Source organism: Dactylosporangium sp. NPDC000244 (genome assembly GCF_040300725.1).
Lineage (GTDB): Bacteria > Actinomycetota > Actinomycetes > Mycobacteriales > Micromonosporaceae > Dactylosporangium.
Genome location: NZ_JBEPEH010000001.1, coordinates 295,854 through 407,077 on the forward strand (window position 1 = coordinate 295,854; position 111,224 = coordinate 407,077).

At 73.0% G+C, this 111,224-nt stretch carries 113 protein-coding genes, 2 pseudogenes and 1 riboswitch (1 of these 116 only partly in view); of the genes and pseudogenes, 59 read left to right on the forward strand and 56 right to left on the reverse strand.

Annotated features, from left to right (window positions below; genetic code table 11):
- Positions 1-7 precede the first annotated feature (7 nt).
- The 6 genes from ABT369_RS01320 to ABT369_RS01345 are packed head-to-tail and all read left to right on the forward strand — an operon-like array spanning position 8 to position 5,590.
- Positions 8-1,063 (forward strand): ABC transporter ATP-binding protein, encoded by a 1,056-nt coding sequence (locus tag ABT369_RS01320; protein WP_350609870.1) that lies wholly within the window; start codon positions 8-10, stop codon positions 1,061-1,063.
- A 20-nt stretch (positions 1,064-1,083) separates the two neighbouring features.
- Positions 1,084-2,061, forward strand: a complete 978-nt coding sequence (locus tag ABT369_RS01325) for a succinylglutamate desuccinylase/aspartoacylase family protein (RefSeq protein ID WP_350609389.1) — start codon at positions 1,084-1,086, stop codon at positions 2,059-2,061.
- Positions 2,058-3,032 (forward strand): Gfo/Idh/MocA family protein, encoded by a 975-nt coding sequence (locus tag ABT369_RS01330; protein WP_350609391.1) that lies wholly within the window; start codon positions 2,058-2,060, stop codon positions 3,030-3,032. The genes ABT369_RS01325 and ABT369_RS01330 overlap by 4 nt, the downstream gene beginning before the upstream one ends.
- Positions 3,025-3,447, forward strand: a complete 423-nt coding sequence (locus ABT369_RS01335; RefSeq protein ID WP_350609393.1) for a hypothetical protein — start codon at positions 3,025-3,027, stop codon at positions 3,445-3,447. Before ABT369_RS01330 ends, ABT369_RS01335 begins: the two co-directional genes overlap by 8 nt.
- Positions 3,444-4,538 carry an alpha-hydroxy acid oxidase gene (locus ABT369_RS01340; RefSeq protein ID WP_350609395.1) on the forward strand — a complete coding sequence of 365 codons (1,095 nt, stop codon included), beginning with the start codon at positions 3,444-3,446 and terminating at the stop codon, positions 4,536-4,538. Before ABT369_RS01335 ends, ABT369_RS01340 begins: the two co-directional genes overlap by 4 nt.
- Positions 4,535-5,590 carry a Gfo/Idh/MocA family protein gene (locus ABT369_RS01345; RefSeq protein WP_350609397.1) on the forward strand — a complete coding sequence of 352 codons (1,056 nt, stop codon included), beginning with the start codon at positions 4,535-4,537 and terminating at the stop codon, positions 5,588-5,590. The genes ABT369_RS01340 and ABT369_RS01345 overlap by 4 nt, the downstream gene beginning before the upstream one ends.
- Here ABT369_RS01345 and ABT369_RS01350 read toward each other — a convergent pair.
- Both ABT369_RS01350 and ABT369_RS01355 read right to left on the reverse strand, forming a co-directional pair.
- Positions 5,536-6,513 carry an acetylxylan esterase gene (locus ABT369_RS01350; protein WP_350609399.1) on the reverse strand — a complete coding sequence of 326 codons (978 nt, stop codon included), beginning with the start codon at positions 6,511-6,513 and terminating at the stop codon, positions 5,536-5,538. The two genes, ABT369_RS01345 and ABT369_RS01350, sit on opposite strands and share 55 nt — an antisense overlap.
- A gap of 38 nt (positions 6,514-6,551) precedes the next feature.
- The gene (locus ABT369_RS01355) at positions 6,552-6,689 is read right to left on the reverse strand and encodes a hypothetical protein (RefSeq protein ID WP_350609401.1); all 138 of its coding nucleotides are present in this window, start codon (positions 6,687-6,689) and stop codon (positions 6,552-6,554) included.
- A 66-nt stretch (positions 6,690-6,755) separates the two neighbouring features.
- Here ABT369_RS01355 and ABT369_RS01360 point away from each other — a divergent pair, with 66 nt between their 5' ends.
- The 4 genes from ABT369_RS01360 to ABT369_RS01375 all read left to right on the forward strand — a co-directional run bounded on the left by ABT369_RS01360 (position 6,756) and on the right by ABT369_RS01375 (position 8,409).
- A complete protein-coding gene (locus ABT369_RS01360) occupies positions 6,756-7,106 on the forward strand; it encodes an MmcQ/YjbR family DNA-binding protein (RefSeq protein ID WP_350609403.1) in 351 nt (116 codons plus the stop codon).
- A 90-nt stretch (positions 7,107-7,196) separates the two neighbouring features.
- On the forward strand, positions 7,197-7,559 hold the full coding sequence (locus ABT369_RS01365; protein WP_350609405.1) for a LiaF domain-containing protein: 363 nt from the start codon (positions 7,197-7,199) through the stop codon (positions 7,557-7,559).
- Between the two features lie 72 nt (positions 7,560-7,631).
- Complete coding sequence (locus ABT369_RS01370; RefSeq protein WP_350609407.1) at positions 7,632-8,063, forward strand: SRPBCC domain-containing protein; 432 nt, start codon at positions 7,632-7,634, stop codon at positions 8,061-8,063.
- The gene (locus tag ABT369_RS01375) at positions 8,053-8,409 is read left to right on the forward strand and encodes an ArsR/SmtB family transcription factor (RefSeq protein WP_350609409.1); all 357 of its coding nucleotides are present in this window, start codon (positions 8,053-8,055) and stop codon (positions 8,407-8,409) included. The genes ABT369_RS01370 and ABT369_RS01375 overlap by 11 nt, the downstream gene beginning before the upstream one ends.
- Before the next feature lie 27 nt (positions 8,410-8,436).
- Here ABT369_RS01375 and ABT369_RS01380 read toward each other — a convergent pair whose 3' ends face one another.
- On the reverse strand, positions 8,437-9,777 hold the full coding sequence (locus ABT369_RS01380; protein WP_350609411.1) for an ABC transporter substrate-binding protein: 1,341 nt from the start codon (positions 9,775-9,777) through the stop codon (positions 8,437-8,439).
- 159 nt (positions 9,778-9,936) lie between these two features.
- Here ABT369_RS01380 and ABT369_RS01385 point away from each other — a divergent pair, with 159 nt between their 5' ends.
- Genes ABT369_RS01385 through ABT369_RS01400 form a run of 4 tightly spaced genes read left to right on the forward strand, consistent with a single transcriptional unit; the run spans position 9,937 to position 13,461 of the window.
- A complete protein-coding gene (locus tag ABT369_RS01385) occupies positions 9,937-12,045 on the forward strand; it encodes an amino acid adenylation domain-containing protein (protein ID WP_350609413.1) in 2,109 nt (702 codons plus the stop codon).
- Positions 12,046-12,088: 43 nt separating this feature from the next.
- The gene (locus tag ABT369_RS01390; protein ID WP_350609415.1) at positions 12,089-12,574 is read left to right on the forward strand and encodes a hypothetical protein; all 486 of its coding nucleotides are present in this window, start codon (positions 12,089-12,091) and stop codon (positions 12,572-12,574) included.
- 29 nt (positions 12,575-12,603) lie between these two features.
- Entirely contained in the window at positions 12,604-13,044 is a 441-nt protein-coding gene (locus ABT369_RS01395; protein WP_350609872.1) for a helix-turn-helix transcriptional regulator, read from the forward strand.
- Positions 13,045-13,053: 9 nt separating this feature from the next.
- A complete protein-coding gene (locus tag ABT369_RS01400) occupies positions 13,054-13,461 on the forward strand; it encodes a VOC family protein (protein WP_350609417.1) in 408 nt (135 codons plus the stop codon).
- Here ABT369_RS01400 and ABT369_RS01405 read toward each other — a convergent pair.
- Together ABT369_RS01405 and ABT369_RS01410 are read right to left on the reverse strand one after the other, a co-directional pair.
- Complete coding sequence (locus tag ABT369_RS01405) at positions 13,448-13,933, reverse strand: SRPBCC family protein (protein WP_350609419.1); 486 nt, start codon at positions 13,931-13,933, stop codon at positions 13,448-13,450. The two genes, ABT369_RS01400 and ABT369_RS01405, sit on opposite strands and share 14 nt — an antisense overlap.
- The gene (locus ABT369_RS01410; protein WP_350609421.1) at positions 13,930-14,295 is read right to left on the reverse strand and encodes an ArsR/SmtB family transcription factor; all 366 of its coding nucleotides are present in this window, start codon (positions 14,293-14,295) and stop codon (positions 13,930-13,932) included. The genes ABT369_RS01405 and ABT369_RS01410 overlap by 4 nt, the downstream gene beginning before the upstream one ends.
- A 53-nt stretch (positions 14,296-14,348) precedes the next feature.
- Between ABT369_RS01410 and ABT369_RS01415 the strand changes: the two genes are divergently transcribed.
- Positions 14,349-14,723 carry a nuclear transport factor 2 family protein gene (locus ABT369_RS01415; RefSeq protein ID WP_350609423.1) on the forward strand — a complete coding sequence of 125 codons (375 nt, stop codon included), beginning with the start codon at positions 14,349-14,351 and terminating at the stop codon, positions 14,721-14,723.
- 68 nt (positions 14,724-14,791) lie between these two features.
- Here ABT369_RS01415 and ABT369_RS01420 read toward each other — a convergent pair whose 3' ends face one another.
- Positions 14,792-16,240, reverse strand: a complete 1,449-nt coding sequence (locus ABT369_RS01420) for an NCS2 family permease (RefSeq protein ID WP_350609425.1) — start codon at positions 16,238-16,240, stop codon at positions 14,792-14,794.
- A 92-nt stretch (positions 16,241-16,332) separates the two neighbouring features.
- Positions 16,333-16,629, reverse strand: coding sequence for an ArsR/SmtB family transcription factor (locus ABT369_RS01425; RefSeq protein ID WP_350609427.1), 297 nt, complete (start codon positions 16,627-16,629; stop codon positions 16,333-16,335).
- 83 nt (positions 16,630-16,712) lie between these two features.
- Between ABT369_RS01425 and ABT369_RS01430 the strand changes: the two genes are divergently transcribed.
- The 3 genes from ABT369_RS01430 to ABT369_RS01440 all read left to right on the forward strand — a co-directional run bounded on the left by ABT369_RS01430 (position 16,713) and on the right by ABT369_RS01440 (position 19,847).
- Positions 16,713-17,939, forward strand: a complete 1,227-nt coding sequence (locus tag ABT369_RS01430) for a M48 family metallopeptidase (RefSeq protein WP_350609429.1) — start codon at positions 16,713-16,715, stop codon at positions 17,937-17,939.
- A gap of 60 nt (positions 17,940-17,999) precedes the next feature.
- Positions 18,000-18,980, forward strand: a complete 981-nt coding sequence (locus ABT369_RS01435) for an aldo/keto reductase (protein WP_350609431.1) — start codon at positions 18,000-18,002, stop codon at positions 18,978-18,980.
- 252 nt (positions 18,981-19,232) lie between these two features.
- Complete coding sequence (locus ABT369_RS01440) at positions 19,233-19,847, forward strand: hypothetical protein (protein WP_350609433.1); 615 nt, start codon at positions 19,233-19,235, stop codon at positions 19,845-19,847.
- Here ABT369_RS01440 and ABT369_RS01445 read toward each other — a convergent pair.
- The 3 genes from ABT369_RS01445 to ABT369_RS01455 form a co-directional block, all read right to left on the reverse strand.
- Positions 19,807-20,697 (reverse strand): hypothetical protein, encoded by an 891-nt coding sequence (locus ABT369_RS01445; protein ID WP_350609435.1) that lies wholly within the window; start codon positions 20,695-20,697, stop codon positions 19,807-19,809. The two genes, ABT369_RS01440 and ABT369_RS01445, sit on opposite strands and share 41 nt — an antisense overlap.
- Before the next feature lie 69 nt (positions 20,698-20,766).
- Entirely contained in the window at positions 20,767-21,012 is a 246-nt protein-coding gene (locus tag ABT369_RS01450; protein WP_350609437.1) for a hypothetical protein, read from the reverse strand.
- Positions 21,013-21,249: 237 nt separating this feature from the next.
- Positions 21,250-22,605 carry a cellulose binding domain-containing protein gene (locus ABT369_RS01455; protein ID WP_350609439.1) on the reverse strand — a complete coding sequence of 452 codons (1,356 nt, stop codon included), beginning with the start codon at positions 22,603-22,605 and terminating at the stop codon, positions 21,250-21,252.
- A gap of 111 nt (positions 22,606-22,716) precedes the next feature.
- On the opposite strand from ABT369_RS01455, the gene ABT369_RS01460 reads away from it, so the two are divergent.
- Positions 22,717-22,998 (forward strand): hypothetical protein, encoded by a 282-nt coding sequence (locus ABT369_RS01460; protein ID WP_350609441.1) that lies wholly within the window; start codon positions 22,717-22,719, stop codon positions 22,996-22,998.
- A gap of 3 nt (positions 22,999-23,001) precedes the next feature.
- Here the strand turns inward: ABT369_RS01460 and ABT369_RS01465 are convergent, their stop codons facing one another.
- The 8 genes from ABT369_RS01465 to ABT369_RS01500 form a co-directional block, all read right to left on the reverse strand.
- On the reverse strand, positions 23,002-24,372 hold the full coding sequence (locus ABT369_RS01465; RefSeq protein ID WP_350609443.1) for an RICIN domain-containing protein: 1,371 nt from the start codon (positions 24,370-24,372) through the stop codon (positions 23,002-23,004).
- A 168-nt stretch (positions 24,373-24,540) separates the two neighbouring features.
- Positions 24,541-25,245: an LPXTG cell wall anchor domain-containing protein gene (locus ABT369_RS01470; RefSeq protein ID WP_350609445.1), complete on the reverse strand. Its 705-nt coding sequence runs from the start codon at positions 25,243-25,245 to the stop codon at positions 24,541-24,543.
- 74 nt (positions 25,246-25,319) lie between these two features.
- Positions 25,320-26,900, reverse strand: a complete 1,581-nt coding sequence (locus ABT369_RS01475; protein WP_350609447.1) for an ABC transporter permease — start codon at positions 26,898-26,900, stop codon at positions 25,320-25,322.
- Complete coding sequence (locus ABT369_RS01480; protein WP_350609449.1) at positions 26,897-27,823, reverse strand: ABC transporter ATP-binding protein; 927 nt, start codon at positions 27,821-27,823, stop codon at positions 26,897-26,899. Before ABT369_RS01480 ends, ABT369_RS01475 begins: the two co-directional genes overlap by 4 nt.
- Positions 27,824-27,829: 6 nt before the next feature.
- A complete protein-coding gene (locus tag ABT369_RS01485; RefSeq protein WP_350609451.1) occupies positions 27,830-28,471 on the reverse strand; it encodes a helix-turn-helix domain-containing protein in 642 nt (213 codons plus the stop codon).
- Between the two features lie 94 nt (positions 28,472-28,565).
- Positions 28,566-29,252, reverse strand: coding sequence for a response regulator transcription factor (locus ABT369_RS01490; RefSeq protein ID WP_350609453.1), 687 nt, complete (start codon positions 29,250-29,252; stop codon positions 28,566-28,568).
- A gap of 79 nt (positions 29,253-29,331) precedes the next feature.
- The gene (locus tag ABT369_RS01495; protein WP_350609455.1) at positions 29,332-29,889 is read right to left on the reverse strand and encodes an MBL fold metallo-hydrolase; all 558 of its coding nucleotides are present in this window, start codon (positions 29,887-29,889) and stop codon (positions 29,332-29,334) included.
- Positions 29,890-30,063: 174 nt separating this feature from the next.
- The gene (locus ABT369_RS01500) at positions 30,064-31,134 is read right to left on the reverse strand and encodes a sensor histidine kinase (RefSeq protein ID WP_350609457.1); all 1,071 of its coding nucleotides are present in this window, start codon (positions 31,132-31,134) and stop codon (positions 30,064-30,066) included.
- Between the two features lie 25 nt (positions 31,135-31,159).
- Between ABT369_RS01500 and ABT369_RS01505 the strand changes: the two genes are divergently transcribed.
- Together ABT369_RS01505 and ABT369_RS01510 are read left to right on the forward strand one after the other, a co-directional pair.
- Entirely contained in the window at positions 31,160-31,768 is a 609-nt protein-coding gene (locus ABT369_RS01505; RefSeq protein ID WP_350609459.1) for a response regulator, read from the forward strand.
- A gap of 57 nt (positions 31,769-31,825) precedes the next feature.
- On the forward strand, positions 31,826-32,779 hold the full coding sequence (locus tag ABT369_RS01510) for a glycerophosphodiester phosphodiesterase family protein (RefSeq protein WP_350609461.1): 954 nt from the start codon (positions 31,826-31,828) through the stop codon (positions 32,777-32,779).
- 12 nt (positions 32,780-32,791) lie between these two features.
- On the opposite strand, the gene ABT369_RS01515 is transcribed toward ABT369_RS01510, so the two are convergent.
- Positions 32,792-33,676, reverse strand: a complete 885-nt coding sequence (locus tag ABT369_RS01515) for an NmrA family NAD(P)-binding protein (protein WP_350609463.1) — start codon at positions 33,674-33,676, stop codon at positions 32,792-32,794.
- Between the two features lie 69 nt (positions 33,677-33,745).
- On the opposite strand from ABT369_RS01515, the gene ABT369_RS01520 reads away from it, so the two are divergent.
- Positions 33,746-34,597 carry a LysR family transcriptional regulator gene (locus ABT369_RS01520; protein WP_350609465.1) on the forward strand — a complete coding sequence of 284 codons (852 nt, stop codon included), beginning with the start codon at positions 33,746-33,748 and terminating at the stop codon, positions 34,595-34,597.
- Here the strand turns inward: ABT369_RS01520 and ABT369_RS01525 are convergent.
- Together ABT369_RS01525 and ABT369_RS01530 are read right to left on the reverse strand one after the other, a co-directional pair.
- Positions 34,582-35,064 (reverse strand): TolB family protein, encoded by a 483-nt coding sequence (locus ABT369_RS01525; RefSeq protein WP_350609467.1) that lies wholly within the window; start codon positions 35,062-35,064, stop codon positions 34,582-34,584. The two genes, ABT369_RS01520 and ABT369_RS01525, sit on opposite strands and share 16 nt — an antisense overlap.
- 106 nt (positions 35,065-35,170) lie before the next feature.
- Complete coding sequence (locus tag ABT369_RS01530) at positions 35,171-36,010, reverse strand: LysR family transcriptional regulator (RefSeq protein WP_350609874.1); 840 nt, start codon at positions 36,008-36,010, stop codon at positions 35,171-35,173.
- 75 nt (positions 36,011-36,085) lie between these two features.
- Here ABT369_RS01530 and ABT369_RS01535 point away from each other — a divergent pair, with 75 nt between their 5' ends.
- On the forward strand, positions 36,086-36,793 hold the full coding sequence (locus ABT369_RS01535) for an SDR family NAD(P)-dependent oxidoreductase (protein ID WP_350609469.1): 708 nt from the start codon (positions 36,086-36,088) through the stop codon (positions 36,791-36,793).
- A 6-nt stretch (positions 36,794-36,799) separates the two neighbouring features.
- Here ABT369_RS01535 and ABT369_RS01540 read toward each other — a convergent pair whose 3' ends face one another.
- Positions 36,800-37,258 (reverse strand): hypothetical protein, encoded by a 459-nt coding sequence (locus ABT369_RS01540; RefSeq protein ID WP_350609471.1) that lies wholly within the window; start codon positions 37,256-37,258, stop codon positions 36,800-36,802.
- Between the two features lie 3 nt (positions 37,259-37,261).
- Between ABT369_RS01540 and ABT369_RS01545 the strand changes: the two genes are divergently transcribed.
- Positions 37,262-37,783: an NUDIX domain-containing protein gene (locus ABT369_RS01545; RefSeq protein ID WP_350609473.1), complete on the forward strand. Its 522-nt coding sequence runs from the start codon at positions 37,262-37,264 to the stop codon at positions 37,781-37,783.
- 519 nt (positions 37,784-38,302) lie between these two features.
- On the opposite strand, the gene ABT369_RS01550 is transcribed toward ABT369_RS01545, so the two are convergent.
- Positions 38,303-38,455 carry a hypothetical protein gene (locus tag ABT369_RS01550; RefSeq protein ID WP_350609475.1) on the reverse strand — a complete coding sequence of 51 codons (153 nt, stop codon included), beginning with the start codon at positions 38,453-38,455 and terminating at the stop codon, positions 38,303-38,305.
- A gap of 518 nt (positions 38,456-38,973) precedes the next feature.
- Here ABT369_RS01550 and ABT369_RS01555 point away from each other — a divergent pair.
- The 4 genes and pseudogenes from ABT369_RS01555 to ABT369_RS01570 form a co-directional block, all read left to right on the forward strand.
- Positions 38,974-39,249: pseudogene (locus ABT369_RS01555) on the forward strand (cellulose binding domain-containing protein); the annotation flags it as partial.
- A gap of 55 nt (positions 39,250-39,304) precedes the next feature.
- Positions 39,305-40,237: an acyltransferase family protein gene (locus tag ABT369_RS01560; RefSeq protein WP_350609477.1), complete on the forward strand. Its 933-nt coding sequence runs from the start codon at positions 39,305-39,307 to the stop codon at positions 40,235-40,237.
- Positions 40,238-40,274: 37 nt separating this feature from the next.
- Positions 40,275-40,454, forward strand: a pseudogene (locus ABT369_RS01565) (SigE family RNA polymerase sigma factor); the annotation flags it as partial.
- A gap of 298 nt (positions 40,455-40,752) precedes the next feature.
- Positions 40,753-41,409: a hypothetical protein gene (locus ABT369_RS01570; RefSeq protein ID WP_350609479.1), complete on the forward strand. Its 657-nt coding sequence runs from the start codon at positions 40,753-40,755 to the stop codon at positions 41,407-41,409.
- A 7-nt stretch (positions 41,410-41,416) separates the two neighbouring features.
- Here the strand turns inward: ABT369_RS01570 and ABT369_RS01575 are convergent, their stop codons facing one another.
- The 4 genes from ABT369_RS01575 to ABT369_RS01590 form a co-directional block, all read right to left on the reverse strand.
- Entirely contained in the window at positions 41,417-42,211 is a 795-nt protein-coding gene (locus tag ABT369_RS01575; RefSeq protein WP_350609481.1) for a PIG-L family deacetylase, read from the reverse strand.
- On the reverse strand, positions 42,204-43,295 hold the full coding sequence (locus ABT369_RS01580; RefSeq protein ID WP_350609483.1) for a glycosyltransferase family 4 protein: 1,092 nt from the start codon (positions 43,293-43,295) through the stop codon (positions 42,204-42,206). Before ABT369_RS01580 ends, ABT369_RS01575 begins: the two co-directional genes overlap by 8 nt.
- A gap of 26 nt (positions 43,296-43,321) precedes the next feature.
- Positions 43,322-44,317: a lysylphosphatidylglycerol synthase transmembrane domain-containing protein gene (locus tag ABT369_RS01585; protein WP_350609485.1), complete on the reverse strand. Its 996-nt coding sequence runs from the start codon at positions 44,315-44,317 to the stop codon at positions 43,322-43,324.
- Between the two features lie 81 nt (positions 44,318-44,398).
- Positions 44,399-45,424: a LacI family DNA-binding transcriptional regulator gene (locus tag ABT369_RS01590; RefSeq protein ID WP_350609487.1), complete on the reverse strand. Its 1,026-nt coding sequence runs from the start codon at positions 45,422-45,424 to the stop codon at positions 44,399-44,401.
- Positions 45,425-45,537: 113 nt separating this feature from the next.
- Here ABT369_RS01590 and ABT369_RS01595 point away from each other — a divergent pair, with 113 nt between their 5' ends.
- The 4 genes from ABT369_RS01595 to ABT369_RS01610 are packed head-to-tail and all read left to right on the forward strand — an operon-like array spanning position 45,538 to position 50,202.
- On the forward strand, positions 45,538-46,839 hold the full coding sequence (locus ABT369_RS01595) for an ABC transporter substrate-binding protein (protein ID WP_350609489.1): 1,302 nt from the start codon (positions 45,538-45,540) through the stop codon (positions 46,837-46,839).
- Positions 46,836-47,723: a carbohydrate ABC transporter permease gene (locus ABT369_RS01600; protein WP_350609491.1), complete on the forward strand. Its 888-nt coding sequence runs from the start codon at positions 46,836-46,838 to the stop codon at positions 47,721-47,723. The genes ABT369_RS01595 and ABT369_RS01600 overlap by 4 nt, the downstream gene beginning before the upstream one ends.
- A complete protein-coding gene (locus tag ABT369_RS01605; RefSeq protein WP_350609493.1) occupies positions 47,723-48,604 on the forward strand; it encodes a carbohydrate ABC transporter permease in 882 nt (293 codons plus the stop codon). Before ABT369_RS01600 ends, ABT369_RS01605 begins: the two co-directional genes overlap by 1 nt.
- Before the next feature lie 8 nt (positions 48,605-48,612).
- Positions 48,613-50,202, forward strand: a complete 1,590-nt coding sequence (locus ABT369_RS01610; protein WP_350609495.1) for a glycoside hydrolase family 43 protein — start codon at positions 48,613-48,615, stop codon at positions 50,200-50,202.
- A gap of 118 nt (positions 50,203-50,320) precedes the next feature.
- On the opposite strand, the gene ABT369_RS01615 is transcribed toward ABT369_RS01610, so the two are convergent.
- From ABT369_RS01615 to ABT369_RS01625, 3 genes are read right to left on the reverse strand one after another with little or no spacing between them, the layout of a single operon-like run.
- The gene (locus tag ABT369_RS01615; RefSeq protein WP_350609497.1) at positions 50,321-50,575 is read right to left on the reverse strand and encodes a hypothetical protein; all 255 of its coding nucleotides are present in this window, start codon (positions 50,573-50,575) and stop codon (positions 50,321-50,323) included.
- Between the two features lie 43 nt (positions 50,576-50,618).
- Positions 50,619-51,401, reverse strand: a complete 783-nt coding sequence (locus tag ABT369_RS01620) for an SDR family NAD(P)-dependent oxidoreductase (protein WP_350609499.1) — start codon at positions 51,399-51,401, stop codon at positions 50,619-50,621.
- A gap of 31 nt (positions 51,402-51,432) precedes the next feature.
- On the reverse strand, positions 51,433-51,747 hold the full coding sequence (locus ABT369_RS01625) for a DMT family transporter (RefSeq protein ID WP_350609501.1): 315 nt from the start codon (positions 51,745-51,747) through the stop codon (positions 51,433-51,435).
- Positions 51,748-51,768: 21 nt separating this feature from the next.
- Positions 51,769-51,834, reverse strand: a riboswitch (guanidine-III (ykkC-III) riboswitch).
- A gap of 52 nt (positions 51,835-51,886) precedes the next feature.
- Here ABT369_RS01625 and ABT369_RS01630 point away from each other — a divergent pair.
- The 3 genes from ABT369_RS01630 to ABT369_RS01640 are packed head-to-tail and all read left to right on the forward strand — an operon-like array spanning position 51,887 to position 53,596.
- Entirely contained in the window at positions 51,887-52,678 is a 792-nt protein-coding gene (locus ABT369_RS01630; RefSeq protein ID WP_350609503.1) for an SAM-dependent methyltransferase, read from the forward strand.
- A 36-nt stretch (positions 52,679-52,714) separates the two neighbouring features.
- A complete protein-coding gene (locus tag ABT369_RS01635; RefSeq protein ID WP_350609505.1) occupies positions 52,715-53,089 on the forward strand; it encodes a VOC family protein in 375 nt (124 codons plus the stop codon).
- 12 nt (positions 53,090-53,101) lie between these two features.
- On the forward strand, positions 53,102-53,596 hold the full coding sequence (locus ABT369_RS01640; RefSeq protein WP_350609507.1) for a YcxB family protein: 495 nt from the start codon (positions 53,102-53,104) through the stop codon (positions 53,594-53,596).
- On the opposite strand, the gene ABT369_RS01645 is transcribed toward ABT369_RS01640, so the two are convergent.
- The gene (locus tag ABT369_RS01645) at positions 53,593-54,624 is read right to left on the reverse strand and encodes a fatty acid desaturase family protein (protein ID WP_350609509.1); all 1,032 of its coding nucleotides are present in this window, start codon (positions 54,622-54,624) and stop codon (positions 53,593-53,595) included. The genes ABT369_RS01640 and ABT369_RS01645 overlap by 4 nt on opposite strands.
- A 102-nt stretch (positions 54,625-54,726) precedes the next feature.
- Here ABT369_RS01645 and ABT369_RS01650 point away from each other — a divergent pair, with 102 nt between their 5' ends.
- From ABT369_RS01650 to ABT369_RS01660, 3 genes are all read left to right on the forward strand, one after another.
- On the forward strand, positions 54,727-56,034 hold the full coding sequence (locus tag ABT369_RS01650) for a sensor histidine kinase (RefSeq protein WP_350609511.1): 1,308 nt from the start codon (positions 54,727-54,729) through the stop codon (positions 56,032-56,034).
- Positions 55,986-56,621 carry a response regulator transcription factor gene (locus ABT369_RS01655; protein WP_350609513.1) on the forward strand — a complete coding sequence of 212 codons (636 nt, stop codon included), beginning with the start codon at positions 55,986-55,988 and terminating at the stop codon, positions 56,619-56,621. The genes ABT369_RS01650 and ABT369_RS01655 overlap by 49 nt, the downstream gene beginning before the upstream one ends.
- A gap of 67 nt (positions 56,622-56,688) precedes the next feature.
- Entirely contained in the window at positions 56,689-57,339 is a 651-nt protein-coding gene (locus tag ABT369_RS01660; RefSeq protein WP_350609515.1) for an NADPH-dependent F420 reductase, read from the forward strand.
- Here the strand turns inward: ABT369_RS01660 and ABT369_RS01665 are convergent.
- From ABT369_RS01665 to ABT369_RS01685, 5 genes are read right to left on the reverse strand one after another with little or no spacing between them, the layout of a single operon-like run.
- A complete protein-coding gene (locus ABT369_RS01665; RefSeq protein WP_350609517.1) occupies positions 57,336-57,842 on the reverse strand; it encodes a hypothetical protein in 507 nt (168 codons plus the stop codon). The genes ABT369_RS01660 and ABT369_RS01665 overlap by 4 nt on opposite strands.
- Positions 57,839-58,933 (reverse strand): LLM class flavin-dependent oxidoreductase, encoded by a 1,095-nt coding sequence (locus ABT369_RS01670; protein ID WP_350609519.1) that lies wholly within the window; start codon positions 58,931-58,933, stop codon positions 57,839-57,841. The genes ABT369_RS01665 and ABT369_RS01670 overlap by 4 nt, the downstream gene beginning before the upstream one ends.
- Positions 58,934-58,966: 33 nt before the next feature.
- On the reverse strand, positions 58,967-59,629 hold the full coding sequence (locus ABT369_RS01675; protein ID WP_350609521.1) for a response regulator: 663 nt from the start codon (positions 59,627-59,629) through the stop codon (positions 58,967-58,969).
- Positions 59,626-60,846: a sensor histidine kinase gene (locus ABT369_RS01680; protein WP_350609523.1), complete on the reverse strand. Its 1,221-nt coding sequence runs from the start codon at positions 60,844-60,846 to the stop codon at positions 59,626-59,628. The genes ABT369_RS01675 and ABT369_RS01680 overlap by 4 nt, the downstream gene beginning before the upstream one ends.
- A gap of 17 nt (positions 60,847-60,863) precedes the next feature.
- A complete protein-coding gene (locus tag ABT369_RS01685) occupies positions 60,864-61,667 on the reverse strand; it encodes a CPBP family intramembrane glutamic endopeptidase (RefSeq protein ID WP_502891685.1) in 804 nt (267 codons plus the stop codon).
- 195 nt (positions 61,668-61,862) lie between these two features.
- Between ABT369_RS01685 and cysS the strand changes: the two genes are divergently transcribed.
- Entirely contained in the window at positions 61,863-63,326 is a 1,464-nt protein-coding gene (cysS, locus tag ABT369_RS01690; RefSeq protein ID WP_350609527.1) for a cysteine--tRNA ligase, read from the forward strand.
- A gap of 1 nt (position 63,327) precedes the next feature.
- Here cysS and ABT369_RS01695 read toward each other — a convergent pair whose 3' ends face one another.
- The 4 genes from ABT369_RS01695 to ABT369_RS01710 are packed head-to-tail and all read right to left on the reverse strand — an operon-like array spanning position 63,328 to position 67,031.
- Positions 63,328-64,176, reverse strand: coding sequence for an acyl-CoA thioesterase (locus tag ABT369_RS01695; protein ID WP_350609529.1), 849 nt, complete (start codon positions 64,174-64,176; stop codon positions 63,328-63,330).
- Positions 64,169-64,966: a DUF1295 domain-containing protein gene (locus ABT369_RS01700; protein WP_350609531.1), complete on the reverse strand. Its 798-nt coding sequence runs from the start codon at positions 64,964-64,966 to the stop codon at positions 64,169-64,171. The genes ABT369_RS01695 and ABT369_RS01700 overlap by 8 nt, the downstream gene beginning before the upstream one ends.
- Entirely contained in the window at positions 64,963-65,835 is an 873-nt protein-coding gene (locus ABT369_RS01705) for an SDR family NAD(P)-dependent oxidoreductase (RefSeq protein WP_350609533.1), read from the reverse strand. Before ABT369_RS01705 ends, ABT369_RS01700 begins: the two co-directional genes overlap by 4 nt.
- On the reverse strand, positions 65,832-67,031 hold the full coding sequence (locus tag ABT369_RS01710) for an acetyl-CoA C-acyltransferase (protein ID WP_350609535.1): 1,200 nt from the start codon (positions 67,029-67,031) through the stop codon (positions 65,832-65,834). The genes ABT369_RS01705 and ABT369_RS01710 overlap by 4 nt, the downstream gene beginning before the upstream one ends.
- Positions 67,032-67,149: 118 nt before the next feature.
- Between ABT369_RS01710 and ABT369_RS01715 the strand changes: the two genes are divergently transcribed.
- From ABT369_RS01715 to ABT369_RS01735, 5 genes are read left to right on the forward strand one after another with little or no spacing between them, the layout of a single operon-like run.
- Positions 67,150-68,397, forward strand: a complete 1,248-nt coding sequence (locus ABT369_RS01715) for an acetyl-CoA acetyltransferase (protein ID WP_350609537.1) — start codon at positions 67,150-67,152, stop codon at positions 68,395-68,397.
- Positions 68,398-68,421: 24 nt separating this feature from the next.
- A complete protein-coding gene (locus ABT369_RS01720; protein ID WP_350609539.1) occupies positions 68,422-69,945 on the forward strand; it encodes a carotenoid oxygenase family protein in 1,524 nt (507 codons plus the stop codon).
- Entirely contained in the window at positions 69,942-70,898 is a 957-nt protein-coding gene (locus ABT369_RS01725) for a winged helix-turn-helix transcriptional regulator (protein WP_350609541.1), read from the forward strand. Before ABT369_RS01720 ends, ABT369_RS01725 begins: the two co-directional genes overlap by 4 nt.
- The gene (locus ABT369_RS01730; protein ID WP_350609543.1) at positions 70,895-72,169 is read left to right on the forward strand and encodes a class I adenylate-forming enzyme family protein; all 1,275 of its coding nucleotides are present in this window, start codon (positions 70,895-70,897) and stop codon (positions 72,167-72,169) included. Before ABT369_RS01725 ends, ABT369_RS01730 begins: the two co-directional genes overlap by 4 nt.
- Positions 72,162-72,857: a VOC family protein gene (locus tag ABT369_RS01735; RefSeq protein ID WP_350609545.1), complete on the forward strand. Its 696-nt coding sequence runs from the start codon at positions 72,162-72,164 to the stop codon at positions 72,855-72,857. Before ABT369_RS01730 ends, ABT369_RS01735 begins: the two co-directional genes overlap by 8 nt.
- 6 nt (positions 72,858-72,863) lie before the next feature.
- Here the strand turns inward: ABT369_RS01735 and ABT369_RS01740 are convergent, their stop codons facing one another.
- From ABT369_RS01740 to ABT369_RS01760, 5 genes are read right to left on the reverse strand one after another with little or no spacing between them, the layout of a single operon-like run.
- The gene (locus ABT369_RS01740; protein ID WP_350609547.1) at positions 72,864-74,351 is read right to left on the reverse strand and encodes a long-chain-fatty-acid--CoA ligase; all 1,488 of its coding nucleotides are present in this window, start codon (positions 74,349-74,351) and stop codon (positions 72,864-72,866) included.
- 35 nt (positions 74,352-74,386) lie between these two features.
- Positions 74,387-75,418, reverse strand: a complete 1,032-nt coding sequence (locus ABT369_RS01745; RefSeq protein WP_350609549.1) for an NAD(P)H-dependent amine dehydrogenase family protein — start codon at positions 75,416-75,418, stop codon at positions 74,387-74,389.
- Complete coding sequence (locus ABT369_RS01750) at positions 75,419-76,153, reverse strand: SDR family oxidoreductase (protein ID WP_350609551.1); 735 nt, start codon at positions 76,151-76,153, stop codon at positions 75,419-75,421.
- A complete protein-coding gene (locus ABT369_RS01755; protein WP_350609553.1) occupies positions 76,150-76,650 on the reverse strand; it encodes a nuclear transport factor 2 family protein in 501 nt (166 codons plus the stop codon). The genes ABT369_RS01750 and ABT369_RS01755 overlap by 4 nt, the downstream gene beginning before the upstream one ends.
- Positions 76,651-78,189: an AMP-binding protein gene (locus ABT369_RS01760; protein WP_350609555.1), complete on the reverse strand. Its 1,539-nt coding sequence runs from the start codon at positions 78,187-78,189 to the stop codon at positions 76,651-76,653.
- A gap of 256 nt (positions 78,190-78,445) precedes the next feature.
- Between ABT369_RS01760 and ABT369_RS01765 the strand changes: the two genes are divergently transcribed.
- Genes ABT369_RS01765 through ABT369_RS01805 form a run of 9 tightly spaced genes read left to right on the forward strand, consistent with a single transcriptional unit; the run spans position 78,446 to position 87,614 of the window.
- Positions 78,446-79,171, forward strand: a complete 726-nt coding sequence (locus ABT369_RS01765; RefSeq protein ID WP_350609557.1) for an ABC transporter ATP-binding protein — start codon at positions 78,446-78,448, stop codon at positions 79,169-79,171.
- On the forward strand, positions 79,168-79,884 hold the full coding sequence (locus ABT369_RS01770) for an ABC transporter ATP-binding protein (RefSeq protein WP_350609559.1): 717 nt from the start codon (positions 79,168-79,170) through the stop codon (positions 79,882-79,884). The genes ABT369_RS01765 and ABT369_RS01770 overlap by 4 nt, the downstream gene beginning before the upstream one ends.
- A gap of 12 nt (positions 79,885-79,896) precedes the next feature.
- Positions 79,897-80,793: a branched-chain amino acid ABC transporter permease gene (locus tag ABT369_RS01775; RefSeq protein WP_350609561.1), complete on the forward strand. Its 897-nt coding sequence runs from the start codon at positions 79,897-79,899 to the stop codon at positions 80,791-80,793.
- The gene (locus ABT369_RS01780) at positions 80,793-81,893 is read left to right on the forward strand and encodes a branched-chain amino acid ABC transporter permease (RefSeq protein ID WP_350609563.1); all 1,101 of its coding nucleotides are present in this window, start codon (positions 80,793-80,795) and stop codon (positions 81,891-81,893) included. Before ABT369_RS01775 ends, ABT369_RS01780 begins: the two co-directional genes overlap by 1 nt.
- Positions 81,838-83,136: an ABC transporter substrate-binding protein gene (locus ABT369_RS01785; RefSeq protein WP_350609565.1), complete on the forward strand. Its 1,299-nt coding sequence runs from the start codon at positions 81,838-81,840 to the stop codon at positions 83,134-83,136. Before ABT369_RS01780 ends, ABT369_RS01785 begins: the two co-directional genes overlap by 56 nt.
- A 17-nt stretch (positions 83,137-83,153) precedes the next feature.
- Entirely contained in the window at positions 83,154-84,830 is a 1,677-nt protein-coding gene (locus ABT369_RS01790) for a class I adenylate-forming enzyme family protein (protein WP_350609567.1), read from the forward strand.
- Positions 84,827-85,222: a nuclear transport factor 2 family protein gene (locus tag ABT369_RS01795; RefSeq protein ID WP_350609569.1), complete on the forward strand. Its 396-nt coding sequence runs from the start codon at positions 84,827-84,829 to the stop codon at positions 85,220-85,222. The genes ABT369_RS01790 and ABT369_RS01795 overlap by 4 nt, the downstream gene beginning before the upstream one ends.
- Positions 85,219-86,157 carry an LLM class F420-dependent oxidoreductase gene (locus tag ABT369_RS01800; protein ID WP_350609571.1) on the forward strand — a complete coding sequence of 313 codons (939 nt, stop codon included), beginning with the start codon at positions 85,219-85,221 and terminating at the stop codon, positions 86,155-86,157. Before ABT369_RS01795 ends, ABT369_RS01800 begins: the two co-directional genes overlap by 4 nt.
- Positions 86,154-87,614, forward strand: a complete 1,461-nt coding sequence (locus ABT369_RS01805; RefSeq protein ID WP_350609573.1) for a class I adenylate-forming enzyme family protein — start codon at positions 86,154-86,156, stop codon at positions 87,612-87,614. The genes ABT369_RS01800 and ABT369_RS01805 overlap by 4 nt, the downstream gene beginning before the upstream one ends.
- Before the next feature lie 32 nt (positions 87,615-87,646).
- Here the strand turns inward: ABT369_RS01805 and ABT369_RS01810 are convergent, their stop codons facing one another.
- Together ABT369_RS01810 and ABT369_RS01815 are read right to left on the reverse strand one after the other, a co-directional pair.
- Positions 87,647-88,939, reverse strand: coding sequence for an amidohydrolase family protein (locus ABT369_RS01810; RefSeq protein WP_350609575.1), 1,293 nt, complete (start codon positions 88,937-88,939; stop codon positions 87,647-87,649).
- On the reverse strand, positions 88,936-90,141 hold the full coding sequence (locus ABT369_RS01815) for a trans-sulfuration enzyme family protein (RefSeq protein ID WP_350609577.1): 1,206 nt from the start codon (positions 90,139-90,141) through the stop codon (positions 88,936-88,938). Before ABT369_RS01815 ends, ABT369_RS01810 begins: the two co-directional genes overlap by 4 nt.
- Before the next feature lie 156 nt (positions 90,142-90,297).
- Here ABT369_RS01815 and ABT369_RS01820 point away from each other — a divergent pair, with 156 nt between their 5' ends.
- Positions 90,298-90,741, forward strand: a complete 444-nt coding sequence (locus ABT369_RS01820; protein WP_350609579.1) for an Lrp/AsnC family transcriptional regulator — start codon at positions 90,298-90,300, stop codon at positions 90,739-90,741.
- A 36-nt stretch (positions 90,742-90,777) separates the two neighbouring features.
- Here ABT369_RS01820 and ABT369_RS01825 read toward each other — a convergent pair whose 3' ends face one another.
- The 4 genes from ABT369_RS01825 to ABT369_RS01840 all read right to left on the reverse strand — a co-directional run bounded on the left by ABT369_RS01825 (position 90,778) and on the right by ABT369_RS01840 (position 96,024).
- The gene (locus tag ABT369_RS01825; RefSeq protein ID WP_350609581.1) at positions 90,778-91,458 is read right to left on the reverse strand and encodes an alpha/beta fold hydrolase; all 681 of its coding nucleotides are present in this window, start codon (positions 91,456-91,458) and stop codon (positions 90,778-90,780) included.
- A gap of 75 nt (positions 91,459-91,533) precedes the next feature.
- On the reverse strand, positions 91,534-94,563 hold the full coding sequence (locus tag ABT369_RS01830; protein WP_350609583.1) for a helix-turn-helix transcriptional regulator: 3,030 nt from the start codon (positions 94,561-94,563) through the stop codon (positions 91,534-91,536).
- Positions 94,460-95,665, reverse strand: a complete 1,206-nt coding sequence (locus ABT369_RS01835) for an RNA polymerase sigma factor (RefSeq protein ID WP_350609876.1) — start codon at positions 95,663-95,665, stop codon at positions 94,460-94,462. The genes ABT369_RS01830 and ABT369_RS01835 overlap by 104 nt, the downstream gene beginning before the upstream one ends.
- Positions 95,653-96,024, reverse strand: coding sequence for a YciI family protein (locus ABT369_RS01840; protein ID WP_350609585.1), 372 nt, complete (start codon positions 96,022-96,024; stop codon positions 95,653-95,655). The genes ABT369_RS01835 and ABT369_RS01840 overlap by 13 nt, the downstream gene beginning before the upstream one ends.
- Before the next feature lie 87 nt (positions 96,025-96,111).
- Here ABT369_RS01840 and ABT369_RS01845 point away from each other — a divergent pair, with 87 nt between their 5' ends.
- Positions 96,112-96,540: a nuclear transport factor 2 family protein gene (locus tag ABT369_RS01845; protein ID WP_350609587.1), complete on the forward strand. Its 429-nt coding sequence runs from the start codon at positions 96,112-96,114 to the stop codon at positions 96,538-96,540.
- A gap of 6 nt (positions 96,541-96,546) precedes the next feature.
- On the opposite strand, the gene ABT369_RS01850 is transcribed toward ABT369_RS01845, so the two are convergent.
- The 5 genes from ABT369_RS01850 to ABT369_RS01870 all read right to left on the reverse strand — a co-directional run bounded on the left by ABT369_RS01850 (position 96,547) and on the right by ABT369_RS01870 (position 100,874).
- Positions 96,547-97,251 carry an SIMPL domain-containing protein gene (locus ABT369_RS01850; protein WP_350609589.1) on the reverse strand — a complete coding sequence of 235 codons (705 nt, stop codon included), beginning with the start codon at positions 97,249-97,251 and terminating at the stop codon, positions 96,547-96,549.
- 100 nt (positions 97,252-97,351) lie between these two features.
- Positions 97,352-97,741: a hypothetical protein gene (locus ABT369_RS01855; protein WP_350609591.1), complete on the reverse strand. Its 390-nt coding sequence runs from the start codon at positions 97,739-97,741 to the stop codon at positions 97,352-97,354.
- Between the two features lie 301 nt (positions 97,742-98,042).
- Positions 98,043-99,908, reverse strand: a complete 1,866-nt coding sequence (locus tag ABT369_RS01860) for a M48 family metalloprotease (protein WP_350609593.1) — start codon at positions 99,906-99,908, stop codon at positions 98,043-98,045.
- A 28-nt stretch (positions 99,909-99,936) separates the two neighbouring features.
- Complete coding sequence (locus tag ABT369_RS01865) at positions 99,937-100,695, reverse strand: hypothetical protein (protein WP_350609595.1); 759 nt, start codon at positions 100,693-100,695, stop codon at positions 99,937-99,939.
- Positions 100,692-100,874, reverse strand: coding sequence for a hypothetical protein (locus ABT369_RS01870; RefSeq protein WP_350609597.1), 183 nt, complete (start codon positions 100,872-100,874; stop codon positions 100,692-100,694). Before ABT369_RS01870 ends, ABT369_RS01865 begins: the two co-directional genes overlap by 4 nt.
- Before the next feature lie 108 nt (positions 100,875-100,982).
- On the opposite strand from ABT369_RS01870, the gene ABT369_RS01875 reads away from it, so the two are divergent.
- The 4 genes from ABT369_RS01875 to ABT369_RS01890 all read left to right on the forward strand — a co-directional run.
- Entirely contained in the window at positions 100,983-104,501 is a 3,519-nt protein-coding gene (locus ABT369_RS01875; RefSeq protein ID WP_350609599.1) for a CHAT domain-containing protein, read from the forward strand.
- Positions 104,502-104,631: 130 nt separating this feature from the next.
- Positions 104,632-106,242 (forward strand): ricin-type beta-trefoil lectin domain protein, encoded by a 1,611-nt coding sequence (locus ABT369_RS01880; protein ID WP_350609601.1) that lies wholly within the window; start codon positions 104,632-104,634, stop codon positions 106,240-106,242.
- Positions 106,243-106,262: 20 nt separating this feature from the next.
- A complete protein-coding gene (locus tag ABT369_RS01885; RefSeq protein WP_350609603.1) occupies positions 106,263-107,987 on the forward strand; it encodes a carbohydrate-binding protein in 1,725 nt (574 codons plus the stop codon).
- Between the two features lie 152 nt (positions 107,988-108,139).
- Positions 108,140-111,224: the 5' portion of a GH92 family glycosyl hydrolase gene (locus ABT369_RS01890; protein WP_350609605.1), read on the forward strand. Its footprint extends 128 nt past the window's final position; the window shows 3,085 of its 3,213 coding nt (coding positions 1-3,085); it begins with the start codon at positions 108,140-108,142; its stop codon lies beyond the right edge, outside the window.

Sequence of the window (111,224 nt, forward strand, 5' to 3'; positions counted from 1 at the left end):
TGTCGGCATGAGCGGGACGGAGCGAACCGGAGGTGCCGGCGTGAGCGAGCCGTTGTTGCGAGTGGACGGGCTGGTGAAGCACTTCCCGATCCGGGGCGGCGTGCTGCAGCGGCGGCAGGGCTGGGTGCACGCGGTCAACGGGGTCTCGTTCGACGTCGAGGCCGGGCAGACGCTCGCGCTCGTCGGCGAGTCCGGCTGCGGCAAGTCGACCGTCGGGCGCACGATCATGCGCTTCCACGCGCCGAGCGCCGGGCGGGTGCTGTTCGACGGGCGCGACCTCGGCACGCTGCCGACGAAGGCGCTGCGGGGCGTGCGGCGCGACCTGCAGTACGTCTTCCAGGACCCGTACGCGTCCCTGCCCGCCCGGATGCCCGTCGGGGACATCGTCGCCGAGCCGCTCGCCATCCACGGCATCGGCGACCGCGCCGGGCGCCGGGACCGCGTCCGGGAGCTCTTCGAGCTGGTCGGGCTCCCGGCCGAGGCGATCGGGCGGTACCCGCACGAGTTCTCCGGCGGCCAGCGCCAGCGCGTCGGCATCGCCCGCGCCCTCGCGCTGGAGCCGAAGCTGCTCATCCTCGACGAGCCCGTCTCCGCGCTGGACGTGTCGATCCAGGCCCAGGTGGTGAACCTCCTGGCCCGGCTGCAGCGCGAGCTCGGCGTCGCCTACCTGTTCATCGCGCACGACCTCGCCGTGGTGCGCCACCTCGCGCACCGGGTGGCCGTGATGTACCTCGGCCACGTCGTCGAGTACGGCGATGCCGACACGGTCTTCACCACGCCGTCGCACCCGTACACGCAGGCGCTGCTGTCCGCGGTGCCGGTGCCGGACCCGCGGCTGCGCGACCCGGACCGGCGGCGGCTGCTCACCGGCGACGTGCCCAACCCGGCCGACCCGCCGTCCGGCTGCCCGTTCCGCACCCGGTGCTGGAAGGCCGAGGACCGCTGCGCGACCGAGCGCCCGCTGCTGCAGGTGCGCACCCCGTCCGGCGCCGAGTCGGCGTGCCACTTCGCCGAGCCGGAACGGGCCGACTCGGTCCGCACCGACGAGGTGTGTGAACGTTGAGAGGAAGCGATGGCGACCCCGTGAACTGGCGCTCCGAACGGCTGACGGCCGGCCCCGGCGGGCCCGGCGTCACGGTCCACGAGCTGGACAGCGGGCACGACGGGCCGACCGTCGTGGTGCTCGGCGGCGTGCACGGCAACGAGGTCGGCGGGATCGTCGGGGCCGGGCGGCTCACCACGCGGGCGCTCGGCCTGCGGGCCGGTCGGCTGCGGGTGGTACCGGTGACGCACGAGGCGGCGTTCGAGGCGGATTCGCGCACCGGGCCGGCCGACGGCGGCAACCTGGCCCGGTCCTTCCCCGGCGACGAGCGCGGCACCCCGACCCAGCGCCTCGCCGACCTCGTCGCGCGGCGGCTCATCCGCGGCGCCGACGTGCTCGTCGACCTGCACACCTCCACCCCGGCCACGGACATGCCGTTCTTCGCGGGCGGCCTCGACGACGGCGGGGACGCGGCGACCACGGGCGTCGCTCTGGCGGTCGCGTTCGGCGCCGGCCTGGTCTGGACCCACGGGAGCCTCGGCCCCGGCCGCACCCTGACCCTGGCCCGCGACCTGGGCATCCCGGCGATCTACGTCGAGTCGCCCGGCGGTGGCGTCCTCGACCCCGCGCTGCTGGACGGCTACACCGGCGGCGTCGTCAACGTGCTCGCGCACCTCGGGATGGTGCCGGAGCCGGCGACGCCGCCGCGGCCGCCCGCGCTGTGGCTGCACGGCGACGGCGACGCCGACAGCTTCACCGTCGCGCCCGCCGCCGGGCTGTTCCTGCCCGGCGTGCGGCTGCTGGACCGGGTCGAGCGCGGGCAGGCGGTGGGCCGGGTGCTCGACCCGCGCGGCCGCGAGCTCGCCGTCGTCGCGGCGCCCGAGTCCGGCCACGTGGCCACGCTCCAGCGGTTCGCGGCGGTCGCGGCGGGCACCCCGGTCGTCGGCGTCGCCCCCGCCCGCCCGGCGTCGCTCGGCCTGCCGTCGGACCGCATCCACGCGCGGGCGGTGCCCCGGTGATCGGCGTGGCCCTGCTCGGCTCGGGCGCGATCGCCCGCGACCACGCGGCCGCGTTCGCGCGCGTCGACGGCGTGCGGGTCACGCACGTGGTCGGCACCGATCTCGCGCGGGCCCGGCGGATCGCCGCGCTCGCGCCGGGGTGCCGGGCCACGACCGACCCGGCGGAGGCGTTGACGGACCCGGCCGTCACCGGCGTCGTGGTCTGCGGGCGCACCGGGGACCACGTCGACCGGGCCCTCGCCGCCGTCGCCGCGGGCCGGCACGTCGTCATCGAGAAGCCCCCGGCCCGCACCCTCGCCGCGTTCGAGACCCTCGTGGCCGCGGCGCGGGCGGCCGGGGTGCGCCTCATGGTCGGGCAGACCACGAGGTTCCAGCCGGCCGTGCGCACCCTCGCGGCGGCGGCCGCGGCCGGCGAGGCCGGCACCCCGCGGCTGCTGCACCTGGCCTGGTACGTCGGCCACGTCTGGCCCGGCGGCTGGAACAGCTGGCAGCTGGACCCGGACGCGTCCGGCGGCCACCTGGTGCACAACGGCATGCACCCCCTCGACCTCGCCGTCGCGCTGCTGGGCGCCCGCCCCGTGCGGGTCTTCGCCCGCGGCTGGTGCACCCACGCGCCCGGGATGGCGACGCCGGACAGCTTCCACGTCACCGTCCGCTTCGACACCGGCGCGCTGGCCCTCGCCGAGCTCTCCTACGGCCTGCGGACGCCGGGGGCGATGCTGCGCCGCATGGTGCTGACGGGCGACGCGGGCGCCCTGTCCCACCACACCGGCGGCGACCCGGTCCTCGGCGGCGCCCCGCCCGCGTCGGTCGCCGACGCCCTGTACCACCAGGCCGTGCACACCGCCGACGTCTTCGCCGGCCGGGCCGAGCCGATCGTCACGCTGGAGCAGTCCCGCGCGGCCCTCGCCGCGGCCCTGGCCGCCCAGCGCTCCCTGCACAGCGGTCAGCCGGAGCCGTGCGATGCCTGAGCGCGTGCGGGCGTGGGTGGAGGCCGGCGGGCTCGGCCTCCCGCGCAGCGTCAACGTCGAGTGCCACGACCTCGCCGCCGCCGTCGGCCTGGCCCGCACGCTGACCGGGTGCGAGCCGGTCGAGGTGTTCGCGGAGGCGAGCGGCGCCGTCCTCGTCGCCTCGATGCTCATGACGCACGGCGTGGTCGCCTCGCTCGTCGTCGGCCCGGTGCCGGGGACGGGCTCGGCCCGGCTCATCGGCTCCCACGGCCACACCGAGATCGACCTCGACGAGCCCTCGGTGCGCCACCACGGCCCCGGCGGGGTCCGCCGGATTCCCATCGAACCGCAGATCGTCCACAGTGGACCAGCGATCGTCGTCGAGGCGGTCGGGCGCTCCCTCGCGTCCGGGCGCCCGGAACGGGTGCACCCATGACAGACCTCGTGAACACCGACCCCGTGAACACCGACCTCGTGAATCTCGCCGACTACGAGACCCGGGCGCGGGAGCTGCTCGACCCGGCCGCGTACGACTACATCGCCGGGGGCGCCGACGCCGAGGTGAGCCTCGCGCTGCCCCGCCGGGCGCTCGACGCCATCCGGCTGCGGCCCCGCGTCATGGTCGACGTCACCGTGTGCGACCTGGCCACGACCGTGCTCGGCACGCCCGTGCCCGCCCCGATCCTCGTCGCCCCCTCCGGCGACCACGGCATCGCGCACCCCGACGGCGAGCTCGCCACCGCCCGCGGGGCCGCCGCCACCGGCACGCTCCTGGTCGTCAGCTCCGGCGCCACCTACCCGCTGGAGGAGATCGCCGCGGCGGCGGACGGGCCGCGCTGGCTGCACGTGCCGCTCCTGCGCGACCGCGCGGCGGCGCTGGACCTCGTGCGGCGGGGCGAGGCGGCCGGGTACACGGCCGTCTGCCTGACCGTCGACCACAAGGTGATGGCCAAGCGCGAGCGCAACATCCGCAACCGCTGGACCACCCCGCCCGCCGCGAACCTGAGCGGCGTGGCGGCGGCCGGCTGGGACCTCGACGGCACCGCGATGCGGCGGCGGTTCGACGCCGTCCTGGACCGCTCGGCGACATGGTCCTATGTGGACTGGCTGGCCGAGCGGACCCCGCTGCCGATCGTCGCCAAGGGGATCCTGGCCGGCGCGGACGCGGACCTGGCGGTGCGGGCGGGGGCCGCGGCCGTCGTCGTGTCCGACCACGGCGGGCGGCAGCTCGACACCGCGATCGCGCCGATCGAGGCGCTGCCCGAGGTCGTCGCCTCCGTCGGCGGGCGGGCCGAGGTCTACGTCGACGGCGGGTTCCGGCGCGGCACCGACGTGCTCAAGGCGCTCGCGCTCGGCGCCCGCGCGGTGCTGCTCGGCCGCCCGGTCATCTGGGGCCTCGCGGCCGGCGGCGCCGACGGGGTCGCGGCCGTCCTGCTCATGGTGCGCGACGAGCTCGAGCGCGCGATGGCCATGTGCGGGCTGCCGTCCCTCGCCGCGATCTCACCGGAGGTGGTGAAGGTGCCATGACGGTCAGGGATGGCATGGGTATCGGCATCGTCGGATCGGGGTTCATGGGCCGCACCTGGGCCGCCGTCGCCGACGGGCTTCCCGGCGCGCGGGTGGCGGCCGTCGCGGGCGGGCGCCGGGCGCCCGGGCTCGCGGCCGAGTTCGGCGCCCGGCTCCACGCCGGCGTGCCCGAGCTGCTCGCCGATCCGGACGTGGCCGTGGTCGTGCTCGCGAGCCCGCCGGCCGCCCACCGCGAGCAGGCCGTGGCCGCCGCGCGGGCGGGGCGGCACCTGCTCGTGGAGAAGCCGATGGCGCAGACGCCGGACGAGTGCGCGGCGATGGTCGCGGCGTGCTCGGCCGCCGGGGTGCGCCTCGCGGTCGTGTCGCAGCAGCGGTACCGCACGATCCCCGCGGCGGCGAAGCGCCTCATCGACGAGGGCGCGATCGGCCGCGTGACGATGGTCCGCGCGATCGGCCCCGAGGTCGGCTTCTGGGACACGGCCGTGACCCGCGACGAGTGGAAGCTCGACCCGCGGCAGCAGACGGCGTTCGCCTCCTGGGGCGCGCACGCCTGCGACCTGCTGCGCTGGTTCACCGGGGCCGAGGCCGAGGTGGTCTTCGCGCTCTTCGGCGCCTACGCGCCGGACCCGCCGCCGATGCGCAGCGCCATGGTGACCTACGGGCTCACCGGCGGGGCGATGGCCCAGCTGTGGATGAGCTACGACGTGCCGCGGCCCGGCCTCGGCAGCGGGCTGCAGTTCCACGTCACCGGCACGGAGGGGATGCTCGAGCTCGACGCGTACGGCTCGCTGCGGCTCGGGCGCGGCGACGGCTGGACGGAGGTGGCGCGCCAGCCCGGCTTCGACGCCTCGGACCCGCGGGACCCGGTGCGGCTGGGCGCGTACTCGGCCCAGCTCGCCGACCTCCTCGACGCCGTCGCGGCCGGCCGCGACCCGCACGTGACGGGCCGCGACGGCCTGCTGACGACGGCGATGCTGCACGGCGCCGAGCGCTCGGCTCAGCTCGGCGCGAGCGTCCGGCTGAGGAACGACAGCGTGTCCGCCTCCTGGTAGACCTCGCCGCCCTCGTGCCCGTTGTAGGGCCAGACGCAGATCTCCTTCGGCCCCGCGTAGTGGTTGTACGCGGCGTACACCGTCGACGGCGGGCACACGTCGTCCATGAGCCCGACCCCGAACTGGGCCGGGGCCGTCGCGCGGGCGGCGAAGTTGACGCCGTCGAAGTACGACAGCGTCCGGAACACCGGCTCGACCTCGGTGCGCCGCGCCTTGAGGTACTGCGCGATCTCGGAGTACGGCGCCTTGTCCGTGATCTCGGTGGCCCGCCGGTAGTGGCACAGGAACGGCACGTCGGGCACGATCGCGGCCACGTCCGGCACGAGCGCCCCGGCGGCGAGGGCGAGCCCGCCGCCCTGGCTGCGCCCGTAGACGGCCACACGGCGCGGGTCGACCGCCGGGTGGGCGCGGACCGCCTCGACCGCGCGGGCGGCGTCGGTCATGATGCGGCGGTAGTAGTACCGGTCCGGGTGGCCGATGCCGCGGGTCATGAAGCCGGGGTACTGCCCCGTGCCCGGATCCGGGTCCGGGTCGGGCGTCACGCCGGGCCGCCACGCCGAGCCCTGCCCGCGCGAGTCCATCACCAGGTGCGCGAAGCCGGCCGCGCTCATGAACAGCCGCTGGTGGGCGAGGCTGCGGCCGCTGCCGTAGCCGACGTACTCGACCACCGCCGGCAGCGGCCCGGTCCGGTGGCGGGGCAGCAGCAGCCAGGCCGCGACCCGCTCGCCGTTCCAGCCGGAGAACCGCACGTCGAGGACCTCGACGGTGCTCAGGTCCGGCTCGCCGGGGAGGAACTCGGGGGCCAGGTCGTGCTCGCGGGCGGCGGCGAGGGTCCGCGCCCAGAAGTCGTCGAAGTCGGCGGGCTCGGTGCGCTCCGGCCGGTACGCGCGCAGCTCCTCCAGCGGCTTGTCGAACAGGACCATCGGCCAACCTCGTTCCACTGATTGAAACGCTCTTTCCATTATCGGCCCTGATCTTGCCGCGCCACCTCCGCACGCGTCAAGGTCGAGGCGTTCACCAGGGCGCTCTGCAGCCGGGCGGCCACCACGCCGCAGACGACCGAGACGACGGCGTCGGCGGCGAACGTCTCCAGGAGCACGCCGGCGACGCCGTCCTCGTTGGCGTCCGTGCTCCAGGGCTCGGCGGGGGCCGTAGGCTGAGGCGCATGGCTGACGCTGACGACGTGCGGCGCATCGCGCTCGGGCTGCCCGACGTGGTCGAGATCGACAGCGACGGCTTCGACTTCCGCGTGGCGAACAAGGGCTTCGTCTGGTCCTATCCCGAGCGGACTCCGGGCAAGCCGCGGGTGATCCGGACCGACGTCGCGGTGCTCTACGTCGGCGACGAGGCGGAGAAGCAGGCCCTCCTGCTCGGGGAGCCGACGCGGTTCTTCACGAACCCGGGGTACGACGGACTGCCCCTGGTCATGCTCCGCCTGGAGGCCGTCGACGAGGCCAGGCTGGAGGAGCTGATCACCGACGCATGGCGGATGCGAGCGCCCGATCCCGGCCTCTAGTGTCCGCTGCCGCACGCATGACAGATGTCATCCCGGGCCTGTGCCGGTCGGCACCGGGATCGACGCCGATGCCCGCCTACCGTCATGGTCATGGATGAGAACGAGACGCCGTTCCTGACCGGCAAGTCGGGCGCCACCTGGTACTTCAACCTCCTCGGCGGCACCAAGCGCCGCGGTGCCTGGACGATGCCGCAGGACATGCGCGTCGTCGGCCCGCTCGGCGGCGCCAACCTGGACCTGTGCGAGGCCACGCTGCCGCCGCGCCCCGTGCTGACGAAGATCAGCCTGATCGGCGGCGTCTCCCTGCGCGTCCCGGCCGACGTGGAGATCGAGGTCGAGGGCTTCCGCATCTTCGGCGGCGTCCGCATCGAGCCCGCGTCCGAGGGTGCGGCGCGGAGGCTGAAGGTTCGCGAGTACAGCCTGATCGGCGGCGTCCACGTGGTGCGCGGCTGACCCCTTGACGCAACCGAAAGGTTGCAATAGCGTGAGTAGCAACCGAGGAGTTGCTACTCACTGGAGGTCGTCATGGGGTTCCCCGATCGCATCGAGCGGACCGTCGAGCTCACGCAGCCGCCGGCCCGCGTCTGGGCCGCGCTCACCACCGCCGAGGGTCTCGGCACCTGGTTCGGCAACGGCGCCACCGTCGACCTGCGCGAGGGCGGCGAGGCCAAACTGACCTGGGACAGCGGCGACCAGGCCACCCTGCACATCGAGCGGGTCGACGAGCCGGCCGTGTTCGCGTTCACCTGGGGCATCAACGGCCTCGCGGCCGAGGATCCCCGCCGCACCTACGTCGAGTTCACGCTCGAGCCCGCCGGCGCCGGCACCCGGCTGCGCATGGTCGAGTCCGGCTTCGCCCAGCTGCCGGAGGATGCGTACCGTAAGGCGTTCGAGAGCAACACGGGTGGATGGACGCACGAGCTGGGTGAGTTGGTCGAATACCTGCATGCCGCCTGAGAGTGAGATGCCGCCCGACATCGAGGCGGTCGCCGAGCAGGTCTTCGTCGCCCTGGCCGACCCGTCGCGGCGCGGCATCCTCGCCGCGCTCGCGCAGGGCGGCCCGGCCACGGCGACGGATCTGGCCGATCGCCTGCCCATCACCCGGCAGGCGATCGCCAAGCACCTGGCCCTGCTGTCGGAGGCCGGCCTGGTGGCGGCCGAGCCGGGGGAGCGCCGCCGGGTGCGGTACCGCCTCAGCTCCGCCCCCATGCGCGTGGCGCAGCAGTTCCTCGCCGCCCTCGCGCGCGACTGGGACGACCGCCTGGACGCGCTCACCGAGCACCTCAACCGCAGGGACCGGTGAGCGCCGGGCCCGGCGCTCCTACCGGCGTCAGCCGCCGAGGGACTCCGCGGTGCCGACCCTGCGGGCGGCGAGCGCCTGCACGATGAGGGCGGTCTCGTCGTACCCGAGGATCAGCACGCCGTTGGGGGAGTTCTGGCGGACGCGGGCCGCGATGCCCGAGAAGTCCTCGGTCGTCGTCGGGTAGGAGATCAGGTCCACGTCCGCGTCCGTCATGCCCGCGGTGAGCAGGTCGGCCTTGACGTTCTTCTGCAGCCCGAGGCCGTACGCGTCCTCGCGGGCCACGATCGTCACCTGGTGCGGGCCGTCGCGCATGACGACGTCGGCGAGGGCGCGGGCCTGCAGGGTGTCGGGCGGGGCGGTGCGGAAGAACAGGCCGTTGTCGGCGATGGTCGACAGCTCGTCCGACGTGGACGACGGCGAGATGAGCATCCGGTTCGCCGCGGCGATCTTCGGGATCATCGCCTTGGTCACGCTCGACGACGACGCGCCGATGATGACCTGCACGCCGAGGCCGATGAACCGGTCGACCGTCGCCGCGGCCACCTTCTCGTCGGTGCCGTCGTCGCCGTCGACCCACTCCACCGGCTGCTCGATCACACCCCCGGCCGCGTTGAGCTCGGCCACCGCGAGCCGGGCGCCGGCGAAGCGGGGCGCGCTGCGGAAGGCCAGGCGCCCCGTGTGCGGCATGAGCCCGCCGACCTTCAGCGGCGGGATCCGCTTCTTCGCGTTGCCCGTCGGGTACGCGGTGTAGGGCGGCGAGGCGGCCGTCGAGGCGCTCCCGGGATCGCCGGCGCCGATGTACTCCGTCAGGTTGTCGTTGATGGTGTTGCTGCGGCTGAAGTGCAGCGCGCCGTAGGAGGCCGAGGACGGCTCGCCCGCGTCGGTGAAGCCGCTGCGGCGCATCGACACCCCGCGGTAGGCGAAGTCCTTGCCCGCCTTGGCCAGCACCAGGCACGCGGCCGCGCTGTCGCAGACGGTGCCGGAGTTGGAGGCGCCGACCATGTACTTCGAGATCGCCGTCGCGTCCGTCGAGCGCGCCGACTCCGCGGCCAGGCCGGCCAGCAGCACGGCGTCGTAGGCCTCCGCGGCGTAGCCGTAGTCGGCCAGCGAGGAGTCCACGCCCCGCAGCCGCTCCTTGAACGACTCCGGCAGGTCCAGCAGCGGCGCCGTGCCGACCATCCCCGACAGGATGACGGGGCTGTCCTTGAGCTTGTCCTTGAGCGAGTTGCTCATGTTCGCGTCGGAGCCGTAGAGGTGCACGACCATCGGCTTGCCGTCGTCGCCGCCGTCGGCCGGCGTCGTCCCGCATCCCCCGGCGATGACCGCCACTCCCACGAGCGTGGCGAGCATCGATGCCTTGCGTCCCACGAACCCTGCCCTTCGCAAATCGGCCCCGGCGAACCTAAGCGGCGCACACCGGACAGGCACAGGCCGTGATCCGGACCTTGAGGAAACCTTGAACAGAAGCGATGGAACGGGATGGAACGCATCACACTTCGTCACCATGCGTAGAAGGGAACCCCCCGCATGTCGCTGTCGGCCGCGAAGAGCCGCGTGATGCAGGCCCGCACCCAGATCGAGACCGGCCGCCTCGACGACGTGGAGCCCACGCTCGCCGCCGCCGAGGGCTTCCTGGCCGGCCTCGACCCGCTGGACGCGCCGCACGCCCCGGCGGTCCTGGCCCAGATCGCCGAGCTGCGCGCGGAGATGGCCGGCGTCCTCATGCCCGAGCAGCGCACCCGCCTGTCGGCCGCCGAGGGCAAGCTGCGCCAGGCCGCCGACCAGCGCGCGATGGGCCTGAGCCCCGCGGACGTCGAGCTGACCCTGGACCAGGCCGCGCAGCTGCTGGCGGGCATCCCCGAGCACCACACCGAGGCCGCCCGGGCGGAGCTGGCCGCCCAGCGCGCCCGGCCGGTGTCCTCCCCGCTCGCCGCGCCGACCCCACCGCTCGAGCCGACCGCACCGCTCGAGCCGGCCCCGGCGCCCGCCGCCGAGCACCCCGCGGACGTGGCGTCGGCCCGGGCGAGCCGGCTGGTCGAGCAGGCGTGGTCGCTGGTCGAGAGCGGGCGCACCGAGGCCGTCGACGCCGTCCTGGGCGAGGCCGCCGCGCACCTCGCCGCGGTGCCCGCGAGCCCGGAGCGCGACGGGCTGCTCGTGCGCGCCGAGGCGGTCCGCGCCGGGATGCTCGCCGCGGACCGGGCCGAGGCCCGCCGCCGCCGCGCCGGCGAGCTCGACCGGCAGCTGTCGCGGGCCGAGGACGACCTGCGGTGGCAGCCCGAGCAGGCGATGCCGCCGCTGCGGCGGGTGCTCGACCGGCTCGGGGACGACGACGTCATCGAGGCGCTCGGCGAGGAGGGGCTGGCCGAGTACCGGGGCCGGGTCGCGGCGCTGGACGAGCGGCGGCGGGCCGCGCTCAAGGCGAGCGCGCTGGAGACGGCGCTGCCGCTCGTGGCCGAGCTCGAGCGGCGCGTGGCCGAGGGGCCGATCAGCGCCTCGGACGGCCACGAGGTCGACCGGCTCGCCTCGGGGCTGCGCTCGCTGGCCTTCCGGGCGCGCCAGGCGCTGCGGGCCGAGGACGACGACGCGCCGGCGGGCCTCGGCCAGGTCCGCGGCGAGCAGCCCGGCGCGGACCGCCCCGGCCGCGCCGAGGGCGACGACGCCGAGATCGGCGCCGTGCGGCTGCGCGCGGACGCGGCCGAGGCGGCGCTCGGCGCGCTCGTCGAGGACTGGCGGGTGCGGATGCGGGCCCAGGCCGTACACGATCGGTGGCTGGTCCTGCTGGACGGCGTCGAGGACTGGGCGGACGAGTCCGACGACCCGGCGCAGCGGCCCCTGGAGGAGCCTCGGCTGCCGAAGACCCGCGAGGCGGTGCAGCGCCTGCGCCACTTCGTGCGCGACGACGACGGCGACGAGGCCCCGGCGATCCGGGCCGTCTACCGGGCCGCCGCCGAGACGTTCGAGCGGGCCGGGGTGCGGCTCGACGCCGCGTTCGGCGCGATGCTCGACGACGCCGAGCGGCGGCCGGTGCCGCTGCGCGGGCCCGAGCTCGACCGGCCGCTGCACCTGGCCACGGCGGCGCGGTACACCTTCGAGGGCACCCGGTTCCTGGAGGCCAACGTGGCCCGGGCGGAGGCGCTGCACGAGCGGTGGCAGGCCGAGGTCGCGGCGGTCATGACGGCGCGGCGGGAGCTCTACGACCGGCTCGCCGCCGAGGCCGGCGCCGCCTGGCCGGGGATCGTGGCCGGGCACGGGCCGGTGCCGTTCGCCGCGGGCGCCGGGCCGGGCACCACGATCCTGCTCAGCCGCGTGCACAACCGCGCCGGCTGGGACTTCGACGGCGGCGCGCACCCGTTCTCGCTGCGCCACGACGGGGTCGTGCTCGCGGGCGACTACGAGCCGCACGTGCTCGCGGCGCTGGAGCACGCCTGGTACGAGCTCAAGCTCGACGTCAACGACCGCATCCCCTGGGACGTCGTCGCCGTCGTCGAGGGCCCGGGCACGGTGGGGGAGCGGACCATGGTCCCGGTGCGGGACTTCGGCACCGGCCTGGAGATCGGCAAGCGCGAGGAGTGGCCGCCGGTCCCGTGCGTGCGCCTGCGGATCATCGCCCTGCACGCCGGTCCGGTCGTGGCATGAATCGGGGATTCCGCCGGGCCGGGCAGGGGACACGCTGAGGCACATGGCGTACGCATACCAGCCGCAGCAGGCGTGGCACCCGCACCCGGTCCGCACCACGGCCCCGATCTCCCTGCACGTCGTGGCCATCTTCCAGTACCTGGGCGGCGTGCTCATGCTCGGCGCGGCCGCGCTTCTCGCGCTCGCGGCGGCCCGCATCGCCCCGGCGTGGGACCTGCGGCTGGGCGGGGACACCTTCACGACCCGCCCCGAGGTGCTCACCGTCGCGACGTACACGGTCATCGGCACCGCCGCCCTGATGGGCCTCATCGCGATCGTGCTCGGCCGCAAGCTGCAGAACGGGCGCAACTGGGTCCGCGTGCTGCTCACCCTGCTCAACGGCCTGAGCGTGCTCGGCGGCGTCTACCAGGGCTACGTGCAGGGCGCGCCGTACGCCGCGACCCTCATGTCGGTCGCGTTCCCGCTGCTCTTCGTGATCCTGCTCAACACCCGCGCCGCGCGCGGCTGGTGCCGGTACCGCACCTACTGAGCGTTGCGAAGGCGGGCTGACCTGGCATTCTGGATGCCGTGAGCACCGACCCCCGCCTGCGTGAACTGGCCCTGCTGCGCCGCGTGCGCGACCGGATCGACCGGGAGTACGCGCAGCCGCTCGACGTCGAGGCGCTCGCCCGCGGGGTGCACGTCTCGGCCGGGCACCTGAGCCGGGCGTTCCGGGCCGCGTACGGAGAGTCGCCGTACAGCTACCTCATGACCCGCCGCATCGAGCGCGCCATGACCCTGCTGCGCCGCGGCGACCTCTCCGTCACCGATGTCTGCTTCGCGGTGGGATGCTCCTCGCTGGGCACCTTCAGCACCCGCTTCTCCGAGCTCGTCGGCATGTCCCCGAGCACCTACCGGCGCAAGGCCGCCGAGGACGCCCGGGGCATCCCGCACTGCGTCGCCAAGCAGGTCATGCGGCCGATCAGGAATCGAGAAGTCGCGCCTGTCCGTGGCGTCTAACGTGGGTGCATGAGCGTCATCATTCAGCACACCTTCCTGCCGGCCGACGACCACGAGGCCTCGATCGAGTTCTACCGCGACGCGCTCGGCTTCGAGGTCCGCAACGACGTCGGCTACGGCGCCATGCGCTGGGTCACGGTCGGCCCGAAGGACCAGCCGCAGACCTCGATCGTGCTCTGCCCGCCCGCGGTCGACCCCGGCCTCACCGACGACGAGCGGCGGACCATCGTCGAGCTGATGGCCAAGGGCAGCTACGCCACGATCGTGCTCGCCGCCGACGACCTGGCCGAGACCTTCGACCGCGTCCAGGCCTCCGGCGCCGACGTGGTGCAGGAGCCGATCGACCAGGACTACGGCGTGCGCGACTGCGCCTTCCGCGACCCGGCCGGCAACCTGGTGCGGATCAATCAGCGCTGAGCGACTCGTAGTAGGGCTTCATCGACGGGTAGTAGTCCTCGAACGGCTTCGCCGGCGTGCCCTCGCGGGCGGCCACGAGCGCGTCGAGGTAGAACTCCCAGCCCGGGCCGACCTCGCCGACCTGGCTCACGTCGACGCCGCGGTGCACGAGCCGCAGCTCGGTGGTGCCGTCCCGCTCGGTCAGCAGCACCTCCATCCGCCAGCCCCCGGCCTCCTCGGAGCCGGACACGGCCAGCCGGCGGGGTGGCTCGCACGCGTCGATGCGCAGGTCCATGACGGGCTCGCCCTCCTCCTGGACCATGCGCACCTTGATCGTGCCGCCCGTCCCGCCCTGGCCCTCCCACGGCCCGAACCACCGCGCGCTGCGCTCCGGCTCGGTCACGCTGGCCCACACGTCCTCGATGCCGGCCCGGAACGTCCGGACCAGGACGAGGTCGTGCCCGCCGTCACCCGGGATCAGCTGCCCGCTCATGCGCTCTCACTCTCCGCTCGATGCTCGTCTGGTTGCCGCCTGCGGTCGCGGCGGGTGCGGTACACCTCGGTCTCCAGGGCGTCGAGCCGCCGGGCCCAGACCGGGCCGGGACCGGTGAGCCGGTCGATCCATTCCCGCAGCTCGGTGAGCGCGGAGGGGTCGAGCTCGTAGCGCCGCTCCCGGCCCACCACGCGGTCGCGCACGAGCCCGCTCTCGCGCAGCACGCGCAGGTGCCGGCTGACCGCGGGCCGGCTGATCGGGAACGCCTCGGCGATGCGCCCGGCCGCGATCGGCCCGTCGCGCAGCGCCTCGAGAATCTGCCGCCGCACGGGATCGGCAATGGCCGCGGCCACCTCGTCCACCCTGGAAGCGTAACTGATGTGTTACACGTCAGCCAGTCGATAGACTGGAGAGAGTGACCCTTTCGCATCTGGAGCTCTTCCAGCGGTACATGCATGCCGGCCCCATCACCCGCAGCGCCACGGCCTACGCGAACCTGTTCACCGAGGACGGCGTCTATGAGGCGCCCCTCGAAGGACTCCGGCTCGAGGGGCGGGAGGCGATCGAGCGGGGCATCGTCGCCGTGCAGGAGCGGCCCGCTCCCCAGGGCGCGATGAACCCCGGCGCCTCGCGGTTCACGCTGCACGACACCGCCGACCCCGAGGTGTTCGTCACCGAGATCGACGCCGTCTACGACGGGCCGGACGGGCCTGCCACCGTGTCGCTCGTGCAGATCTTCCGGCGCCGCGGCGACAGCCTCCGCGAACTGCGGGACTACTTCCGGCCCTGAACCGTTCGTGACCGCCCGTGGTGCCGTGCGCCGGTGAGCCGACCGGCGCACGCCACCACGGGACGGTGCTACAGGACCGCCTCGATGGGGCCGCGCAGGAAGTACACGATGAAGAGCACGGCCACGCCGTACAGCAGCGGATGCACCTCGCGCGCCTTGCCGCTCACCAGCTTGATCACCACGTAGGAGATGATCCCGGCGCCGATGCCGTTGGAGATCGAGTAGGTGAAGGGCATCAGCACGATGGTGAGGAACGCGGGCAGCGCGATGTCGTAGTCGGCCCAGTCGATGGTCCGCACCGCGGTCATCATGAGGAAGCCGACGACCACGAGGGCGACCGATGCCGCCTCGAACGGTACGACCGTCACCAGCGGCGCGAAGAACATCGCCAGCAGGAACAGCAGGCCGGTGACGAGGCTCGCGATGCCCGTGCGCGCGCCCTCGGCCACGCCCGAGGCGCTCTCGATGTAGCTGGTGTTGCTCGACGTGCTGGCGGCACCGCCCGCGGCCGCGGCGAGGGAGTCCACGAGCAGGATCTCCCGGGTGCGCGGCGGCATGTTGTTCTCGTCGAGCATCCCGCCCTCCTGCGCCACCGCGACCATCGTGCCCATGGTGTCGAAGAAGTCGGTGATGAGCAGGGTGAAGACGAACATCAGCGGCACCAGCACTCCGGCCGTCTGCCAGGAGTGCAGCACGTTGAAGTGCCCGAGCAGGGACAGGTCGGGCCGGTCCACGATCTTCTCCGGCAGGGTGGGCACGTTGAGGCTCCAGCCCTTCGGGTTCGGCTTGCCGTTCACGAACGACGGCCCCACCTTGGCGATCGCCTCGATGACGATCGCGAGCACCGTGGAGGCGAGGATGCCGATGAGGATCGCGCCGCGTACCTTGCGCACGACCAGCACCACGGTGAGCAGCAGCCCGATGCCGAAGGCGAGCGCGGGCCAGCTGACGAGCTTGCCGCCGATGCCCATCCCGACCGGCACCGTCGTGCCGGCCGCATCCGGGACGCGGCGCACGAAGCCCGAGTCCACGAAGCCGATCAGCGCCAGGAACAGCCCGATGCCGACCCCGATCGCCGTCTTGAGCTGCGTCGGTACCGCCCGGAAGACCGCCGTGCGCAGCCCCGTCAGCACCAGGATGGTGATGAGCACGCCCTCGATGACGACGAGCCCCATCGCGTCGGCCCACGTCATCTGCGGGGCGATCTCGAACGCCACGAGCGCGTTGACGCCCAGGCCCGCGGCCAGCGCGAGCGGGAACCGGGCCACGACGCCCATGAGGATCGTCATCACGCCCGCGACCAGGGCGGTGCCGGAGGCCAGCGCGGTGATCGCGAGCTTGCCGTCGTTCTTGTCGACGCCGCTGTTGAGGATGAGCGGGTTGAGCACCACGATGTACGCCATCGTGAAGAACGTCGCGAGGCCGCCGCGGATTTCCCGGCTCAACGTCGAGCCGCGCTTGCTGATCTCGAAGTACCGATCGACACGGCTCTGTGTCGCGACGGGTTGCCCGGCCATGGAACCTCCAGGTGGATCTATGGTTACGCGCGCATGATGTCACCTGCGGCGTCACCGGCCCAGACCTGCGGTGATACGAAGTGGTAAACCCCTCAGGGCCGCGCCGGGCCCGGGGGATCCGCGGGGACGGGCCACCGCTCGACGATCGCGCGCAGCGGTGCGAAATCGACGTGATGGAACTTGTACCGCCCGCTGCGCTCGGCCCGCACGAACCCGGCCTCGGCGAGGATGTCGAGGTGCTGGGAGATGGCCTGGCGCGAGGAGGCGACGCCGTGCCTGGTCGCGAGCCGGGCGCAGATCTCGAACAGCGTCTGCCCGTCGCGCTCGGCCAGCTCGTCGAGGATCGCGCGCCGCGTGGCGTCGGCGATCGCGGCGAAGACGTCGCTCACGCCGTACAGGATAGGCAAGCCATGACTTGCCTGTCTACGACGGGGCCACGCCCGGATCGCGCCCGGTGCCACAATGGGCGGCCGTGAACCGTGATCATCAGACGTGCCCGCGCTGCTCGGCGCGGCTGGCCGGCCACCCGCCCGAGGCGCCGTGGTGCCCGGCCTGCGAGTGGAACCTGGCCCGCTACGACCGCTTCGCGGTGGCGTCCGAGTGGGGCAACCGGCAGCTGGACCGCGTCGCGCACCGGGTGGCGTTCGGGCTGGACCGGATCACCTTCCGGCGCCTGAGCGGCGGGTCCGCCGGGCGGCGGGGCGGGCGGGCCGGCCGCGGCCTGTTGCTGGTGCTCTGCGCGCTGGTGGCCGCGCTCGGCCCCGCGGCGCTGCTCGGCGGCGGATGGCTGATCGCCGCCGGGTCGGGCGCCACCCCGTACCTCGGTCTCGCGCTCGTGCTGCTCGCGGTGGTGCTGCGGCCCCGGCTGCGGCGCGGGCGGCCCGACTGGTTCTGGGAGGTGCCGCGGGAGGAGGCCCCCGCGTTCTACGCCCTGCTGGAGCGCACCGCGGCCGCGACCGGCGCGCCGATGCCCGCCGTCGTCGGCTTCTCCGCACAGGTCAACGCCTCGGCCGGGCACTGGGGGCGGTACCGCTACCTCGACATCGGCCTCCCACTCTGGGCCGCGCTGCCCGCCCAGCCGCGCGTCGCCCTGCTCGCCCACGAGTTCGGCCACTTCGTCAACCACGACGTGCGCGACCGGCGCCTGGTCGCCCTCGCCCGGCGCACGCTGGCCACGCTCGTCGACACGCTGGGCCGCACCCTGCTGCGGGTCTTCGGCCCGTTCGCGCTCCCCGTCGTGCTGCCGCTGGACGCGGCCCTCGCGCTGCTGCTGATCCTCGGGCAGCGCGACGGCCAGCGCGCCGAGTACCTCGCCGACGGTCTCGCCGCCGACGCCGCCGGTGGCCCCGCCGTCGCGGCGCTGCTGACCCTGCTGCTCGTCGGCGAGGAGCTGATCCCCACCCTGCGGGCGATCCGCGGCCGCGCCGCCCGGCCGGAGGACTGGCGCACCGCCGGCGTCCAGGCCCTGCGCAACGCCGGCGACCTCCGGGTGCGCGAACAGCGCTCGCTGCGCGCGGAGGCGTCGCTGCTGGCCACCCACCCGCCGGTCGGCCGCCGGATCCGGATGGCGGCGGCGCACCCCGCGGGCCGGGCCCCGGCCGTGGAGCTCTCCGAGGCCGAGGCCGAGCGCATCGACGCCGAGCTGGCCCCGTGGTACGACCGCCTGCGCGCCCGGGCCGCCGAGGCCGCGTACATCTGACCCCGGATCCGCGCGGCGGCAGTAGCGTCGGAGGCGTACACCACCGAGGAGGACCAAACCATGGACAAGCGCACGCTCGGCAACGGCCTCGAGGTCTCGGCGCTCGGGCTGGGGTGCATGGGCATCAGCCACGGGCTCGGGCCCGCCTCCGACCGCGCCGACGGGGTCGCCGTCATCCGGGCCGCCGTCGAGGCCGGGGTCACGTTCTTCGACACCGCGGAGGCGTACGGGCCCTACGTCAACGAGGAGGTCGTCGGGGAGGCCCTCGCGCCGTACCGCGACCAGGTCGTCATCGCCACCAAGTTCGGCTTCGCGTTCGACGGCCGGCCGAGCGGGCTCGACAGCCGGCCCGAGCACATCCGCCAGGTCGCCGACGCGTCGCTCAAGCGCCTCGGGGTCGAGACGATCGACCTGCTGTACCAGCACCGCGTGGACCCCGACGTGCCCATCGAGGACGTCGCCGGCACGGTCAAGGAGCTCATCGCGGCCGGCAAGGTGCGCCACTTCGGGCTCTCGGAGGCCGGGGTCGCGGTCATCCGGCGCGCGCACGCGGTGCAGCCGGTGACCGCGCTGCAGAGCGAGTACTCCCTGTGGTGGCGCGAGCCCGAGGCCGAGATCCTGCCCGTCCTGCAAGAGCTGGGCATCGGCTTCGTCCCGTTCAGCCCGCTCGGCCGCGGCTTCCTCACCGGCAAGATCGACGCGAGCACCACCTTCGGCAAGGGCGACATGCGCGGGACGCTGCCCCGGTTCAGTGTCGAGGCACGCGAGGCCAACCAGGCCCTCGTCGACCTCGTCCGCGCCGTGGCCGAGCGCCGCGGGGCCCTGCCGGGGCAGGTCGCGCTCGCGTGGATCCTCGCCCAGCAGCCGTGGATCGTGCCCATCCCCGGCACGCGCAACATCGGCCGGCTCACCGAGAACGTCGCCGCGGCACGGCTCGAGCTGACCGCGGACGACCTGGCGGAGCTCGACGGCGCCGCCCAGCGCATCACGATCCAGGGCGACCGCTACCCCGAGCACATGCAGCGGATGATCAACCGCTGAGCCGCCGCCGCGGCGGGTGAGGCCTGACTTCCCCGCCGCGCGGACGCCGTGCGAGCCCCGTTCCGGGCACGGCCGCGGATGTCGTGGGCGGTGTCATCCCGGGCCGCGTGCGCGGGCCCGTCCCGAGGCGTCGCGGTTCACGGCCGCGGTGTCGGTGTGGCGACATCGGCGCTGGTGAACGTGGTTGTGGCGGGCGCCGTGTCCCCCTGTGTCCGGCGGCGGACGGAAGCCGCGGGGAAGGGGAGGAACAAGATGGGCATCATCAAAGGCATCGCGACCCTGGCCGTCGGCGCGCTCGCGGGCGCGGCCGTCTACGCCGGCGTCAGCACCTTCGGCGGCGGGGCGGGCGTCCCCGAGTTCGACAAGGTGGGCGACTACACGTCCACGGCGAAGAACGTGGTGCGGTTCAAGCTGGCGCCGAGCAGCGACCAGCTCGCCAAGTGCATGCCGAAGGCCAAGGTCGACGTGGCCGTCGCGCTGACCACCGACGCCAAGGGCTTCGACGTCCTCGACGTGCACATGACCGGCGCCCCGCCGAACACCTCGTTCACCGTCTTCCTGCTCGAGGTGCCGGGCAGCCCGTTCGGCGCGGCGGAATACATCGGCGATGTCGACACCGACAAGAAGGGCAACGGCAAGACCGAGCTCAAGCTCATCGTGGAGGAGGCGTTCTCCTCGACGCTGGTCGGCGACAAGCGCGTGCGCAAGGAGCTCAACCACGTCGGCATGTGGTTCGCCGACCCGAAGGACGACGACTTCTGCCTCGGCGCGGGCGCCGGGCCCGTGACGCCGTTCGACGGCGACAACGAGGCCGGCGTCCAGGCGTTCAACTCCGCGCCGTCGCTGCCGAAGGCGCCACTGCCGTAGGCGATCCGGGCCGCTGCTCGACCGTCTGCACGCTCCAGAACACCGCGAACAGCAGCGCCACCGCGATCTCCAGCCAGAACAGGGTGATCGCGCCGAACGCCCACAGCGGGATGCCGATCGCCGCGACGGCGATGAGGGCCCAGGCGACCAGACCGTACCGGTCCGGCCTCGCCTGGGCCTGCGGCGTCGCGCGGTGCCGGCGGCGGTTCACCAGCGCCACGGCGATGATGCACAGCAGCAGGCCGATCGCGGCGGCGAAGTGGGCGTGGTCGATGAACCAGTCCAGCGATGCCGCGAACGTGCCCAGCGCCGCGGCGTAGAGCAGCGTCGCCGCGCCGATCCCGGCCCACTGCGCGTGCCGGTCGCGCCGCGCGAGCGCGACCGTGACGGCGATGCCGAGCCCGCCGAGCACCAGCAGGGCCGTCATGTTGTTCTGCACGTTGGCGCGCGTCGCGTCGGCGAGGGCCTGCACGGTCGGGCAGTCGATCCCGTTCGGCAGTGGGCCGCCGCCGGCCCGGCAGGCGCGGACCGCGGCCTCGTAGTCGTCCCCGCGGGCGGTCGGGACCACGGCCACGACGGGCGCGAGCATGCCGCCGAGGTTGAGCAGCACGTCCTCGAGATCGGTCGTGCCGCGCAACGCGATCATGCTCGCGCCCAGGCCGACGAGGGAACCGATGAAGATGCCCTGCGCCGGGGTGTAGTAGTACGCACTCACGGACGACAGCGGGATGCCGCCCTGGTGCCAGGTCTGCAGGCCCACCGCCGCGCCGAGCGCGACCAGCAGGCCGACCATCGCGATGCGGACATACAGGTATGACCGCAGCCACGTCTCGTTCGGCTCCACGTTCATAGCCGTTAACGTGCGCCTGAACGCTCCGTGACGTCCAGCGTGCAGTCGGCTACGCGATACCCGCGCGGATCAGGCGACCCAGAGCGCGTAGAGCCCGGGCGCCTGCCAGTTGGTCGGGGTGATCGTCTCGCAGTAGTACGAGGTCCACTGGTGGTTCTGCTGGCCGCTGTACCCGATGCCGGCGCACTGGTCCGGCCAGCCGTAGAGCCCCTGTCTGGTGTAGCCGGGCGCCCCGGCCTCCGCCGCCGCGCCCACGCCCACGCCGGCCAGCACGACGCTCGCGATCAATACCGTCCTGGTGATGATGCGCTTCATGAAAGAAAGTTAACGATTACATCCATTGATGCGCAACGATAACTTTGCGTCATCCCGGGCCGGTGCCGGCGGCGGCCGGGAGAGCCGCGGGCCGCGGTGCGGGCGGCGGCCGGGAGAGCCGCGGGCCGCGGTGCGGGCGGCGGCCCGGAAAGCCTCGGGCCGCCGCGTCCGCGACGGCCCGAGAAGTCTCAGGCCCGTCGCGCCCGCGGCGGCCCGGGAACGTTCAGCTCAGTGCGATCACCGGGCGGAGCAGCTGACGTTCGTGACCGCGAAGTTCGGGCCGTTGAAGACCAGACCCCAGCTGGTGCTCGCGTTCGCCCCGATGGTGCCGTTGTACGAGGCGTTGGACGCGGTCACCGTCTGCCCCGACGCCGACAGGGTCACGTTCCAGGAGCTGGCGATCGTCACCCCGGCCGGCAGCGTGAACTTCACCGTCCAGCCCGAGGTCGGCGCCGTGCCCGTGTTGGTCACCTTGACCTCGGCCTGCCCGCCGCCCGACCACGAACCCGTGGTGGTGACGGCGGCCGAGCACCCACCGGCGGGCGCCGGCGACGAGGACGCCGACCGGCTCGGCGAGGCCGACACCGATGCGCTGGGCGAGGCCGAGGCCGAGGCCGACTTGGACGGCGACGGGCTCGTGGAGGTGCTCGTGGTCGTGTAGGTCGCCTGGGTGTACGCCTGGCTGCACTGCGACGAGCACGCGGCGGGGAGCGAGAAGGCGTACTCGCGGCCGTTGAACAGCAGTGCGTCGTTCACGTCGCGGACCCGGATGCGGAAGTCGGTGCCGCCGGAGGTGGTGCCGCCGATGACGTACGACTGGCCCATGTCCCCGTTCATCGTCGCGGCCTTCCAGGCGCCGTCGGCGAAGTACTCGATGCCGTGCACGCCGTTGGGCAGCTTCGAGACCGCGATCGCGGGCCACCAGCGCTGCGCCCCGCTCAGGAACCCGATCTTGATGTCGCCGGAGTACGCCGGGGCCGGGATGAACTGCCAGGACACGTGGCGGTTGTTCCAGTGCGACGGGTACAGGTCCGTCATCGGCGCGCCGTTCTTCACGAACTTGTTGAGCGAGTCCTTCGACAGGTCCAGGTGGTACTTGTCGTCGCGGCACCAGGCGTTGGAGTCCCCGCAGCTGTCCGCGACGATCATGTCGAGGGTGCCGCCGTTGTACGCGTCCGCCGTCCACGCCCCGCTGCGGCAGAACGCCTGCCCGAGCGCGCCGTCGTTGACCCCGGTGCAGTAGTCGCCGATGCTCACCCGCACCCAGCGGCCGCAGTTGTGGCCGTTGTTCCAGATGCCCATCTTGTCGGCGTCGGCCGAGGACAGCGGGCGCGGGTAGAACGTGCCGCTGCCGGGGGTGTCGAAGACGTTGAGCGCGACGAAGTTCTGCGTCTCGAGCTCCGCCTGGGGCAGGCCGCAGCCACCGTAGGGCGCGCCGAGGCCGTCGAAGTACGTCGCGTTGCCCGTGACCGGGGCCGTGGGCTCCGGCACCGTGGCCCGCGCCGAGGGCTGCAGGGCCAGCACGATGAGGGCGGCACCGGCCGCGGCGATGACCGGGATGGCCAGCCGGGCCCACCAGATTCCACGATGCATGGTGAGCAACGTCCGCGCCGGGCGCGCGCAGCGTCAACCACCGTTGCCCCGGGACGGTCGCCACCTGCGCCGACGCGCGAAAGTTACAGCTGGCCGTTGTACCGTCGGATCATGGTCATGCCGCAGATGCCCGTGAACGTGCCGAGGCCCTCGCGGCGGATCAGCGCCGAGGACATCCTCAACGGGCGGTACACGATGGACGGCTACCCGTTCCGGTACTGCTACATCGTGCCCGGCTCGACGGCCCTGGCCGGGGCCGCGTTCAGCTTCGGCACCGGCCAGGGGGACATGATGCGCGACCAGGTGCTCAGCGCGGTCGAGTTGCTCGAAACGCGCGGCTGGCACCTGGTCGCCATCGAACAGAACGGGCTTGTCGCCTACCTCAGGAAGTGAGGCTTACGCCGGCAGGCTGAACTTCTGCGCGCCGGTGCCGTTGCAGTCCCAGATCTGCACCTGGGTGCCGGACGTGGTCGACCCGTTCGGGTCGTCCATGCACTTGTTGGCCTGCGGGTTGTAGTAGGTGTTGTCGGCGCGGTGGATGAACACCTGCGCCGCGGTGCTGTTGCAGTCCCACAGCTGCAGCTTCGCGCCGTTCGCCGTGGAGCCGTTGGGGATGTCCAGGCACTTGCCGAACGCCCGCAGCGTGCTGCCGGCCTCGACGTAGGTCCACTGCTGCGCACCCGTGCCGTTGCAGGTGTAGAGCTGCACCGGGGTGCCGTTGCCGCTGTTGCTCGAGCGGACGTCGAGGCAGAGGCCGCCGGGGCCCTTGACCGCCTTGCCGCTGGTGGGAGGCGGCGTCGTGGTGCCGCCACCGCCGCCGCCCGCGGTGTAGGCCGCGACGTAGTCGACGAGCATGGGCACGCCCGACACCGTGTTGCCGTTGGGGCCGCCGCCGAACGCGTCCGGGAAGCCGCCGCCGATGGCCACGTTGAGGATCATGAAGAACCCGTGGTGCGTGGCGTTGTTCCAGGTGGTGGCGTCGACCTGGTTCGCGTTGATCGTGAAGAAGTTGTTGCCGTCGAGGTACCAGCGGATCTGCTCCGGCGAGGTGCTGCGGTCCTGCTCCACGGCGTAGGTGTGGAAGCCGGTCTGGCAGCCGCCGCAGGCGCGCTCGCCGCTGCCGAGGCCCGTGGTCTCGCCGCACGGGCCGCCCGGCGAGGTCCCGCAGTGCAGAGTGCCGAACTCGGAGCTGCGGCCGTTGATGTCCTCCATGATGTCGATCTCGCCGATGCCCGGCCAGCCGGACGCGCCGGTGCCGCGCGCCGCCGCGCCCAGCGCCCAGAACGCGGGCCAGTAGCCGGCGCCGTTGCTGGTGTTGACGTTCGGCTGCTGGAGGCGGGCCTCGAGGCGCAGCTTGCCACCCGCCGGCGCGGCGAGGTCGGTGCGCTGGGTCTCGACGCGGCCGCTGGTCCAGTTGCCGGCGCCGTCGCGGATCGGCTTGATCGCCAGGTTGCCGTTGCCGTCCTGGTAGACGTTCGCCGTGCTGTTGGTCATGTTCTCGATCTCGCCGGTGCCCCAGTTGCCGGCGCCGCCCGGGTACCCATGGCCGAGGTCGTAGAGCCAGTTGGCGGTGTTGAGGCCGGTGCCGGCGGCACCCGTGAAGTCATCGGCGAAGATCCGCGTCCAGCCGGCCGGGGTGCTGGGCAGCGAGGCGGACGCGTCGGGCAGCGCGGCGAACGTGGCCGCGGCCAGCACGGCGACGCCGCTGCCGGCGAGGAGCGCGAGGCGCCCGCGCCTGCGTCCCTTGGATTTCTGTTGGCTTTCCACAGCGATGGTGTGCCCTTCTCAAGATGGGGGCGGGGGAGGGGCTTGTCCTGTTCAGCCCTCACCTGGCGGACGTGAGAGCGCTCTCAGGGCATGTTCGCTGACTGGAAAGATTGTTGTCAATAGGGGGTGGGCCGATGTGCGAATCTGTCGCCACCGGCCCACCCGCTGTTACTCGTCCGGGGTCACCATGACGACGCGGCGCCGCCGGGCGATCACGAAGAGCACCGCGCCCGCGGCGACGAGCGCGGCGCCGAGGCCCGCGTAGAGGGCCGTGCGGTCACCGGTCACGGGCAGCGCGGGGCCGGCCGCGGCGCTGGCGGACGGCGTCGGCCCGGCCGTGCGCGACGGCGTGGCCGTGGGAGCGGCCGTCGTCGGGTTGTTCTCCGGGGTCTTGATGACGACCGTGATCGAGCCGCTGTCGTTGGAGACGTCGCGGTCCTCGTTGCCGCCGTCGGCGAAGAACATGAACCCGTCGCGGCCCGGGTGGGCGTCGGTGAGCTTCAGGTGGAACGTCCAGGTCTTCTCGGCGCCGACGGCGAGCCCGTCCGGCGTCGTGCAGTAGTAGCGGTCCGGCTGGACCTTGCCGTCGCACTCGGCGGACACGTCGCCGGTGAACTCGGTGCCGCTGGGCCGCTGGATGAACGCGACGCGCACGTGGCCCGGCTCGACGGCGGCGGGGCCGAGGTTGCGCACCGTCATCGTGACCGGCACGACGTCGCCGACCGCGCCGGTCACGGTGACCGCCGGGATCGTGAGATCCCAGGGGAAGTTGTCGTTCTGCTCGGCCTGGGCCGGGGCGGCGCCGAGGGCACCGAACGCGACGATCGCGGCACCGGCGGTGGCCGCCAGGCGTCGCAGGAAGAGGGATGACATCCGGGGGTTGCTCCAGGGTCTGTGGGAGGGACCGGCGGAGCCTAGCGGCTGCCGCCGATCCCTCGCAGCCCCGGTCAGGTCGCCGGCATGTCCCGGCGGCGCAGGCCCGCGAGCCCGGCCGCGCCCAGTGCCAGGGCGACCACGGTCAGCCACACGACCGGCGTCGCGGTGAACGCCGAGCCGGGCAGCTTCGGCACGTGCGCGAACGGCGTGACGTCGAGCAGGTACTGATTGATCCCGAACAACGCCCCGAGCTCGACCAGCAGCACCGACACGATGAGCGCGGCCCAGGTCAGGGTGCTCAGCCGCGGCGCGAACCCGATCAGCGCGATGCCGAGCCCGGCCAGCACCAGCGCGGCCGGCAGCTGCACCATGGCGGCGCCGAGCAGCCGGGCCGTCTGGCCGCCGGTGTCGTGGACCTGCGCGCCGTAGACGAGCCCGCCCGCGATCCCGGCCGCGGCCAGCAGCACGGCGGTGCCGAGCACCGCGAACACCAGGTGGCTCGCGGCCCAGCGCAGGCGGCCGACCCGGGTCGCCAGCAGCGCCTCGACGCGGCCGCTGCTCTCCTCCTGGCGCAGCCGCAGCGTCGCCTGGATCGTGTACGCCGCGGCGAGCTGGCCGATGAGGCCGTAGATCGCGCCGAGGAACGCGTCGGTGAGCCCGCTCCGCCCGCCCATCCGCGACAGGACGTCGGTGAGCTGCTGGTTGGGCGAGCTGAGGTTGCCGATGCCCACCGCGGCGCCGCCCATCACGGCCCCGGCGGCGGCCAGCGCGACCACCCACGCGAGCAGCAGACCCCGGTGCAGGCGCCAGGCCAGGCCGAGCGGGCTGCGCAGGGCGGGGGCGGCCTGGGCCGGGCCCGGGCGCTCGGCCAGCAGGCCGGCGCCCACGTCGCGGCGGTCGACGAGGACGTACCCGACGGCGGCGAACAGGACCGCGAACCCCACGAACAGCAGCGCGATCCACCAGCGCTCGCCCGCGAAGGGGCGCATGTGCAGGGCCCAGCCGCTGGGCGACAGCCAGCTCAGCGCGGTCGGGCCGGTGTCGCCGACGGCGCGCAGGAGGTAGGTGCCGCCGAGCACGGCCCCGGCGATCCCGGTCGCGGCCCGGGCGCCCCGGGTGAGCTGGGCGGTCGCGGCGGCGATGGCCGCGAACAGCACCCCGAACAGGGCGGTCGCGAGCCCGAAGGCGAAGGCACCGGCCGGGTCCAGCCCGACGGCGACGAGCCCGAGCGCGCCGAGCAGCCCGATCGCGAGGTCGGCGGCGACGGTGACCGCGAGGGCGGCGCTCAGCGGGGCGTACCGCCCGATCACCGTGGCCCGCAGCATCTCCAGGCGGCCGGTCTCCTCCTCGGTCCGGGTGTGCCGCACGACCGTCAGCACGCTCATCAGCCCGATGAGGATGAGCTCGGACACCCCGATCTTCCACACGGTGAGCCCGCCGATGGACGCGCCGAACAGCGGGCCGCTCAGGGCGACCAGGGACGGGTTGGACAGCACGCCGCTGACGGCCTGGAGGTCGGCCTCGGTGGGGTACAACTTCTGGTAGTTGGCCGCGGTGCCCATCGGCATCAGCGCGAGCCCGAGCACCCACACGGTGAGCCGGACCCGGTCGAGGCGCAGGGCCAGTCGCGCGAGCGCGCCGGTGCCGGTCATCGCACGGCCCCCGAGCGCGGCTTCGCCCCGTCGGCCGCGGCGCGGTCGTAGTGGCGCAGGAACAGCTCCTCCAGCGTCGGCGGCGTGCTCGTCAGGCCCCGCACGCCGACCGCGGTGAGCCGGCGCAGGACGGCGTCCAGCTCGGCGTTGTCGACGCTGAACCGGACAGTGCCGTTGTGCGCCTGCAGGTCGTGCACGCCCACGAGCTCGCCGAGACCGTCGACCGGCCCGGCCAGCTCGGCCTGGATCGACGTGCGGGTCAGGTGCCGCAGGCTCTGCAGCGTGCCCGTCTCCACCGCCCGGCCGTCGCGGATGATGGTGACCCGGTCGCACAGCGCCTCGACCTCGGCCAGGATGTGGCTGGACAGCAGCACCGTGCGGTCGCCGCGCCGCTGCTCCTCGCGGATCACCTCGCGGAAGACCTCCTCCATGAGCGGGTCGAGGCCGGAGGTCGGCTCGTCGAGCACGATGAGCTCGACGTCCGAGGCGAGCGCGGCCACGAGCGCGACCTTCTGGCGGTTGCCCTTCGAGTAGGTGCGGCCCTTCTTCGTCGGGTCGAGGTCGAAGCGCTCCAGCAGCTCCTTGCGGCGCGCGGGGTCGAGCCCGCCGCGCAGCCGGCCGAGCAGGTCGATGACCTCGCCGCCGGAGAGGCTCGGCCAGAGCGTGACGTCGCCGGGCACGTAGGCGAGCCGCCGGTGCAGCTCGGTCGCGTCCTTCCACGGGTCCCGGCCGAGCAGCCTCGCCTCGCCCGAGTCGGCGTGCAGCAGCCCGAGCAGCACCCGGATGGTGGTCGACTTCCCGGCGCCGTTGGGCCCGAGGAAACCGTGCACCTCCCCGGTCCGCACGGACAGATCGAGCCCGTCGAGCGCGCGGGTGCGCCCGAACGTTTTGACCAGTGCGTCAACGCGGATCGCCTCGGTCATGGTCGCTCATTGCTCCTTCTGGTTTCCCCTGTGGTTGTCCCGCAGCGCCTGCATGGCCCGGTGGGCGTCGGCGGCGAGCGTGGGATCGAGCAAAGTGCTGGAGTAGAAGTCGACCATCGCCTCGACCAGGCGCGTGTAGCCCTCCGTGGCGAACATGTCGGCGCCGAGGTTGCGGGAGACGTGGTCGTGCATGGCGAGCAGCCCGGACTGCATGCCGACGAGCACCGCCGCGAAGCCGCGCCGGTCCTGCGTGATGTCCGGCGCGAACTTGTCGATCCACTGCTCGGCGATGAGCACCATGTCGTCGAACATCGCCGCGGCGGCGGGCGAGCCGTCGAGCAGGGCCCGGGTGACGTACCGGTACATGAGCATGACCGTCGGGTGCACGGAGGGCATGAACCCGGGACTGGCCATCTTCCCGTCGATGATGATTTCGGCCTTGATCTTCATCGACAGGTCGAGCACGTGCTGGTCGCACGCCTCGCGCAGACCCTCCTTCGACCCGAAGTGGTGGCGCAGCAGCCCCGGCGAGACCCCGGCGGCCTGCGCGATGTCGCGCACGGTGGTGCCGTCCATGCCACGGTCCGCGAACAGGCGGATGGCGGCGTCCCGAATCCGGGCACGGGCCGTGAGGTCCTCGTCCGTCATGCGGCGTCACCCCTTGCTATACGTGCGTACAGCCGACTATACGCTCGTATAGTCGGCTGGCAAGGGGGGCCGGCAAGGGGGTTCTGGGGGCCGGTCAGCCCCCGGCGGGATCGAGCCGGTAACCGGCCCCGCGCACGGTCTTGATCGCGGTCCGGCCGTACGGATGATCGATCTTCTTGCGCAGGTAGCCGACGTAGACCTCGACGATGTTGGGGTCCCCGTCGAAGTGCGCGTCCCACACGTTCTCGATGATCGCCGTGCGGCTCAGCACGTCACCGGGGTGGCGGAGCATGAACTCGAGCAGCGCGAACTCTCTCGCCGTGACGGAGATTTCATCGGTACCGCGGGTCACACGCCGCTGCACCGGGTCCAGGTGGAGATCGCCCGCGCTGAGCACGACCGGCCGCTGTGGCGCCCCGCGCCGGATGAGCGCCCGCAGCCGGGCCACCAGCACCACGAACGAGAACGGCTTGGTGAGATAGTCGTCGGCCCCGAGATCGAAGGCGTCGGCCTGGTCGTACTCCCCGTCCTTCGCGGTCAGCATCAGCACGGGGGTCCACACCTGCCGCTGCCGCAGCTGCCGGCACACCTCGTAGCCGGACAGCCCCGGCAGCATGATGTCGAGCATGATCGCGTCATAGGCCCCGTGCGGCGTCTCGGTCGCGGCCCACAGCCCGTCCACGCCGGTGTGCACGAGGTCGACCGTGAACCCCTCCCCGCTCAACCCGTCCCGGATCGTCTCGGCCAGGTTCACCTCGTCCTCGACCACCAGCACACGCACAACGCCCACCCCTCCCAGCGCGAACCTCCAGACTCACACTGTGATCCTGAACCAATCCTGAAGGGTCCGGGCCTGATCGTCAGCGCGGCGTCGCGGCGGTCGGGGTGAAGGCCGGCCCGTGCCCGGGCACCACGAGCGCGGCGAGGGCCAGCACCCGCTCGCGGCCGGCGTGCAGGGCGTCCAGGTCCGTCGCGTACGCGTCGCCGGCCGACGTCGCCGTGGTCCACAGGTGCGTGAAGGCGACGAGGCCGTCCGCGGTGTCGGCGAGGGTCGTGATGTCCTCCGGGCTGTGGCCGGGGGTGCGGATGAGCCGCACGGACGGGCTCAGCTCGAAGCCCTCGGCGTCCCGGTCCTCCCACACGTCGCCGTGGTAGATCGCCCAGTGGTCGTGGAAGCGCGCGGCCGGGAACAGGGCCGCGTTGAGCGTGTGGTCGGGATGGTGGTGGCTGAACACCACGTCGGTCACGTCCTGCGGCCGCACGCCCAGCGCGAGCAGGGGGTCGAGGATCAGGGCACGGTCGCGCACCATGCCGGGATCGGTGACGATCAGCCGCGAGCCGTCGCGGATGAAGCCGACGGTGCTCGCCACGGCGCCGCCGAGGTAGCCGGTGTGCAGCAGGGAAACGGTCGCACTCATACCGGCTGAGCATCCGCGCCGCGGCGCCGCGCCGCGAGCGGCCCGGCCGCCCAAGTGCGCAAGATTCCTGCCAATTGGATCGTCGCCGTGTTCACCACCGCCCCGGCCGCCGTCGACGTCCCCGCGGTCTCCTGATCACGGCCCTGCCCGCCGCGCCCGGCCGCTGAGCCGGTATCAGGGCGCCGCGCGGTGCGTCGGCGGCTCGCGGAACTCGGCCGTCACCCGCCAGCCCCGCTCGGCCGGGCCGTAGGTGAGGGTGCCGCCGACCGCCGTGACGTCCTCGGCGAGGCTGGCGAGGCCGAAGCCGCCGCCGCCCGGCTCGCTCGCGGGCCGCCCGGACCCCGGCGTGCTGGTCAGCCCGAGCCGGACCGTCTCGCCCGCCCGGGTCACGGCCGCGTCGAGGCGGGCGCCGGGGCCGTCGTGCCGCAGGGCGTTCGTGGCCGCCTCGCCGACGAGCCGGAAGGCCACCTCGCGCACGGCGGCCGGCAGGGTGTCGAGGCCGGTGATCCCGTCCGCCTCCAGGCCCGCCTCGCGCAGGGCGGCCAGGCGGCCGTCGAGCGTGGCGGCGGCGTCGCGCTGGGCCTCCTCGGCCAGGGCCAGGCGGACCTCGGCGAGGGCGGCGCGGCCGGCTCCCAGTACGACATCCAGGCGCTCTTCATCGGCGGTCGTCAGGCGCGCCGTCGCGCGCAGGGCCTCGCCCTGCACGAGCATGACGGTCATCGTGTGCGCGAGCCCGTCGTGCAGGCGCCGGGCCAGCCGCTCCCGGGAGCTCGCGGTCGCCGCGGCCCGGTCCGCGAGGTGCCGGTCGAGGCGCAGCTGCGCGACCAGGGCCCGCTCGCGCAGCAGCACGCCGCGCTCGGCGCCGAACAGCCAGGTGACGATGAGCGCGCCCGCGGCGAGCAGCCCGCCCTCGACCGGGCCGTGCCGGATCGCGCCCGTCACCGTGACGAGCACGACCGCGCCGCCGCACACGCCCCACCGCACCCACGGCGAGCGGTGCGTGGCGGCGCCGTAGAGCGCGAGGGCGGCCGGCAGGTACCCGACCGCGCGCGCCATCCCGAGCAGCGAGTGCGCCGCGGTGGCCGCGGCGATGACCGCGAGCGCGGCGCCCGGGTACCGGCGGCGGACGAGCAGCGGCAGCAGCTGCACGACCGCGAGCGGCACCGAGACGACCGAGTCCGAGAGCGCGAACAGCACGACGACCAGCGCGAAGAGGGCGATGTCGAACGCGAGCAGCCTGCGCACCCGGGCTCCCCCTTACGATCGGACGGTGATCCGGCTCGTGATCGTCGACGACCAGGCCCTCGTGCGGGAGGGCCTGAGCCTGATCCTGGGCAGCCAGCCCGACATCGAGGTCGTCGCCGAGTTCGCCGACGGCGAGGCGCTGCTGGACGCCGCCCCGGACCTGGCCGCCGACGTCATTCTCCTGGACCTGCACCTGACCGGCCTCGACGGGGTGGCGGTGCTGCGCTCGCACACGTTCGACGCGAAGGTGCTCGTGCTGACCGCGGTCGGCAGCGCGGCCGACGTGCAGCGGGCCCTCGCGGCCGGCGCGGCCGGGTTCGTGCTCAAGGACGCGACAGGGGCCGAGCTCGCCGCGGCCGTGCGCGGGGCCCACGCCGGGGTGCGGCCGCTGAGCGCGTCGGCCGCCGAGCTGCTGTGGCCGCGCTCGGCGCCCGCCCCCGCCGCCGACCTGAGCGTGCTCACGTCCCGGGAGCGGGAGGTGCTGCGGCTGCTGGGCCAGAGCAACCGCGAGATCGCACGCTCGCTGGGCCTGGCCGAGCGCACGGTCAAGACGCACGTGAGCAACATCCTGGCGAAGCTGGCGGTGGACAGCCGCACCCAGGCCGCGCTGCTCGCCCAGGGACTAAGGGACTAGACCGGCTACGTCCTTCGCCGCTTCTCGCCCGGTTCCGGTCCTGGCAGGGTTGCGGCGATGCGACGGCGTTGGATCATCCTGGTGGTGGTGCTGTGTGTGGCCGCCCTGTATCTCGGCAACCGATCGACGACCGGCCGGCAGGCCGGCCGGCCGTTCCTGCTCGCCCATCGGGGCCTGGCGCAGACGTTCGACCTGCACGGCGTCGAGGCGGACACGTGCACGGCGACGCGGATCTTTCCGCCGCAGGTGCCGTACCTCGAGAACACCCTGCCGTCGCTGCGGGCCGCGTTCGACGCCGGCGCCGACGCCGCCGAGATCGACGTGCAGCTGACGAGCGACGGGCAGCTCGCGGTCTTCCACGACGCGCTGCTGGAGTGCCGCACGGACGGCACCGGCCCGGTCGGCGCGCACACCATGGCCGAGCTGCGCGCGCTGGACGTCGGCTACGGCTACGCGGTGAACGGCACGTTCCCCCTGCGTGGCAAGGGCGTCGGGCTGCTGCCGACGGTGCCGGAGGTCTTCGCGGCGTTCCCCGACCGTGAGCTGAAGCTGGACATGAAGCGCGACCAGGCGGCCGACGGCGAGGCGGTGGCCGCGTTCCTGGCCACCCTGCCCCCGGCGCGCCTTTCCGCCGTGACGGTGACCGGCGGCGACACGGCCGTGGCCGCGGTGGCGAGCCGCCTGCCACAGGTCCGGACGTCGTCGAAGGCCATCATCAAGAGCTGTCTGCTGCGGTACGCCGGGGAAGGCTGGACGGGCCACGTCCCGTCCGAGTGCCGCCACCGGGAGCTGATCGTGCCGATCGAGTACGGCAAGTGGCTCTGGGGCTGGCCGAACCTGTTCGTCTCCCGCATGGGCGAGGCGGGCACGCGCGTGGTGCTCGTCCGCTACCTCGGGGACTGGTCGGCCGGCTTCGACACCGCCGCCGACGTGGCCGGGCTGCCGGAGGGCTGGACGGGCGCGGTCTGGACCAACCGCGTCGACGTCGTCGCCCCCCTCCTGCGCCGCTGACTCGCCCGGTCGTCAGGACCGGGCGGCGGGCTCCAGCACCTCGGCGCACCACTGGCGGAAGGTCGTCGGCGTGCTCCACCGCGCGGTGCGCTCGACGCCGTTGTCGAGGCCCTCGTCCTTGGCCACGGCCATGTCCAGCATGGCCTGCGCCATCGGCTCGGAGACCCCGCGGCCGACCAGGTTCGCCTTGAACGTCTCGCCCGCGATCTGCTGGTAGCGCACCGGGCGCCCGAGCACGCCGGCGATCGTCGCGGCCATCTCGTCGTAGGTGATGTCCTCGGGGCCGAGCACCGGCACCTCCTCGAAGCCGGTCCAGGCGTCGTCGAGCAGCAGCCGGGCCGCGACCGCGGCGATGTCGCGGGTGGCGACGGCCGGGGCGGGGAGGTCCGGCCGCGACGGGCCGGAGAGGACACCCTGCGCCGTGATCGGCTGGAGCTGGCGCAGCGTGTTGTCCATGAAGGAGGGCATGGCCAGCGCGCGGTACGGCACGCCGGTCGCCGCGATCAGGTCGTCCATGGCGAGCGTCGCGGTGACGTGCCCGGCCCGGCCCGCGACCGGCGTGCCCCGGCCGAGCGCGGAGACGCCGACCACGCGGACGGCCGGGTGCGCCGCGAACGCCTCGACGGCGGGGCGGGCGAAGCCGGAGTACGCCTCGCCGACGGCGCCCGCGCGCGGGTCGGCCGGCACGAGCCAGAAGACCGCGTCGGCGCCCGCGAACGCCTCGGCCACGACGGCCGGGTCGGCGTGGGAGCCGCGGACGATCTCGACCCGCTCGGCGACCCCGGGCGCGAGGCGCGCCGGGTCGCGGGCCACGACGCGCACGGGCGCGCCGGCGTCGAGGAGGTGCCGGACGAGCTGCCGGCCGATGTTGGCGGTGGGTGCGGTAACCACGATCATGCGAGCAGTCAACGCCGATCCGGCGCGAGGCTGAAGGACCGATCCCGTCTCGATTGATACCCTGGCGATATGAGTGAGCTCGAGACGCGGCAGCTGCGGTACTTCGTCGCGGTGGCCGAGGAGTTGCACTTCGGGCGCGCGGCCGAGCGGCTCGGGATGGCGCAGCCGCCGCTGTCGCGGGCGATTCGCGAGCTCGAGCGGCAGCTGGGGGTACAACTGCTGCAACGCACGACGCGGCAGGTCGCGCTGACCGCGGCCGGGGCGGCGCTGCTGGACGACGCCCGGGTGGCGCTCGACGCCGTCGCGACGGCGGAGCGCCGGGCCCGGCGGGCCGCGCAGCCCGTGCCGTCGCTGCGGCTCGCGCTCAAGGCCGACTACGACGCCGGACTCCTGCCGCGGGTGCTCGACGCCTACGACGTGATGCCGGTCGAGCTGCTGCTGGGCGGGCACGGCGAGCAGGTGCCGGCACTGCACGACGGGCGGGCCGACGTGGCGCTGCTGCCGACGCCGTTCGACGCGCGCGGCCTGGACAGCGAGCCGTTGATCACGAGTCCGTGCGTGGTGGCCCTGGCGGCCGCGGATCCGCTGGCGGCGCGCACCTCGCTGCGGCTTTCGGACCTGACCGGGCGTCGCCTGCCGGACGGCTCCCCGGCCGAGCATGGCCGCATGGCGCCGGTGCCGGGGCGATCGTTCGACCTGTCGCAGATCTTCAACCTGGTCGAGGTGGGCGGGGCCGTGTGGTTCCTGCCCGAGTTCGTGGCGGCGCGCTTTCCGCGGCCGGGCACGGCCTTCCGGCCGGTGGCGGAGCTGGAGCCGGTGACGCTGAAGGTGGCGTGGCCGGCGGCCTCGCGCTCGCCGGCGGTGGCGGCGTTCGTGCGGGCCGCGCAGGCGGCGGTGCTCGAGGCTCAGCCGGTGATGTAGCCGACGAGCGGGGCGTCCTGGGTGGTGCAGGCGGCGGGGGTGAGGACTTCGGAGGTGGTGCCGCCGTCGGTGCCGGTGCGGAAGGTGCCGGGGGCGCCGGTGCAGGAGGTGGCGGTGTAGGTGATGCGCACGCCGCTGGGGTCCCAGGTGGGGTTGGTGCCGGTGCGGTCGCTGATCTGGTGCTGGTCGGTGCCGTCGGTGTGCATGACCCAGATGGTGCCGTTGTGGACGTAGGCGATCTGGGTGGCGTCGGGGGAGAGGGCGGGCTGGCGGCTGACGGTGTCGCTGGTGAGGCGGGTGGTGTGGCCGGCCTGCTTGAGGTAGATGGCGCCGTGGCTGGCGTAGACGGTGGGGGTGGTGGCGGCGTTGGTGGTGCTCGCGGCGGCGGTGGTGGTGCCGGCGAACGCGGCCGCGGCGGCGGCGATGCCGGCGAGAACGAGCGTGTGCTTGACGGTGGTGCGGTGCATCCCTGCCTCCAGTGTGTGTCGCGTCCGTGTGACGCAGGGACCATCGGCGCAACCGTCCGGCACCTGAAGGAAACCGTTCGCGAACCCGGTGTGACGAGGCCGGGCCTCACAGCCGCGTCGCGGCGCGGACGAGGTCGGCCACGGCGCGGGAGCGGCTGTGCGGGGGCCAGGCGATCAGCGTGGTGATCTCCGGGGCGTCCAGCAGGGGCACGGCGACCAGGTCGCGGCGCAGGTGGGTGCGGGCCGAGTCCGGGAGCACGGCGCAGGCGCGGCCGAGCGCGATCAGCTGGTACAGCTGCGAATTGCCCCTCACCTCGGGACCCCGTCCCGGTCTGTAGCTGCCGTCCGGCTCGGGCCAGCGGGGCAGCGGCAGGTCCGGCAGATCGGCGACGTCGGCCATGCGCAGGCTGGGCGCGGTCGTGAGGGGGTGTCCGGCCGGCAGCACCACGACCTGGCTCTCCACCGTGAGGACCTCGGTGTCGAAGCCGGCGGGCTCGTCGTAGGGCAGGTGCAGCAGCGCCACGTCCGCGCGCCCGTCGCGCAGGAGGCGCTCCTGCTCGCCGATCCCGCACAGCTGGACGTCGACGGGGACGCAGCCGGGCTCGGCGGCATACGCGTCCAGGAGCTTGGCCAGCAGCTCGCCGGAGGCGCCGGCCTTGGTCACCAGCACGATGCCGGGCTCGGGCGCCGCCGCGCGCCGGGTGCGCCGGGCCGCCGCCTCGACGGCCGCGAGCGCCGCGCGCGCCTCGCGCAGCAGCACGCCGCCGGCCTCGGTCAGGGCCACGCTGCGGCTGGTGCGCTCCAGCAGCGTCACCCCCAGCCGCCGCTCGAGCTGCCCGATCGCGCGCGACAGCGGCGGCTGCGCGATGCCGAGACGGGCGGCGGCGCGGCCGAAGTGCAGCTCCTCGGCCACCGCGACGAAGTACCGCAGCTCCCGGGTCTCCAGATCAATACCCACAGGGTATCGCGGCCGACCCCATCGGTGTTGGCGCCGGGTTCCGGCGCTGGCCAAGCTCGACCCATGAGCGAAACGAAGGTCGCGCTGGTGACGGGCGCGAACAAGGGCATCGGGTACGAGATCGCCGCCGGGCTGGGCGCGCTCGGCTTCCGCGTGGGCGTGGGGGCCCGCGACGCCGCGCGCCTCGCGGACGCGCTGGCCAAGCTGGAGGCGGCCGGCGTCGACGCGTTCGGCGTGCCCCTGGACGTGACCTCCTCGCCGGGCGTCGCGGCCGCGGCGGAGTCCCTGACGCGGCTCGACGTGCTGGTGAACAACGCGGGGGTGACCGGCGGGATGCCGCAGCAGCCGACCCTGGTCGACCTGGACGCCATCCAGCGCGCGGTGGACACGAACGTGCTCGGCGTCGTGCGCGTGACGAACGCGTTCCTGCCGCTGCTGCTGCGCTCCCCGTCCCCGCGGATCGTGAACATGTCGAGCTCGGTGGGCTCCCTGACGCGGCAGTCGGCGGGCGAGGTGGGGCCGCTGTCGGCCGCCTACGCGCCGTCGAAGTCCTTCCTCAACGCGGTGACGCTGCAGTACGCCAAGGAGCTGCACGACACGAAGGTCCTCATCAACCTGGGCTGCCCCGGCTACTGCGCCACGGACCTGAACGGCTTCCGCGGCGTGCGCACCGCGGCCCAGGGCGCGGCGATCGCGATCCGGCTCGCGACCCTCCCGGACGACGGCCCGACCGGCGCCTTCTTCGACGACGAGGGTGTCGTGCCCTGGTGACGCCGCCTATCCGGCCAGGAACCGTGCGACCTTCGCGTCGAACTGCCCGGCGATGCGCGAGAACCGCCCGGCGTCGAGTCCCGGCTCCCGGTAGAACATCTTGACCGTGTACGAGCCGTACCGGGCCCAGTAGACCCATCCGCCGCAGGAGCCCGGCCGCCCCGGCTGCGGGATCTCGCGGCAGTAGATCAGGGCCTGGTCGGCTTCCACACCCACCGCGAGCGGCGCGTCGTGCACGCTCCCGTCGCCGAAGTCTTCGCGGTCATTGATGCGCGGGTCACCCGCGTAGTAGCCGTAGAGAGCAGCGAACCCGGAGCGGTGCACGGTGATCGCCTGCTCGAGCTCGTCGCGCGGCCGCTCGACCGGCTGCCAACGCCGCACGGCGAGCGCGCCCGCGTCGCGCGAGGGACCGTCCTTCTCGAGCTCGGGTAGCGCACCGCGTTGCCGGGCGGGCCTATCCTGCACGGCATGACCATCGAAGGCGACCTCCTCGCCGAGGGTGAGCCGGAACGGGAGTTCACGCCGGGCATCGCCGCACGGATGGCCAGGAAGACGGTCGGCGGGTGCCTGCTCCTGCGGGACCCGGGCGGCCGCGTGGTGTTCGTCGAGCCGGTCTACAAGGCGACCCTGGAAATCCCGGGCGGCGGCGCGGACGAGAACGAGTCGCCGGCCGCGGCGTGCCGGCGTGAAGTGCGCGAAGAGCTCGGCCTCGACATCCCCGTCGGCCGGCTCCTCGTCGTCGACTGGACGCCGGCCCACGGCATCTGGAGCGACAATCTCACGTTCGTCTTCGACGGTGGCGTGCTCGACGCCGGCGCGGTGGACCGGCTGCGGCCGGTGGACGCCGAGCTGCGGGCCGTGCTGCCCATGTCCCTGGACGAGGCCGCGCCCCGGCTGAAGCCCTCGACGGCCAGGCGCCTCCGGGTCGCCGTCGAGGCGGCCGAGTCCGGTGCGGGGCCGCTGCACACCGAGTTCGGGCGGGCCCGATGACGGAGCTTCCCCGTTCCCAACATCACTGACGGCGACCGTCGCCGAGAAAGTTTCCCCGGGACCGGCGCGCCGGCGATGCCCAATCCGGCGAATTCGTTGACGCGCTTCGATGCATGGTCCTACGGTCCGCTCGGATTGGTACCTCCCATCTGAGCGGAGTGAGCCGATGAGCCGTCGAGGTCTGCGCCATCTCCTGCGCACCGCCCTGGCCCTGGCGGTGGTCGGGCCGTTCGCGGCCGGCACCGCGATGGCCGCCACCGGCGACCACGCCGCCCGTGAGGTGCCCGGCGTGAGCGGCGCCGCGGCGCTGCGCCTCGCCGGGGGTGCCGCCGATCGGTTCCGCCAGGTCACGGCCGACCGGATCAGCCGCCGGGCGGCCGAGACGGCCGGCACGTCCGCGGCGGCGCTCGACGAGGACCTGCACGACGCGTGGGGCATCTGGTTCAACGACCGGGCCTCGACCGGCCTGCAGGCCACCCACAGCGTCCAGAACATCACCACGCACGGCGGCGACGTCATCTACGCGCCGACCGCGCTGCCGCCCGGCGGGGCCTGCACCGAGATGACGACGGCGTACACGGACACGGGGCCGCTGCTGTGGGCCTGGGACTGGTGCGGCGGGCGGGACACCATCGGCAAGGTCGTGAAGATGGACGCGGCGTTCCGCGCCACCTACACCACGACGGTGAACGGGCAGGCCGCGTACACCATGCGCGAGGTCCAGACCTCGGCCGCGAACAATGCCTGGACGGTGTACCTGCTCAACGCCACCACCCAGGCCTGGGACACGTTCTACGCGACGTCCGGCACCAAGGACATCCCCGGCAGCACGTGGGACTTCTTCGAGATCTACACGACGATCAACCCCTCGACCGGGGCCGGATACTACTGCGCCGACGGCAACGGCAAGGTGTTCGAGGCCAGCAGCGTTCAGGTGAGCCAGAACGGGGCATGGGTCGCGGCGTCCAGCGCCAACTCCAGCCTCGGCGCCCCGCCGTCCGGGTCGAGCTTCGACTGCCCGGCGCTGAAGTTCAACATCGCACGCCAACGACCATTGGACGGCCGTCGACGGTACCGCGACGCCGACGAGCGCACCGCCCACCTCCACGAGACCGACCTCCGCCCAGCCGACCTCCGCCAAACCCACCACGGCCGGGCCGACCGGCACGAGCGGCGCCTGCACCGCCGCGTACACGCAGGCCGGCTCCTGGCAGGGCGGCTTCCAGGGCACCGTGACGGTCACCGCCGGCAGCGCGGCCATCAGCGCGTGGACGGTGAAGATGACCTTCCCGAGCGGCGTGACCGTGACGCAGCTGTGGAACGGCACCCTCAGCGGTTCCCCTCCCACCTACACCGTGCGCAACGCCGACTACAACGGGGCACTCGGCGCCCGTGCGTCGACGCAGTTCGGCTTCCTCGGCGGGGGCAACGCCGCGACGCCCGCCCTGACCTGCACCAGTCCGTGACAAGCGGGCCGTTCCGCGGAGTCCCAAACGCGCGGAGTCGATCTACGATCGCGCGGTGGCCGGAGAAAAGGCTGGTGGATGGGCCTATCTCCCGGCCCTCGACGGGGTGCGCGCGCTCGCGGTGCTCGCCGTCGTCGTGTTCCACGCGCAGCCCGGCTGGCTGCCCGGCGGGTTCCTCGGCGTCGACGCGTTCTTCGTCCTGTCCGGATATCTCATCACCGGGCGGTTGCTGCACGAAATGCGCACCACCGGGGGAATCGCCCTGGCCGCGTTCTGGGGGCGGCGGGCGCGCAGGCTGCTGCCCGCGCTGCTCGTGGTCGTCGTCGCCGTGGTGGTCGTCGGCCGGACGGTGCGGCCCGCGCCCGAGGTCACGGCGCTGCGGTGGGACTCGCTCGCGGCGCTGCTCTACGTGGCCAACTGGCGCATGATCTTCCGCGGCGGCGACTACTTCGCGGCCACCGCGCCGCCCTCGCCGCTGCAGCACACCTGGTCGCTCGGCATCGAGGAGCAGTTCTACCTGCTCTGGCCGCTGCTCGTCATCGCGCTGCTCAAGACCCGCGAATCGAAGGCGGCCCTGCTCACCGCCTGCGCGTCCGGCACGGCGATGGCGGCCTGGCTCTGCGCGCACTGGTACCACCCCGACGTCGACCCGGGCCGCGCGTACTACGGCACCGACAGCCGGGCCGCAGCCCTCCTGCTCGGCTGCGGGCTGGCGGTGCTGGCCGGCGGCCGCGCGCCGGCGGCCGCCGCGGCCGTGTGCGCGCTGGGGCTGGCCGTCGCGGTGACGCTTCGCCGGAGCGCACCCGCACCATCCGATCGTCCTGGACCTGAAGGGATCGTCTGCCCCGGCGGCGCGTTCACCTGGAACGTCAACGGGCTCAAGGTGCGCAGCGACGGGCTGCACTTCACGCCCGAGGGCGTCAAGCAGGTCATCGCGCCGTGGCTGCTGCCCCGCCTCAGGAACGTGGCGACGACGGGTTCTGCCTGAGAAGCAACCTTTCGCGGCGGTACGGTGTCCATGGATCATGCCGAGCTGGGACGCCCCGCCCTCGTTCGAGGACTACGTGCGGGACCGACACCGTGAGCTGCTGCGATTCGCCTGCCTGCTGAGCGGCGACGCGCACCTCGCGGCCGACCTCGTGCAGGACGCGCTCGAGCGGACCGGCATGGCCTGGCGGCGCGTGCGCAAGCACGAGGACCCGGGCGCGTACGTGCGGCGGGTCATCGTCAACCGGTACCTCAACCGGGTGCGCGCCCTGCGGCGCGAGCGGCTCACCGACACCGCCCCCGAGGTCGTGCACCTCGACGCCGAGCCGCCGGACGAGCAGCTGTGGCGGGCGATCGTGGCGCTGCCGAACCTGGACCGGCACCCCGGCGACCCTGCCGAGCCTGGCCCGCACCAGCCCCCGCCCGGACTCGGCCCCCTGCGCCGAGTCCGACTTCACCGCCCCGCCCTGGCTCGACGGCACCACGACGGGGGCGGACGGCACCAGGACGTACACGATGCTCGTCCCCAGCCAGCACTCCGGCCGCTGCACCCTGAGCGGCACCCCACAGCTCACCGCCGGCGGCACCGCCGTGCCCGCCGGCACGCTGGCGCCCCGGGCCGACGGCGTCCGGCAGCCGGCGACGGTCGACCCGGGCGAGCCGGCGCGCGTGGACATCGCGGTGACCCCGTGCCGCGCCGGGGAGCCGTCGCCCGGCGGCGCGCTCGCCGTGTCCATCGGCACGGCCCGGGTCGCGGTGCCGGGCATCACCGCCGAGCCGGGCTGCGGTTTCGCGGTGAGTCCGTGGTACTACCAGGCGCCCCTGCTCAACGCCCCGCTCACGGCCACCATGACCGCCCCGGCGACGGTCCGGCGCGGCACGACCCTCGTCTACCGGGTGACCATCACGAACACGTTCCCGCGCGCCTTCGGGCTCGACCCGTGCCCCGTCTACCGCCAGACCCTCGGCGACGCCCGGGGCACGTACCGCCTCAACTGCACCACGAAGAGCATTGCCCGGCACAGCAGCCAGACGTACGAGATGCGCCTCGACGTGCCCGCGACCACGCCCCCGGGCCCGGCGAAACTGTCGTGGATGGCCGCGATGTCCGACGGCACCGTGGCCATCGCGGACCGCGCCACCGCCGGCGTGACCGTACAGGTCCAGCAATGACAGCCCGCTACCTGGCCTCACGGTCGCGTGCTGTGCTGAAGATGTCGCCCGAGTGGGGTTGGCCGGGGTCGTGGCCGGGCGCGGTGAACCACTCGCGGCCGCAGACCGCGCGGAACACAGGGCCCGGCAAGCGCGACAGCAGGGCCAGGGTCCGAACGCCGGAGCCGCCCTCGGACTGCGACGCGTGGGCCTTCATGGCCGCGCGCTTCGCGTCTTCGTAGCGCCGGACGTCCACCACGTGCGTGATGTCCTCGCGTGCCGTGAAGACGCGGGACGAGTCGCCGAAGGGCAGGGACGGCAGGAAGCGCCCGGCCACGCGCAGCACGGCCAGCAGCGCGCGCAGCGACGAGCGGTCCACGGTTGCCTCGAGCAGCGGAGTTCCGGTCAACGCCGCCGCCGCCCGGGCCACCCGATGGACCTGCAGGTGATCCGGGTGCCCGTAGCCGCCGTTCGCGTCGTAGCCGGTCAGGACGTCCGCCCGCTCCGAGGTCAGGATCGCCGCCAGCCGGGCGGCCGCCTCGTCCACGGGCACGGACGCGAAGCCGCCGCCGGCCAGTCCCGAATCCGCATACCCCAGCGTCTCGACCCGCGCGCAGCCGAGCGCGGTGGAGGCCGCCATCAGCTCCGCGTGGCGGCGAGAGCCCAGATCGGCACTCAAAGAAGCCAGGCCCGCCTCGCCCAGGGTCGCGGTCACGAGCACGACGCGGTGGCCCTCCGCGGCGGCCCGGGCCAGGGTGCCGCCGGTCAGCAGGGTCTCGTCGTCGGGGTGGGCGTGGAACGAGACGAGCGTGTACCTACGCATGCGCCCGTCGGCCCAGGAACGACGCGGCGCGCGCGTACAGCTCGTCGGCCGCGTCCAGCACGGTGTCCCACCGTACGCACGGTGCCACCGCCCGGTTGTGGGCCGACACCGCGGCGACCCGTGACGGATCGTCCAGCAGCGACGACAGCGTGTTCTGCAGCTCGACGTCCGAGTGGACCAGCCAGCCCTCGACGCCGTGCTGGATGAAGTCCGCCACCCCGCTGCCGGCCCTCGCCACCACCGGCAGGCCCGCGCTGCGCGCCTCCAGGGCCGCGATGCCGAACGACTCGCGGGGGGCCGGAGCGATGTACACGTCCGCCGAGGCGAGCAGCGAGCGGATCGAGGTGCGGTTGAGTGCCCCGGTGAAGGTGATCTCGGGGCAGACGGGTGTGGCGCGCCGCAGGCGGGGCAGGAGCGGGCCGTCGCCGACGAGGATCGCGCGGAAGTTCGGGTTCGTCTCGCGCAGGGCGAGGAGGGTGCGCAGCAGGGCGCGGGGGCGCTTGCGGCGCACCATGCGCATCACCGAGATGAACGTCGGGATCGCCGACGCGGGGGGAGCGGGCGGCAGGAGCCAGGCGGCCGGGTCGATGCCGTTGGGCAGCACGGCCACCGGGGTGCCGTCCAGGGCCTCGCGCACGGCCCCGGCGGCGGCGCTGGAGACCGCCGCCCACTGCACCGGCCACGAGGCGGCGTCGAGCGTGCGGGCGAAGCGTCGTACCAGGGGAAGGATGTCGTGCCACATCGAGTGCACCGACACGACCGTCGGCAGGCCCGTCGTCGCCGCCGACCGGGCCGCCGTCCAGGCCAGCGGCGAGAAGGCCGAGACGTGGGCGTGGACCGCCTCGATGCCGTTCGCCCGCAGCGTGGCGCCGAGGGCCTCGCCACCGAAGCGGCGGTAGGGGCCGGCGCCGATGCCGGTGATGCGCAGCGTCGGAACGTCGTCCTGGAACAGGGAAGGGGCCGTCGTCGTCAGGACCATCGTCGAGTGGCCCAGGCGCGACTGGCGCAGGGCCAGGTCGTGCACCTGCAGCTCGACGCCGCCCAGGCGGGGGAGGTAGACGTCGGTGACATGGGCTATGCGCATCTACGGCAAGTCTTTCGTCAAGGGGGCTACGCGGTGCGCCGGCCGAGCAGCCACAGCGCGGTGGCGATCCCGCCGACGGGGATCTCGGCTACGAAGACGAACGCGCGGTACAGCAGCACCCCGGCCAGGGCCCCGGTGGGGTCGGCGCCAAGGGCGATGATGACCGCGATGGTGCCCGCCTCGACCACGCCCGCGCCGCCGGGGGTGATGGCGGCGAGGGTCAGGAGGCGCTCCGCGACGAGCCCGGCGAGGATGACGGGCCAGGGGAGGTACACGTGAATGGCGACGAAACTGAGCCACAGCAGCGCGCCCTGCAGGACCCAGTAGCCCGCCATGCCCCAGCTCAGCTCCGCCCAGCGGCGGCGGACGAGGCTGTCGGTGCCGTCGAGCAGCTCGGTGGTGGCCTTCGTCCAGCCCAGGGGGTCTTTCGATCGACGAATGCGGCCCCACACGCGCTCGGACCAGGCGACCAGGCGCAGCAGGGGACCGGCCCGGCCCAGCAGGGCGGCCGTGACCAGCACGCCGGCGAGCGCACAGGTCAGCGCGCACAGCAGCCAGAGCGCGCCGTGGCCGACGGGGGTCGTGTCGGCGGCCAGGAGTACCCCAACGGCCACCAGTGGCATGAAGAGCTTGGCGATGAGGTCCCACGCCTTGGACACCACGACGAACCGGGCGAACTCGAGGCCGGTGTGCCCCCAGCCACGGACCATCCCGAGGTTGAGCACGGTGCCGGCCACCCCGCCCAGCGGCAGCACGTTCGACACGGCGCTGCCGGACAGGTTCAGCGTCAGCGCGCGGCGGTGTGACAGGCCGGGCAGCGACGCGGTGAGCACCGAGGTGTGCACCACCAGGCCCAGCAGCCACACCACGCCCAGGAACAACGGCCAGCGCCAGCCGAGGTGCGCGATCATCCGCCACGCCTGGGACCACGAGGCACCGAGCTCGCCCAGGTGCACGGCCGACCACGCCACGAATCCGACCGCGCCGGCCAGCAGCAGCGACCGGCGCGCTTTCACCGCCATGCGGTCCCTCCCCCGTGCGGCCAATCAAGTCGCTCAAGGTCGCAGACGGAACCTGAAGAAATGCTGAACGGAGTGTTACGTCTAGATTGTGACAGCCGGAGCGGTACTTTCGCGCACAATCAGCTCCGTGGCGAGTTCAATGCGTGGCGATTCGATCCGCTCGCCGTTCACAATCCGTAGCAGCGTGCGTGCGGCGGCCACGCCCATCTCGTGCAGCGGCTGGCGCACGGTCGTCAGCGGCGGCGCGGTCCACTGGGCGAAGTTCAGGTCGTCGAACCCGACCACGCTGACGTCGCCGGGGATGGTGAGCCCGGCCCGGCGGACCGCCTCGTAGACCCCGGTCGCCTGCTGGTCCGAGCCGGCGAACACGGCGGTCGGCGGGTCCGGGAGGGCGAGCAGCGACTCGGCCGCGCGCAGCCCGCCGTCGTGGTGAAAGTTTCCGTACCGCACCAGCTGCCGATCCACCGGCAGCCCGGCGGACTCCAGCGCCGCGCGATACCCGGCGATGCGCGCCCGGGTGCACTGGAACTGCTCGTGCCCGCCGATCGCGGCGATGCGCCGGTGCCCGAGCGACGCCAGGTGCTCGGCCGCCGCGTAGCCGCCCGCGAAGTTCGTCGCGCCGATGGACGGCGTGCCCGGCGGCGGCTGGTTGACGGCATCGATGATGACGAACGGCAGGTTGCGCCGGCGCAGGTCCTCGTGCTGGCGTTCGGCCAGCTCGGACAGGACGAGGATGGCGCCCTCGGAGCCGCGCGCGAGCAGCGACTCGACCCAGCGGCGGGTCAGCGACTGCCGGTTGTGCACGGCCGAGACGACCAGGCCCAGCCCGGCCTCCTCGACGACCTCCTCGACGCCGGTGAGGATCGACAGCCCCCACACGCTGTCGAGCTCGTTGATGACGAGGTCGATGAGGTCGGTGCGGCGCCGCCGCCCGTTCTTGGCCGCGCGGGGCCGCTGGTAGCCGCGCTCGGCCAGCAGCCGCTCCACGGTCTGGCGGGTCTTCGCCGAAACATCCGTGTGCCCGTTGAGGACCTTCGAAACCGTCGAGACGGCGACCCGCGCCTCCCGCGCGATCTCCGCCATCGTGGGCCTGCCGTTCAGCGTCATGACCTCACCTGAGTTTCGAAAACCGTTGCCGCTGCGCCGGGGGTGCTTTGTGATCGGCACCGTACACCCCACACCCCCGTTTTCGAAATGTTTCTCGAAAGGACAGATGGCGCATGCGCACTTCTGCGTTGTTACGCGGAGTCATCGCCGCCAGCCTCGCTGTTTCGCTCACCGCCTGCGGCTCCGCCGGCCCCGGCACCGAGACCGCCTCGGGCGGCGGGGACATCCAGGTCTGGGCGATCCAGGACGCGGCCGTGAACCCGATCGCCACCAAGAGCATCGACGCGTACAACAAGGCCAGCAACAGCAAGGTCAAGCTGGTCACGTACGTCAACGACGCCTACAAGCAGAAGCTGCAGGTCGCCATGGGCTCCCCGCAGGCGCCGGACGTGTTCTTCAACTGGGGCGGCGGCAACCTCGCCCAGTTCGTGAAGGCGGGCCAGGTCGAGCCGCTCGACGACCTGCTCGGCAAGAACCCGGAGCTCAAGGACAAGTTCCTGCCGAGCGTCATGGACGTCGGCAAGGTCGACGGCAAGCAGTACGGCCTGCCGATGCTCGGTGTGCTCCCCGTGGTGCTGTTCTACAACAAGGAGGTCTTCAGCCAGGCGGGCGTCCAGCCGCCGAAGACCTACGCGGACCTGCTGGCGCTGGTCGACACCTTCAAGTCCAAGGGCGTCACGCCGATCGCGCTCGCCGGCTCGCAGGGCTGGACCGAGCTCATGTGGCTGGAGTACATGCTCGACCGCATCGGCGGCGCCGACAAGTTCAAGGCGATCGCGGAGGGCAAGGACGGCGCCTGGGCCGACCCGGCCGTCGTGAAGTCGCTGGGCGAGATCCAGGCCCTGGCCAAGCGGGGCGCCTTCGGCACCAACTTCGCCAGCGTCAACTACGACAACCAGGGCGCCTCGAAGCTGCTGGCCACCGGCAAGGCCGCGATGCACCTCATGGGCACCTGGGACTTCTCGGTGCAGCAGCAGGCCAACGCCGCCTTCATCACCGATGGCAAGCTCGGCGTGGTGCCCTTCCCGACCTACGAGGGCGGCTCCGGCGACCCGAAGTCGATCGTGGGCAACCCGAGCAACTACTACTCGGTGAACTCGGCGTCCAAGGGCAAGGAGCAGGCGGCGGACTTCCTCATCGAGTCGCTCGCCTCGGAGCAGTACATCAACGGCCTCATCGACGCCGGGCAGGTCCCCGCGGTCAAGGGGGTCGGCGACACCCTGAAGAGCAAGCCCAACGCGGACTTCACCACGTTCACCTACAACCTGGTGGCCGACGCGCCGAGCTTCACCCAGTCCTGGGACCAGGCGCTGAGCCCGTCGGTCGGCGCGGAGCTGCTCACGAACCTGCAGAAGCTGTTCCTCGGCGACATCACCCCCGACGCGTTCGTGGCCAACATGGCCAAGGCGAAATGACGACAGCAAAGGCGTTCGGCCCGAACAAGTCGGCTCGGCCCGGAGTCATCTGGGCCGCGCCGGCGGTCGTCTTCTTCGCCGCGTTCGGCATCCTGCCGGTCCTCGCGGTCGTGTACCTCAGCTTCACCAAGTGGAACGGCCTGGGCGACCCGGTGTGGACCGGCATGTCGAACTGGGCCGCGCTGGGCGACGACACCGAACTGTTCGGCTCGGCCGGGCGCACGGTGCTGCTGACCATCGTCTCGTGGCTGCTGCAGACGCCCCTCGCCCTGCTCATCGGGGTGTGGGCGGCCGGGCCGCAGCGCAGCCGGGCGGTGCTGTCGAGCCTGTTCTTCCTGCCGCTGCTGCTGTCCACGGCCGCGATCGCGGTCACCTTCGTGGCGCTGCTCGACCCCAACTTCGGCCTGGCCGAGAAGATCGGCGACGGCAACTTCCTCGGTGACCCCGACCGGGCGCTGTACGTCATCGCGTTCATCATCGCGTGGCAGTTCGTGCCCTTCCACACGCTGCTGTACCAGTCGGCGACCCGCCAGATCCCCCGGTCGCTCTACGAGGCAGCGGCGCTGGACGGGGCCACCGGCCTGCGGCAGTTCCTGTCCATCACGCTGCCCCAGCTGCGCAACACCATCATCGCCTCGTCGGTGCTGATGCTGGTCGGCTCGCTGACCTACTTCGAGATGATCCTGCTGACGACGAACGGCGGCCCCGGCACGGCGACCCGCGTCCTGCCGCTGCACATGTACATCAAGGGCTTCGTCGGCTTCGACATGGGCTACGCCAGCGCCCTGGCGGTGCTGCTCGTGGTCCTCGGCACCGCGCTGTCCATCGTCGTCGTCCGCTCCACCGGCTACCACCGGATGACCAGTGACCGGGAAGGTGCGTGATGAGCATCCAGATGCTCGATCGGCCGAGAGTCCAGCATGGACATTCGTCGCCGTCGGCACGGCAGCGGCAGCGCTGGAACTGGCCCGCCGGCATCGCCGCGGCGATCTGGCTCGTCATCGTCGCCGTGCCCGTCTACTACATCGTCATCACGGGCTTCCGCACCCAGGAGTCCTACATCGACGCGGGCCCGCTGGACCTGCCGCGCGACCTGACCCTCGGCAACTTCGCCGACCTGTGGGACCTCGGCTTTCCGACGTTCCTGTTCAACAGCCTCGTGGTGGCGTTCGGCACCGTCCTGCTGGTGCTGGCGGTCGCGCTGCCGGCCGCGTACGCCATCGTGCGCACCCCCAACCGCACGATCCGCGCGGCGTTCACCATGTTCCTGCTCGGCCTCGCGGTGCCGGCGCAGGCCGTGATCGTGCCGATCTACCTCATCATCACGCGCCTGCACATGTACGACACCCTGACCGCGATCATCCTGCCCACCGCGGCCTTCTCGCTGCCGATCGCGATCGTGGTGCTCACCAGTTCGCTGCGGGACATCCCGGGCGAGCTCTACGAGGCGATGACGGTCGACGGCGCCACCGCCGGGCGCATCTTCGGCCGCCTGGTGCTGCCGCTGGCCCGGCCCGGGCTGACCAGCGTCGGCATCTTCGTCGGCCTGGGCGCCTGGAACGGGTTCCTCTTCCCGCTGGTGCTCACCCAGAGCGAGGAGCAGCGGGTCCTGCCGCTGGGGCTGTGGAACTTCCAGAACCAGTACGGCACCAACGTCCCGGGGCTGATGGCCGCGGTCGTGCTCTCCGCCGTGCCGGTGCTGGCGCTGTACCTGTTCGGCCGCCGTCACCTGCTCAGCGGGCTCGCCGCCGGATTCGGCAAGTAGCAAGAAGAATGGGAACCACTGTGAACATCGTGAACCCGGTGCTGCCCGGATTCCACCCGGACCCGTCCATCCTGCGGGCCGGCGACGACTACTACCTCGCCACCTCGACCTTCGAGTGGTACCCCGGGGTCCGCCTGCACCACTCCCGGGACCTGGTGCACTGGCGGCCGATCGGCGGGGCGCTGGACAGCCTGCGCCTGCTCGACATGACCGGCGATCCCGACTCCGGCGGCATCTGGGCGCCCTGCCTGTCCTATGCGGACGGCCTGTTCCACCTCGTCTACACCGACGTGAAGTCCTACTCGGGCTTCTGGGACACGCCCAACTTCCTGGTCACCGCGCCCTCCATCGAGGGGCCGTGGTCCGACCCGGTGCCGCTGCACGCGCAGGGCTTCGACCCGTCGCTGTTCCACGACACCGGCGAGGGCGGCGACGGGCGCAGCTGGCTGCTGTCCAACCGGACCGACTGGCGCCCGGGCAACCCGTGGGCCAACGGCATCATCGCGCAGGAGTACGACCGGGCCGGGCGCAGGCTCGTCGGCGAGCCCGTCACCATCTACACGGGCACGCCGGCGGGCATGACCGAGGGGCCGCACGTGTACCGCCGCGACGGCTGGTACTACCTCGTCACGGCGGAGGGCGGCACGGAGTGGTTCCACCAGGCCACCGTCGCCCGCTCGCGGGACCTGCTCGGCCCCTACGAGACGGACCCGGGCTCGCCGCTCATCACCTCCGTGCACCGGCCCGACCTCGCGCTGCAGAAGGCGGGCCACGGCAGCCTCGTGGACACCCCGGCCGGTGAGTGGTTCTTCGCGCACCTGACCGGCCGGCCGCTGAGCCCACGGGGCCGCTGCGTGCTCGGCCGCGAGACGGCGATCCAGCGCGTCACGTGGACGGAGGCGGGCTGGCCCCGGATCGACGGTGGAGTGCCGCACGACGAGGTCCCCGCCCCGCGGCTGCCCGCGCACCCGTGGCCGGACGAGCCGGAGACGGACGACTTCGCCGCGCTCGGGCTCGGCGTGCACTGGGCGACCCTGCGCCGCCCGGCGGCCCGCGACTGGGTGAGCACCGAGGCCCGCCCGGGCCACCTGCGCATCCACGGCGGCCGCTCGGCCGGCGCGCTGATGGGGGAGAGCCTCGTGGCCCGGCGGGTGCAGCACGCCCGCGCCACGTTCGAGGCGACGGTCGAGTTCCGGCCCGGGCACTTCCAGCACATGGCCGGGATCACCGCGTACTACAACAGCCGCAACTGGTACTTCCTGCGCGTCGGCTTCGACGAGCGGCTCGGCGCGGTCGTGGACGTGCTGTCCAGCGACCGCGGGCGGCTGCGGCTGCACGGCCCGGCGGTACCGGTCGCGGGGGCGGTGCGGCTTCGGCTCGACCTCGACGGGGGCGCGCTGCGGGCGTCGTGCGGGGAAACCGAGTGGGGGCCGTTCGACGCGTCGATCCTCTCGGACGAGTACGTCCGCGAGTTCGACGGCGACCTCGCCCGGGCGTGGGGCTTCACCGGCGCCTTCTTCGGCCTGTGGGTGCAGGACATGACCGGTGGCGGCCTGCCCGCCGACTTCTCGGCGGCGACCTACAAGCCGCAGCCGTAGGCCGTCCGGATACCGGGCCCGCCGCGCGGGGTGCGCGGCGGGCCCTTTCCGGCATCCCATGACCTGGTTTCCTAGGACGCGAAACGCGCTGTGACCCTGGCCGTCGGTGCGGCCGCGGCTACCGGGAGTGCCCGACGAGCTCGATGCGGGGGACGGTGTCGTGCGGGAGGCTCGCGTAGTCCCAGGTGACGATGACGTCGAGCTCGCCGCCGAGAGCCCGGTTGAGCAGCTCCTGCAGCAGCACGCCGTCGGGGTCGTGCACGGTGTCGACGGTGTCGTAGCCGCTGCGGTCGGCGTGGTCGTTGCACTCGTCGACGTACCGCATCTCGCGCAGATAGATCACGGCCCGCAGGGGTGGCAGGTTGGTGTCCATGTTCTGTGCATCGCGGCTCGGCGCCGGTTCGCAACAATTCGGGTCAGGGCAGGATCGCGTCGACATATCCGCCGTCGACCCGCACCGCGCCGCCGGTGGTCGCCGAGGCGAGGGGTGAGCTGAGGTACACGACGAGGTTCGCGATCTCCTCGGGCTCGATGAGCCGTTGCAGCAGCGACTGCGGCCGGTGCCGGCGCATGAACTCGCGCTGGGCCTCGTCCCAGGGCAGGTCGCGGTCGACGAGTTCGTACACGAAGTCCTCCACGCCGCCGGTGTGGGTGGGCCCGGCGATCACCGAGTTGACGGTCACCCCGCTGCCGGCGGCCGCCTTGGCGAACCCGCGCGCGACGCCGAGCAGCGCCGTCTTCGACACCCCGTAGTGGATCATCTCGGCCGGGATGGCGACGGCGGAGTCGCTGGCGATGTACTGCACCCGCCCCCACCCGGCCGCGATCATCCCGGGGAGGTAGGCGCGGGTGAGGCGTACGGCGGAGAGCACGTTGGTCTCGAAGTAGCGCCGCCACTCGTCGTCGGTGATCTCCAGCGGCTCCCGGGCCCCGAAGATCCCGAGGTTGTTGACGAGGATGTCGACGGCGGGGAGCGTGTCCAGCACCCGCTGGGTGCCCTCGTCGGTGGCGACGTCACCGGGCACGGCGACGAAGTCCCCGTCGCCGAGCCGGTCCAGGGCCGCGGCGACCGAGTCGTCGCCGCGGCCGTTGACGCCGACGCGGGCGCCGGCCCGTGCGAGCCCGGCGGCGATGGCGGCGCCGATGCCGCGGGTGGATCCGGTGACGAGCGCGGTGCGCCCGGTCAGGTCGATCTGCATCCGACCAATCGTGCCACCGGGTGCTGCCAGGCTAGTGGAAGATCTTGAGGCCGATGACGCCGGCGACGACCAGGATCAGGGACAGCACGCGCAGCACGCCGGCCGGCTCGCCGAGGAAGATCATGCCGGCCAGGGCGGTGCCGGCCGCGCCGATGCCGACCCACACGGCGTAGCCGGTGCCGACCGGGATCGTGCGCAGGGCGTAGCCGAGGCCGGCCATGCTCAGCGCGAGGCCGACGGCGAAGACGACGGTGGGGACGAGACGGGAGAAGCCCGCCGAGCGGCTCAGGGCAATCGCCCAGACGGACTCGAACAGGCCGGAAACGACGAGAACAAGCCAAGCCATGACAACCACACCATGCTTTCGGGCGGTCGTCTTTGCAGGCCGGGTACGACTCCACTCGTCCGGGAGCACCGCGACTGCGGCGTCACGCTCAGTGTAGCGTCTGGCGCCCTCCGGCCGCGATCCATTACCTTCCATGGTGATGGACAGCACCCGGATCGACACGTCGGTGCCGCACCCCGCGCGCCGGTACAGCTACTGGCTCGGCGGCAAGGACCACTTCGCCGCCGATCGGGCGTCGGGGGACGCGATCGCCGCGGCGTTCCCCGCGGTCGTCGAGCTGGCGCGGGCGAACCGGGCGTTCCTGCGCCGTGCGGTGCGGGCCGTGGCCGAGGCCGGGGTGCGGCAGTTCCTCGACATCGGCACCGGGTTGCCGGCCCCGGACAACACGCACGAGGTCGCGCAGGCGGTGGCGCCCGAGTCGCGGGTCGTCTACGTCGACAACGACCCGATCGTGATGATGCACGCCCAGGCGCTGCTCGTCGGCGACCCCCGCGGGCACACGGCCTACCTCGAGGCCGACGTGCGCGACCCGGCGGCGATCCTGCGGCGCAGCGAGCTGGACCTGACCCGGCCGACCGGGCTGCTGCTCGTCGCGGTGCTGCACTTCCTGCACGACGACGAGCAGGTCGAGGGCATCGTCCGCACGCTCGTGGACGCGCTCGCGCCCGGCAGCCACGTGGTGCTCAGCCACGGCACGATGGACTTCTCCGACGCCGAGGGCATCGCGGCGTACGAGAAGATGTTCGCCGCCGGCGGGACCGACGTGCGCGCCCGGAGCCGGGCCACGCTGGAGGGGTACCTCCGCGGCCTGGACATCCTCGAGCCCGGGATCGTGCCCGTGGCCGACTGGCGGCCCGACGACCCGGCGGCCGCCCGGCCCGTCAGCCGCGACCTGGGCATCTACGGCGTGGTGGCCCGCAAGCCGGGGTGATCGTCGCGCGACGGTGCGATCGCTAGGCTGGACGGCATGCAGGTGCGCATCGCCCGCCAGACGCCGCAGTTGGAGACGGTCGTGGCCTTCTACCGCGACGGCCTCGGCCTGCCGGAGATCGGCCGGTTCGAGGACCATGAGGGTTACGACGGGGTGATGCTGGACCTGCCCGGCACCGGCGCGCATCTCGAGTTCACCGCGACCGCGCACGTGGAGCCGCCGAGCCCGCACGTGGAGGACCTGCTGGTGCTCTACCTGGGCTCCCGCGAGGCGGTCGACGCCCTCGTCGCGCGCTCGGGCGCGCCGGTGGTGCCCAGCGCCAACCCGTTCTGGGACCGGGCCGGGGTGACGGTCGCCGACCCGGACGGCTTCCGCGTGGTGCTTGTCGCGGGCCACTGGGCCGCCCGCTGATAGCGTGCTCGGGTGCAGATCCGATTCGATGTGCCGGCCGATCCCGGCTACCCGGGGCGTGTCGCCGCGGTGCTCAGCGCGGCCCGGCTGCGCCGGTTCACCGTGATCGGCGCGTGGCTGCTGGGGCTGGGCGTCGTCGGGGTCGCGCTGGAGCGGGTGGCGGACTGGGGGCGGTCGCTGCACTCGCTCTATCTCGCCCTGATCATCGGCGGGATCCTGTCGATGCTGTATGCGCCCTGGGTCCGGTTCCAGGCCAGGCGCCGTTCGGGCCGGTATGCGGTCGAGGGCGGCTACGACATCACCGACGACAACATCATGATGCGCAGCGGCTCCGAGGAGGGCGGCATCGCGTGGGACGGCGTGTCGCGGGTGACCGAGACGCCGGAGTTCTGGATCGTGTACGTCGGGCGCATCCCCGCCACCGTGATCCCGAAGGCGTTCATGAGCGCGGAGGACGCCGAGACCCTCCGCGCGTTCATGGACCGCAACAACCTGCTCGCGGGCTAGCCGCGGCGCGCCCGGTGCTCGGCGCGGGCGGGGGCGCCGACCTCGTGCAGGAAGGCGAGCGCCTGCCGGTAGGACGCGACGAGCCCCGTCTTGGCGTAGGGCAGGCCGATCTCCGCGCAGTAGGCCTCGACGATCGGCTGGGCCTTGCGCAGGTTGACCGAGGGCATGCCGGGGAACAGGTGGTGCTCGATCTGGTAGTTCAGGCCGCCCATCGCGTGGTCGGCGATCCAGCCCCCGCGCACGTTGCGTGAGGTGAGCACCTGCTTGCGCAGGAAGTCCTCGTCGCCGGTCGGGTGCGGCATCCCCTTGTGGTTCGGGGCGAACGTCATGCCGAGGTACACCCCGAAGATCGCCTGGTGCACGAGCAGGAACGCGAGCGCCTGCAGCGGGGAGAGCACGAGCAGCAGCGCGCTGACGAACGCGACCGCGTGCACGATCAGCAGCGCGGTCTCCAGGCCGCGGCGCTTGACGGTGCCGTTGCGCAGCGCCTTGACGCTGGACACCTTCAGGTCGATCGCGAGCAGGGAGAGCAGCGGGAAGAACAGCCCGGCCTGGTGGCGGGTGATGAAGCCCTTCAGCCCGCGCCGCCCGAACGCCGACTCCGTCGCCCAGATGAGCACCTCGGGCGCGACGTCCGGGTCGAGGTCGTCGTGGTTCGGGTTGTTGTGGTGGCGGGTGTGCTTGTCCATCCACCAGCCGTAGCTCATCCCGATGCCCAGGTTGCCGGCGACGAGCCCGGCCACCTCGCTGGGGCGCTTGGTGCGGAACACCTGCCGGTGGGCCAGGTCGTGGGAAACGAGGGCCAGCTGGGTGAACGCCACCGCGAGGACCGCCGCGGTGGCCAACTGCCACCAGGACTCGCCGATGAGGCCGAACGCGGCCCAGCCGCCGGCGTACAGGAGCGCGACCACGCCGATGCGGACGGCGTAGTAGGCGGGCCGTCGGTGCATCAGCCCCTCGGCGTTGATCCGGCGGGCCAGGGCGGCGAAGTCGCTGCCGGTCGTCGGCCGCGAGATGGTGGCAGTCATGCCTCCATCACAGCGGCGCCGGGGCGCCGCGTCAGGAGCGCTATGTCGTGCGCGGTGGTGGTGCTAGCACCACCTTCAGGTTCGCCGGGCACTATATGACGTGTGGATGTGGCGGCGACCGGTGTGTGGATGGGGCGGCTGGCCCGGCGTGGCGCGGGTGCCGTGCTGGCCGGCCTGGCCTCGGTCGGCCTGGCGCTCACCAATCTGCTGCTGCTGGTGATGGCCCTCGTCGCGCTGGCGCTGGCGCCGGTGCCGTTCCTTGGCCTGGCCCTCGTCCCGTGGGCGATGGCCCTCGTTCGGATGCGAACGGACCTGGAGCGGCGGCGGGCGTGCCGGGCCCGGGTCGTCGTGGCCCGGCCGTACCATCCACCGCCGCCGGGGGCCGTCGCCGGGAGCTGGCCGTACTTCCGGTGGACCGTGACCGACCCGGCCACCTGGCGGGATCTCGCCTGGCTCGCCCCCGGCGCGATCGTCGGCGCCGGGCTCGGGTGCATCGCGGTGCTCATCCCGCTGTACGGGCTGGCCGGCCTGACGCTGACGCCGGTGTGGATCTGGCTCGGCACCGGCTGGTACGGCTACGGCGCCGTGTGGCACCTGCGCGCCCCCGCCGAGGTGCTGATGTGTCTGCCGCAGGGCGCGGTCATCCTGGCTGTCGGCCTCGGCGTGGCGCCCTGGCTGCGCCGGGTCGACGCGCTGTTCGCCCGGCTCTTCCTCGCCCCGACCAAGGCCGCCGAGCTGCGGCTGCGGGTCGCCCAGCTGACGGTCACGCGGGCCGACACGGTCGACGCCCAGGCCGCCGAGCTGCGGCGCATCGAACGCGACCTGCACGACGGCGTCCAGGCCCGGCTCGTCTCCCTGAGCATGATCATCGGGCTGGCCGACACGCTCATGGACCGCGACCCGGCCCAGGCCCACAGGCTGCTCGCCGAGGCCCGGGAGGCCAGCGGCACGGCCCTGGACGAGCTGCGGCACCTCGTGCGCGGCATCCATCCGCCGGTGCTCGCCGAGCGGGGCCTCGCCGGCGCGATCCGCGCCCTGGCGATCAGCCTGCCGCTGCCGATCGCGGTCGTCATCGACCTGCCGGGCCGGCCGGACACGCCGGTGGAGTCCGCGGCGTACTTCGCCGTCGCCGAGGCGCTGACCAACATGATCCGGCACAGCCGCGCCCGCAGCGGATCGGTGTCGATCCAGCACGTCGGCGGCGACCTGACCATGGTCGTCACCGACGACGGCAACGGCGGCGCGGACCCGGCCTGCGGCACCGGTCTGCGCGGGATCGAACGCCGCCTCGCCGCCTTCGACGGCACCATCGCGCTGTCGAGTCCGTCCGGGGGACCCACCGTCATCACCATGGAGTTGCCGTGCGCGTTGTCATCGCCGAGGACCATGCCCTCCTCCGGGACGGACTGACCCGGCTCCTGCAGGCCTTCGACTTCGAGGTCGTCGCCGCCGTCGACAACGGCCCGGCGCTGCTGCCCGCGCTCGCCGAGCACCGCCCCGACGTGGCCGTGATCGACGTGCGCCTGCCCCCGACGTTCACCGACGAGGGCCTGCAGGCGGCCATCGCCGCCCGCGCGGAGATGCCCGGCCTGCCCGTGCTCGTGCTGTCCCAGCACGTCGAGCCGCTCTACGCCCGCGAGCTGCTGAGCACCCCCGCCGGCGGCGTCGGCTACCTGCTCAAGGACCGGGTCTCCAACGTCGACGAGTTCGTCGGCGCCGTGCGCCGCGTGGCCGGCGGGGGCACCGCCATGGACCACGAGGTGATCACGCAGATGCTGGCCCGCCGTGAGCCGCTGGCCGTGCTCACCGCCCGCGAGCGGGAGGTGCTGGGGGAGATGGCCGAGGGCCGCTCCAACGCCGCGATCGCGGCCAAGCTGCGCATCACGGAGAAGGCGGTCAGCAAGCACATCAACAACATCCTCACCAAGCTCGAGCTGCCGCCCTCCGACGACGACAACCGGCGCGTCCTGGCGGTCCTGGCCTACCTGAACGCGTGAGGCGGGCGCCCGGCGTCTGCTGCGTCACACCGGAAATGTGCGGTCCAGCCGATGAGTTGCGGCGAATATGACAACGATCGGACTCATCGGCAGCGGCAACATCGGCGGCACCGTGGCGCGGCTCGCGATCGCCGCCGGCTACGACGTCGTGCTCAGCAACTCGCGCGGGCCCGAGACCCTCGCGGACCTCGTCGCCGAGCTCGGGCCGAAGGCGCGGGCCGCCCGCGCGGCCGACGCCGCGGCCGCCGGTGACATCGTGGTGGTGACGGTGCCGCTGAAGGCCTACCGCGCGGTGCCCGCCGAGCCCCTGGCCGGCAAGGTCGTCATCGACACGAACAACTACTACCCGGCCCGCGACGGCAACCTCGCCGAGCTCGACAGCGGTACCGCCACCTCCAGCGGCCTGCTGCAGGAGCACCTGGGCACCGCGAAGGTCGTGAAGGGCTTCAACAACATCTGGTCGCAGCACCTCGGCGAGCAGGGCCGCCCGGCCGGCGCCGCGGACCGGCCCGCGCTGCCGATCTTCGGCGACGACGCCGCCGCGAAGCGGACCGTGACCGAGTTCCTCGACGCGATCGGCTGGGACGCCGTGGACGGCGGGGACCTGGCCGAGAGCTGGCGCTCGCAGCCGGACACGCCGGTCTACGGCACGCCGTACCGCGAGGGCCCCGCCGACGCCCCCGCGATCCGCGCGCTGCTGGACAAGGCCGAGCGCTAGCGCGTCTGACGCACCGACCCGTCGGCGGAGATGCGGATCTCCGCCTGCGGGGTCGGGTCGGCGCACGACGGTCCCGCGTCCGGGCACGCCCCGCGCGGCCGTACGGTGAGCGACGCGGCGACGGCCATCGGCGCGCCCGGCGGCGTCGACACGTCCACGGTGACCGCCTCCAGCGTCAGCTCGGGGATCGGCGCGTAGCCGTAGCCGGGCGCCGGCCCCGGCTGCTGCACCGCCCCGCACACGGCCGCGGGGTCGCCGGTCGACGGGCACGGCAGCGCGCTCATCGTCCCCGACACCGTCAGCGGCACGTCCAGCTCGTGGCAGCCCCACGACCCGCACACCCGCAGGTGCACCAGCGGCACCCGCTCCGCCACGGCCTCGTCGGCCGAGACCCCGAACCCGCGCATCAGGGCCGCCGAGCCGGCCCCGGAGTGGACCGGGCCGGCGGGCGCGCACCCGCTCATGAACACCGCGGCGAGGGCCGCGAGCAGCAGTCGTCTCACACGGACACAGACGCCGCCGGCGGCTCGGCGGTTCCCGTCGCGCGCAGCAGTGGCAGCAGCCCGCGGCCCTGCCGCTCGACCTCGGCCAGGTAGGGCGTGTCGGAGAGCACGAAGTGGGTGACGCCGAGGTCGCGGTAGCGGCGCAGCGACCGTGCGACGTCGGCCGCGGAGCCGACCAGCCACGTGGTGCCGGCCCCGGCGCCGCCGACCCGGCCCGGCGCCGTGAAGAGGCACTCGTCGAGCACGTCGCCGCGCTCCGCGAGGGCCTGCAGGCGCCCCTGGCCGGTGGCGGCGTCCCAGTTCGCGTCCCGCGCGACGCCGGCCGCGGCCATCCGGGCCACCCGCGCCTCGGCCTCGGCCCAGGCCTCGGCGGCGGTGTCGCGGACCAGCGTGGTGACCCGCAGGCCGAACTCCAGCGGCGGCAGGTCCCGCCCGTGCCGCGCGCCGAGCGCCCGTAGCCGCTCGATCCGCTCGCGCACCCCGTCGAGGGGCTCGCCCCAGAACAGCTGCACGTCCGCCTCGGCCGCCGCGACCCGCTCGGCGGCCTCGGAGGCGCCGCCGAAGTACAGCCGGGGGTGGCGTCCCCGCACGGCGAGGGTGGACCGCTCGACGCTGAAGAACTCGCCGCGGTACGTGACCCGCTCCCGCGTCCACAGCCGCCGTACGACCTGCAGGAACTCGCGTGTGCGGTCGTAGCGGCGGCCCGGGTCGGCCTCGGCGTCGCCGTATTCGGCGAGGGAGTCGCGGCCGGAGACGACGTTGATGAGCACCCGGCCGCCGCTGAGGTGGTCGAGCGTGGCGGCCGCGGCAGCGAACCGGGCCGGATGCCAGTAGCCGGGCCGGACCGCGATCAACGGCCGGAACGTGGTCGTGCGCATCGCGAGCGCCGTGGCGACGGTGAACGTGTCGGGCCGCCCCCACCCGGCGCCGATGAGCGCCCCGCCCCAGCCGTGCGCCTCGACCGCGAGGGCCTGCTCGGTGAGCGTGCCGAGGCTGTTGTGCCCCTCGACCACGTCGTCGCCGCGGTGGCCCGGCCGCACCTCGTTCGGGATGTACCACAGGTATTCGCCCGCCACGTGTTCGCCCGCCATGGCCAAATCATACTAAGCCGATTGGAAAAGCCGCTAGTCGTCGGGGTCGGCGAGGCCGTTGCGGTACGCGTACACGACAGCCTGCACACGGTCGCGCAGGTCCAGCTTCGTGAGGATCCGCGACACGTACGTCTTCACCGTCTCCGCGCTGATCACCAGCGTCGCGGCGATCTCCGCGTTCGACAGGCCCGTCGCGATCAGCCGCAGCACCTCCAGCTCCCGCGGCGCCAGCACGCCGCGCGCGCTCACCAGCGGCTCGGCCGGGCGCACCCGCGTGCCGAAACGTCCGATCAGCTGCCGCGTCACCGCCGGGGCCAGCAGGGAGTCGCCCGCGGCCACGGTGCGCACGCCCGCGACGAGCTGCTGCGGCGTGGCGTCCTTGAGCAGGAAGCCGCTCGCCCCCGCGCGCAGGGCCTGGAACACGTACTCGTCGAGGTTGAACGTCGTCACCACGAGCGTCCTGATCGGCTCGGCGACGCCCGGCCCGGCCAGCTGCCGGGTGGCCTCGATCCCGTCCAGCACCGGCATCCGGATGTCCATCACCACGACGTCCGGGCGCAGCCGCCGGGCGAGGTCGACGGCGGCGCGGCCGTCGCTCGCCTCGCCGACGACCTCCAGATCGTCCTGCGCGTCGAGGATGGTGACGAACCCGGTGCGCACCAGCGCCTGGTCGTCGGCGACGAGTACCCGGGTCATGCGAGCTCTCCAGCGGGGATTCGGGCGGTCACGGTGAAGCCGCCGGCGGGGTCGGGGCCGGCGTCGAGGGAGCCGCCGAAGACCTCGACGCGGTCGCGCAGCCCGTCCAGCCCGCGGCCGGAGCCGCCGACCGGGCGCGCGGGCGTGGTGCCGGGCGCGCTGGTGACGGTGATGCGCACGCCGTCGTCGCGGTGCGCGACCCGCACGACGGTCGGCTGCCCGGCCGCGTACTTCAGCGCGTTCGTCAGCGCCTCCTGCACCACCCGGTAGCCGGCCAGCTCGCGGCCCGAGCCGAGCCCGCCCGGCCGCCCCTCCTCGACCAGCTCCACCGGCTGCCCCGCGGCCCGGGCCCGCGCCACGAGGTCGCCGATCCCGGCCAGGGCCGGCAGGTCCCCGCGCGGCGCGACCCGGTCCGGGTCCAGCACGCCGAGCAGGTCCCGCAGCTCGCCGAGCGCCCGCCGGCCGGTCCCGCTGATCGCCGTCAGGTTCGCCGTGAGCCGCTCCGGGCGGGCCGCGAGGAACTGCGCGGCATCGGCCTGCACCACCATCGCGGTCACGTGGTGGGTGATCACGTCGTGCAGCTCGCGCGCGATCCGGGCCCGTTCCGCGGCGCGGGCGGCCGCCGCCGTGGCCCGCCGCCGCTCGCCCTCGGCGATCCTTCCCCGCCGCACCCACGCCCCCATCGCCCAGCCGCCCGCCACGAGCAGGAAGAAGATCGTGTAGTCCGCCGGCCGCGCGGCCGATCCGGCGGCGTGCAGGGCCGCGGCCAGCCCGGCGTACGCGGCCACCGCGCCCGCGGCGACCCACGCCCGGAACCGCTCCTGGTGCGCGGCCACGCTGTAGAGCGCGACGAGCAGGCCCGCGCCCGCGAACGTGGCGTACCCGCGCAGCTCCTGCACCGCGAACCCGGCCGCCGCCAGCGCGAAGCACGCCGCGGGAAGGCGCCGCCGCCCGGCCAGCGGGAGCGTCTGCGCGAGCATGGCCACCACGGCGAGCGCGTCGAGCGGGCGGTGCGGCAGCTCGCCGAGGCGCGTCCCGGCCCCGGCCAGCTGCGGCACGAAGGCCAGCAGCGCCAGCAGCAGCCCGAAGGCGCCGTCGCGCAGCACCACGCTGCGCGCGCGCCACCAGGCCAGGGCCGCGGCGCCCCGGCGGCCGAGCGGCAGACGCGACACGACCGCAGCGTAGCCGCCGCGGTCGTGGGCGATGTCCTCGGTCATGGCCGCGGGCACAGCCCTCACCCGGCGCCGCCGCGGCGCACGATCAGGCCCTGGCGGTACGCGCGCCGCAGCAGCACCGCGGCGACGGCCCCGCCCGCGACGATCGCGAAGACGCTGCCCTCCGGGCCGAACCCGCCGCCGCTGACGAGGTCCGAGCCGCTCGCCGCCCCGCGCAGCAGGCCGTGCGTGCCGGTGGTGCCCGACACGACCGTGCCGAACAGGCCCGACTCGGCGAAGTTCCAGCCGAGGTGCAGCCCGATCGGCACCCACAGGGAGCGGGTGGCGGTGTACGCGGCGCCGAGCATCAGGCCGGCCTCGGCCGCGATCGCGATCGCGCCCCACACCGTCGCGCCCGGGTTGAGCAGGTGCAGCGCGCCGAACAGCACGCCGGAGACGGCGAGCGCGACCCACGTGCCCAGCCACTGCTCGACGAGCCGGAACAGGGCGCCGCGGAAGAGCAGCTCCTCGGCGACGGCCGCGCCGATCATGGTGCCGAGGGTGGCGGTCGCCGCGCTCACCGAGCCCCAGCCGGCGACGCGGTAGCCGCCGAACAGCGCGATGACGCCGATCGTCACCGCGAAGAGCGCGATGCCGGCGCCCGCCCACCGCAGCACCTGCGGCACCATCCGCGCCGCGGCGATCTCGTCCACCGGGCGCCGCTCGAGCCGGCCGACGATCCATCGGTACAGCAGCAGCCCGCCCGCCGCCGTGAGCGCCCCGCACACGAGGGCCGTGACGGCGTTTCCGGCCGCGGCCGAGTTGACCGCCGCCGACACCACGAGCACGATCGCGAACACCACGAGCATGACGAGCAGGCGCAGCCCGATCCGCCGCGCCGGCACGGTCCTCGTCTCGTTCATCGCAACCCCTTCAGCCGGTGCGCGGCCCGTGCCGCGCTCACATCGACGACGCTATGGCGTGCGAGGGGCCGCGGACGTCACCGCGAGGTGGGCACCGCCGTGTAGCTCGCACGGGGGACAGGGCCGCGGGCACCCGCGGTTGGTACCGTTCGCCTCATGGCCGACGGCGCACCCATCACGCTGTACAACTCGCTCACCCGGCGGGCGGAGCCGCTGCGCCCGCTGGTGCCCGGCGAGGTCGGCGTCTACACGTGCGGCCCCACCGTCTACTCCTACGCGCACCTGGGCAACATGCGGCCGTACGTCTTCAGCGACACCCTGCGGCGCGTGCTGGAGTGGAAGGGCCTGCGGGTGCGCCAGGTCGTCAACATCACCGACGTCGGCCACACGGTCGGCGAGAGCGACCTCGGCGAGGACAAGGTCGAGGCCGCCGCGCGCCGCGAGCTCAAGTCGGTCCGCGAGGTCACCGGCCACTACACCGAGGCCTACCTGCGCGACATCGCGCGGCTCAACGTGCGCACGCCGTCGGACCTGCCGCGGGCCTCCGACTACGTGCCGCAGATGCGCGACTTCGCCCGCGCGCTGGACGAGCGCGGGTACACGTACCGCATCGACAGCGGCCTGTACTTCGACACCGCCCGCTCGCCCGGCTACGGCACCCTCGCCCAGATCTCGATGGAGGGCCAGCGCGAGGGAGCCCGCCTGGAGACCGTGCCCGGCAAGCGCAACAAGGCCGACTTCGCCGTGTGGCGCACCGAGGCGCCCGGCCAGCGGCGGGTCATGCGCTGGGACTCCCCGTGGGGCCCGGGCGTGCCCGGCTGGCACCTCGAGTGCTCGGTCATGAGCATCGACCTGCTGGGCCGGCACTTCGACATCCACACCGGCGGCGTCGACCACCGCGAGATCCACCACGTCAACGAGATCGCGCAGTCCGAGGCGTACCTCGGCGAGGACCGCTCCTGGGTGCCGCTCTGGCTGCACAACGAGTTCGTGCTCCTGCGCAACCGCAAGGTCGCCAAGTCCGAGGGCGGCGCCCCGCTGCTGCAGGACCTCGTCGACGACGGCCTGCATCCGCTGGCCTACCGCTACTTCCTGCTCACCGCCACCTACCGCAGCCAGCTGGAGCTGACGGACGCGGCCGTGCGCGCCGCCTCCAGCACCCTGCGCCGCCTCGCCGGCCGGGCCCAGGCGCTGCGCCCGCTGCCGCAGCTGCCGACGCTGGCGGCGGCCCGGGCCGCGATGACCACGGACGCCGGGCGGGCGGCCCTGGCCCGGCTCGACGAGGCCGTCTCCGAGGACCTGAACACCCCGCGGGCGCTGGCCGACCTGAACACCGTCGTGCGCGGCGACGACCTGCCCGACACGGACCTCGCGGCGCTGCTGGCCGCGGCCGACGCGGTGCTCGGCCTGAGCCTCGGCGAGCTGAACCCGGCCGACCTCGACGGCCGCGCCGACGTGTCCACGGTGGACGACGAGCTGCGCGCGCTGCTGGCCCGGCGGGAGGACGCGCGGCAGCGCCGCGACTGGCCCGAGTCCGACCGCATCCGCGGCGAGATCGCCGACGCCGGCTGGCGCGTGGTCGACACGCCCGAGGGCCCGGTGCTGGAGCAGCTGCGGTAGCTCACGCCAAGGGCGTCGCGACGAGCAGGCCCTCCTGGGTGACCGTGGCGCACAGCTCGCCGGTCCGGTCGTAGACGTGCGCGGTGGCCAGCGAGCGGCCGTGCGAGGCGACCGGCGAGTGCTGGTCGAACAGCAGCCACTCGTCGGCCCGGGGGATGTGGTGCAACCACAGCGCGTGGTCGAGCGACACGGTGTCCCAGGCGTGGTCGTGGTCGCGCTCGCGGCCCAGGCGCAGGCCGTGCGGTACCAGCGCCGCCGACAGCAGCGTGAGATCGGTCGCGTAGCAGAGCACCGCCGCGTGGACGAGCGGATCGGCGGGCAGCGGGCCGGCGGCGCGCATCCACAGCAGCCCGCGCGACGGCGGCCCGTCGGCGCAGGGGGCCACGCGGATCTCGACGGCGCTGAAGCCGCTCCACAGGCCGGTCAGCCCGCCCACGTCGGCGATGCTCTCGTCCAGCGTCGGCGCGTCCCCGGGCCGGCCCGCCTCCGGGGCCGGGGTCTGGTGGGCGACCCCGGCGGCCGGGGTGCCGAACGCGGCCGTCAGGCGCAGGACCGCCTTGCCGTCCTGGAGCAGGTCGACGGCGCGGGTCGTGCGGCTGCGGCCGTCGCGCACGTGCGTGACCTCGAACCGGTTCGCGAGCCCGGAGCGGCCCGGGCGCAGGAACGTGGCGTGCAGCGACTGCGGCACCAGGGGCGCCGGGACGGTCCGCGCGGCGGCGACGAGGGCCTGCGCCGCGAGCTGGCCGCCGAAGACGCGGGGCAGGTCGAGCGCGCCGTTGCGCCCCTCGAACACGGATGCGCCGATCCGCCGGAGGTCCAGCACGTCCAGCAGATCACCGACGTCATGCACGGCGGGGCGGGCGCGGGAAGAAGCCGGAGGTGCGGGCCGCGTACTCGGCGAACTCCGGGCCGCGGGACCGGCTCATCCGCCGCTCCAGCAGCGCCTTGCCGCTCTTGTTCACGAGCATGTGGGTCATCAGCACCGGGCCGATCACGGTGAACAGCCCGGCCCAGTGCGAGCACGCGAGCAGGAACAGGCCCGTCCACACCACGGAGTCGCCGAAGTAGTTCGGGTGCCGCGTCCACGCCCACAGGCCCCGGTCCATCAGCCGGCCGGCGTTGGCGGGGTCACGCTTGAACCGGGCCAGCTGCGCGTCGCCGACCGCCTCGAACGCGAAGCCGACCGCCCACACCACGACACCGGCCCACAGCAGCGCCGGCACCGGCTCGGCGACGTACATGGCCGCCTGGACCGGCAGGGAGACGACCCACATGATGGCGCCCTGCGGCCAGTAGATGGTCCGGATGACGTACGGCACCAGCTTCCCCTGGTTGCGCCGCAGCAGGGCCGCGTACCGCGGGTCCTCGCCCTTGCCCCGGTTGCGCGCGTGGATGTAGACGCCGAGCCGCACGCCCCAGACCGCCGTGAGCGCGAGGGTCACCCAGCGCTGCACCGGGTCGCCGTGCCCGGCGGAGAGCACGAAGGAGACGGCGGCCACCACGACGAAGCCGAGCCCCCACACCGTGTCCACGATGCTCTGCTCCCGGCGCCGCAGCGCGTACGCCATCGTCAGGGCCATCACGAGCGCCACGGCGACGACGGTCGCGCCGAGGTTGATCAGCAACGCGCTGAAGTTCACGGCAGCGTCTCCTCGGCGAAGTCGGCGAAGGCGTCCTGGGCGGTGCGGTACTCGTGCGGCTTCCCGGCCCGGCTGGAGCCGAGCAGCCCGGCCAGCCCCGCGGCGTCCAGCGTGGACGGCACGCGCACGGTGCCCCACTCCACGGCGCTCGTCGCGCGCAGCGAGCCGTTCGCGGCCACGATCACCTCGCCGTTGAGGGTCCCCGCCGGGTCGACGAGCGCGGCGACCACCGGCGCGACCGAGGCCGCCGTCATCGCGTCGCGGAACTGCCCGGCCATCCCGGCGTCGGTCATCTGGGTCGTCGCGTAGGGCAGCAGCACGTTGGTGAACACCCCGCGCGACGCCCCCTCGGCGGCGATGGTCCGCCCGAGCGCGATGACCGCGCCCTTGCTGGCCGCGTACGCCGAGACCGTCGGCTCCCCGTGCAGCCCCGCGGTGCTGGCCACGAGCACGATCCGCCCGCCGCCCGCGCCGCGCAGGTGCCGGGCGGCCGCGGCGGCGACGCCCGCGGTGCCGAGCACGTTGACGGTCTGCACGGCGGCGAAGGCCTCGACCGACGTCTTGTGGAACATCGCCGGCGCGCTCACCGCGGCGCTCGTGACGCAGAAGTCGAGCCGGCCGAAGGCGGACAGGGCCAGCGCGACGAGGTCCTCCCCGGCGTGCGGGTCGGCGACGTCGCTGTAGTCGGCGACGGCGCGCCCGCCGGCCGCGGTGATCTCGGCGACCACCGAGCCGGCCGAGTCGACCTCGCGGTTGCGGTTGTTGACCACGACCGCGGCCCCGAGAGAGGCCAGATGCAGGGCGAAGGCGCGGCCGAGGCCCTTGCCGCCGCCGGTGACGATGCCGGCCCGGCCATCCAACAGCCTCATGCGTCCACCCGCTCGACGAGCACGGCGACCCCGAGGCCCGCGGCCCCGGAGACCGCGGCGACGCCGTAGCGCCCGCCCCGGGCGTGCAGCTCCTCGACGCACTGGCCGAGCAGGATCGCGCCGGTCGCGCCGAACGCGTGGCCCATCGCGATCGTGCCGCCGTTGGGGTTCATGCGCTCCGGCCCGGCGCCGAGGTCCCGCCGGAACTTCAGGCACAGCGCCGAGAACGCCTCCGCGAACTCGAACACGTCGATGTCGCCCGGCGTGAGCCCGGCCCGGGCGATGACCTTCTCGACGGCCTGCTGCCCGGCGGTGAGCATGATGACGGGATCGGTACTGCACGTCGCCGCCGCGACCACGCGCGCCCGCGGCCGCAGCCCGTTGGCCGCCGCGGCCGCGCCGGTGCCGAGCAGCACCAGGGCGGCGGCGTCGGCGATGGCGGGGGAGGTGCCGACGGTGTGCCGGTGCTCGATCGCCCCGGCCTCGGGGTGCGCGGCGAGCGCGATGGCGTCCTGGCCGGACGCGCCCAGCTCGGCGAAGGCGGGAGGCAGCGCGGCCAGGCCCTCGAGCGTGGTGGCGGGCCGGACGAGCTCGTCGCGGGCGAAGCCGTCGACCGGGACGACGGCCCGCTCGTAGAACCCGGCGTCCCACGCGGCCGCGGCCTTCGTCTGGGTCTCGAGGCCGTAGGCGTCGAGCTCCTCGCGCTGCCAACCGTCCAGCGTCGCGTTGAGGTCGGCGGCGATGCCCATGTGCACCGACCCGACCCGGCGGATGGTGGCGGGATCGCTCCACAGCGGGCCCTCGTCGGAGAACATCGGCACCCGCGAGACGCTCTCCACCCCGCCGGCGACGGCGAGGTCGAGGTCGTCGGCGCGGACCCGGGCGGCGGTCTGCGCGACGGCGTCGATGCCGGAGGCGCAGAACCGGTTCAGGCTGACCCCGGGCACATGGTCGCCCCAGCCCGCCAGCAGCGCCGCGGTGCGGGGAAGGTTCGCGCCCTGCTCGCCGTTCTGGCTCGCGAGGCCGAGGGTCACGTCGTCGATGCGGGCCGGGTCGAGCCCGGTGCGCTCGACGAGCGCGTGCTGGAGACGCACGACGAGCTCGGTCGGGCTCAGGTGGTGCAGGGAGCCCTTGGCCGAGCCCTTGCCGCGCGCCGTCCGCAGGTACTCCAAGACGTACACATCGCGTGAGGTCACTCTGTTAGGTGTAGTCTCAAAGCGGGTCCTTGGCAATAGATCACTCAGGTCAGGACGGCTGGACGTTGACGAGCGACTCTGCTTGTTATAGTAAGGAAGCTCGAATGGGAGGTGTCTCATGGCCTTGACGGCACGGCCGGACACGTGGGTCGCAGGTGGCTTCCAGACCGACTTCGCCCGCAACTGGGCCCGGGCCGGGCACGGCTTCGCGGAGCTCTTCGCGGAGGTGACGACCGGGACGATCGACGCCTCCGGCATCGACCCGGCCGACATCGGGGTGATCCACGTCGGCAACGCCTTCGGTCAGCTCTTCACCGGCCAGGGGCAGCTCGGCGGCATGCCCGCCACCGTCGACGAGCGGCTCTGGGGCATCCCCGCCGCCCGCCACGAGGCCGCGTGCGCCTCCGGCGGCATCGCGGTGCTCGCCGCGATGGCCGACCTCGAGTCCGGCCGCTACGACGTCGCCCTGGTGCTCGGCGCCGAGCTCGAGCGCACCGTCCCCGGCGACCAGGCCGCCCGCAACCTCGGCGCCGCCGCCTGGGTCGGCCACGAGGGGCAGCAGGCCACGTTCATGTGGCCGTACATGTTCAGCGCCCTCGCCGACGAGTACGACAAGCGCTTCGGCCTCGACGACGCCCACCTGCGCGCGATCGGCCGGCTCGCCTTCGACAACGCCCGGGCCAACCCCAACGCCCAGACCCGCGGCTGGACCTTCACCGACGCGAGCTTCACCGACGACGACACGGCCAACCCGCCGGTCGAGGGGCGGCTGCGGCGCAACGACTGCAGCCAGGTCACCGACGGCGCCGCGGGCGTGGTGCTCGTCTCCGACCGCTACCTCGCGGCCCACCCGGACCTCGCCCGCCGGCCGCTCGCCCGGATCCTCGGCTGGGGGCACGCGACCGTCGGGCTGCCGCTGGAGCAGAAGCTGCGGCGCAGCGCCGACCAGCCGTACGTGCTGCCCCACGTGCGCCGGGCGGTGCTCGACGCGTTCGGGCGGGCCGGCATCGGCGGCGTCGAGAACCTCGACGGGATCGAGACCCACGACTGCTTCACGATGTCGCAGTACGCGGCGATCGACCACTTCGGCATCACCGCGCCCGGCGAGAGCTGGAAGGCGGTCGAGTCCGGCGATCTCGCCATCGGCGGCCGGATCCCGATGAACCCCGGCGGCGGCCTCATCGGCGGCGGCCACCCGGTCGGGGCCACCGGCGTGCGCATGCTCGCCGACGCCTACCGGCAGGTGACCGGCCAGGCCGGCGCCTACCAGGTGCCCGGCGCGCGCACCTTCGCCACCCTCAACATCGGCGGCAGCACCACGACGACGGTCAGCCTCGTGGTCGGCGCGTCCGGCACCGCCGAATAGCCTCTGCGAAGTAGGAGCCCTGCCATGGACGTCGAGCTCGTCGGTCACGCCCTGTCCACGCTGCCGGAGGACGACGACCACCCCTACCGCACCGGGCCGTGGCGGCCGCAGACCAGCGAGTGGCGCGCCGGCGACCTCACCGTGACCGGGGAGATCCCGGCCGACCTCGACGGCGTCTACCTGCGCAACACCGAGAACCCGGTGCACCCCGCGATCGCGGGCAAGTACCACCCGTTCGACGGCGACGGCATGATCCACGTGGTCGGCTTCCGCGACGGCAAGGCGTTCTACCGCAACCGCTTCGTGCGCACCGACGGTTTCCTCGCCGAGCAGGAGACCAAGGAGCCGCTGTGGGCCGGCCTCGCCGAGCCCCCGGCGAAGAGCCTGCGCGAGGGCCGGGGCGCCCGCGGCGGGCTCAAGGACTCCTCCAGCACCGACATCGTCGTGCACGCCGGGGTGGCCCTGTCGAGCTTCTACCAGTGCGGCGACCTGTACCGCCTCGACCCGCTCACCCTCGACACGCTCGGCAAGTCCACGTGGGGCGGGAAGTTCCCGTCGCAGTGGGGCGTCTCGGCCCATCCCAAGAGCGACGAGCACACCGGCGAGCTGCTGTTCTTCAACTACGGCAAGGAGGCGCCGTATCTGCACTACGGCGTCGTCGACGCGGCCAACCACCTCGTGCACTACATCGACGTGCCGCTGCCCGGCCCGCGCCTGCCGCACGACATGGCCTACACCGAGCACTACGCGATCCTCAACGACTGCCCGCTGTTCTGGGAGCCGGAGCTGCTGCGCCAAGGCGTCCACGCCGCCCGCTTCCACCCCGAGATGCCGCTGCGGATCGGGGTCGTGCCGCGCCGGGGCGGCTCGCAGGAGGTCCGCTGGTTCGAGGCGGACCCGACCTACGTGCTGCACTGGGTCAACGCCTACGAGGAGGGCGACGAGATCGTCCTCGACGGCTTCTTCCAGGACGACCCGGAGCCGCAGGACCGCGGCGACGGCTCCTACTATCAGCGCATGTTCCGCTTCCTCGCGCTCGACCGGATGCAGTCGCACCTGCACCGGTGGCGGCTCAACCTGGCCACCGGCCAGGTGCGCGAGGAGCGGCTGCGCGACACGGTCACCGAGTTCGGCATGATCAACGGGCGGCACGGGGGCCGGCGCAACCGGTACGCGTACGCCGCCACCGGCGTCGAGGGCTGGTTCCTATTCGACGGCGTCGTCAAGCACGACCTGGTCTCCGGGCACGACGAGGCCTACAAGTTCGGCGAGGGCGTCTTCGGCAGCGAGACCGCGATGGCGCCCCGGGTGGGCTCCGCCGCCGAGGACGACGGCTACCTGATCACGATCGTCACCGACATGAACCGCGACGCCTCCGAGTGCCTGGTGTTCGACGCGCGCCGGGTCGCCGACGGCCCGGTCGCGCGCGTCGCCCTGCCCGAGCGCGTCTCCAGCGGCACCCACGCCACCTGGGCCGCCGGCTCCTCGATCCCCGGGTGGGGCACCGCCGACACGATGGCCGCCGCGCTGCGGATGGGCCCTGCGTGACCGTCGAACATCCCGGGGACGCGCCCACCCAGCTGGAGGCGGGCGGGCAGAACGCGGTCGCGCACGCGCTCGGGCTCATCGGCGACGAGTGGACGCTGCTCATCCTGCGCTACGCGACCGCGGGCGTGCGGCGGTACAGCGACTATCTGGACCGGCTCCCGATCTCCAACTCGGTGCTGACCAACCGGCTCTCCCGGCTGGCCGAGGTCGGCATCCTGGAGAAGGTCGCCTACCAGCAGCGGCCGCCCCGGTTCGAGTACCGGCTGACCAAGCGCGGCCGCGACACCTGGCCGATCCTGCTGGCCATCTGGGCCTGGGAGGCCCGCTGGGTGGCGCAGCACGAGGAGCTGCTGCCGGTCATGCGCCACAGCCGGTGCGGCCAGCCGTTCCAGCCGCTGCTCATGTGCGCCGCCTGCGGCAAGCCGGTCGAGCCCCGCGACGTCACCGGCGGCTTCGGCCCGAGCGGCACCTGGGAGCGCAGCGTGCCCGCGGCCACCACCCGCCGCCGCTCCTTCGCCGGCAGTGGCGCCAGCCCCGGCCTGTTCCCGCAGACCATGGCCCTCATCGGCAACCGCTGGTCCTCGGCCCTGCTCGGTGCCGCGTTCCTGGGCGCGCACCGGTTCAAGGACTTCGAGCAGCGCCTCGGTGCCCCGCCGACGATGGTCGCCGACCGGCTGCGCACGTTCTGCGACCTCGGCGTGCTCGACCCGGCCCCCGGCACCGAGCGCGCCGACTGGCTCAGCTACCACCTCACCGCCAAGGGCCGCGCCTTCTTCCCGGTCGTCATGTGCACGCTGGACTGGGGGCACCGCTGGTTCAAGGCCCCCGAGGGGCGGGCGCTGGTCTACCGGCACACCGAGTGCCGGCGCATCTTCACCCCGCGGCTGGCGTGCGACCAGTGCCGCGAGCCCCTGCGCGGGGGCACTGACGTCTCCATCGAACGCACGTCATGAGCGCCGTGCTCTCGCTCATCGAGGCGAGTGTCGCCAAATTCCCGGACAAAACGGCTATTACGGGCGACGACGTCACCGTCACCTACGCCGAGCTGTGGCGGCGGTCCGAGGCGTTCGCGGTCCGCAAGGGTGAGCGTGTCGCCTACCGGGACCGCAACCGTACGGACTTCTGGGCGCTCTTCCTCGCGTGCCTGCGGGCCGGCGCGACCCTCGTGCCGATCAACTTCCGCCTGAGCGAGGACGAGGCCGGCTGGATCGCCGCGGACGCGGGCATCGGCGAGGTCTTCGACGACGCCCCCGTCATGATCATGTACTCCTCGGGCACGACCGGCCGCCCCAAGGGCGTCATCGTCGACGACGCCCAGCTGGCCTGGACGGTCGGCGCGTTCGGCGCCCTGTTCGAGGTCGACGAGCACGCGGTGAGCCTGGTCCCGACCCCGTACCACCACATCGCCGGCACCGGCTGGTCCCTGATCACCCTGGCCGCCGGCGGCACCATCGTGCAGAACGCCGAGCCCACCCCGGCGAGCATGTCCCGCCAGCTGGTCGGATACCGGGCCACCCACGCGGCGATGGTCCCGACGCTCATCCAGGCGCTCACCGACGCCCCGGCCGACTTCTCCGCCCTGAGCCACATCGTCTACGGCGGCGCCCCGATCACCCCCGCGCTCGTCGGGCGGGCCACCGAGGTCCTCGGCGCGCATTTCCACCAGTCGTACGGCCTGACCGAGACGACCGGCGTCGCCACGGTGCTCGACCCCGCGGAGCACCACGCGAACGGCCGCCTGACGTCGGTCGGCCGCCCCCTGCCGGGCCTGGAGGTGCGCGTCCGCGACGGCGAGGTGCTGGTCCGCGGCCCCTCGGTGACGCGCGGCTACTGGCGCGGCGAGTCCATCGCGGACGGATGGCTGCACACCGGCGACGGCGGCGCGTTCGACGCCGACGGCTACCTGTACCTGCGCGACCGCATCAAGGACATGATCGTCTCGGGCGGCGAGAACGTGTACCCGGCCGAGGTCGAGCGCGTCCTGGCCGGGCACCCGTGCGTGCTCGACGTGGCGGTGGTCGGCGTCCCCTCCGCGCGCTGGGGCGAGTCCCCGATCGCCGTGGTGGTCGCGACGGGCCCGGTGGACGACCTGATCCCGTGGTCCCGCGAGCGCCTGGCCCACTTCAAGTGCCCGGTGGCCGTCCACGTCGTGGATGCCCTGCCCCGCAACGCCTCCGGCAAAGTCCTCAAACGCCTACTCCGCGAGGAACACCGCAATGACTGACTGGGCACTGCTGCGCCAGGTCGTGCTGGCCACGAACGACATCACCGCCGACGCCCGCCTCCTGCGCGAGCACTACGGCCTGGGGGCGGGCTTCGCCGACCCGGAACTGGCCGCGATCGGCATGTCCGACGACACGATGGCCCTGGCTGCCGGCGCCTACCTGGAGCTGGTCGGCCCGCTGACCCCGGACGTGTCGATCGCGCGCTGGCTGGCCAGGCGCGGCCCCGGCGGCTACGCCCTGTCGGTCCAGCACAGCGACCCCCTGGCCGCCCGCGACCGCGCCCTGTCCCTGGGCGTGCGGGTGGTCGCCGACCAGCTCGTGATGGGCCACCCGATCGTGCAGTTCCACCCGGCCGACGTCGGGCTGCTGCTGGAGCTGGACGGCATCGAGGACCGTGACGCGTGGTTCTGGGACGGGATGGGCGTGGACCCCTCGCCGCACGCCCTGATCGACGACGTGGTGGCCGTCGACGTGCCGGCGCAGGACCCCGAGGCCACCGTCAAGCAGTGGTCGCAGATCCTGGGCTACGACGCGGCCGCGCCGGACACGATCGACCTGGGCGGCCGGGCCGTCCGCTTCCACCCGGCGGCCGAGCTCCCGCGGTGGACGGTGACGCTGCTGCGCTCCGAGCGCGGCGCCGCCCTGCGCGACGAGAGCCTGCTCGGCGTCCGCTTCCGGTACCGCTGACGCGGATCAGGCGGCGTAGGTCGCGCGCAGGGCGTGCTTGAGCAGCTTGCCCGAGGCGTTGCGCGGCAGGGCGTCGACCACGTGGACGGCGACCGGGCACTTGAAGTGGGCCAGGCGCTCGCGGCACCAGGCGATCACCTCGGCCCCGTCGGGGGTCCGGCCGGTGCGCGCGACGACCACGGCCACCGGGGACTCGCCCCAGCGGTCGGAGGGGACGCCCACCACGGCCACCTCGGCCAGATCGGGGTGGCCGGTCAGGACGCTCTCGACCTCGGCCGGGTACACGTTCTCGCCCCCGGAGACGATCATGTCCTTGATGCGGTCGTGGAGGTACAGGTAGCCGTCCGCGTCGAAGGAGCCGCCGTCGCCGGTGCGCACCCAGCCGTCCACGATCGTCTCGGCCGTCGCCGCGGGGTTGCGCCAGTAGCCGCGCATCACGTGCCCGCCGCCGATCAGGACCTCGCCGCGCTCCCCGGCGGGCAGGTCCGCCAGCGTCACCGGGTCCACGACGCGCACCCCGACCCCCGGCATCGGGCGGCCCACCGAGCGCAGGCGGGGCTCCTTCGCGGGCTCGTCCGGCAGGTGGTCCTCGGGCCAGAGCACGGTGACGCCGCCCGTCGACTCCGTCAGGCCGTACGACTGCAGGAACTTGCAGCCGAAGACCTCCGTCGCCGAACGGATCACCGGCAGCGGGATCGGCATCGCGCCGTAGACCAGGTAGCGCAGGGCCGACCAGTCCGCCGAGTGGGTGCGCGGGAGGTTCAGCAGGGTCTGCAGGATCGTCGGGACCACCGCCGCGTGGGACACCCGGCGCTCGCAGAGCAGGGTGATCAGCGCGTCCGGACCGGCGGCGGTCTCCAGCAGCAGGGCGGCGCCGTTGAGGTTGGCCACGAGGGCCAGGCCCAGGCCGGAGATGTGGAAGTAGGGGATGGGGGCCATCGCCACCGAGGTGGTCGTCAGCTCCATGTCGTAGTGCATGGTGGCCAGCGCCTGGCCCAGGTTGTCGCCGCTGAGCATGATGCCCTTCGGGCGGCCCGTCGTGCCCGAGGTGTAGAAGATGACCGCGGTGTCGTCCGGGCCCACGGGGACGCGCGGGTCGACGGCCTCCACTGTGGACAGCCATGCCTCGTACCGCTCGCCCGTGCGGACCGTCCGTACCTCCGCCGCCACGTCGGAGTCGGTGATCAGCACGGCCGGGGAGGCGTCGGCCAGGATCGCCGCGATCTCCGGCGGGGCCAGGCGGTTGTTGACGGCCGTGGCGATCGCGCCGGCCTTCGTCGCGCCGTAGAGGACCTCCAGGAACTCCGGGGCGTTCGCGCCGATGTAGGCCACCCGGTCGCCCGGTCCGACCCCGGCCGCGATCAGGGCCTGCGCCACCCGGTTCGAGCGCTCGTCCAGGGCGCCGAACGTCGTGGTGCGATGCGGCTCGATGACGGCGGTCAGATCCGGGGTCGCGGCCGCCCGGCGGCGGATGACGTCGGCGACACTGTCCACTCTGGACCCGTCGGCGTGGCGCGCGAAGATCGCCCTCACCGCGACCAGGCCCCGAAGACCGAGAAGTCCAGGATGCCGGGCGGGGCGGCCAGCACGAGCGGGATGGCGCGGATGACCGGGCCCGCCGTCACGTACTGGGCCGCGGTCGTGCGCACGCCCGGCTCGTCCGGCTCGACGAGGTTCAGCGTCATGACGACCTCGGGCTTGCCGTAGAGGTGGATCGTCCAGTGGTCGCGCCCGGCGTAGCGGGGCCGGGCCGGGTCCATGGTCCAGATGATCGCGAGCGTCACGAACCGCTCGCCGGCCACGATGCCGTGCCAGCGCCACTCGGTCGCCACCACCGTGCCCTCGCGGATGACGCCGGCCGCGACCGTCAGATCCTCGGCGGCCGTCTCGAGGTGATGGTCGGGCTCGATCCGGTCGTACCGCACCCCCATCGCGTCGCCCATGAAGCGCAGGGTCTCGGCGTACAACTCGCCGAACAGCACCGGCAGGGTGCCGCCGGCGAGGTCGACGGCCGCGGGGTCGCCACCCATGCCCATGACGTTGAAGACGAAGTCCGGGTCGGGCATGGCGCTCGCGTCGAGCACCTCGTCGATCTCGATCCGGTCGAGGCGCACCGCGACCCCGCTCAGCGCCAGCGCGAGCCGCTCGCCGATGACCCCGGGGCTGATGCCGACGCCGAAGAGCGTGGTGCCGCCCTCCGCGCACGCCCGCTCGAACCTCGCCCGGCGCCCGGGCTCGGGGTAGTGGTGCCCCGCGGTGGTGATGACGTTCTTGCCCGAGCGCAGCAGGCGGCAGATGTCCTCGTCGTGCTCGCCGTAGTCGAGGCGCAGGCGCGGTGCGTGGATGACGACGTCGGCGTCGAGCGCCAGGATCCGCTCGATGTCGCGGGTCGCGACGACGCCGGTGGCCGGGCGGCGGGCGATGTCGCCGGCGTCGCGGCCGGCCTTGCGCTCGCCGTACACGTACAGCCCGGCGAGCTCGAGGTCCGGCGAGTCCAGGATCGCCCGCAGGGTGGTCTTGCCGATGGCGCCGGTGGCCCACTGGACGACGCGGGTGGCCATCTAGTCGCGCCCGGTCCGCAGTACCGCCTTGTGGATCAGGCGCCCGAGGCCGCGCTCGTAGCGGACCGGGTCGCGGGCCAGCCGGGCCCGGGCGTCGACGGCCATCCAGTCGGTGTCGGCGGTCAGCTCGCCCTTCGCCGCCGCCTTGAGGCCGGCCTTGGCGATGTCGCGCGGGTCCTCCTTGTGGCCGTCGACGTGATCCGACATGCGGGTGGCGACCGAGCCGACGATGAGCGCGGTGACCTTCGTGCCCTGCGGCTCCAGCTCGGCGCGTGTGATGCCGGAGAGGAACAGGGCGGCGGCCTTGGCGGGGGAGTACCCGCCCATGAACGCCGTCGGCACGATCGCGGCCACGGAGAGCACGTTGATGATCTGGCCGCCGCCGTTGGCCCCGAGCACCGGCGCGAACGCGCGCGTCATGGCGAGGGTGCCGAAGTAGTTGATCTCCATCTCGCGCCGGGCGGCGTCGGGGTCGGCGGTCAGCACCAGCCGCTGGTTGGTGAACAGCCCGGCGTTGTTGACCAGCAGGTTCACGTCGGCGCAGCGGTTCGCGGCCGCGGCGACCTGCGCCGGGTCCGTGATGTCCAGCTCGACCGGGACGGCGCCGGAGGTCGTGACCGCGTCCGGGTCGCGGCTGCCGGCGTAGACGCGGGCGCCCTGCTCCAGCAGCTCCTCGACGAACGCCAGGCCGATGCCGCGGTTGGCGCCCGTCACGAGCGCGACGACCTCGCTCATGACGCGTACACCGGGTCGTTCGGGAACTTGGCGCCGCGGTGCAGCACCGCGGGGTCGGGGACGAGCATGCCGAAGATCCAGCCTTCCGTGCGATCCATGTCGTGGTTCCACTCCCACACCAGCCGCCGGTGCCGGATGCCCCAGCGGCCGCCGACCCGCTCGAACACGTCGAGCATCCGGGCCACGGTCAGCGTGTCGCCGGGCTTCACCCGGGCGAACGCGGTCACGTAGCACTCGACCTCGGCCCGGTCGCCGTCGAGCTCGATGAGCACGTTGGAGATCACGTGGGTGGTGATGGACCTCGGGTGCGTCAGCGTGCGCTCGATGCTGTCGACGTACGCGTCCGCAGGCCCGGTGTAGACCCCGCCGTGCTCCTCCACGGCGCCCGGGAGATAGCAGGCGCGCAGGGCGTCGAGGTCGCCGCGGTCGACGGCCCGCATGTAGCGCGTCAGGATCTCGGAGATCTCCTGCTTGTCCAGCAAGTCTTGAAGCGACACTCAGCCGACCCTTCGTTCGTGGCCTTCCCACAGCGGCTCGCGCAGCACGCGCCGCAGGACCTTTCCGGATGCGTTGCGCGGCAGCGCGTCCACGAAGCGGACCGCGACCGGGCACTTGTAGTGGGCGAGTCGGTCGCGGACCCAGCCGATGAGCGCCGCCTCGGTGAGCTCGCTGCCGGGCTCGCGCACGACGACGGCGACCGGGGACTCGCCCCACCGGGCCGACGGCGCGCTGACGACCGCGACCTCGGCGACCTCGTCGTGGGCCTGCAGCGCGCGCTCGACCTCCGCCGGGTACACGTTCTCGCCGCCGGACACGATCATGTCCTTGGCCCGGTCGACCAGGTAGAGGTACCCCTCGGCGTCGAGCCGGCCCACGTCGCCGGTGCGCATCCAGCCGTCGCCGGGCAGCGTGTAGGCCGTCTCGTCGGGCCGCTGCCAGTAGCCGGCCATCACCTGCGCCGAGCGGATGAGCACCTCGCCGGGCTCGCCGGCGGGCACGTCCTCGAGCGTGCCGGGGGCCACCACGCGCAGCTCGCTGCTCGGGTCGGGCCGGCCGCAGGAGCGCAGGAGGCCGGGCTCGTCGCGGGCCCGCTCGTGGTCCTCGGGGCTCAGGAACGTGGCGCCGCCGGAGACCTCGGTGAGCCCGTAGGACTGCTCCATGGCGGCGCCGAGGCGCTTGGTGGCCTCGACGAGCACCTGGGCGGAGATGGGGGCGGAGCCGTACAGGATCAGGCGCAGGCTGCTCAGGTCGGCCTCGTCGAGCCCGGGGCTGCGCAGCACCACGTCGATGAGCACGGGCACGAGCACCGCCACCCGCACCCGCTCACCGGCGATCATGCCGAGCAGGGCCTGCGGGGCGGCGTCGCGCACCTGGGCCAGGATCGCGCCCTGGCGCAGGCTGTGCACGGCCCAGGCGAAGCCGAGGACGTGGAAGTAGGGCGAGACGTTCAGCGAGGCGTCGCCCGGGTCGAGCTGCCACCGGCGCCGGGCCACGTCCAGCATCGAGTGCAGGTTGCGGTTGCGGATCATGACGCCCTTGGGCAGGCCCGTCGTGCCGGAGGAGTACAGCAGCACGGCGAGGTCGTCCGGATCTGTGACGACGCCCGGGTCCTGTTCCGGCTGCGCGTCCAGCCAGGCCTCATAGTCGCCGTCGAGATCGTCGCCGTCGAGCACCAGGGTCCGGATGCCGGCGTCCCGGACGAGCTCGGCCTGGGCGGCCTCGGCGAACAGCAGCACCGCGCCGGAGTCGGCCAGCACCGCGGTGAGCTCGGGGCCGGCGAGGCGGAAGTTCAGCGGGACGGGCACGGCGCCCGCCTTGGAGATCCCGGCGACGATGTCCAGCACGTCGGTCCGGTTGAGGCCCGCGTAGGCGACCCGGTCGCCGCGCCGCACGCCGGAGGCGACGAGTCCGGCGGCGACCCGGCTGGAGCGGCGGTCGATCTCGGCGAAGGTGGCGGCACGGCCCTGTCCGGCGACGGCCGGGGCGTCGGGGTGCTGCCTCGCGGCGTCGCGCACGACCTCGGCGATGGAGAACATCGTTGACCTCCAAACGAACCCGTACAGTGTCCACACGCTACAACTAGGAGAGTGACTTGCACAGGGGGCCGGTGGTCGAAATATTTCTGAACCGTTTCTGGATGGTTGCCCCGCGCCGAGTTGAGCATCGTGACCTGCAACGACGCGGAGCAATCACGGCAGCCCATTGACGGGTCACTCCGACTGTTGTAGTAACACGAGTAGCACTGTCAATTGAAGTAAGCGGTGGTCCCCTCGGAGTGGAGGTGCCTGGCCGGTGTCGGTTGCAGCGTTGGACGTGCGCGACGTCCGGATTCGGTTCGGCGGTGTCACCGCCCTCGACGGCATCAGCCTGACCGTCGCCCCCGGCGAGATCTGCGGCCTCATCGGGCCCAACGGCGCCGGCAAGACGACCCTGTTCAACTGCATCACGCGCATCTACCGGCCGGACTCGGGCACCGTGCGCTTCGGCGAGCGCGACCTGCTGGCCGTGCCCCGGCACCGCATCGTGCGGCACGGCATCGCGCGGACGTTCCAGAACCTCGCGCTCTTCGGCTCGCTCAGCGTGCTCGAGAACACCGTCGCCGGGGCCCACGTGCGCCGCGGCCGGCACCGCGCCCTGCGGGCCGAGGCCTACGGCATCCTGGCCGCGCTCGGGCTCACCGACGTCGCCCACCACCCGGCGCAGGGGCTGCCCTTCGGCACCCTCAAACGCGTCGAGCTGGCCCGGGCCCTGGCCGCGCGGCCCAGCCTGCTGCTGCTGGACGAGCCCGCGGGCGGGCTGACCCACGCCGAGGTGCGCGACCTGGGCGAGCTGATCCGGCGGATTCGGGACCGGTACGAGCTCTCGGCCCTCCTCGTGGAGCACCACATGGGACTCGTGATGGGCATCTGCGACCACGTCGTCGCGATGGACTCCGGACGCAAGATCGCCGACGGCGCACCGGAAGCGGTGCGCCGCGACGAGACCGTGGCCGCCGCCTACCTGGGGCGGGCGGCATGAGCGACCTGCTGCACGTCGAGGGGCTCGTCGCCGGCTACGGCCAGGCGCAGGTGCTGCACGGCGTCGACCTCACCGTCGGCGCGGGCGAGGTCGTGGTCGTGCTCGGCGCCAACGGGGCCGGCAAGACCACCCTCATGCGGGCCATCGCCGGCCTGCTGCCCAGCCGCGGCGCGATCGCGTTCGGCGGGCAGCCGCTGGGCGGGCGGCGGCCCGAGGCCGTGGTCGCGCGCGGGGTCAGCCTCGTGCCGCAGGGCCGCGGCACCTTCACCGCCCTGACCGTCCACGAGAACCTGCGCGTCGGCGCCGCGGTGCGCGGCAAGGACAAGGACGGCATCGCCGCCGACATCGAGCACTGGTACGAGGTCTTCCCGGTGCTGAGGGCGAGGGCGAAGCAGGTCGCGGGCACGCTGTCCGGCGGCGAGCAGCAGATGCTCGCCGTCGCCCGCGCGCTCATGAGCCGCCCGAAGCTGCTGCTGTGCGACGAGATCAGCCTGGGCCTCGCCCCGAAGATCGTCGCCGAGCTGTTCGCCGTGCTGCGGAAGATCAACGACGAGGACGGGACCGCGCTGCTGCTCGTGGAGCAGAACGCCGAGCTCGCCCTCGACCTCGCGGGCCGCGCCTATCTGCTGGAGGTCGGCCGCGTCGCCGGACAGGGCCCCGCCGCCGAGTTCCGCGACAACGACGCCGTCCGCCGCGCCTACCTCGGGTACTAGGGGAGGAACACCGTGTCGCTCCTGCTCGACCGGCTCTTCGACGGCATCACGAACGGGTGCGTGTACGCCATCATGGCCCTCGCCCTCGTGATCGTCTTCCGGGGCTCGGGCACCATCAACTTCGCCCAGGGCGAGCTCGCCCTCTTCACCACCTACGTCGCCTGGTGGCTCAGCACCCTCGGCGCGCCGATCTGGGCCGGGCTCGTCGTGGCCACCGTCGTCGGGCTCGTGCTCGGGGCGGGGATCGAGCGCACGCTGATCCGCCCGGTGCGCCGCCGCAACGACATGGCCGTGCTCATCGTGTGCCTGGGGTTGTTCACCGCGCTGAACGCCTTGGCCGGGCTGATCTGGAACTCCGAGTCCAAGGTGATGCCGAGCGTCTTTCCCAACGGGCTCGAGGACTACCTGAGCATCGGCGGGGCGCGGCTGTACTTCGACGGCCTCGGCGTCTGGCTCGTCGTCCTCGTGGTCGTCGGCCTGATGTTCCTGCTGTTCAACCGGACCAGGCTCGGGCTGCACATGCGGGCCGTGGCCAACGCGCCCGAGTCGGCCGCCCTCAGCGGCGTGCGCACGGGCCGGGTGCTCATGTTCGGCTGGGGCGTCTCGGGCGCGATCGGCGCCGTCGCCGGCGTGCTCGTCACCCCGCTCTCGCCGCAGCAGCTGGGGCTGCAGACGATGTTCCCGATCCTCATCTACGCCTCGGCCGCGGCACTCTTCGGCGGCCTCGACAGCCCGGTCGGCGCCGTCGTCGGCGGCCTGGTCCTGGGCGTCCTGCAACAGCTCATCATGGGCTACGTCGGGTTCATCGGTGACACGCTGCCGCAGACCGCGGCGCTGAGCATCATCGTCGCCGTGCTCGTGCTGCGCCCCAACGGACTCTTCGGCACCCGTCAGCTGGAGCGCGTGTGATGCGAACGCCGATCGTGCTGGCCCGCGGCTCCTGGCCGCACCGCGCCGCCCTGCTGGTGCTCGCCGGCCTGGTGATCCTCGCGCTGCTGTGGGCCTCCGGGCTCGCCCAGTTCCGCGTCTCCCAGCTCACCAGCGTGTTCATCTACGCGATCGCGATCAGCGGGCTCAACCTGGCCACCGGGTACACCGGCCTGCTGTCCATCGGGCACAGCGCGTTCTTCGGGCTGGGCGCCTACACCACCGGGATCCTCGTCATGCGGTACAACCTGGACCCGCTCTCGACCATCCTGCCCGCGGTGCTGCTGTGCTTCGTGGTGGGCTTCGTCATCGGCCTGCCCGCCCTGCGCATCCGGGGCCTGTACCTCGCCCTGGTCACCCTCGCCGTCGGCGTCGCCTTCCCGGAGCTGGTGCGCCGCTTCGAGTCGCTCACCGGCGGCGCCCGGGGCCTGGTCATCCGCCGGCGCCTGCTCAACCCGCCGCCGTGGAGCGGCTTCGGCCCCGGCGAGCGCGCCGAGTGGCTCTTCTGGCTCAGCGCCGTCACCCTCGGCGCGGTCCTGCTCCTGGTGCACCTGCTGGTGCGCAGCCGCGCGGGCCTGGCGATGGTCGCCACCCGCGACAACGAGATCGCGGCGGCCGCCTCCGGCGTGCGCGTCGCCGCCGTCAAGACGACGGTCTTCGGGCTCTCCGGCGCCGTCACGGGCCTCGCCGGGTGCCTCTTCGCGATGTACCTCGCCGCCCTCTCCCCGGACGGCTCCTTCACCCTGCTCAAGTCCATCGAGTTCATCACCGGTCTGGTCATCGGCGGCGCCGCGACCCGCCTCGGCCCGCTCGTCGGGGCGTTCGCCGTCGTCTACATCCCCTACCTGACCGCCAACCTCAACCCCGCCAACGTCAGCCAGGGCCAGCTCTCCGGCGTGCTCTTCGGCGTCGTGCTGATCCTGATCATCTTCCTGATGCCCGACGGCATCGTCGGCGGCCTCAGCCGCTTGAGCGGCCGCCTGCTCCAGGTGCACACCCCCACCCCGCTGGTGCAAGAGGAGAACCATGAAGCGTCCACTGTGTCTGATAGCCGCGACCTTACTGCTCGCGGCGTGCAGTAACGCCAACTCCGGCGACGATCCGGCGCCTGCCGCCAGCGGTGGATCGGCCGCCGCCGGAGCCTGGAAGGCCCCCGTCGAGAACTGCGACGACCCGGCCGCCGCCACCAAGCAGATCACCGGCACGCTCAAGGTCGGCTGGTCCGCCGCGCTCTCCGGCCCCCTCGCCGGGGCCGTCGGGGCGGTGCTGCAGGGCATGAAGGACCGCTTCGCCGTGGAGAACGCGGCCGGCGGCGTCGGCGGCGTCAAGCTCGAGGTCGTCACCCGCGACGACGCGTTCGACCCCGCGAAGGCCAAGGCGAACGTCGGGCAGCTGATCCAGAGCGACAAGGTCGACGTGCTCGACGTGTTCGGCTCCGGCCAGCTCGACGCGGTCGCCGACGACCAGAACGCGGCCTGCGTCCCGCTGCTGTTCGCGCAGTCCGGGGTGCCGACCTTCCGCGACGTCAAGAACTTCCCCTGGACGACGCAGTACCTCCCGTCGGCCGACGTCGAGACCGCGTTCGACGTGGAGCTGCTCAAGAAGAAGTACCCCAACGGGGCCAAGGTGGCCATCGCCGCCAACCAGACCGAGTCCGGCAAGGGCCTCGCCGACGGCTTCAAGAAGGCGCTGCAGGGCACCAACCTCGAGCTGGTCAAGGAGGTCTCGCTGGCCGACCCGGCCGCGGCCGCCACGACGCTGAGCGCCAGCGGCGCCCAGGTGCTCTTCGACGCCGGCGTCACGACCGACTGCCCGGCGCTGTCCATCGCGGTCGGCCGCAGCGGCTGGAAGCCCGACACGTTCATCCAGCCGTCCAACTGCGTCGACGGCAACACGCTCTACAAGCCGGCCGGCGCCGCGGCCGACGGGCAGCTCGTCCCGGTGTGGCTCAAGAACCCCGCCAGCGACCTGTACGCCTCCGACCCCGGCATGACCGACTACCTCGCGAAGCTCAAGGCCCAGAACAACCCCGCGCCCACGAACAGCTACACGGTCAACGGCTGGGTCATCGGCGACCTCATGGTCGACGTGTTCAAGAAGGCCGCGGCCTCTCCCTCGAAGCTGTCGCATGCGGGCATCATGGAGGCGGCGCGCACGCAGGAGTACCAGCCGCCGATGTTCATCGACGGGATCAAGTGGCGGATGGCCCCGTCGGCCCCGCTGGGCATCCTGGCGTTCCGCCCGTTCCAGTGGGACGCGACCGGGGTGGCGTTCAAGCCGTTCGGCGACGTCATCGACATCTCCAGCAAGTACATCACCAAATAGTCGAAGGGGGTTCGGGCATGCCGGGACGCACACTGCACCCGCCCGAGCGCGTGGCGGAGTACACCGCGCGCGGCTGGTGGTCGCAGGACACCATGGATGCACTGCTGCGGGCGCAGGTCGCCCGGCAGCCCGACCGGCTCGCCGTCGTCGACCCGGCCAACAAGGCCGCGCTCGTCGGCTCCGAGCCGCGCCGCCTCACCTGGGCCGAGCTGGACCGCGAGACCGACCGCCTGGCCGCGGTGCTGCTGTCCCTGGGCGCGGAGCCGGGCGACGTCTTCGCGGTCCAGCTCCCCAACACCGTGGAGCTCGTCGTCGCCTACCTGGCCGCCTGGCGGATCGGCCTCATCGTCACGCCGTTCCCCGTGCAGTTCCGCTCGCACGAGATCACGTCGATGGCGGAACTGGCCTCGGTCAAGTTCTTCCTGACGTCCTCGCGCATCGGCGACCGGGCACACGCGGCCGAAGTCGCCGGCTACGGGATTCAGGGGCCGGTCCTGTCCCACGGCGAAGACCTCCCCGACGGCGTGCTGCCGGCCGACGCGCTGATGGCCGCCGCCGACGTGTCCACAGTGGACGTGTACGAGGCCGACCCGAACGAGTGCGTGACGATCTGCTGGACGTCCGGCACGGAGAGCACCCCGAAGGGCGTCCCGCGCTGCCACTACGACTGGCTCGCGATCTGCTGGGCCACCGTCGAGGCGCCCCGCCTCACCGAGGACGACGTGCTGCTCAACCCGTTCCCCATGGTGAACATGGCCGGCATCAACGGCATGTTCCTGCCCTGGCTGCGGGTCGGCTGCGTCCTGGTGCAGCACCACCCGTTCGACCTGCCGACGTTCCTGGGACAGATCACCACCGAGCGGGCCACGTACACCGTCGCCCCGCCGGCCCTGCTCACCCTGCTGCTGCAGCGCACCGAGCTGCTGGCCGCCGCCGACCTGGGCAGCCTCAAGCAGATCGGGTCCGGCTCGGTGCCGCTGCAGCCGCCGATGGTCCGCGGCTGGCAGGAGCGCTACGACATCGGGATCATCAACTTCTTCGGGTCGAACGAGGGCATCTCGCTGCTCACCGACCCGCACGACGTGCCCGACCCGGAGCAGCGCGCCCGCTTCTTCCCGCGCTACGGCGTGCCGGGCTACACCTGGAGCTCCCGCGTCACCGAGTGGACCAGCGTCCGGCTCGTCGACCCGGCGACCGGCGAGGAGGTCACCGAGCCCGGGGTCCCCGGCGAGCTGCGGCTGAAGGGCCCCACCGTCTTCGCGGGGTACCTGCACGGCGAGCGCCTCCCGAGCCCGTTCGACGAGGAGGGGTACCTGCGCACCGGCGACGTGTTCGTCATCGCGGGGGAGGACGGGCAGTTCCTGGAGTACGTCGACCGGGCCAAGGACCTCGTGATCCGGGGCGGGATGAACATCGCCCCGGCCGAGCTGGAGGGGCTCATCGCCGAGCACCCGGCCGTGGCCGACGTGGCCGTGATCGGCTACCCCGACGAGGTGCTCGGCGAGCGGGTCTGCGCCGTCGTGGTGCTCCGCGACGGCCAGGAGCTCGACCTGCCCGGGCTCGTGCGGTTCCTGCAGGACAAGCGGATCGCCTCGTACAAGCTGCCCGAACGACTCGACGTGCGCCCGGCCCTGCCCCGCAACCCGGTCGGCAAGGTCCTCAAACGACAGCTGCGTGAGGAGGTGAACGCGTGACCGCCCCCCTGGACGTTGCGCGTGACATGATCGACGCCTGGAACCGGATGGACTGGGACCGCGTCGTGGCCCTGTTCGCCGAGGACGGCGTGCTGCACAGCGTGATGCAGGAGCCGATCGTCGGCCGGCCCGGCATCGAGACCCGCATCCGCTCGCTGACCGCCGGGCTGGAGCGCATCGAGCTGCGGGTGAAGGCGATGGGCGTCATCGACGGCCGCGTCTTCATCGAGCGCGTCGACGACTTCGACATCCACGGGCACCACGTGGAGCTGCCGGTCGTGGGGATCCTGCGCATCGGCTCCTCCGGGCTGGTGACGGAGTGGCTGGAGTACTACGACCGCGCCTCCATGATGCGCGGCATGGGGCTCCCGGCGGATTTCAGCCACTCGTGAGCATCGAGATCTCCCTCGGCCTGTGGCAGGACCGCCCGGCGGCCGAGGCGCTGGACACCGCGCGGCTCGCCGGCGAGCACGGCTTCCCGGCCGTGTGGATCGGCGAGATGGCCACCTACGACGCGTTCGCGCTCGCGACCGCCGCCGGGCCGCTGCTGCCGGCCGCGACCCGCCTGGTGCTCGGCCCGTTCGCGGTCGCCGTGCGCGACCCGATGATGGTGGCGATGGGCGCGGCCTCGGTCGCGGCGCTGACCGGCCGCGCCGTCTCGGTCGCGCTGGGCACCTCCAGCCCCGTGGTCGTCGAGCAGTGGCACGGCCGCTCCCGGGCCGGCTCCGCGCGGGCGCTCGACGAGTCCGCCCGGGCTGTCAAGGCGCTCCTCGCCGGGGAGCGGGTGCGGGGGTACCGTCTGCGCCTGCCCCCGGTCCCCGGCGAGCTCGTCGTCGCCGCCTTCGGCCCGCGCGCGGTCGCCACCGCGGCCCGGCACGCGGACCGGATGGTGCTCAACCTGCTCGACCCGCCCACCGCCGGCGACCTCGTCGCCCGGCTGGCCGCGGCCGCGGACGGTCCCCGTCCGCGGGTGGCCGCGTGGGCGCCGGCCGCGATCGGCACCGACCTCGCGGCCGCGTACGAGCAGCTGCGCCGGGGCGTCGTGGGCTACCTGGCCGCGCCCGGGTACTGCGACATGTTCGTCCGCGCCGGCTTCGGCGACGTGGTCGAGTTCGCCCGCACCGGCCCGCACCCGCGGGACCTGCTGGCCGCGATCCCCACCGAGCTGGTCGACGCGATCGGCGTGGTGGGCACGCCCGCCGACGCGGCGAAGCGGGTCGCCGAGTACCACGCGAACGGCGTCGACGACGTCGTGCTGGTGCCGTCGTCCACCGACGCGGATCCGGCCGGGGCCGCGACCCTGGCCGCCGCGCGGGAGCTCCTGTGACGCCGGGAATGCTGCTGCTCAGCGTCGCGCGGCGGATTCCGGGCCGGGTCGCCGTGCGGGCCGGGGGCACCGAGCGCACGTACGGCGACCTGTTCGACAACGCGGCCCGGTTCGCCGGCGCCCTCACCGCGCACGGCCTGAGCGCCGGCGACCGGGTCGCGCTGATGACGGAGAACCGGATCGAGGCCCTGGAGTGCTACCTCGGCTGCCTGCTGGGCGGCTACACGGCGGTCCACGTGAACGACCGCCTGGCGCTGCCCGAGGTCCAGTCCATCGTGGACGATGCCGGGGCGGCCGCCTTCGTCGCCTACGGCCGGTCGGTCACCGCGCCCGTGGTCCTGGAGCCGGTCTTCGACGCCGCGCCCATCGGCCCGCGCCTGGTCCCGCCGACGGCCCCGGCGATCATCGGCTACACGAGCGGCACCACGGGCACCCCCAAGGGCGTCGTGATCACGCAGGAGAACCTGAACCGGATCATCCTGCACATGCCGGTCCACGACGGCCTGCGCCCCGGCAGCCGCTGCGCCTTCACCGGCTCGTTCTCCTTCGTGGCCGGCATCTGGGGCGTCATGCTGCCGCACCTGTACCTCGGCGGCGAGCTCTCGTTCATGGCCGGCCTGCCCCCGGCCGAGTGGATCGACCGCATGATCCGCGAGCGCTCGAACTTCACCTACGTGCCGTCGCCGCTCGCGCCCGCGTTCATCGAGGAGGTACGCCGGCGGCCCGAGGTGCTCGAGTCCCTGACGGGCGTGCTGCACTCGGCCTCGGCGATGCGCCCCGACGTCATGCGCGAACTCGTCGCCGTCATCGGCGACCGCTTCGTGGAGACCTGGGGCATGACGGAGACGGGCGCCCCGGTCACCACGACGGTCCCCGCCGACTGGACCACGTCCTGCGAGGCCGACGACATCTACGCCTCGGCGGGCCGCCCGGCCAACATCGCCTCCGTCCGCGTCGTGGACCCCTCCGGCGCGCCGCTGCCGCCGGGGGAGGAGGGCGAGCTGCTGGTCCAGTCGGAGACCCTCTTCGCCGGCTACTACCGCCGCCCCGACGAGACCGCCGCGGCCCTGCGCGACGGCTGGCTGCACACCGGCGACATCGGCCGCGTCGACCAGGCCGGCTACGTCTACATCACCGACCGCCTGAAGGACATGATCGTGACCGGCGGCATGAACGTCTACCCGGCCGAGGTCGAGCAGGCCCTGTCCCGCATGCCGGGCGTGGCCGAGGTCGCGGTCTTCGGCGCCCCGGACGAGCGCTGGGGCGAGACGGTGGTCGCGGCGGTGGTCCGCGCCCCCGGCCACACCTTCGACGACCAGCTGGTGATCGACTGGTCACGCCGCCACCTGGCGTCGTACAAGAAGCCGACCGCGGTCATGTTCCTGGACGCCCTGCCGCGCAACGCCGCCCTGAAGGTCCCCAAGCCCCGCCTGCGGGAGCTGTACGCCCGGCGCTGACACCCCGCCCACCGCGCCGGCGCGCCGGGTGGCTAGGTCCGGGGACGCCACGTGCCGTCGAGCGGAATGCCGGCGACTGACGCGATACGGTCGCGTGATTCGAGCAGCCGGGCCCGCAGCGCCGGCAGGTCCACGTTCACCAGCGCGCCGTCGCGCTTGACCACGCGGCCGGCGACGAGCACCGTGTCGACCAGGCCGGGATGACCAGCGGCCACGATCGCGCCCACCGGGTTGCCGGCCGGGAACACCGTCAGGTCGTCGGCGCGCAGCAGGATCAGGTCGGCGTCCTTGCCGGGTGTGATGCTGCCCGTCCGGGCGGCGAGCCCGCACGCCCGGGCACCGTCGACGGTGGCGAACTCCAGCACGTCGCGCGAGCGCAGGCCGCCGTCGAGGCCGCGCTGCACCACGAATGCGGTCCGCATGGTGGCGAACATGTCGCCGCCGGCCGACGGGCAGTCGTCGGTGGACAGCGTCGGGCGCAGGCCGGCGGCGAGCATCCGGCCGGTCTCCGGCCAGCCGATGCCCATCTTCAGCTCGACATCCGGGCTGATCGACACCGAGCTGCCGGCGTCGGCGAGCATCCGCAGCTGCTCGTCGCTGATCCCGTTGGCGTGCACGAAGGTGGTGGTGTCGAACAGCAGGCCGTGGTCGCGGAGCCCGGCGATCGGGCGGCCGCCGGCGCCGCCGGTCTCGATGTGCACGCTGGTCCGGAGCCCGAGCTCGGCGGCCAGTCGCAGGTCGTCGGCGACGATGTCCATGGTGGTCATCTCGGGCCCGCGGAGCCCGAGCGCCATGGTGAGCAGGCCGTCTCCGGGCACCGCCGAGCGGACCCGCCGCACCTCGGCGTCGATCGGGTCGTCGGTGCGGAACCCGGCGCCGTAGCAGAAGACCGACCGTCCGGGCGCGTCCCGCAGCGCCGCGACGGCGGCGTCGGCGTGTGCGGGGCTCTGCACGCAGTGGAACCAGTCCAGCATCGTGGTGACGCCGGAGTGCAGCGCCTCCAGCCGGCCGAGCAGGTTGCCCAGGTAGACGTCCTCGGGCCGGTAGTGGGGCTTCAACGTGCCGTGTACCGCCGCCAGGTACTCGGCGAACGTCCAGTCCGCGCCGATGCTGCGGAACGCCGTCTGCCAGGTGTGCCGGTGGGTGTCGACGAAGCCGGGAAGCACGATGCGGTCGGTCGCGTCGATCACCTCGGCGTCGGTGACGTCGATCCGCTCGGCCACCTCGACGATCACGCCGTCCTCGATGAGGACGTCGCCGCGGCCGAGATCGCCGACGGCCGGGTCCATGCCGACCACCGTGCCGCCGGTGAGCAGGGTCCTCATCGGGTGGGTCCCGACACCGTCGCCGGGTCCGCGGCGAGCACCGCGTCGGCCGCGGCGAGCGCGTCGGCGACCAGGTCGGCCGTGTCCTCCGTGCCGGCGGCCAACCGGACCAGGCCCGGCGCCACCCCCGAGCCGGCAAGCTGCTCCTCGCTGAGCATTCCGCGCCACATCGAGGCCGGATGCACGGCGAGCGACTCCACGCCGCCGAGGCTGGCCGACCGGCGGGCGTAGCGCAGCCGGCCGAGGAAGCTGTCGGCCGCCTCGAAACCGCCGGCGAGCTCGATCCCGAGCACCCCGCCGAATCCGCTCATCTGGCTGGCCGCCAACGCGTGCTGTGGGTGCGTCGTCAGGCCGGGGTAGTGCACCCGGGCCACCGCCGGGTGGTCGTGCAACGCCTCGGCCAGGGCCTGACCGTTGGCGTTGTGCCGGGCCATCCGCAGCGGCAGCGTGCGGAGGCCGCGCAGCAGCAGCCACGCGTCGAACGGGCCGAGCACGGCACCGGTGAGCACGGCGACGTCCCAGATCCGGTTCAGGGTCTCGGCCGGTCCGGCCACCACCCCGGCGGACACGTCGCTGTGGCCGTTGAGGTACTTGGTCGCGCTGTGCCAGACCAGATCGATGCCGAAGTCCGCCGGCCGCTGGTTGACCGCGGTGGCGAAGGTGTTGTCCGCCATCGTCAGCACGCCGTGCGCGCGGGCCAGGTCCGCGACGGCGCGCAGGTCGGTGACCTGCAGCAGCGGGTTGCTCGGCGATTCCACCAGGATCAGGCGGGTCTGCGGGGTCAGCGCACGCTCGAACGCCTCCGCGTCGGTCTGGTCCACCTGCGTGATCGACACGCCCAGCCGCGGCAACAGGTTCAGCAGCACCGCCGCCGTGCCGCCGTAGGTCGAGCGCTGCCCGATCACGTGGTCACCGGCGGACACCAGGGCCAGTACGGCGGTGGTGAGGGCGGCCATGCCGGACGCGGTGACCATGGCCGCCTCGGTGTGCTCCAGCTCCGCGACCACGGCCGCGACCTGCGCGTGGTTCGGGTTGCCGTAGCGGGTGTAGAAGCCGTGGCCGCGCGGGTGGACGGCGGCCCGCGCGAACTGCTCCGCGTCCTCGGCCCAGAACGCCGCCGTCTGGTAGATGGGTGGTGCGACGGCGCGGCCGGCCTGGACGCCGCGGTCGGCGTGAATGGCGATCGTACTGCTGCCCGACATGGATTCCCCCTCCGTGGACCGCCGGATGTGACGCCATGGAGCATGACCGGCCGCAGCGCCGACGCCCACGAGTCCGGGCAACTTTGGCAGCAAGTTGCGCCCGGTTCGCGGCACGTGATTGTGCTACCTGCGGTGGCACGGCAATAATCTGCCACCATGGACGAGGTCGACCGGGCGATTCTGGCCGTGCTGGAACAGCACGGCCGGATCAGCAACGCCGAACTCGCCGCCCGGGTCGGCCTGTCGCCGTCGCCGTGCCTGCGGCGCGTGCGCCGGCTGGAGGAGACCGGGGTGATCCGCGGCTACCGGGCACTGGTCGATCCCGCCGCCGTCGGCCGCGGCCTGCGGGTGTTCGCCGGCGTCCGGCTGGTGCGGCACGCGCGCGCCGATGTGGTCGCGTTCGAGCGTGCGGTCACCCGGCTGCCCGAGGTGGTGCACAGCCACCATGTCACCGGCAACTACGACTACCTGCTCCAGGTCGAGGTCGCCGACCTGCCCGCCTACGAGGACTTCCACGCCAACCGGTTGGCCGGCCTGCCCGGCGTGGCCATGGTGACCAGCTACGTCACCATGAAGACACTCACTCCCGGCACTGCGTGATCGACCGCGCCCCGCAGGCTGTGCGCCCGCAGGCGGTCAGCGGGCGGCCTGCTTGATCAGGTCGGCCACCGCAGCGGGCTGGGAGACGTAGACGGCGTGGCTGCCGGCCACCTCGACGACGGTGCAGCCGGCGCGTTCGGACATCGCGCGCTGGGCCGGTGGCGGGATCATGCGGTCGTCGGTGGCGACCAGGTACCAGCTCGGCTTGCTGCGCCAAGCGGGTTCGTTGACGGCGCCGGCGAGGGCGTCGACGCCCCAGGGGACCTGGGCGTCGGCCAGGAACTGGGCCTGGGCTGCCGGGAGGTCGCCGGCGAAGGAGGCGTGGAACTTGTCACGGTCGAGGAAGAGAAACCCATCGACGGGAGGCAGGATCGGCGGGACCGGGGCTCCCGGCGGCGGGTCGGCGATCAGGGTGTTCACCGATTCGCCCTTGTCGGGCGCGAACGCGGCGATGTAGACGAGCGCGGCCACGTTCGGGTGGGTGCCCGCCTCGCTGATCACGGCACCGCCGTACGAATGACCGACGAGGACCGTGGGGCCGTCCTGCCGGTCGAGGACCATGCGGGTTGCCTCGGCGTCGCCCTGCAGCGACAGGGTGGGGTTCTGCACGACGCTGACCCGGTATCCGTCCTGCTTGAGCAGGTCGTAGACCGGCTGCCAGCCGGATCCGTCGACGAAACCGCCGTGCACCAGCACGACGTTGGTAACAGCACTCACGACGTTCACTCCTCGCGTGGTGGACCGGTGCGAATGAGCACGACGGTAGGCGGCCGGTCGCGGCGTTCGATTACGTCAATTGACTGGTCTCGCCAGTGCGTCGCGCAACGCCGCCCGCGACGTGATGCCGAGCTTCGGAAAGATCTGGTACAGGTGCGTGCCGACGGTCCGCGGCGAGAGGAACAGCTTCTCGCCGATCTGCTTGTTCGTCAGCCCGGCGGCGGCGAGCTCGGCGATCTGCCGTTGCTGAGGTGTCAGCGCGTCCGGCCCAGCGGCCGGCAGGCCGCCGATGGTCTGGCCGGTCGCGCGCAGTTCCGCCGAGGCGCGCGTCACCCACGGGCGGGCCCCGAGCCTGTCGAAGGTCTCCAGCGCGGCCGCAAGGTGTTCGCGGGCCGCGCTGTTGGCCTTGACCCGGCGCAGCCGTTCGCCGTAGGCGAGCAGGATCCGGGCGCGTTCGAAGGGCCAGCGCCGGCCGCCGCTGACGGCAAGAGCGGAGTCGAACAGCGCCGGCGCCTCGTCGTCCGGCGCGACGAGCGCGCTTGCCGCATCGACGGTCATGGCCAGCCGCGGGGACATCGCGGCGACACCGCAGGCGCGGGCCGCGGCCACATGAGCCCGGGCCTCGGCGATGCGGCCGGTGCGCATCGCTGCCTCGACGACATCCATGATCACCCATAGGCTGTGCGGGACGTGCGACGCCAGCCGCCCGATGGGGGCGATCGCGACGGCGTGCTGGTATGCCCGCTCGTAGTCGGCGCGGCCCAGTGTGTCCAGCAACTTCGCCTGCCCGGCGATCCGCAGGACGAGACCGGCCCGCCGCGGCGTGGCCCAGATCGTCATCCGATCGGTCAGCTGCCGCACCTGGTCGTAGTCGCCCTCCGCGGCGGCCAGCATCGCCAGCAGGTACAGGCCGATGCATTCCAGGAGCCGATAGTCGTGGGTGCGGCACAGCTCGACGTGTTCCTCGGCGATGCGCCGCGTCTGCTCCCACTCGCCGGTCATCAACTGGTCAAGTCCGAGCAAGGAACGGGCGTGCAGCGTCAGGGCGACCCCCGGGCCGCGGTCGTCGCCGAGGATCGCGGTCAGCGCCGTACGGCACGGTGTCAGCCGGTCCAGGAACATCGCGGCCAGACCGACCCGGATGCTCCATACCGCGTCGGCCTGCGTGCTCAGACCGGCGACCGCGGTGTCGAGCCGGTCGAGCAGTGGCGCCGCCGTGCGGGCTGGGTCGTCGAACGTGCCGGCCAGCAGGACGAGCAGCTCGGGCACCGCCGGCGACAGCCTGGCCAGCGCGGCGTGAAACGGCTCCCACAGCTGCGGTTGTCCCCCGAAGTAGCACACCCAGCCGAGCGTGTAGAGGGCCTCGACCATCGTGGGGTTGCCCCCGTCGTACGGCAGCGGCTGCATCTCGATGGCGCCGGACAGCAGCCGATGCGCGGTGTCGATGTCTCCCTCCCCGCTGAGCAGCAGATGATGCGCCGCGGCGACCGCGGAAGCCAGCGATTGCTCACCCGGGCCCGGCCGGGCATCTGCCAGCAGCCTCGGCACCTGGCGGAGGTCACCGGTGACGACGGCACCGAAGTAGGCCGCTTCGGCGAGCCGGCGACTGCGGTCGGCGCCGGCCGGGCTCAGGTCGGCGGCGCGTAGCAGGGTGGTGACCGCGCCGGCGGCGTCGCCACGGCTGCGTATCGTGTACGCGGCATCCTCGAGCCGGTGGGCCACCGTCTCGTCCGGCCCGGTGGTTGCCTGAGCCAGGTGCCATGCGGCCCGTTCCGGCCGGTCGGCCATTCCGGCGGCCAGCTCGGCGTGTGCCCGCATGCGCTCGCCGACCGTGGACCCTTCAACCACGGCCGACCTGGTCAGCGGATGGTGGAATGCCAGGCGGCCGGCGCGTTCGTCGACGTGGACCAGGCCCGCCCGCTCGGCGGCGGCCAGCGCCGCCAGGTCCGGTTCTCCGGTGACGATGCTGCTCAGCCGGCCACCACCGTCCAGCGCCGCGAGCAGGAGCAGGCGTCGGGCCGGCGCGGGCAGGCCGCTGATCCGTGATTCGAACGCCGCTTGGAGGCGACGGTTGAGCGGAAGTACGTCCGGCAGCGATCCGAGACCGGACTGCTGGCGGTCGGTGAGCGCCAGCGGCAGCTCCAGCAATGCCAGCGGATTGCCCTGCGCCTCGGCGAGCAGGCGCGTCCGTACGCGGGGAACCAGGGCCGGAAAGCGCTGCGTGACCAGCACCGCTGCCGCCTCGTCGTCCAGCGGCCCGATCTCGTGCTCCGGCAGGCCGGCCCGGTCGAAGAAGGTCTCCTGCCCGTACCGATAGGCGGCCAGCAGCCCGGCCCGGCGCGGCAGCCGGCGAGCCACGATCGCCAGCACCATGGCGCTCGCGTGATCGAGCCACTGCAGGTCATCAATGATCAGCAGGACAGGGCCTGCCGTGGCCGCGCGTTGCAACAGTTCGAGGGCCGCGTTGGCGATCATCAGCAGGCTCGGCGGAGCACCTTCGCGGATGCCCAGGGCAACCTGCAGCGCCCGCCGGTGGGCCCCGCCCAGCCGGCCGGGATCATCGGCCATGGGGTGCAGCAGCTGGTGCAGGCAGGAGAAGCTGTGCTCGGCCTCGAACGGGGTACCCGACGCTGCCAGAACCCGCATCCGGCCCGCTGCGGCGTCATCGGCGGCGGCCCGCAACAAGGCCGTCTTCCCGACGCCCGGCTCGCCAACCAGCAGCAAAGGGCCACCGGAACCCGCTGCTGCGTCGAGGAACGCACGCAGTACCGCGATCTCGTCGTCGCGCCCGACGAGATCCACACCACCAGCAGACGTATAGAGCACGTGGACCGCCGAGGAATCGCACCCCGAACCCGTGAACCTGTCCCGGTCCGCTTCCGATCCGCCGGGCGGCCGGGGCTCGGCAGGAAGCCGGCTCGGACGTTCCGGCGGCACCGGGTGTTGACCCGCAGGATCACCATAGGAGGTTCGCCCGTAGAGGGCGAGGATTGGACGCCGTTCATGGCAGGCGTGCGGCCCGCGACTCCAGGTAGCGCTGCTCGGGCCGGCTGAGCGTGAGCCGCGCCGCCAGCCGGTACTGTTCCTGCGCCGCGGCCCGGTCACCGGCCAGCTCCAGCAGGTGGGCTCGCACCGCGGCGGTGCGGTGGTGCCGGGCCAGCAGCGGATCCTCCGCGGCCCGGTCGAGCGCGGCGAGCCCGGCCCGCGGACCGTCGACCATGGCCCGCGCCACGACGCGGTTGAGGGTGACCATCGGGCTGGGGGCGAGCGCGGACAGCATCCCGTACAGGGCGAGGATCTGCGGCCAGTCGGTGTCCTCGGCGCGCGCCGCCTCGTCGTGCACCGCCGCGATCGCGGCCTGGAGCTGCAACGGGCCGATCGGCGCGCATCGCAGCGCGTGGGTGATGAGCGCGGTGCCCTCGGCGATCGCGGCCGCGTCCCAGCGGCTGCGGTCCTGCTCGGTGAGCGGGACCAGGTTGCCGTCCGGAAGGGTTCGCGCGGGCCGGCGCGCGTCGGTGAGCAGCATCAACGCGAGCAGCCCGGCCACCTCTCCGTCGCCCGGCAGCAGCCGGTGCAGCTGCCGGGTGAGCCGGATCGCCTCCCCGGACAGCTCCACCCGGTTCAGGGCATCGCCGGAGCTGGCCGTGTACCCCTCGTTGAAGATCAGGTAGAGCACGTGGCGGACCGCGGTGAGACGCTCGCCGAGCGCGTCCGGCGCGGGCATCTCGAACTGTGTGCCGGTGTCGCGGATGCGCTGCTTGGCCCGGCTGATCCGCTGGCCGACGGTGGCCTCGGGCAGCAGCAGGGCCCGGGCGATCTCCGCGGTGCTCAGCCCGCCGACCGCGCGCAGGGTGAGCGTGACCTGCGCCGGCACGGTGAGCGCGGGATGGCAGCAGAGCAGCAGCAACGCCAGCTCGTCGTCTCCGCGGACCTGCGGCGTGGGCTCGTACCGGACCGTCTCCTCGCGCCGCCGCCGGGCCGTCTCGTTGCGCAGCAGTTCCACCCGCCGGCGGCCCGCGACGGTGATCAGCCAGTGCAGCGGCTGCTGCGGGACTCCGGTCCGCGGCCACTGCACGGCGGCCGCGATCAGCGCCTCCTGTACCGCATCCTCACAGGCTTCGAAGTCGCCGTAGCGGCGCACCACCGCGACCAGGACCCGCGGCGCGCACTCGCGCAGCAGGTCCGGCAGTGCGGTCACAGGTCCCAGGTGCTCATGTCGAGGACCGGGCGCACCTCGACCCGGGTGTACGCGGCGTCCGGCGCCTTCGCGGCCCAGGCGACCGCCTCGTCGAGGTCGGCGACGTCGATCAGGTAGAAGCCGGCCAGGTGCTCCTTGGACTCGGCGTACGGGCCGTCGCAGGTGATCGTCCGGCCGTCGCGCACCGAGACCTGGGTGGCCAGGGCCGGGTCGCCGAGTCCCTCGCTGACCACCAGCACCCCGGCCTCGCGCATCTCCTCGGTCAGCCGCAGGTGACCGAGGCCGAAGTCGGTGCGCTGCTGATCGGTCAGCGTCTCCCAGACCGCCAGGGACTGCGGGTTCGACTGGATCAGGATGACGTACTTCATCGTTGCTCTCCTTCGCTCCTGCCCGGATGTCGAAACCGGGGCCGCCGGTTTCGACATTTCGGCAACAAGTGAAAGGCAGGACCTGTCATGGATGAGATCCGACACGTCATCGAACGCAAAGCCGCGCTGCTGGAGACCGGTGACGCCAGGGCGATCATGGCGTACTACGCGTCCAGCTTCGTCGAGTACACCCTGGCCCCGCCGCTGCGCCAGCCCGGCGACGGCCGGGACCCGGCCCCGCTGGAGTCGTGGATGGCCACCTTCGAGGTGCCGCCGCGCCGCGAGGTCACGCGGCTGGAGATCACCGCGGACGGCGACGTGGCGTTCGCGACCAGCCTCGACCGCCTGTCCGCGGTGCCGCGCGGCTCGACCGAGGGCTTCAGCATGTGGTTCCGGGTGACCCTGGGGCTGCGCCGCATCGACGGGCGCTGGCTGGTGACGCACGAGCACGAATCGGTGCCGCTCGAGATGGACGGCTCGCTGCGCGCCTCGGTGGGGCTGATCCCGTCCGACTGAGCGTGCTCACACCGATGCCGGTTCGAGGGCCCATTCCACCGTGACGGTCGCGGTCAGCCGCTGCCGCCCCGGTTCGATCGGCATCGGTGCGCCCGCCCCTGCCCGGTAGTCCCGGCCACCCGGAATCACGTCGCCGGCCGGCACCTCGCTCAGCCTGATGACCCGGCCGAGGGGCCGGCCGGCCTCACGGGCATACAGTTCGGCCCTCGCCCGGGCATCGGCGAAGGCCTGCTTGCGGGCCTCGGTGAGCAGCGCCGTGTCGTCCTCGATGGCGTACCGCACCCCGTTCAGCCGCGCGGCGTCGCCGCCCGCCGCGATGGCCTCGGACATGACGGCCCCGGCCCGCGGCAGGTCCCGGATCGTCGCGGTGATCCCCTGACCGACGGTGTAGCCGGTGACGCCGCCGTCGTCGTTGCGCTGCGAACTGACCGTGACGTTCGACGTCTGGAGGTCGGCTCTGGTCAGCCCCGCGCGCACCAGCGCGTCCCGCATCCGGGTGGCCGCGGCGTTGGCGCGGTCGAGGGCTTCGTCGACCGCGGACGCACTGGTCTCGACCGCGAGGTCGGCGGTGAGCGTGTCGGGCTCGCCCGAGACTTCGCCGGTACCGGTGACCAGCACGCTGTCCACGGCCTGCTCGGCGAACGCCGGCCGCCCGCCGAACAGCGACGACGAGAGAACAACAAGGCTCGTCAGCGCGACGAGCACAGGCACGCTGACACGTGATCGGTACATTCTGCACCTTTGGGGTCGTATTGCCCCCTATTCAAGCGGACCGTGTGGTGCCGTGCCGGACGATCGGCGAAAACGGTGCTCAGCGCCGCCGGACGCGGACCAGGCGAGTGACCGTGACGGTGAGGACGGCCGCCCCGGCGAGGGCCACGCCCGTCCACCCGAGCGCGGCGAGCGCACCCGGAGGGCGAAATGCCTGGTCGGGGGCCCACGGGTACATGACCGCGGGGACGGTCACGCCCTCCTCGTCGACGCCGTCGATGGTCACCGGCCGCGGCGAACCACCACCGCCAGGGACGAAGTCCCCCCAGCACGTCGGACCGTGACGCGGCAGTCCGGTGCCACATTCCGTCGTGGCGACCCGGCCGCCGACGCCGACGCCGGGCACGAACGCGAGCAGCCACAGCACGCCGAGCCCCAGGAAGGCCACCCCGACGATGAGACCCGCCACGGTCGCGACGCGTTGACGCATGAATGCCACCATAGGCGCCGCGGCCGGCAGCCTGTTTTTTCGCGGCAGGCGCCCCCGGACCGGGACCACCGAATGATGACCACGACGGACCCGGCACGAAACCCACGGACCGCGCCCAATGCCCCTTGACCGCCCGCGGTCCGGACCACGCTGCTCCGTTGCGGGCGCGCCGGCGCCCGCGGACCATCGGCCGAGATCGAGGGTCCATCAAAGCTCAAGTCCAGCCGGGTGGCGTCACACACGACGACCGTGACCCGGGCCTACTCCGGTCGCCGCGGCGAGGACCTCGACGGCGTCGTGATCAGGACCTCTTTTCCGAGGTGACGGTCACGTACGGGTTCAGAGCGGCGGCGAGCAGCTCCCGGTCGTTCTTGTCCAGCGACTCCCCGGTCCAGGTTTCGGCCAGCTCCAGGACGTCGCCGCTGTGCATGGTCAGGCGCACCTTGATCGGCACGTTCTTGAGGATCTCGGCGGAGCGCACGTCCTCGTAGGCCACGAACCGGTGCTGCCGGGCCAGCTGCGCGACCGGCGCCGACTGCAGGATCTGCGCGAGCCGCTGCTTGCCGTTGTCGGTGGACTTCGGGCCCGGCACGAGCAGCAGGCCGTTGGTCAGCAGCAGCACGTCGAAGTGCAGCTTGCCGGGCGCGTTCATGTTCGCGATGCCGCCGAGGACCTCGGCCCCGTCCGCGGTGGCGACGGCCGAGAGCTGCCGGACCGCGGCCACGTCGACGCCGAACTCGGCCAGCCGCCGGCGGGCCTCGGCCATCGTCTCCGGGGCGGTGGCGAGCCGGGAGATCTCCATCGTCGGCACCTCGGTGCCGTCGGGGCGGGCGAAGGTGGCGCCGGTGGTCCACGAGTGCTTCCAGCGTCCCAGGCCCCCGGCGCGGGCGGCGAGCCCGATCGCGGAGTCGATCCGGTCGACGAGGATCTCGTGCTGCTCCCGCGGGCTGCCGTGCGGCTCGACGGCTCGGCCGAGGTCGGCCGCCCCGCCGCGCTCGAGGATGTGCAGCACCAGCGCGAGGTCGCCCTGCGGCGCGCCGCCCATCCGGGCCGCGGCGCGGAACAGCGTGTCGACGTCGCGCTGCGCGCGGGCCGCGATGGCCGCGTCGGTGAGCTCGTCCCACGGCAGCAGCGTCTTGTCCTCGATGTTCAGCGCGGCCTGCTGGAGCCGCTGGGCGAGCGTGGCCGGGTCGGCGAGCAGCACCGCGGCGGGGCGATCGTCCGTGGCGACCCCGGGGTCGGGCATGGCCTGCATGGCGGTGATGCGGTCGGCGATCGGCGGGTGGGAGTCCCAGCGCGACTTCTCCTCCGGCGGGGCGGAGTCGCGCAGCTTGGCCAGCTCGCCGGAGCGCCCCTGCAGCAGCTGGGCGAATCCGCCGAAGACGTCGCGGGGGGCGAGCTTGGCGTCCCAGCCGATGGTGACGTACCGCCCGACGAAGAAGTTCCACGCGGAGTCCACGACCGCGAGGTCGCGCATCGCGCTCACGGCGGCCGTCCGGCCCGCGATCCGCACGGAGAACTCGTCGGCCTCGTACTCCATGCGCCGGCTCACCGCCTGCTCGACGAGGATGTAGAGCCGCGCGTAGGTGCGGAACACGAACCCGGCGAGGCTGCTCGGCCCGACCTGCCTGATGGTCTGCACGATCGCCATCCGGCCCCGGTGGGCCAGGGCGCCGAGCTTGGTGTGGCTGCCGGAGTAGTGGCCCAGCTCGTGCGCGAGGACCGAGCGCAGCTGGGCGACGGTGAAGGCCTGCAGGAGCGGCAGGCCGACGTACATGATCCGGCGGCCCCCGGCCAGTCCGAGGAAGCGCGTCTGCTCGGCGACCGCGGCGTTGACCTCCGGGATGAGCCGGATCTCGTCGGGCGCCCGGGTGCCGACCTGGTGCGCGAGCTCGTGCGCGGTGTCCCAGAGCCCGCGGGCCTCGTGCGGCGCGAGTGCCAGCCCCTCGGGCTCGCCGGGCTTGGCGGTCAGGATCTTCCAGAACGCGACCACGAGCCCGGCCGCGACCGCGATGGTGAGGAACGCGAGCTTGCCGGCGGCCGCGCCGGGGTGCTCGGTCCACAGCCAGACGGTGGCCCAGCCGAGCCCGCCGATGAGCGCGACGGCCAGCAGGTAGAACCCGGCGAGCAGCACCACGGAGATGGCGGCCCGGATCGTTGTCTTCATCGCTTTGTCCCCCGTATGTGTGAGCGGCTCACATTATGCAGGCTGCCTTCGGGGTGGCGTCAGGCCCGATGGTTGCGGTACAGGTGCGGCCGGGTGCCGCGACGAGCACCTCGACCGCCGCGTAGCCGCCGGCCGGGACGGCGTCGAGGACGAGCGTGACCGGGCCGGCGCCGCGCGTCACGATGACCTGCCGGCCGAGCACGACCCTGGCCCCGGCGCTCGGCACCCCGGTCACCTCCGCCCGCACGGTCGCGCCGGCGGCGACCTCGTGCAGCTCCGCCCGCACGGCGACGCGGGTGTCGGCCCCGGTGCCGGTGACGGTCACCGACAGCTCGGGCCCGGCCGCGCGCGGCCCGCCGGCGAGGACGACGACGGCCGCGGCCCCGGCCAGGAGCAGCGCGAGCAGCAGCAGGGCGCCCGCGGCGACGGCGACGTAGGCCCGCTGGAACTGCCCGAGGTAGATGCGGCGGACCTCGGCCACGTCCTGCAGTGCGACGCCGAGCCTCGGCGGGCGCATCAGCAGCAGCCCGAGCGCCGTCACGACGGCCAGGACGGCGGCGCCGACGGCGGCGATCGCCAGGCCACGGCCCCAGCCGCCCTGGTCGTACCGGGTGCCGGCGACGAGCCCGGCCCCGGTGACGAGCGTGCCGACGAGGCTCACGGAGGTCACGACCTGCTTGGCCCGCTCGTCGATGCGGGCCAGCGACCTGGCCGGCGTCAGCTCCTCGGCCGCGGCCAGCCAGAGCCGGTCCCCGGCGCTGACGGGGGTGCTCCTGGCCGTGCTCACAGCCGTTTGCCGGTGCAGCCGACCTGGTGGGCCTCGGCCCCGCCCGGGCAGGTGACGATGACCCGGAAGTCCCGCCCGCCGAACGAGGCCGGCGTGCGCTCCTCGAGCGCCTCCCGCACCAGCGCGGTCAGGTCGGTGCCGTCGTCGGCGCATTGGTACTTGGCGGGCTGCAGCTTCACCGGGCCATGCTTCCGCGCCGCCGAGCCGGTACGCAACGGATGCTCGGTTGACGGCTTTGTCCGATTGGCGGTTGTCTCTGTCGCGCCGTGGTGTTCGAGTTGTTGCTCATGGTGGCCGTGGTTCTGCACCTGCAGCAGTCCGTCCTGCCCGACGGCCGGTACCGGGTCGCGGTCAGCGACGGCGTCGCCGAGGGCACGAGCGACTTCGCCTTCGAGATGACCGCCTCGGACCGCGAGGATCTGCGCTGGTACCTCGAGGACTACCTCGAGTACCCGCTGGACCCGGCCCCGACGATCGCGGCGCGGGTCGAGCAGCGGATGACCGAGCTCGGCACCGAGCTCTTCGAGAAGATCTTCGCCTCGCAGAACGCCCGCGAGGCGTGGGCCGGCATCCGCAACCGGCTCGGCCAGGTCCGCGTGGAGATCGCCGCCGATCTGGAGGGGGCCGCGACCCTGCCTTGGGAGCTGCTGCGCGATCCGAAGACGGGGCAGCATCTGGCGGTACAGGTGGAATCGTTCGTGCGGGTCCATCGCGGCGCCGCCGTGCGCCCGCGTCCGCCCGCCACCGCGGACCGCCTGCGCCTGCTGCTCGTGATCTGCCGCCCGGCCCGCGGCGCCGACGTCCCGTTCCGCTCGGTGGCCAGCCACCTGATCCGCCTGGGCGAGGGCGCCACCGACGTGCTGGACGTGCACGTGCTGCGCCCGCCGACCTTCGAGCAGCTGACCGCGGTCCTGGAGGCGGCCGACCGGGAGGGCCGCCCGTACCACGCGGTCCACTTCGACGGCCACGGCGCCTACGTCGACGCCGCCGAGCTGGCCGACGGCGCGGTCGGCGGCCTGAACAGCAACCGGTTCTCGACGCCCGGCGGCGCGCCCGCCGGCCCGCACGGCTACCTGCTCTTCGAGGACCCGGACCACCCGTCCAACCAGTCCCTCGTGGGCGGCTCGGCGCTCGGCGCCCTGCTGGCCCGCACCGGCGTCGGCGTGCTGCTGCTGAACGCGTGCCGGTCGGCGTACACCGAGGCCCCGGACGAGCCCCAGACCGGCGACGGCGACCCGCACGGGCGCGTGCGCGCCTACGGCTCCCTGGCCCTGGAGGTGGCGGAGCAGGGCGTGGGCGGCGTCGTGGCGATGCGCTACAACGTGTACGTGGTGACGGCCGCCCAGTTCGTCGCCGACGTGTACTCCGCCCTGCTGGCCGGCCGCCCGCTCGGCTCCGCGGTGACGGCGGGCCGCAAGCACCTGTGGGCCAGCCCCGGCCGCGTCATCACCGACGAGCCCCGCCCCCTGCAGGACTGGTCCGTGCCGGTCGTGTACGAGTCCTCGGCCCTGCCGGTCCTGACCGGCGCCCAGGGCACCGCCATCAGGGTGTCGCTGGAGCGTACGGCCGGCGCCGACGGCCTGCCGAGGCGCCCGGACGCGGGTTTCTTCGGCCGCGACGAGACCCTGCTGGCCCTCGACCGCGCCTTCGACCGCCACCGGATCGTCCTGCTGCACGGCTACGCGGGCAGCGGCAAGACCACGACGGCGGCCGAGTTCGCCCGGTGGTACGCCCAGACCGGCGGCCTCGGCGGCGGCCCGGTGGTCTTCTCGTCGCTGGAGCACTACAAGCCGCTGTCGTCGCTGCTCAGCGACTGGGGCATGGTGTTCGGCCCGCTGCTCGCGGCCAACGGCATCGAGTGGAACGCCATCAACGACGACGCCGTGCGCCGCGACCTGGCCCTGCAGGTCATGCGCCAGGTGCCGGCCCTGTGGATCTGGGACAACGTGGAGCCGGTGGCGGGCTTCCCGGCCGGCACGGAGTCGGCCTGGACCGCGCCGGAGCAGGTGGAGCTGGCCGACTTCCTGCGCGACCTGGCCGCGACGCGGGGCCGGGCCCTGCTGACGTCCCGCCGCGACGAGCGAGCCTGGCTGGGCGACACGCTGCCGCGCCGCGTCCGGCTGCCCGCGATGCCGATGCGGGAGATGATCCAGCTGACCAAGGCCCTGGCCGAGCGCCACGGCCACGACATCGCGGACGTCTCGGACTGGCGGCCGCTGCTGCGCTACACGGCCGGCAACCCGATGACGGTGACGATCGCCGTGAACCAGGCCCTGCGCGAGAACGTGACCGACCTGCGGGCCTTCGTGGAGCAACTCCGCGCGGGCGAGGCCGACCTGGAGGACGACGAGGCCGAGGGCCGCACCCACTCCCTGGCGGCGTCGCTGAACTACGGCTTCGCGAAGGCCTTCACGGAGGCGGAGCTGGAGCAGCTCAGCGCACTGCAGCACTTCCGCGACACCGTCTTCGCCGACGTCCTCGAGGCCATGGAGATTCCCGGGCTGACCCTGGAGTCCGCGGTCGCGCTGCTCGACCGGGCGGCCGATCTCGGCCTGCTCACCGCCCTCGGCCGGCGCTGTTACAGCATTCATCCGGCCCTGCCGTGGTTCCTTCGCCGGTTCGGCCGGGCGACCTCCACCGCCGCGTACGTCGGCGCCATGGGGTACTTCGGCCATGTGCTGCAGAACGGCGGCGGTGCCAGTGAATTCTGGCTGGCCCAGGTGCACGAGGGAAATCTGCTGCACGCTCGCGCGCTCGCCTGGGCGGAGGAGCGATGGCCCGACCTCATCGGCTGCATGCAAGGCCTTGATCTGCTGTATGACCGGACCGGCCGGCGACGGGAGTGGGCGCGGCTGGTCGTCGAGCTCACGGACGTGTTCGCGGACTCCGCGGGAAGAGCCCGGCCCGGTCTGGAGTCGGAGTGGATGGTGCACACCGGATATCGGGCGGCGCTGGCCGAGAGCGCCCGCGAGTTCGCGACGGCTACCCGTCTGCTGCAGTCCCAGCTCGACCTGATCGCACAGCGAAGCCGCGACGCCGTGGGCCGGCCCGACGCCGAGCACTCCGCGGCCGACCGGCACGCCCTGCGGGACCTCGCGGTCCTGGAGCTTCGCATCGGCCGCGTGCTGTTTCTGCAGCGCGACCCGGAATGTCGCGATCACTGCCTGCGCGCCCACGAACTGCTGACCCGCCTGCAACGGCGGGCCGACCAGACCAACGCCGCGGTCCTGCTCGGGACGACGTACATCGACATACCCGACGGCCGAGACCTGGATCGTGCCGAATTCTGGTTCCGCAGCGCCCTCGAACCCGGCGATGCGCAGGACGATCTGCACCGCGCGTCGGTGATCAGCCAGCTCGGCCGGCTCGCCATCGAACGGTTCAAGATCGCGCGAGCCGAGAACGCCGACGCGGCGACGCTCGCCACGCACCTCGAGGAGGCCGGACACTACTACCGGCAGGCGCTCGGCCTGCTGCCCCACCATGCCATCGAACTGCGCGACATCGTGCACACCCAGCTCGGCAACGTCTACTCCCACGCCGGCATGTACGCCGAGGCCATCCCGCATTATCAGCAGTCCATCCACTACGGCGAGGCGAGCGGCGACGCCTTCAGCGCCGGGCTGAGTCGCGAGAACGTCGCGATCGCCCTGGCCCGGGACGGCCGCATCGGCGACGCACTGCTGTATGCGCAGGCCGCTCGGCGAGACTTCCAGACGGTTGGAGCCGGTGCCGCCGACAACCTCGCGAAGGTCGAGAGCCTCATCGAACAGCTCGAGGAACTGGAGCGCGAGACGCGGGCTTGAGCCGCACGGCCGGCCGGCTCCGCGCGCAGGTATTACGCAAGGTCATCGGGCCGCGACGGGGCGCGTGGAACGTTCAGAAGTCTTTCGAAAACGCTACGGGAATTGTCGGGCGCGTTCGTAGCGTACCGGCATGGTACGACGCCTCCTCGTCGTCCTTCTGCTCATTGTGCCGCTGTCCGCAGCGGTACCGGCGGCCGCCACCGCCTCGACGTTTGCGCCGGGGAACGGACGGCTGTTGTTCGTGGGACAGTCCACGAAAACGGCGTGGGACGACTACACATCGTTCGGGGCCGCCCCCAGCGGCGGCTCGGTCTACTACGAGGTCAAGTCCGGCACCTGGGTGAACCAGGGCCACAAGGACTACGCGACCTTCCTGGCCCAGCAGGGCAGGATGATCCAGGTCGGCGTGTCCTGGAAGGACAACCCGCCCGGCTTCACCGGCGGCGACGAGCAGGCCAAGGCCGCCCGCTCCCGCCAGGTCACCGCGGAGCTCGCGGCCGGGCAGTACGCGGCGCAGTTCAACCAGCTCATCGCGTTCGTCAACCAGTACCCGAACGCGAAGTTCTTCCTGCGCCTCGACTACGAGGTGTCGAGCTTCTACCACTGCACCGACGCGTCGTGCGCGTCCTACAAGGGGGCGTTCGCGAAGATCCGTCAGCTCATCGACGGGGCGAAGCGCCAGGACAACGTCACGTACGTCTACCACCCGGTCCGCGGCGAGTACGAGGCCCTGTACCCGGGTGACGGGGTCGTGGACTGGGTCGGCGTGTCCGTGTTCGCGCACGAGCTGTGCCTGCCGATCTACGACAACGGCTACCTCTACAACGGCACCCCGCCGCAGAACTACGACACCGCCGCCCTGCAGTGCCGCAATGCCTACATCGGCACCGACAGCAACGGCAACCAGGCCGCCGTGTGGAAGAACTGGGACTACGACGGCAACGTGCTGAAGATGATGAAGTTCAGCAAGGACCACGCGAAGCCGATGATCGTGTCGGAGTCGGGGATGATGAACTTCACCGACAACGGTTCGGACACCTCCGGCCTCGAGGCCGACCGCGGCAACACGTGGGTCAAGCGCCTGTTCGGGCTCATGAGCTACAACGGGCCGATCCCGAACCTGCAGGGCTCCTACGACCTGAGCAACGTCATCAAGGCGGCCGTCTACATCGACCTCGACTTCCGCTACGGCTGGGACGGCGTCAACGACGGCAGCTTCGACTTCCCGGTGAACTCGACCTGGTTCGTCGACGGCCGGCTGTCGCAGTATCCGGCGGCGAAGGCGAGCTTCTGCCAGGGCCTCGTGGACCGCGCGTTCGTGACGACGTGTGCGAACAACCCGGTGACCGCCAACCGCATCATCGGCGTCGGCTCGAACCGCTGCGTGGACGTGGCCGGGGTGAGCACGGCCGACGGGGCGGCGGTGCAGCTCTGGGACTGCCTCGGCAACGCGGGGCAGACCTGGCGGCGCAACGGTGACGCGTGGGTCAACGGCCTGGGCAAGTGCCTCGACGTGACCGGCAACGGCACCGCCGACGGCGTGAAGGTCCAGCAGTGGACGTGCCTGGGCAACGGGGCGCAGCGCTGGATCACGCAGTCCAACGGCACCATGCTCAACCCCCAGTCCGGCAAGTGCCTGGACGCAACCGGTTGGGGAACGACGAACGGAACCCGCCTGGAGATCTGGACGTGCGGCACCGGTCCGCAGTCCAACCAAACCTGGCGTCTCGCCAACGCTTAAACGAAAGGCACACACCCTCCATGTCCCGTACGAGAGTGTTGCTCGGAGCCGGGCTGGCCGTAGCCGCCGCCCTCTCCGTGCCGATCCTCAACGCGCTCCCGGCCTCCGCCGTCGCCGGGCGCAACCTCCCCGCCAACGGCAAGGTGCTGTTCCTGGCCGGCCAGAACACCCCCGACCTGTCCGCCTACAAGACCGAGGTCCTCGACGCCGACGCGAGCTTCCCGCGGCCGGGCGGCGTCACGCTGTACACCAACATCACCCCCGGCGTGTGCAACGGCCTCTCCGGAACGTGCAACCTCAACGGCAACGTCACCGACTTCGGCCAGACTCTGTCGCAGTACCCGGGCGCGGCCGTCGCCGTCGGGCTCTACCTCGCCGACGGACCGGGCTGCAACAACCAGCCGTTGCGCGCCATCATCAACCGGCCGGACGCCGACATCGCCGGTGCGCCGGGCCAGCAGTACCGCCAGAACCTCGACAACCTCATCACGTACCTGAAGAACACCAACCGCTCCGTGTACCTGCGGGTCGGCTACGAGTTCGACGGCCCGTGGAACTGCTACAACACGGACTTCTACAAGCAGGCCTTCCGGGTCGTGAAGCAGCGCATCGACGCCCTCGGCGCCGCGAACGTGGCCACCGTCTGGCAGAGCGCCACCTACCCCAAGGACGGCGACCCGACCTACAAGTTCGACTTCAGCAACCCGAACCACCTCGCCGACTGGTACCCCGGCGACGACGTCGTGGACTGGATCGGCATGAGCACGTTCTACTGGGACGGCAACTTCCGCCAGTACCAGTGGGCCTGCGACACCCCGACGACCAGCAGCCCGAAGTCGCTCTACGACCGGTCGCTGGCCTTCGCCCGCTCGCACAACAAGCCGGCCATGATCTCGGAGGCGACGCCGCAGGCGTACCGCACCGCGAACCTCGACGCGTCGTGCACGAACGTCAACAACCGGGTCTCCCTGGGCGGCGACTGGACGAAGATCGGAAGCTGGTTCGACCAGTACTTCGCCTACGTCAACGCCAACACCGACGTGCTGCGCGCGGCCGCCTACATCAACAGCAACTGGGAGGCGATCACGCAGTTCGCCTGCCCGCCCGGCGCGACCGCGGGCTCGCCGAACTGCACCGACGGGTACTGGGGCAACAGCCGCATCCAGGACAACGCCAACATCAAGGCGAACTTCAAGCGCGAGCTGCAGAACTCGATCTTCGTCAACGGCACCCTGGCCGGCCGCGGCGCCAACTGGGGCGGCGGCACGACCCAGCCCACCACGGGCGGTCCGACCGGGGGGACGACGAGCACCCCGCCGACCAACCCGGGTAACCGCAACGCCTACGCCACGATCGAGGCGGAGTCGTACAACAGCCAGAGCGGCACCCAGATCGTGACCACCGCGACCGCGAGCGGCGGCAAGGAGGTCGGCTACACCAGCAACAACGACTGGATGAAGTACGACGGCGTCAACTTCGGCGGCCGCAACCCGAACATGGTGACGTTCCGGTACTCCTCCGGCCGCCCCGCAAGCCAGGCCTTCACGCTGGAGTTCCACGCGGGCTCGGCGACCGGCCCGGTCATCGCGGCGCCCGGCCTGCTGGGCACCGGCAGCTGGACGACGTACAAGGAGATCTCCTTCAACGTCAGCAACCTGCCCGCCGGCACGACCTCGATCACCGCGGTGACGAAGGTCGGCGACTCGGCCGACGTCCTGGATCTCGACTGGTTCAAGTTCGTCTGATCGGCGGTGTGACCAGGGCCGGCACCGAACCACGGTGCCGGCCCGGCACGGGTAATTGTTAAGTATTGACAGATCTCCCTGGGATGGGAGAACCTTCACGAGCGTCGATTCGGCGGTCGGCGGCCCCTCGCCGGTGCATCGATCGGAGCGACGTGAGAAGGCTGCTCTGCAACGTCCTGGCCGCGGCATGCGCCGCCGCCGTCACCGTGACCGCCCTCGGCGCGCCCGCCCGGGCCGCCGTACCCGCCGACCTCACTGGTCTCGTGAACCCGCTGATCGGGACGCAGAAGGAGGGCAACACGTTCCCCGGTGCGGCGCTGCCGTTCGGGATGGTGCAGGTGAGCCCCGACACCGGGTGGGGGACCGGCTACAACTACGACCACACGAAGGTCTGGGGCTTCTCCCAGACGCACCTGTCCGGCGTCGGCTGCCCCGTCGCCGGTGAGGTGCCGCTCATGCCGACCGTGGGCGCGGTGAACAGCAACGACCCGAACACCTACGGGCAGGGGCTCAACCACGGCCAGGAGCAGGCGACGCCGGGCTACTACCGGCTCGGGCTGCCCAGCGGGGTCACCGCGGAGCTGAGCGCGACGCTGCGCACGGGCTGGCAGCGGTACACGTTCCCGGCCGGCACCGAGTCCAACGTGCTGTTCAACACGGCCCAGGCGCGCGGCCAGACCCAGGGCGCGAGCAATTCGAGCGTGTCGATCGTGGGCAGCGACACCGTCGAGGGATCCGTGACCGTGGGCGGGTTCTGCAGTTCCTCGCCGGCCCACACGGTCTATTTCACCGCCCAGTTCTCGCGGCCGTTCGCGTCGTTCGGCACATGGTCGGGCTCCACGTTCACGGGCGGCTCCCGGGCCTCGTCGGGCAGCGGCGCCAAGGGCGGCTGGGTGCGCTTCGACACCAGCTCCGACCGCTCGGTCACGGTGAAGGTCGGGCTCTCCTACACCGGCCTGCCCGGCGCGCGGGCCAACCTGAGCGCGGAGACCTCCTCGGCGGGCTTCAACTTCGACACGGTACGGCAGGCCGCCCACGACACCTGGAACGCCAAGCTGCACAAGGCCGAGGTCGACGGCGGGACGACGGACCGGCAGGTGGCCTTCTACACCTCGCTGTACCACTCCCTGCTGCACCCGAACCTGGCCGGCGACGTCGACGGCAGCTACCGCGGCTTCGACAACGCCGTGCACACCGCGTCCGGCTACACGCCGTACCAGACGTTCTCGCTGTGGGACACCTACCGCGCCCAGAACCAGCTCGTGGCGCTGCTGGAGCCGCAGGTGGCCCGCGACTCGGCGCTGTCGCTGCTCGCCGTCGACCGCGAGCTCGGCTGGCTGCCCCGGTGGGCGCTGGACAACACCGAGACGAACACGATGACCGGCGACCCGGTCACCCCGTTCCTCGCCGACCTGTGGTCGCGCGGGCTGCTGTCCGGCTACGAGGAGCAGTTCTACACGGCGCTGCGCAAGAACGCGTTCGGCACCCCGCCCGCGGCGACCGGGCTCAACGGCCGCAACGGCAACCCGTACTACACCGCGCTCGGCTACGTCCCGACCGGCGTCACGTGCAACCCGACCAACTCCTTCGACCACGACTGCCAGTACCCGAGCTCGTCCACATTGGAGTACGCGGCGGCCGACTCGGCACTGTCCATCATGGCCCGGGCCCTCGGGCACACCGCCGACGCGGACGTGCTCGCCGCGCGGGGCCAGAACTACCGCAACCTCTTCGACCCGTCGATCGGGTTCTTCCGGCCGCGCAACGCCAACGGGGTGTTCGCGGGCACGTACTCGCCGACCGACGGCGCGCACACGTTCCACGAGGCCGGGGCGTACCAGTACCAGTGGCTCGTCCCGCAGGACCCCGACGGCCTCGTGGGCCTGCTCGGCGGCAAGGCGGCGGCGAACACGCGGCTCGACCAGTTCTTCGCCTACAACAGCCTGCTGAGCGACCCGTCCGGCACCGCGCACAACACCTGGGTCAACGGCGCCTACGACTACTACAGCTTCACGACCTACAACCCGAACAACGAGCCGGACCTCCTGGCGCCCTACACCTACCTGTGGACCGGCCAGCCGTACAAGACGGCGACGGTCCTGCGCGCCGCGTACACGCTGTTCGCCAACGGGCCCAACGGCGTCACCGGCAACGACGACCTCGGCACCATGTCGGCCTGGTACGTCTTCGCGTCGCTGGGCCTCTACCCGCTCATGAACGGCGCGAACTTCTACGGCGTCAGCACCCCGCAGTTCCCGTCGGCCAAGGTGACCGTGGGCACGCTCGGGTCTCAGCAGGGCGGCACGATCACCATCGCGGCGCCCGGCGTAACCGACGCCAACCGCTACATCGGCACCGCGACGCTCAACGGCACCGCGTTCACCCGCACCTGGCTGTCCCAGGCCGACATCGCCCACGGCGCGTCCCTCAACTACAGCGTCAGCGGTACCCCGGGTGCGTGGGGGACCGCCGCGGGCGACACGCCGCCGTCGGCGAACCACACCACCCCGCCGGCCGCCCAGCCGAACCTGGCCCAGGGCAAGGCCGCGACCGGCTCGGCCGCGTGCGCCACGACGGAGGGCCCGGACAAGGCCGTCAACGGCAGCGTGACCGGGGGCAACGCCGACAAGTTCTGCTCCGGCGGCGGCTCGGCCTGGCTGCAGGTCGACCTCGGCTCCGCGCAGACGCTGAACCGCTTCGTGGTCAAGCACGCGGGGGCGGGCGGCGAGCAGGCGGCGTACAACACCAAGGCCTTCACCATCCAGACGTCGACGGACGCCAGCACCTGGTCGACCCCGGTGACGGTCACGAACAACGCGGATCCCGTGACGACACACCAGATCCCGGCCACGACCGCGCGCTACGTCCGGCTCAACGTGACGACCCCGACCCAGACGTCGGACAATGCCACGCGCATCTACGAGCTCGAGGCCTACGGCCCGGCCCTGACCAACTGGGCCCTCAACCGCCCGGCGACCGGCTCGGCCGCGTGTGCGTCGGCCGAGGGCCCGGAGAAGGCGGTCAACGGCACGGTGAACGGTGGCAACGGCGACAAGTACTGCTCGGTGTCGGCGAACGCGACGCTGCAGGTCGACCTCGGCGCGACGCGGTCGATCAGCCGCTTCGAGGTGGCCCACGCCCAGGCCGGCGGCGAGTCGGCGGACTGGAACACGAAGGCCTTCACGATCGACGTGTCCACGGACGGCACGACGTGGACGAGGGCCGTGACGGTCACGA

Coding starts and splice junctions, on each gene's coding strand:
- ABT369_RS01320 (WP_350609870.1), top strand. CDS start 8: ATGAGCGGGACGGAGCGAACCGGAGGTGCCGGCGTGAGCGAGCCGTTG.
- ABT369_RS01335 (WP_350609393.1), top strand. CDS start 3,025: ATGCCTGAGCGCGTGCGGGCGTGGGTGGAGGCCGGCGGGCTCGGCCTC.
- ABT369_RS01340 (WP_350609395.1), top strand. CDS start 3,444: ATGACAGACCTCGTGAACACCGACCCCGTGAACACCGACCTCGTGAAT.
- ABT369_RS01345 (WP_350609397.1), top strand. CDS start 4,535: ATGACGGTCAGGGATGGCATGGGTATCGGCATCGTCGGATCGGGGTTC.
- ABT369_RS01350 (WP_350609399.1), bottom strand. CDS start 6,513: ATGGTCCTGTTCGACAAGCCGCTGGAGGAGCTGCGCGCGTACCGGCCG.
- ABT369_RS01360 (WP_350609403.1), top strand. CDS start 6,756: ATGGCTGACGCTGACGACGTGCGGCGCATCGCGCTCGGGCTGCCCGAC.
- ABT369_RS01365 (WP_350609405.1), top strand. CDS start 7,197: ATGGATGAGAACGAGACGCCGTTCCTGACCGGCAAGTCGGGCGCCACC.
- ABT369_RS01370 (WP_350609407.1), top strand. CDS start 7,632: ATGGGGTTCCCCGATCGCATCGAGCGGACCGTCGAGCTCACGCAGCCG.
- ABT369_RS01375 (WP_350609409.1), top strand. CDS start 8,053: ATGCCGCCTGAGAGTGAGATGCCGCCCGACATCGAGGCGGTCGCCGAG.
- ABT369_RS01385 (WP_350609413.1), top strand. CDS start 9,937: ATGTCGCTGTCGGCCGCGAAGAGCCGCGTGATGCAGGCCCGCACCCAG.
- ABT369_RS01390 (WP_350609415.1), top strand. CDS start 12,089: ATGGCGTACGCATACCAGCCGCAGCAGGCGTGGCACCCGCACCCGGTC.
- ABT369_RS01400 (WP_350609417.1), top strand. CDS start 13,054: ATGAGCGTCATCATTCAGCACACCTTCCTGCCGGCCGACGACCACGAG.
- ABT369_RS01405 (WP_350609419.1), bottom strand. CDS start 13,933: ATGAGCGGGCAGCTGATCCCGGGTGACGGCGGGCACGACCTCGTCCTG.
- ABT369_RS01420 (WP_350609425.1), bottom strand. CDS start 16,240: ATGGCCGGGCAACCCGTCGCGACACAGAGCCGTGTCGATCGGTACTTC.
- ABT369_RS01435 (WP_350609431.1), top strand. CDS start 18,000: ATGGACAAGCGCACGCTCGGCAACGGCCTCGAGGTCTCGGCGCTCGGG.
- ABT369_RS01440 (WP_350609433.1), top strand. CDS start 19,233: ATGGGCATCATCAAAGGCATCGCGACCCTGGCCGTCGGCGCGCTCGCG.
- ABT369_RS01445 (WP_350609435.1), bottom strand. CDS start 20,697: ATGAACGTGGAGCCGAACGAGACGTGGCTGCGGTCATACCTGTATGTC.
- ABT369_RS01450 (WP_350609437.1), bottom strand. CDS start 21,012: ATGAAGCGCATCATCACCAGGACGGTATTGATCGCGAGCGTCGTGCTG.
- ABT369_RS01455 (WP_350609439.1), bottom strand. CDS start 22,605: ATGCATCGTGGAATCTGGTGGGCCCGGCTGGCCATCCCGGTCATCGCC.
- ABT369_RS01460 (WP_350609441.1), top strand. CDS start 22,717: ATGGTCATGCCGCAGATGCCCGTGAACGTGCCGAGGCCCTCGCGGCGG.
- ABT369_RS01470 (WP_350609445.1), bottom strand. CDS start 25,245: ATGTCATCCCTCTTCCTGCGACGCCTGGCGGCCACCGCCGGTGCCGCG.
- ABT369_RS01475 (WP_350609447.1), bottom strand. CDS start 26,900: ATGACCGGCACCGGCGCGCTCGCGCGACTGGCCCTGCGCCTCGACCGG.
- ABT369_RS01480 (WP_350609449.1), bottom strand. CDS start 27,823: ATGACCGAGGCGATCCGCGTTGACGCACTGGTCAAAACGTTCGGGCGC.
- ABT369_RS01485 (WP_350609451.1), bottom strand. CDS start 28,471: ATGACGGACGAGGACCTCACGGCCCGTGCCCGGATTCGGGACGCCGCC.
- ABT369_RS01495 (WP_350609455.1), bottom strand. CDS start 29,889: ATGAGTGCGACCGTTTCCCTGCTGCACACCGGCTACCTCGGCGGCGCC.
- ABT369_RS01510 (WP_350609461.1), top strand. CDS start 31,826: ATGCGACGGCGTTGGATCATCCTGGTGGTGGTGCTGTGTGTGGCCGCC.
- ABT369_RS01515 (WP_350609463.1), bottom strand. CDS start 33,676: ATGATCGTGGTTACCGCACCCACCGCCAACATCGGCCGGCAGCTCGTC.
- ABT369_RS01520 (WP_350609465.1), top strand. CDS start 33,746: ATGAGTGAGCTCGAGACGCGGCAGCTGCGGTACTTCGTCGCGGTGGCC.
- ABT369_RS01525 (WP_350609467.1), bottom strand. CDS start 35,064: ATGCACCGCACCACCGTCAAGCACACGCTCGTTCTCGCCGGCATCGCC.
- ABT369_RS01535 (WP_350609469.1), top strand. CDS start 36,086: ATGAGCGAAACGAAGGTCGCGCTGGTGACGGGCGCGAACAAGGGCATC.
- ABT369_RS01545 (WP_350609473.1), top strand. CDS start 37,262: ATGACCATCGAAGGCGACCTCCTCGCCGAGGGTGAGCCGGAACGGGAG.
- ABT369_RS01570 (WP_350609479.1), top strand. CDS start 40,753: ATGCTCGTCCCCAGCCAGCACTCCGGCCGCTGCACCCTGAGCGGCACC.
- ABT369_RS01575 (WP_350609481.1), bottom strand. CDS start 42,211: ATGCGTAGGTACACGCTCGTCTCGTTCCACGCCCACCCCGACGACGAG.
- ABT369_RS01580 (WP_350609483.1), bottom strand. CDS start 43,295: ATGCGCATAGCCCATGTCACCGACGTCTACCTCCCCCGCCTGGGCGGC.
- ABT369_RS01585 (WP_350609485.1), bottom strand. CDS start 44,317: ATGGCGGTGAAAGCGCGCCGGTCGCTGCTGCTGGCCGGCGCGGTCGGA.
- ABT369_RS01590 (WP_350609487.1), bottom strand. CDS start 45,424: ATGACGCTGAACGGCAGGCCCACGATGGCGGAGATCGCGCGGGAGGCG.
- ABT369_RS01595 (WP_350609489.1), top strand. CDS start 45,538: ATGCGCACTTCTGCGTTGTTACGCGGAGTCATCGCCGCCAGCCTCGCT.
- ABT369_RS01600 (WP_350609491.1), top strand. CDS start 46,836: ATGACGACAGCAAAGGCGTTCGGCCCGAACAAGTCGGCTCGGCCCGGA.
- ABT369_RS01605 (WP_350609493.1), top strand. CDS start 47,723: ATGAGCATCCAGATGCTCGATCGGCCGAGAGTCCAGCATGGACATTCG.
- ABT369_RS01610 (WP_350609495.1), top strand. CDS start 48,613: ATGGGAACCACTGTGAACATCGTGAACCCGGTGCTGCCCGGATTCCAC.
- ABT369_RS01615 (WP_350609497.1), bottom strand. CDS start 50,575: ATGGACACCAACCTGCCACCCCTGCGGGCCGTGATCTATCTGCGCGAG.
- ABT369_RS01620 (WP_350609499.1), bottom strand. CDS start 51,401: ATGCAGATCGACCTGACCGGGCGCACCGCGCTCGTCACCGGATCCACC.
- ABT369_RS01625 (WP_350609501.1), bottom strand. CDS start 51,747: ATGGCTTGGCTTGTTCTCGTCGTTTCCGGCCTGTTCGAGTCCGTCTGG.
- ABT369_RS01630 (WP_350609503.1), top strand. CDS start 51,887: ATGGACAGCACCCGGATCGACACGTCGGTGCCGCACCCCGCGCGCCGG.
- ABT369_RS01635 (WP_350609505.1), top strand. CDS start 52,715: ATGCAGGTGCGCATCGCCCGCCAGACGCCGCAGTTGGAGACGGTCGTG.
- ABT369_RS01645 (WP_350609509.1), bottom strand. CDS start 54,624: ATGACTGCCACCATCTCGCGGCCGACGACCGGCAGCGACTTCGCCGCC.
- ABT369_RS01660 (WP_350609515.1), top strand. CDS start 56,689: ATGACAACGATCGGACTCATCGGCAGCGGCAACATCGGCGGCACCGTG.
- ABT369_RS01670 (WP_350609519.1), bottom strand. CDS start 58,933: ATGGCGGGCGAACACGTGGCGGGCGAATACCTGTGGTACATCCCGAAC.
- ABT369_RS01675 (WP_350609521.1), bottom strand. CDS start 59,629: ATGACCCGGGTACTCGTCGCCGACGACCAGGCGCTGGTGCGCACCGGG.
- ABT369_RS01680 (WP_350609523.1), bottom strand. CDS start 60,846: ATGACCGAGGACATCGCCCACGACCGCGGCGGCTACGCTGCGGTCGTG.
- cysS (WP_350609527.1), top strand. CDS start 61,863: ATGGCCGACGGCGCACCCATCACGCTGTACAACTCGCTCACCCGGCGG.
- ABT369_RS01705 (WP_350609533.1), bottom strand. CDS start 65,835: ATGAGGCTGTTGGATGGCCGGGCCGGCATCGTCACCGGCGGCGGCAAG.
- ABT369_RS01715 (WP_350609537.1), top strand. CDS start 67,150: ATGGCCTTGACGGCACGGCCGGACACGTGGGTCGCAGGTGGCTTCCAG.
- ABT369_RS01720 (WP_350609539.1), top strand. CDS start 68,422: ATGGACGTCGAGCTCGTCGGTCACGCCCTGTCCACGCTGCCGGAGGAC.
- ABT369_RS01730 (WP_350609543.1), top strand. CDS start 70,895: ATGAGCGCCGTGCTCTCGCTCATCGAGGCGAGTGTCGCCAAATTCCCG.
- ABT369_RS01735 (WP_350609545.1), top strand. CDS start 72,162: ATGACTGACTGGGCACTGCTGCGCCAGGTCGTGCTGGCCACGAACGAC.
- ABT369_RS01745 (WP_350609549.1), bottom strand. CDS start 75,418: ATGGCCACCCGCGTCGTCCAGTGGGCCACCGGCGCCATCGGCAAGACC.
- ABT369_RS01750 (WP_350609551.1), bottom strand. CDS start 76,153: ATGAGCGAGGTCGTCGCGCTCGTGACGGGCGCCAACCGCGGCATCGGC.
- ABT369_RS01760 (WP_350609555.1), bottom strand. CDS start 78,189: ATGTTCTCCATCGCCGAGGTCGTGCGCGACGCCGCGAGGCAGCACCCC.
- ABT369_RS01770 (WP_350609559.1), top strand. CDS start 79,168: ATGAGCGACCTGCTGCACGTCGAGGGGCTCGTCGCCGGCTACGGCCAG.
- ABT369_RS01780 (WP_350609563.1), top strand. CDS start 80,793: ATGCGAACGCCGATCGTGCTGGCCCGCGGCTCCTGGCCGCACCGCGCC.
- ABT369_RS01785 (WP_350609565.1), top strand. CDS start 81,838: ATGAAGCGTCCACTGTGTCTGATAGCCGCGACCTTACTGCTCGCGGCG.
- ABT369_RS01790 (WP_350609567.1), top strand. CDS start 83,154: ATGCCGGGACGCACACTGCACCCGCCCGAGCGCGTGGCGGAGTACACC.
- ABT369_RS01810 (WP_350609575.1), bottom strand. CDS start 88,939: ATGAGGACCCTGCTCACCGGCGGCACGGTGGTCGGCATGGACCCGGCC.
- ABT369_RS01815 (WP_350609577.1), bottom strand. CDS start 90,141: ATGTCGGGCAGCAGTACGATCGCCATTCACGCCGACCGCGGCGTCCAG.
- ABT369_RS01820 (WP_350609579.1), top strand. CDS start 90,298: ATGGACGAGGTCGACCGGGCGATTCTGGCCGTGCTGGAACAGCACGGC.
- ABT369_RS01840 (WP_350609585.1), bottom strand. CDS start 96,024: ATGAAGTACGTCATCCTGATCCAGTCGAACCCGCAGTCCCTGGCGGTC.
- ABT369_RS01845 (WP_350609587.1), top strand. CDS start 96,112: ATGGATGAGATCCGACACGTCATCGAACGCAAAGCCGCGCTGCTGGAG.
- ABT369_RS01855 (WP_350609591.1), bottom strand. CDS start 97,741: ATGCGTCAACGCGTCGCGACCGTGGCGGGTCTCATCGTCGGGGTGGCC.
- ABT369_RS01860 (WP_350609593.1), bottom strand. CDS start 99,908: ATGAAGACAACGATCCGGGCCGCCATCTCCGTGGTGCTGCTCGCCGGG.
- ABT369_RS01875 (WP_350609599.1), top strand. CDS start 100,983: ATGGTGGCCGTGGTTCTGCACCTGCAGCAGTCCGTCCTGCCCGACGGC.
- ABT369_RS01880 (WP_350609601.1), top strand. CDS start 104,632: ATGGTACGACGCCTCCTCGTCGTCCTTCTGCTCATTGTGCCGCTGTCC.
- ABT369_RS01885 (WP_350609603.1), top strand. CDS start 106,263: ATGTCCCGTACGAGAGTGTTGCTCGGAGCCGGGCTGGCCGTAGCCGCC.